Consider the following 113465-nt stretch of genomic DNA (forward strand, 5'->3'; position numbering starts at 1 on the left):
GTGCGGGGGCCGGGCAGGGGTTGGGGCCGCTTTTGGCGCAGGCCTCCGCCGAGTTTAAGTCGCTGTGGGAGCACCCCCCCCACCCCCACCCACGGGGGCCCCCCCGGGGGGCGCGCCCCGGCGGCCCGCCCCTCCTGTCGTTCCGGGGGCGTCGACGCCAGCCCGAATTGGTGGATTACCGGCGAGGCGGCCGGATCCGGATTCGTCAGTCGGTCCGGGCGCGAAGGTTCCGTGCCAGGACGGGGATCATCGCCGCCGCGGCGGCGAGGTGCAGCCCGACGAGCGCGGCGATGGTGGCCGCGTTCGCCCCCGAGATGAGGGCCGGGACCAGTGAGAGCACGGTCAGCGGCACCGCGGTCGATACGAACCGGTCGGCGGGGCGAGCACTCCAGCGGAGCAGAGCCACGGCGATGACGACGCCGACGACCGAGAAGAAGCCGGTCACCACGGCGATCCCGGTCAACGGAATCGTCTCGCCACCATCGGGGATCTCGAAGTCGACGCCAACGGCCCGGGCCAGCGCGGCGGCGAGGGTGGTGGTCACCATCGCCGCGAGCGTGGCAATCACGCCGGTGCCGGCGAGCCCGAGGTGGGTGCGGCTGGGCTGGCCCGATGCCGGACCGACGACAATCTCGGTGTCCTTCGTGCTGTTCACGTCGTCTCCCTCGTGCCGAGGCTGTCGTACCGGATGTGTTGACTGGCGTGTGACGGCCCCGGGCGTGAAGACACGCACCCTCGCCGTGCGACGGCCGGGGTTGCGCAGCGCGCGGACGCCGGTGCCGCGCAGCCAGAACGCCGCATCGCGTCCGAGGACCGGCCCGGGCTCGCCGTCGCGCAGCTCCAGCTGCACCCGCCCACTGGTGACCACACCGAACGCGTCGTACCACTCCGCCGTGACCACCGCGGCACGCGCGCCACCGCGCAGCGTGAGCGTCCACACCGGGACTACTCCGTGCCGTCCGCCGGCAGGCGCTCCGGCAGCCCGAGCCGCGGGAACTGGTCGTCGTGGAAGATGAAGACCTCGGTGATGGCGCCGCCGGTGATGCGCAGGACGTCGATCGTCAGCGGCAGGTACGCGCCCTCCGCCTTCCGCCAGTGGTAGAAGGCGACGGCCGGCTGCCGGTTCACCGAGGTGGGGACCGCGCGCAGGCCCGTCATCCCCTCGAAGCCATCCTCGACCCAGCTGTTCAGCACCGCGTCACGGCCGACGTACAGGCCCGGCGTGGGCGGCATCGAGTAGCGAACATCGTTCCGCAGCATGCCGGCGAGCACGTCGACGTTCGTGGCCACGCTGGCGTCGGTGAAGCGGCGCACCAGCTCGCGCGTCCCGGCGTCCTCCTCGCCGCCGGTCCAGTCCTGCCGCTCGGCGGGCAGGTGCTCCCGCATACCGGCGCGAGCCCGCTGCAGGGCGCTGTTGACCGAGTTGACGGAGTCCCCGAGCAGCTCCGCGACGTCCTTCGCCGGCCAGCCGAGCACGTCCCGCAGGATCAACACGGCCCGCGGACGCGGCGCCAGGTGCTGGACCGCGACCAGGTACGCCAACTCGATCGTCTCCCGCGCGACGGCGACGGTCTCCGGCTCGTCCGCGTCGCCCGCGGGCAGCTCGTCCAGCAGCCGGTCCGGGTAGGGCTGCAACCACAGCACCTCGCCGCCGGTCGCCGGCTCCGGGCGGCGCTTGGCGAGCAGGTCCAGGCAGGTGTTGGTGGCGATCCGGTACAGCCAGGCCCGGAACGTCGACCGCCCCTCGAACGTCTCCCGCCGCCGCCAGGCACGCAGGAACGTCTCCTGCACGGCGTCCTCGGCGTCCTCGAACGACCCGAGCATCCGGTAGCAGTGCACGTGCAGCTCCCGCCGGTGCCGCTGCGCCAGCCCCGAGAACGCCGGCTCGTCGACCTCGCTCAGACCGCTCACGCCCAGCTCCTCCAACCGCGTGTCCGCACTCATCACGTCATCCTTCCGCCTCGTCATGTCCTGTCTGAGGTATGACGGGCGCGGACGCGACAACTCATCACTCCGGTGAACGCCCCGCCTCGGAGAGCGCGTGGATGAACGACGAGGGTGGGATCACGGCGAGATTCGGGGCTTGCCTGTAGAGGCAGCGGGCTAGATCGCGAAGATCGACCTGTTCAAGCTCACCCCTGGCCGCCCCGCCAGGTCGGCACCGGCAGCGCGCGGCGATCGGCCTTGCCGTTGCGCGTGACCGGCAGATCGTCCATCGCCACATACCGGGCCGGCACCAGGTGGGCGGGCAGCCGCGCCGCCAGCGCCCGCCGCAGCTCCGGTACGCGCAGCTCGGCGCCGGGCGCGAGGACCAGATAGGCGACCAGGCGCTTGTCTCCGGGCCGTAGTTCCTGGGCGGTGACCACTGCCCGGTGGACGGTGGGCTGCTCGACCAGGGCGGCCTCCACCTCGGCCGGCTCGATCCGATAGCCGCGCACCTTCACCTGGTCGTCGATGCGGCCGAGGAACTCCAGCAGCCCGTCGCCGCGCCGCCGCACCAGGTCACCGGATCGGTAGGCGCGGGACTCCGGCCGCCCCGGCTCGGAGACGAACCGACGGTCGGTCTCGGCCGGGTCCCCCAGGTAGCCGAGCGATACGCCGGCGCCGGCGATCCACAGCTCGCCCGGATCGCCCTCGGGCACGGGCTCACCCCGCTCGTCCATGATCCACAGTCGGGCACCCGGGATCGCCCGGCCGATCGGCAACGGGTGGCCGGCCTCCTCGACCGTCGACACGCGGTGGCAGCAGGCGAAGGTGGTGGTCTCGGTCGGGCCGTAGCCATTGACCACGACCCGGCCCGGCACGGCCGCCAGCGCCCGCCGCACGTGGTCGGCCGAGAGCACGTCACCGCCGGACAGCAACTGGGTCACCGGGTCGAGCGCCCGCAGGTCGACGTCGACGACCTGGTGGAACAGCGCGGAGGTCAGCCACATCGTGTCGACCCGGTGGCGGGTCAGCAGCTCGCCGAGCCGGTCGCTGCCGAGCAGGTCGTCCGGGGCGACCACCAGCCGGGCGCCGTTGAGCAGGGCGCCCCAGATCTCGAACGTCGACGCGTCGAACGAGATCGGCGCGAACTGCAGCATCGTCCGGGCCGGGCCCAGCTCCACGTAGTCGGCCCCGGTCGCCAGGTTGACGATGCTGTGGTGCGAGACCACCACGGCCTTCGGCCGGCCGGTGGTGCCGGAGGTGAACATGACGTACGCCGGGTCGGCGGGTCGGCGCTCCGGAGCGGCGAACGGAGCCGTCGCCTCGTCGTGCCGTTCCTCGTCCACGAGGACGAGGTCCGTGTCGATCCGCGTCGGGGCGTCGGGGCTCGTCAGCACCAGCTTGACGCCGCACCGCTCGACCATGTCCAGCAGCCGCGCCCGGGGGTAGGCGGGATCGAGCGGCACGTAGGCCGCCCCGGCCTTCAGCACGGCGAGCAGGGCGACGACGGTCCGCGTCGATCGGCCGAGCAGGACACCCACGAACCCGCCCGGACACCCGCGGTCGACGAGGACGCGTGCCAGCGCCGTCGCACGGCGGTCCAGCTCGGCGTACGTCAATCGCTCCTGGTCGTCCTCGACCGCGACCGCCCCGGGGGTCGCGCGGGCGAGGCCGGCGAACACCCCGGGTACGGTTCCCGGCGAGGCCAGGGTCACGCCGCTCCCCTCCGCACCGCGTCGGCGAGCGCCGCCACCGTCGGGTGGCGCAGCACGGCCCCCGGCTGCATCGGCATTCCCTCGGCGGCGGCCTGCCGGGCCACCGCGAGCGCCAGCAGCGAGTCACCGCCAAGGTCGAAGAAGTCGTCCTCCGGAGCGACGGGGACGCCCAGTTCGGCCTCCCAGATGACGGTGAGTCTCGGCACCAGTTCGACGCTGTCGATGTGGGACATCACCACGTCCTCTCAGGTCACCGGCACGGGCCGCGACCGGGCCCAGTGCCGCTCGATCAGGGCGCAGACGAACCCGGCGACGGCGACGACCACCCCGAGCGCGACCCAGCCGTAGAGCCCGCCGTTGAGGCACAGCGGGATGACGATGGCCGGCGCCACCGCGGCGGCGATGGACTGCCCCAGGCCCATGACGCCCTGGTACTGCCCCTGCGCCTTGGGCTGGGCGAGGGCGAAGGACAGCTCGAACGTGCCACCGGCCTGCCACACCTCGGCCAGCGAGTGGACGAGCACGGCGGCGAGCAGCAGGGCGATGGCGACCCACGCGACCGTCCCGCCCGACAATGCCATCATGGTCCAGGCGACGAGGAAGAGCGGCCCGGACATCGTGATGAGACGCGCGGCCGACGCGGGACCGTCGATGGACCTTGTCGCCGGCACCTGCATCGCGGCGACGGCGATCGACGCGATGAAGAGCACCAGCGCCGCCATGGAACGCGGCGCGTCGGTCTCGAACACGATCCACACCGGCAGCGCCTGCACCAGCACCCAGTACTGCAGGCTGGCCACCGCTGCCGCGACCGTCAGCATCAGGTAGTGCCGGTCCCGCAGGGCGATCCACTTGCGTTCCTTCTCGACGGCGTCGTCAAGCTTGGCGACCCGGGTCGGCGGCAGGTGCGGCAGCCGGGACAGGATGGCGGCGGCGATCAGGAAGGTGGTCGCGTCGGTGACGATCAGGAACACGTACGCCGGGCGGGTGTCGATGGCCAACGCGACGGCCGCCGAGAGCGTGCCGATCGCGAGCCCGACGTTCGTCACGGCCCGGAGGTACGAGCGCAGTCGCGCCCCCTTGCCCTCCTCGGCGACCACGCCGATCATCGCGCCACGGGCGCTGCTCGTCCCGCCGCTGCCGATCGCGGCGACCGCGGCCACGGCGATCAGGCTCCACAGGTTGTCCACCAGCAGCAGGCAGATACTGCCCACCGCCTCCAACACCATGGCGGCGATCACGACCTCCCGCGAGCCGCGCCGGTCGGCCAGGTCACCGACGAGCACGCCGGCGCCGACCCCGATCAGCGACCCGATGGTGAGCCCGAGCCCGACCGTGGCCGGGCTCAGGCCGGTGAACCTGATCAGGAAGATCGTCCCGGCGGACAGGAACATGCCCATGCCGATGGTGTTCACGATGGTCGCCCGCGCCAGCACCTGCTGACGGCGGTCCTCCGGGCCGCGCAGCGTGGCGCGGATCCGGGTCAGCCGGCCTGCGTCAGGTCCGACGGTCTTCAACTCGTTCTCCTCGTCCTTGTCCAACCTTGCGACCCGCCCGGTCAGGCGCTGGCCAGGAACTCGCCCTCGAGCCGCACGAGGTGACCCTGAGCCCACCGCGCCACGCGCAGGGCGCAGTCCCCGTCGGATTCTCCCGGACGAGCCCCGTCCAGCACCATGGACCGGAACTCATCGGCGCCGATGCCACACTCGGGCTTGGCCGCCAACCGGCGCATCGTCCATTTCTCGTCGTGGCAGAAATCTCCGAACAGGGCGAGACAGGCGTCGGTCGCCCGGAATGCCGCGACCCGCGCGGAAATACGTGCCGAGGCCTCGTCGTTGTTGTCCAGCTGACCGGCGACGTCGATGAGGGAATTCTCGGCCCACACCTTTGCGGTACGGGCACGGGCGCGGCGGAACGACGACTTCTCCAGCAGTTCGCGCGCCTGTTGGAAGAATGCGTCGTTCTTCAGTGGAGTGGCGATGGACATCCGGTAGACGAAGGCGAGCATGCCCTCGCTCGTGCCGCACAGCTCGACCTCGCCCGCCAGGTAGGGCTTCAGCACTGTGGCGAAGGTGGCGGTCGGCCACACCGTCAGGTCGACGCGCGCCTGCTCGTACTCGCCCATCCAGTTGTCCCAGCGTATGCCGCTCTTGTCCACCCCCGGCCACGTCTCCATGGTCTCGTCCACCGGCAGCTCGAGCGTCTGGTCGGAGAAGGCGAAGAGATCGTAGTCGCTGTAGACGTTGCCCCAGCCGATCGCGGTCGACCCGGTCCAGCAGACGGCTTCCGCCTCGGCCAGGCCCGGGAACCGCTTGAGGACGCCGTCGAAACTCATGTCCGGTGGCTGCCGGAATCGGGGCTGGGCCACGATGACGTCAATATTCGGATCGAACATCAGAATTCCTCCCGGGTGACGGTGTACGAGTTGGCGGCGGCGGCATAGTATCCATTGTCATGAATAAGCTCGAACCGTCGCCGGCAAAGGGGCAGTCGCTCGTTTCCTGGGGCGCGCCGGCGACGAGCGGCCTGGCACTCGTGTGCATTCCGTGGGCCGGCGCCGGGGCGGCTCCGTTCCGCGCCTGGACCCCGGTGCTCGGCGACACGGCCACCGTCTACGGCCTGCGGCTGGCGGGCCGCGAGAGCCGGCGGGCCGAGCCGCCGGCGGAGACCGCCGGCGAGGTGGTCAGCGAGGTCGTCGCCGAGTTGGCCGATCGCGGCGTGACTCGCGTCGCCCTCTTCGGTCAGTGCTTCGGGGCGGTGCTGGCATTCGAGTTGGCGAAGGCGCTGACCCACGACGGCCACGACATCGAGGTCAGCCACCTGCTGGTCGCCGCGCAACTGGCGCCCCCGCACTTCACCGAGGCGGACCCCACGGCGGAGCACGACCTCCTGCAGTACGTTCCGGCGCACTTCCGGGACGAGCCCGACTTCGTCCAACTGCTGCTGCCGATCATCGCCGCGGACATCGGCCTGGTGTCGCGCTACGTCTACCGGCCCGGGGCCGCCCTCACCACGCCGATCACCGTCGTCTACGGCGCGCGGGACGACCAGCTGAGCCGGGCCCGGCTCGACGCCTGGCGTCGGGAGACGACTGGCCCGACGACCTTCCACGAGGTCGCCGAGGGAGACCACCTCTTCGCGGGTGACGCGTGGCTGCGGCTCGCCGAGACCGTGCGCGCCGCGCTGTGACCTACTCATCGCCGAGGAACGCGGCGAGCTGGTCGACGGTCGGATGCGAGAAGATGTCGACGATCCGCACCCCGGGCCAGCGCCCGCGGAGCGTGCGGACCACGCCGAGCATCACCTCCGAGGTCGCGCCGAGGTCGAAGAAGCCGGCGTCCGGCTCGACGGTCTCGACGCCGAGCGCGTCCGCCCAGACCGCCTGAAGCACCTCGACCGGGTCACCGTCGAGGCCGGGGCCGGCCTCCGGGGCCCGGGCCAGGTCAGCCATCCAACGCCTCCCGCAGAGTCGTGCCGACGGCCTGCAGGTGCGTGAGGTCGGTGGGGTCGAGCACGGCCACGATGAAGCCGTCCACCCCGGACTCGCGGTAGCTGCGCACCTGACGCCGCACCTGGTCGCGGGTGCCGCAGAGGGCGAACCCGCGGGCGGCGCTCGGCGTGAGGTCGAGGAGCACCCCCAGCCGGTCCAGCGCCTCGTGCAGCTCCCACTCGGAATCGGCGATGATCACGTGACCCAACCACGTCTTGGTGATCTCGCCGCTGTCGCGGCCCACGGCCGCGCACGCGCGTTCCAGCACGTCGATCTTGTGGCGTACGGTGGCCGGCCCGCCGAAGAAGTTGCAGGCGTCCCCGAGCCTGGCGATCAGCGGGATGAGCACCTTCTCGCCGCCACCGCCGATGAGGATGGGCGGCCCGTCCGGGTTGATCGGCCCGGGCATGTTGAGCGGCTCGTCGATGCGGTGGTACTTCCCGGTGAACCGCGGCGCGTACTCGGTGAACATCGCGCGGCAGATCTGGACCGCCTCGGCCAGCTGAGCCAGCCGTTCCCGTGCGGGCGGGAAGTCCAGGCCGTAGGCGCGGTACTCCTCCTCGTGCCAGCCGGCGCCGATGCCGAGGATCGCCCGGCCACCACTGATGATGTCGATGGTGGTGACCATCTTGGCCAGCACCGCCGGGTTCCGGAAGCCGCAGGCGGAGACGAGCACCCCGAGACGGGCGACAGAGGTGACGGCCGCCAGGGCCGCCGTGGTGGTGTACGCCTCCAGGATGGGCTCGTCCCGGCTCCCCACCGAGGCGATCTGGTGGAGGTGGTCCATGGTCCAGAGGCTGTCGAAGCCGGTCTCCTCGGCCGCCCGGGCGGCGTCCGCGACCTGCTGGAAGAGCTTGTCGTCGGTGACCCCGGCGAACGAGTAGCCGCTGAACTGTAGGCCGACGCGGGTGATCGGTGTGCGGTTCATCCGGGACCTAACGGCTGGTCACGGCGGCGACGTCGGCGGGCGTGGCGACCTCGACGAGGCCGATCTCGAGCAGCCGCTCGCAGAGCTCGTAGGTCGGTTGCCGGATCTGCTCGACCGGTACGGCGGTTGCCTCGGCGACCCCGGCGAGCACCTGCCCGACGGTGTGCCGGCCGTCGATCAGCAGCCAGGGCACCCGGGCGTCGCGGTCCAGCACGTAGCGGCCGGTCAGCGTCTCCAGCAGGATGCCGTCGGCGGTACGGTCGCTGAGCCCCTCGACCCCGGTGGCGAGCCGGGCCGTCACGTCCAGCCCGCGGATGAGAACCATGTCGTCGTTGATGGTGGTCATGAGCCTGTCTCCTTGTTGGCCGAGGCTTCCTCGACGAAAGCCGCTGTGGCGGCGACGGTGGGGGCGACGAACGGCAGGTCGACCGGCAGGTCCAGGCCGAGCCCCTCGCGCAGGCGTGCGGTGACCTCGACCGCGTAGATGGAGTCGCCGCCGAGGTCGTCCGAGAAGTGCGCGTCCGGCGGCAGGTGCTCGACGCCGAGGACGTCGCGCCACACCTGCTCGACATAGCTGGCGATGCTCACGCCGTTCCGGCGCGCCGAGGCACCCGTCGCGCCGTCGACCGGGCCGGCGGAGCGCGTCGGCCGGTCGAGCCAGAAACGGCGGCGGGTGAACGGGTAGGCGGGCAGCGAGACCCGCTGGCGCGGTTCGTCGGCGTAGTAGGCCGCCCAGTCGATCCGCGCGCCCCCGTGCCACGCGGCAGCCAGCACCTCGTCCAGGTCGAACGACGGCCCGATGACCACCTGGCCGGGGCCGGAGCGGGTCTCCCGGCCCTCGGTGGCGCCGGTGCAGGCGTCCAGCGCCGCGGCCAGCGACGAGGGGTCGGCGCCGGCGGCGAGCCACTGCGCCACCGGCCGGGCCCACTCCTGTGCGTCCACGCGGGAGAAGGTCAGCCCGAGCCGCTGCAGGACCCGGCCCACGACGGCCGCCACCAACGCGCCGGCCCGTGGCATCGGAATGTCGGCCAGCTCGGTCGACCCGGTGAGTTCGAGCAACCCGGACCGCACGGTCGGCTCGGACGCCTGGAGCCGCTTGCCCAACTCTGCCAGCTCGGCGGCATCCCCGGCGATGACCAGCGACCAGCGGGCGGTGGACCAGCCGGCCTCGCCGGGCGCGCGCAGTTTCGTGATCGCGTCGGCGCTGCTGCCGACCACCGCCGCCCACCGCCGCACGAACCGGCCGCGCCCGACCGCGAGCGTGTAGGCGACGTCGGCGAGTTCGGCCGGCGCCGTCGCCGCCAGCCGCTCGGCGAGCCGCTCCCGCATCCGGTGCAGCTCGTCGTCGGTACGGGCGGACAGCGCCAGCACGGCCCGGGGCCGCATGGTCGGCGGGACCGGCTCGGCGAGCGCCCGCTCCAGCACCACGTGCGCGTTGGAGCCGCCCAGCCCGAACGAGCTGACGCCGGCCACACGCGGACTCTCCACCGGCCAGGGGCGGGTCGCCGCGGTCATCACGAAGGGCGTCGAGTCCATGTCGAGTTCGGGGTTCGGCGCGGTGAAGTGCGCCGTCCCCGGCAGCGTGCCGCTCTCCACGGCCAGGGTCGCCTTGATCAGGCCCGCCACCCCGGACGCCGCGTCGGCGTGACCGATGTTCGCCTTGGCCGCGCCCAGGGTGACCGAGCCGGCCGGTCGGCCGTCGCGGGCGAAGACGCGCCGGAGCGCCTCGAACTCGACCAGGTCGCCGATGGCGGTGCCGGTGCCGTGCGTCTCGACGTAGCCGACCTGGCCGGCGGTGAGCCTGGCCCGGGCCAGCGCGGCGCGGATCACCGCCTCCTGACCGTCCACGTTGGGCGCGGCGAACCCCGCGCGGGCGCCGCCGTCGTTGTTGACGGCCCAGCCCCGGATCACCGCACGCCGGTTGTCGCCGTCGGCCCGGGCGTCCTCGTCGCGCCGGAGCACCACGATGCCCGCGCCCGAACTGGGCACCGTGCCCGACGCACCGACGTCGAACGGCCGGCAGTGCCCGTCGGCCGAGAGGATGCCACCCTCGTGAAAGGTGTAGCCGTCCACGTCCGGCGGTAGCAGGCTCACGCCGCCGGCCAGGGCGATGTCGCAGTCCCCGGCGGCCAGCGCCGAGCAGGCCAGCGCGACCGCGGTGAGCGACGTGGCGCAGCCGGTCTGCACGGTGATCACCGGCCCGGTGAAGCCGAGCTTGAAGGCGAGCCGCGGCGCCAGGAAGTCCTTCTCGTTGGCCAGTGTCACCTGCACGTCGCCGAGGCGCCCGGCGCCGGCCTCGGTGGGCGCCACGAAGTCGCGGTAGTACAGGTTTTCCCCGCATCCGACGAAGACGCCGACCACGGCGTCCCGCTCGCCCGCGTAGCCGGCATCGTCCAGCGCCTCGGCCGCGACCTCGAGCAGGATCCGCTGCTGCGGGTCCAGGGTGACGGCCTCGGCCGGCGGTACCCGGAAATGGTCCGCGTCGAAGAGGTCGACGCCGTCGACCTTCCCGACCGCGCCCACGAACTCGCCGTCGTCGACGCCGCCGGATGATGGCTGCTCGCCGGTCCGGCGCACCGATTCGACCCCGTCGACAAGGTTCGTCCAGAACCCCGCCACATCGCCCGCTCCGGCGAATCGACCGGCCATCCCGATCACCGCGACGGGGCGGCCGGGAGGTGGCTCGCTTCTCATGTCACTGCCTCCTTCGTCGGCCTGGATGCGGGTGCGTTCACCGGGTCAGCAGATTGCGCTCGGTGATCAGCGGCTCGATCGCCGTGGTGAGCTCCTCGACGACCGCGCCGGGCAGCGCTCCGGGGTGCCACGAACGGATCCAGAACGGGTGGCAGTCGTCCTCGTCCCAGTAGATGTTGGCGTGGAAGTCGGCCAGCGAGGTGCAGACGATGCGCGCGACCGGGTACCAGGTCTCGTAGTCGACGTCGAACCGTTCGGCCACCTCGGGCGCCCGCAGCCGGATCTTGTCGTGGTCGCCCAGGTCATGGTGCGGGATCGGCAGGTCCAGGGAGCGGATGGTGCCGCAGCCGATGTTGACCGGGAGCGGGAAGCTGCGCACCTCGAGCACGCCGTCGCGCAGGCGGAGGAAGGCGCGGTCGTTGGAGAAGAAGGAGCTGCCGGACCGGACGTTGCGGAACAGCTCGGTCGACTTGCCGGCGCCCGAGCTGCCCACCGCCAGGGTGACCTGCCCGTCGTCGAGCCACCCCGCGCAGTGCACCTGCACGGCGTCGTCGGCCCGGCTGCGGCACAGCAGCCAGTCCTCGATCACGTCGCTGACCAGCATCGGCGGGAGGGTGTCGGCGATGATCGTGGCGGTGTCGCCGGCCACGACGAGCAGGGCGCGGTCCTCGGCGTACACACCGCAGCCGGGCCCCTCGCTGACGATGGTGATGTCCCGCCGTTGTTCGGCGCCGTCGAACGGCGTGCCGTCGAGGAAGTACTTCCCGGCCGGTGATCCGCCCCGGTGCCGGGACCGGCGTTCCCCCGCACCGTCCGCGACACCGTGCTGCCGGTGCAGGGTCAGCTCGGGTTTCCCGCCGTCGGTGACGACGTCGATGCTGCCGCCGAAGGTGTCGAACACCTCGGCCAGTTCCTCACCGGTGCAGCCGGTGAGCCTGATCGTCCGGCCCCAGACGCGTAGCGCCGTCTCACTCATGGCGGTCCCCCTCGCTATCCAAGGCGTCCAGCACCCGGCGTAGGACGTCCTGGTGGTGTTCGATCTGGCCGATGCGGATGAACTCGTTCGGCTGGTGGTTGCGGTTGTCCGGGTCGGCGCCCGGGACGACGGCGAGACGGTCGACCTTGAGCGGGCCGAGCTGCCCCAGCCGGTTGGAGAAGGGCGCGAGGCCCCCGGTGGCCAGCCCTGGCACCGAGATCGTGCGGGTGCCCGCCACCGCGGCCATCGACTGGCGCAGGGTGTGCGGCCAGGCCGCCAGCAGGGCCTCCACCGCAGGCGCCTCGTCCGGGCCGTAGCGGATGTCGAACCGGACGTCGATCTCCTGCACCGCCAGCGAGCGCTCGGTGTGCGGCGCATTGACTCCGGTCAGGGTGAACCGCGGGCAGTCGGCCGCCGCGGCGAGCAACGCGCGCAGCAACTCCGCCGCGTCCCCGCCGGGCCGGGCCGGATGGTGGGTCGGCCGCCCCGTCCGCAGGTGGAAGAACCCGTCGGCCTGACCGCTGTAGCCCGCGTAGAGGTCCGCGTCGCCGCGGGCGCCGTCGCAGATCAACAGCGTGGCCGGCAGGTGCCGGGCGACGAAGGCCGCCGCGCCGGGCGCGCCGTCGGTCTCCTCGCTCGTGTCGACGAGTACGAAGTGACGGGCCGGGTCGGCCACCGCCAGCGCGTTGAGCAGTTGGAACTTGGAGTCCGAGACGCCCAGGCCGAAGAGCATCCCGTTCCGCTCGGTAAGCGTCAGCGGCTCGGTCTCCCAGTCGGTGGGCGGCCCGATCGGCTTGGTGTCCACGTGGCCGTAGAGCCAGACCGGCGCGGCCGGGTCGCCGAAGCCGAACAGCCGGTCGCCGACCGGCCGGCAGCCGAGCCGGCTCAGCTCGGCGGCGCAGCGCTCGAGCGGCTCGTCGCCGATCGGGCTGACCGTGTCGAGGGCGACCAACCGGGCGAGGGTGTCGAGGTAGTCGGTCACAGCGACACCTCCGCTGGTTCCGGCATGACGGCGATCGCCGGCCGCTGCCGCACACCCTCCTCGTAGGCCGCGTTGCAGGCCTGGAAGCAGTAGTGCCACTGCGCGTCGACGGCGTCGTACTCGTGCCCGGCCAACCGGAACCCGGGCATCCGCGCCATCCGCCGCAACCCGGCCGAGCCGGTCAGCACCTCGGCGAAGTCGTCCACGGGCAGCGCGGCCAGCACCTCGGGCTTCGGATCGGCGGAGACGTACCGGGTGCGCCGCAGGACCTCGTTGCGCACGATCGAGTCGTCCCGGGGCTCGGCCACCTCGACGGGGGCGTCGGTGAAGACCACGGCACTGCCGCGCTCCCCGGGCCGGACCACGTCCACCCGATAGCCGATCTTGAGGGCCACCGGGCGCAGCCCGAGGTCGAGCTTGAGCAGCTGGCTGGTGGTGTCCTCGCAGGTGCAGCTGACGTAGCAGGACATCCCACGGTCACGCACGTAGTCGTAGCGCACCCGCTCCAGCCGCCGGCCGAGCCCGGTGCCCCGGCTGCCCAGGGCCACCAGGAGGTTGGCAAGCCGGTAGAGCTTTCCGGCCCGACTGGCCGAGGCGTAGCCGCAGACCCGGTCGTGCGCGTTCGCCACGATCTTGATCCGGTCTGTCGCGGCGACCTCGGCCAGGTAGTGGTAGCGGTGGTACGACGTTCGGAAGAGCTCGTGGACGGCTGCCAGCATGCCGGGGGGCAGGTCCGTTCCGGGTTCGTACACGGTCAGGTTCATCGGGCCAGCGCAGCGGTGAGCTGATCGAACGAGGTGACGTCCCGGCCGTAGTGGATCGCGGTGAAGCCGGCCTCGCGTGCCGCGACCACGTTGGCCTCCCGGTCGTCCACGAACCACGCGCGGTCGGCGTCGACGCCGAGCCGGCGCCGCATCTCCTGGTAGATGGCCGGCTGCGGCTTCCGGACGCCGATGTCGGCGCTGATCACCCAGTCCCGGATCGAGTCGGTGAGGCCGAAGCGCCGGCGCAGCACCTCGGACCAGCGGGACACGTCGTTGCTCAGGCACGCCAGCCGCACCCCGGCCGCGTCGGCGGTCTTCAGGAACTCGTGCACCCCGAGGGTCAGCGTGTGCCGGGCGCAGTAGTCCTCGTCGTCCGCGGAACCGGCGACGCCGGTGGCCGCCCAGAAGCCGGCCGAGGTCAGCTCACCCAGGCTGGCCCTGCGGTAGGTCTCCTCGATGTCGGCGGCGCTCAGCGGGGAACCGTGCTCGTGGACGTAGGGCACCAGCAGCTCGGCGACGTCGTCGGCCGACTCGTAGAGCACACCCATGGCGTCCAGGACCACGGAGGCGGGCTCACGCATACCGGTCCTGTTCGAAGAACATCCCGTACTTCATGCCCACGGCGGCCAGCTGCTCCTTGACCGACGGCGAGTAGAAGGCGACGCTCAGCTCGTCGCCGAAGAAGTAACCCAGCTCGGTCGGGCGCACCGCGGTGTCGGTCACCTCGAACAGCCCGTGTTGCTCGGCGTGCCGGATGGTGTCGCCGAAGACCTCGAGCGGGTCGATGCCGAACTTGGCCGCGAACCCGGCCCGGGAAACGCCCGCGCTGGTGTGCACGCCCAGCACGAAGGTCTTACGCATCAGCTCGTCACGGCCCAGCGTCTGACCCATCCAGGTCGGGTGCAGACCCTGCCGGACCTGGGCGCCCCACTCGCCCAACGACTTGGTGTTCCAGTAGAAGGTCGAGTTGAGGAAGCCGTACGAGCCGCAGCCGGCGCTCAGCAGCTGCGTCTGGTCCACGCCCCGCTTGAGTTCGGTCTGCTGCTGCATCTTCTCGCGCGCCTTGGCGTACTTGTGGCTCTGCACCCGGACGTAGTCCGCGTCGCCCATCATCAGGCCGTGCGCGAGCTGCATCCGCAGGCCGTCCTCGTAGGACGGGTAGAGGTCCTGTTCGAGCTTCGAGATGCGCTTCATCGGGTGCTGGCGCAGCCGATAGACGCTCACCGACTCGAGCTGCCAGGCGATGATCTGTTTCATCGTCTCGACCCAGGAGGCGAGCGACTGCCCGGGAAGCGCGTAGATCAGGTCGACATTGATGTTGTCGAAACCCGCGCTGCGCATGTTCTCGATGCTGCGCAGCGTCATGTCCGCGCCGTGCCGACGGGCCATGATCTTGAGTACGCGGTCGTCGAGGCTCTCCACGCCCAGGTTCACCCGGTTCACGCCGTTGTCCCGCAGGATCGTCAGCTTGTCGAGGTTCGCGTGGATCGTCTCGGGGGCGCACTCGAAGGTGACTTCCAGGCTGTCCTTGGTCTTGAGGGAGTGCAGATAGCTCATGATCCGCTTGATCTGCCGCTCCTCCAGGATCGAGGGTGTGCCGCCGCCGAAGTGAACCGTCCCGATCGTCGCGTCCGGGTTGTAGCGCTCCAGCTTGGCGTCGATCTCCCGGATCAGGAGTTCGATGTAGTCGTCCTTGTCGACCGGCGCGTTCCCGTTGTCCACGACCTTGGCGAAGTAGCAGTAGGAGCAGATGCCACTGCAGTACGGGATGTGCAGGTACATGTTCAGCACGTCGGCCGGGGGTTCCAACTCCGACCTGGCGAACATCGCGTCGTGCGGCAGCTCCTCCAGCACCCGCACCGGTGGATAGCTGTAGATGAAGCAGTAGTCGCCGCGCTTGTCGAAACCGGCCTCGGAGAGTCGGTCCCAGCCGATGCCCTGGTAGGCCGCCTCGATCGCGTCGCCCACCGCCTCGTCGAGCACGATCCGGGCGTTGTCCTCCTGAACACGCCGACGCAGGTCCTTCGCCGCAATGTACATGTCGAGTCCCTCAGTCCGTGCAGATCGACAACGAGTAGTTGCGCTGACGCTTCAAAGCGATTTCCTTCCATTCCGACTTGACCTCGTAGCCGCCGATCAGCGCCTTGTACGTGTCAGTCGGGGCCGGCACCCAGAACAGCGGGTAGGCGTCCTTGAGAAACTTGACGGCGTCCGGCACCGCGTCGTACCGGCTGATGGTGTCGAGCAGGAAGAACGGGTCGGTGCCGGCGAAGCCGATGCCGAGGTCACTACAGGCCCGCGAGAGCCGCTCGACCCGCTCCACCACCACGTCGGCGTCCGGCAGCGAGCCGTCCGAGTTCTGGTACTGCCACCACCCGGAGTCGAAGGTGGTCAGCTGGATGCCGAACTCCTCGGGAGCGCGCGCGATGGGTGTGTCCGGAGGCAGGTAGAACGGGTTGATCCGGACCGAGTGGATCGTGTCGACGTTCGCCGCGAGGAAGTCGATGGTCCGCTCGATGTCGTCGGCGATCTCGCCGGGGAAACCGACCAGGAAGTTGACGTGGTTCCAGACGTCCTCGGCCGCGGCGTACCGCAGCGTGGTCGACATCGTCGGTACGTCGTAGTCCTTGCGCATCAGGTCGAGCAGCCGCTGCGAGCCGGACTCGACGCCGTACCGTGCGAGACGCCCGCCGTTCTGGCGGATGCGCCCGAAATCAGCGGCCTCCAGCCGATCCGCACGGATGTAGGTGAACCAGTTGGTGGCACCGCCCCCGCCGCGGGCCTCGAGTTCGTCGAGGAAGCGCAACAGGTACTTGCGGGACGGGTTGAGCTCGTTGGTCATGAAGTTGAGCTGGTCGACCTCGGCCTTGGCGAGGTCGGCGAACGAGTCGATGGCCACCTTGGGCGGAGTCAGGACCGCCCGGCTGCCGGTCGCGACCCGGCAGAACGCGCACCGGAAGTTGCACTGCTTGTCCCAGACGTACAGGTGGGCACGCCGCGCCGGCGTCGGGTTCTTGTACGTCGCGATGCCGAAGTCCTCGTACTGCTCCCACGGCACCCAGTCGTAGACCGGCTGCGGGGGCAGCGACTTCGCCACCTTGCGTGGACCGGCGACGATCGCGCCACCCGGGGTGGGGTTGGTGGTGTAGCTGTTCGGGATCGTCTCCGGTGCGGCCCGTTCGACGAACGCGGTCGTCGACTCCCAGCCGTCGCCCACGGTCACCGTGACCGAGCCGAACGGGGCGAGCGCGTGGATCACCTCGGAGGCCGACCGCTCCGTCCAGAACTGGCCGCCGAACATGACCGGCATGTCGTGGGCCAGGGCCAGCCGGGCCAGCAGCAACGCCGACGCGCTCTGCTCGAAACCCATCACCGAGATACCGAGGGACTCCCCGCCGCCGGATCCGCCGATGATCTGCCAGAGCTGTTCGCCGTAGGCGCGGACCGGCTCGGCAAGCTCGGGCGCGAGCACGTCGGCGGTCGACAGCGCACCGTCGTACAGCAGCACGTCCTCGCCTTTGCGGCGACGGTCGGCGAGCTGCATCTCGAGGTCGAAGACCTCGGCGTCATGGCCGTTCAGGCGCAGGCTCGACGCCAGCAGTGAAATCCCCACCGGCGGGTACGGAATGATTCTCTTGCCAGACGGAGCAAAGACGAGTTTCAATTCTTTTCCCCCGACGATGGGCCTGTGAACACATAACGACTTTGGCTTTCCGCGTTTTTCGCGGATCGCGATTCGCTTCGCCTTGAGAGGTCCACGCTGAGCCTGCCGGCAACCCTAAGCAGATCGCGAGAGGCCCGCCAAGGTGTTTCCAGATAATGGGAGCGAGCCATCCATGGTGTCGTCAGTCAATTTCGTGCAGCATCGTTCGCCAGTATTGCAAGGCAGGATAATTTGGGCATCGTCGCCCGACTCGATCGTGAGCCCTATCGGACTATTCGGCGTGAAACAGCGCTGCTGTGCACGGCCCCACGAGACCAGTCAGCCTGGAGGATCTCGGCACGGTCACACGCAGGGGTTTCATCCAGCAGTCGCGGGAGCGCACCCACATCGACGAAATCAATGAGCGGCGGGCACAGCGGTAGTCTGTCGCATGACCCAGTGACGTCCTTTCCCCCGTAACAGGACGCGCCCCTCGAAGGAAGCGCCTCCCTTGTCGGTCATCCTCTTCGATGACCCAGACCTACCAGCCAGTCTGTCCTTCAGGCTCGGGACGGATCCACCTCGTTGTTCACCGGCCGGACTGACTCCGGTCACATTGATATCACTCTCCGAGCTGACTGTCACCCCCTTGCGGTGCGACAACTTTCGATCTTCACGAGCCATCCCGGGCTGAGCTGGGAAACCACCAACAGTGATGTCGATCGACGCCGTCAGGCGGGGGTGGCGACCGGCTGCTGCGCCGTGCGGCAGCCAAGAATTGCTCCGACTGTATTTATTTCGACTGATACCATCGAATGCGGGCTCGGCGCCGCACACCTGCCGGCCCGCATTCATGGAGGGGAACATGAGCGACGCCGCCGTTCGGAACGTTGTCGACCTCGTTCATCTTCAGGTGCGGCACAATCCGGACCGGCCGGCCGTGCGGGGGCACGCCGAATCGATGAGCTACGGGCAGCTGTGGCACCGATCCGGCGTGCTCGCCGCGCAATTGCGCGACCACGGAGTGCGACCCGGCGACGTGGTCGGCCTCTGCCCACGGCGCTCCCCCGAGCTGGTCGTCGGCGTCCTCGGCATCCTGCGGGCCGGCGGCGCCTATCTGCCGCTCGACGCCGCTTATCCGCGACAGCGGCTGGAATACATGCTGCGGCAGGCCGATGCCACGGTGCTGGTCGGGCACCGCGACACCGCCGAGGCGCTGGCGGGCTCGCGCGCGCTCGTCCCCCTCGACGAGACGCACGACGGCCGCACGGTCGACGGCGACCTCGCGGTCACGGCGGGCGACGTCGCGTACGTCATGTTCACCTCCGGATCGACAGGGGTGCCCAAGGGGGTCATGCAGACGCACGGCGCCCTGGCCAACCTCGTCGAGTGGCAGCTCCGCGACTCGGTGGTCGGCGCGGGTGAGGTCACCGCACAGTTCGCCCCGATATCGTTCGATGTCTCCTTTCAGGAGATCTTCGCGACCCTGGCGGCCGGCGGGGTGCTGCTCTGTCTCACCGACGACGAGCGCCGTGACCCGGTGCTGCTGTGGAGGGTGTTGGCCCGGGAGCGGGTCGCCCGGCTCTATCTGCCGTTCGTCATGCTGCAGACGCTGGCCCTGTTCGCCGAGGAGCTGGCTGGCGGCGCACCGCCGCTGCGTGAGGTGATCACCGCGGGCGAGCAGCTGCGCTGCGACGACCGGATCAAGCGGCTCTTCGCCCAGCTGCCCGGGTGCCGGCTCGTCAACCACTATGGACCGACCGAGACACACGTCTGCACCCGGTATTCGCTGCCCGCCGATCCCGAAGGTTGGCCGCTGCTACCGCCGATCGGCACCGCGATCGACAGGGTTCGGCTGCACGTGCTGGACGCCGGGGGCGATCCGGTGCCGGCGGGTGAGCCGGGTGAGCTGCACGTCGCCGGCATCGCGGTGGCACGCGGATACGTCGGGCAGCCGGAGCTGACCGGGAAGAGGTTCCGGCCCGAGCCCGGCGGGACCGGCAGCATGTATGCGACCGGCGATGTCGTTCAGTGGAACGACAGCCAGTTGCACTACCTGGGCCGCAACGACGATCAGGTGAAGGTGAACGGCATCCGGGTGGAGCCGGCCGAGATCGAACGCGCCCTGCTGGACTTCCCGGAGGTGCGGGAGGCGGCCGTGGTGGCGCGCGCCGGCGCGGGCACCCGGCTCGTCGGCTTCGTCACCGGCCGGCTCGACACCGGGCTGATCCGCGAGCGGATGGCCGCAACACTGCCTGGCCATCTGGTGCCGCACCGGATTGTTCGGCTACCGGAGCTGCCCACCACGCCGAGCGGGAAGCTGGACCGTGCCGCGCTTGTCGACCTCGCGTCGCCCTCGGTCGGGCAGGGGGCGGACGGCCTCGCGGCGATCTGGCAGGCGGAGCTCGAACTGGCCGACGAGCAGGTCGAGGATCTACGGGCGGCCGGTGTGGACTCCCTCGCCGCGGCACGCGTGTCGGCGCGCATCGCCCGGGAGTTGGGGGTGCTCGTGGCGACCGACCGACTGCTGGCCGCCACGTCGCTGGAGCATCTGGCCGAGATCGTGGCGGAGAGCCCCCCGGTGCCCCGCCTGGCGGCTGCCGAGCCTGCCGGGCCACAGCCGGTGAGTGTGATGCAGCGGCAGATCTTCGTCGACGAGATGCTCGCGGACAGCGGGCCGTCGCACTGGGTGCTGGCCGAGCTCGACATCACCGGGGCGTTCGACCCGGCCGCGGCCGAGGCGGCGGTCCGTGCGCTCACCCGCCGACACGCGGCCCTGCACACCCGCTACGACTTCGTCGGGCGGAACATCACCCAGGAGTACGTGCCCTCGGCACTGCCCGACGTGACCCATGCCGGGTCCGTCGACGTCGCGGCGCTGCGCGAGCGGCGCCTGGCCGAGCGCTACGAGTTCGGGGCGGTCGCCACGCCGGTCGTGGACCTCGTCCGGCTCGGCGACCGGCACCACCGCCTGCTGTTCCGGGTGCACCACGCCAGCTGCGACGGCTGGTCGCTCGGGTTGCTGTTCGAGGATTTCGCCGCCCTCTACCGCGGCGATGAGCCGCCGCACGCGATCCAGCCGTGGCAGTTGCCCGCGGTCGAGAGTGACCTCTCCGACTGGGTGGAGCACCTGAAGCCGGCGGCTGCCCGGCCGCCGATGTCCTGGGGCCGGCAGCGTGCTCCGAAGCCGACGCTGCGCCGGGTCCCGGTCGTGCTGGACGCGGCTGAGGTCAACGCGGTCCGGAAGCGGGCCACGGACGCCGGCGCGACACCGTTCGCCGTGCTGCTGGCCGCGTGGGCGTCCCTGTTCGCCGAGGACGGCGCCGAGGTGTGCGTGGGAGTGCCGATCTCCACCCGGACGACGGCCGAGGAGGCCAGCTGCGTCGGCCTGTTCCTCAACACCGTCCTGTTGCCGTTGGCAACCGGGGCGGAGAGCTTGACGGCTCTGACCGACCTCACGCAGCAGGCCGTTGGCCGGGCCCTGCGGCATCGGACCGCGCCCCTGCCCGATGTCCTGCGGCGCCTGCGGGTCGACCGAAGCGGCAGGCACCACCCGGTGGCCCAGATGATGTTCGCCCTCCAACCTCCCGGCCCGCGCGAGTGGCGGTTGGCCGAGGGCACGCGAGCAGAGCTGATCCTGGACGTCGGCATCCCGGCGCCGACCCGGTTCGACGTGGTCCTCAACCTGGACGACCGGGGCAACCAGATCGTCGGATGGCTGGACCACGACGCGGGCGCGGTGGACGCCGCGCAGGTGACCGACCTGATCGCCCGTTGGCGCCGGACCATCAGAGTCTGACCGTCGCCCCGTGGCCGCCGGTGTCCTCTGCTCGCGAGCCCCGACCAGTCGAGTGGGCGTCAGCGGACCACGCCGAGCCCGGTGAAGGACCTGTCGTACTCGGTGAACGACTGGTTGTTGTACGGGGCGTAGATCCAGGTCCGCAGCGAGTTGGCCGCGGTGTCGACCTCGACGAGGCGTACCGGGTTGGTGGTGTTGGAGTGGAACGTCTGGAGGAACGTGTAGATCTTGTTGCCGTTGACTCCGGTGTCGACCCGGTTGGCGGCGATGCCGACGTGACCGGAGAAGACGAATCGGATGTTGGCGTACTGCTTGATCAGGTTGTCGAAGAGGTACTGCGGGCTGGTCGCGCCGTACGAGGCGCTCTGCTCGATGTTGCCGCTGCCGTCGATGTAGTCGTGGGTGACGACGATGACGTTGTGCCGGGGGTGGGCGGCGACGACGCTCCTGGCCCAGTTCACGGCCTCGACCCGGGGCCAGAGTTCCAGGGTGAGCACCATCCACTGGACCCCGCCGGCCTCGAAGGTCGAGTACGAGTTGTCCACCTTGCCGGCCTCGAACTGTCCCTGCACCGCGCCGTACTGGCTGGCGGTGAAGTACCTGTTGAAGACGGTGGTGTCGCGGACGAGTTCCCGGGTGTGGGCGGGGTCCCGGGCGGAGCCGCCCTCGCCGGTCGCCTGGGTGTCGTGGTTACCGATCGCCAGCGAGTACGGCAGGCCCGCGGTCTCGATCGGGCGCATCGCGTCGCGGGCGATGACGTACTGGGAGTGGTCGGGGGTGTCCCAGTTGACCACGTCACCGGAGTGCGTCACGTAGCGCAGGTCCAGCGCGGAGCGGTTCTGCACCAGCCAGTTGGTGCGGTTGCGGAACCGGGTGTCCGCGCTGTTGAGCACCTCCTGCTGGGTGTCCGGCAGGACGGCGAAGCTGAACTTCGTGTCGGTGGCGCCCGCGGTTTCCATTCGCGCGTACGCGATGTGGACGTTGCGGTCGCAGGTGTCGGCCCGGAAGTCGTTGATGAGCTGGATCCGCACGGTGTGCTGCCCGCCGCCGACCGCCGCGCCGACCGGGTAGGTGCCGTAGCTGGTCGCGCTGACGATGGTGGTCTGGCCGACGGCGACACCGTCGACCGTCACCCGGACGGTCGGCCAGCCCTGGCAGTTGTCCCCGATGGCCCCGATCAGCACCCGCCCGGAGCCGCTGATGCTTGTGGTGGCGTAGCTGGAGTTACCCCAGAGTGAGGCGTGCGTGCCGGAGGCGGGAACCGGGGTGCCGGTCGCCGTACGGATCGCCCCGTCCACGACGGTGAACTGGGAGGGCTCGGCGGCGCTCGCCGTACCGCCGGTGAGTGTTCCACCAGCCACGGCGACCACCAGCGCCGCGGCCGTCGCCACCAACCTGGACCTGGATCTCCTGATACGCACCGCTGATCCTCCCTTGCCGACATCCGCCCAGAAGCTGGGCATTGGCAGCGTAGAGAGGATCGGCACGAGACATGTGAATGCGTCAAGGCCATCCTGAGTACCCGAGTTGTACGTTCCGTTTCCGGGACGGCCCGGGACGCGGCGCGGTCCTACCGGGTGGTGCCGCCACCCGATCGACCCGTGCCGGCGGCGGAGGGCCGGTGCGCGATGCGGGGCGCCCGCACGGCGGAGGCGTTACCGGCGCCGGGGCGGTAGTCCCGGGCCGCGCTGGCCACCATCTCGTCGGCATCGCGAGCGAGCGTCTGCCGGATGTGCGGCGGAACGAACTCGGACGTCGCCATCGCCAGTCGGACCTGCACCGCGCGGTCGTCGACCAGGCGCGCCAGATCCGCCTCGCTCAGCTCGACGGACCGCACCAGCGCGGCACGGACGTCGACCACCGGGTCCGCGGCGAGCGCGCTGCGCTGCTCGGCGGTGGTCCGCGGGTTGCGGGCAACCCCCTTGCGTACGCGTGCGGTGCGATCGGCCAACAGGGCGGTGATCACGTCGGGGTCGTGGGTGTGGGTGGCGAGTCGTTCCCGTACCTCGGGTGAGACGTCGTCGATCAGCCGGGCGGCCAGCTCCGGCTCCAGCTCCCGACTTTCGGCGAGGAGACCGCGAAGCTCCTTGTCCGAGGTCTCCGACATGACCTGGCGGATCGACTCGTCGCAGGACGGGTTGCCGGCGACCGCCCAGCGGACCCACCGGTCGGCGTCCTTGACCAGGCGCATGAGGTTGGCGATGGAGGCGGAGGGGTTTCTCGCCACCGCCTCCCGGACCTGACGATCATGGTCCCGGGTGAGCGGCCGCAGGGCCTGCGCGGGAGCGTCGACCCGAGCGGCGACCGCCTTGCGGACCAGAACCGACGGGTCGGACGCCAGGTCGATAAGGGTCATTTGTGGCGTTGTGGGGTCCTGGGCGAGGGCGAGCCGAGCGTCAGCGCTGCCACCGATCGGACGGTGGGCGGTGGTGCCGGACCCGCTGTGACTGTCGGCCTCGCCGACGTCCTGCTGTTTCCCCATGGCGCAATCATGTCACGCGCCCGGTTCGGCAGTGCCGGCCGCGGGCGGGACCGGGGCGGGGAGGCGCAGGCCGGACATGCCGCCGTCCACCGGCAGCGACGAGCCGGTCACCGACCCGGTCGCGGGCGACGCGAGGTAGACGACGGCGGCGGCCACCTCGTCGGCGGTCACCAGACGGCCGGTCGGCTGCCGGGACGCCAGTTGCCGCTTCTCCGCCGTCGGGTCGGCCGCGCCGGCGAGCAGGCGTGCCACCCAGGGCGTGTCGACGGTGCCGGGGGCGACGCAGTTGACCCGGACACCCTCCGTCACCAGGTCGGCGGCCATGGCGAGGGTGAGGGCGTGCACGGCACCCTTCGACGCCGAGTACAGGGCGCGTCGGGGCAGCCCGACGGTCGCCGCGATCGAGGAGATGTTGACGATCGCCGCAGATGACGACCGGCGCAGGTACGGCAGGGCGACGGCGCTGGTTCGGGCCACGCCGGAGACGTTGACGTCTAGTACCCTGCTCCACTGCTCGTCGTCGTTCTCCTCCACCGTGCCGACGGCCGAGATGCCGGCGTTGTTCACCAGGATGTCGATGCCGCCGAACGCCTCCGCGACCGAGGCGACGGCCGCGCTGAGCGAGGCACGGTCGGCCACGTCCGCCCGGACGCCGAGCACGCCGGGGTCCTCCGGCAGACCGGACAGCTCCAGGTCCAGGACACCCACCCGGGCGCCGGCGGTGGCGAACGCCCGCACGCAGGCAAGCCCGATCCCCGATCCACCTCCGGTCACCACCGCCACCAGACCGTCACACCGCATGCTGCTCTCCCCTTTCGAGTAGTCCCCTGAGGTGACGCACCGCCGTCAGACCCATGCCGGCCCGTCGGGGTACGCGTACGTGGCGAGGCTCTCCGGACGCATCGCGGCGGAGAACCCCGGCGCGGCGGGCACCACGTAGTGCCCGTCCTTGATCACCACCGGGTCGAGGAAGTGCTCGTGCAGGTGGTCGACGTACTCGACGACCCGGTCACGCATCGAGCCGGACACCGCCACGAAGTCGAACATCGACAGGTGCTGCACCAGCTCGCAGAGACCCACTCCCCCGGCGTGCGGGCAGACCGGCACCCCGTACTTCATTGCCAGCAGCAGGATCGCGACGTTCTCGTTCACGCCACCGACCCGGCACGCGTCGATCTGCACGACGTCGACGGCGTCGGCCTGGAGCAGCTGTTTGAACACGACCCGGTTCGCCACGTGCTCGCCGGTGGCGACCCGGATCGGCCCGCCGTCGGGTGCGCTGGTGGCGAGGGCGGACCGGATCGCCGCGTGGGCGAGCACGTCGTCGGGGCTGGTCGGTTCCTCGATCCACCACGGGTCGTACGGCGCCAGCTCCCGCATCCGGTCGACCGCCTCGGCGACGTCCCAGCGCTGGTTGGCGTCGAGCGCGATCCGGATCCGCGGGCCGACCGCCTCGCGGGCGATCTTCAGACGGCGCACGTCGTCGGCGGCGTCCGCGCCCACCTTCAGCTTGATCTGGGTGAACCCGTCGGCCACGGCCTGCCGGGCCAGCCGGACCACCTTGTCGTCGGAGTAGCCGAGCCAGCCGGGCGACGTGGTGTACGCGGGGTACCCCCGCTCGGTCAGCCGGGCGATCCGGTCGGCCCGGCCCGGCTCGGCGGCGCGCAGGATCTCCAGCGCCTCGTCCGGGGTGAGGGCGTCGGTGAGGTAGCGCCAGTCGACCAGGTCGACGATCTGCTCGGGGCTGAGGTCGGCGAGGTAGCGCCAGACCGGCTTGCCCGCTCTCTTGGCGACGAGGTCCCACATCGCGTTGATCACCGCTGCGGCGGCCAGGTGCATCACGCCCTTCTCCGGGCCGAGCCAGCGCAGCTGCGAGTCCTGGGTGAGCGAGCGGGCGAACGCACCGAGGTCCACGGTGTCCGGGTCGAGGCCGACCACGTACGGCACCAGCGCGTCGATGGCCGCCCGGCAGACGTCGTTGCCCCGTCCGATGGTGAAGGTGAATCCGTGCCCGTCCGGGCCGTCGTCGGTGCTCAGCACCAGGTACGCGGCCGAGTAGTCGGGGTCGGGGTTCATCGCGTCGGAGCCGTCGAGGTCCCGCGACGTCGGGAACCGGACGTCGTACGTGTCGACGGAGGTGATTACCGCCATCAGGCGTCCCGGAGGGTGCTGCGCTGCCGGCCGAGGCCGTCGATCTCGACCTCCATCACGTCGCCGGCGGCCAGGTACGGGAACCGGCCGGAGAGCGCCACCCCCTGCGGGGTGCCGGTGTTGATGACGTCGCCCGCGTCCAGGACCGTGAACTGGGACAGGTGCCAGACCAGGTACGCCACGTCGAAGATCATGTCTTTGGTGCTGGAGTCCTGGCGGGGTTCGCCGTTGACCCAGGAACGCAGCCGCAGCGCCTGCGGGTCGCCGATCTCGTCGGCGGTGACCAGCCACGGGCCGAGCGGTTGGAACGTCTCGCAGGACTTGCCCTTCGACCACTGGCCGCCGGAGACGGCAAGTTGGAAGTCCCGCTCGGAGACGTCGTTGGACAGCACGTACCCGGCGATGTGCCCGAGGGCGTCGGCCGGCGAGGCGAGGTAGCGGGCCGGTCGGCCGATCACCACCGCCAGTTCCACCTCCCAGTCGGTCTTCGTCGATCCACGCGGGATCAGGACCTCGTCGTACGGGCCGACGACGGTGTTGGGCGCCTTGTAGAAGATGATCGGGTCGGTCGGTGGCGCGGCGCCCGACTCGGCGGCGTGCGCGGCGTAGTTCTGCCCCACGCAGAGCACCACCCCGGGCCGGGCGATCGGTGCGCCGACCCGCTGACCGGTGACGTCGATCTCGGGCAGGTCGGTGGCCTCGCGGACCCGCCGGACGCCGTCGCCGGCGAGGAACGCGCCGTCGACGTCGGCGGTGAGCGACGAGAGGTCGTAGTGCCGCCCGTCGACGTACAGCACGGGGCGTTCCCGCCCCACGGGCCCGACGCGCATGAATCTCACGAACCAACCTCCAGTGCATAGGTACGAATTGCGGTGCCGGCCAGGACGTCTGCCCGCTCGGTGGCGGACAGCTCCCCCAGGCTGGCGTCGAGCGCCGTCCACGCCTCGGCGTACGAGGCGACGAGGTCGCAGACGGGCCAGTCCGAGCCGGCCATCAGCCGGTGCGGGCCGAACAGCTCCAGTGCGGTGTCGACGTACGGCCGGATGTCGGCCACCTGCCACCCGGGGCCGGCCTCGGTGAGCAGGCCGGAGAGCTTCGCGACGACGTTGTCGCAGCCCGCCAGGTCGCGTACCGCCGTGCGCCACTCGGCGAGGCCGCCGGCGGCGATCCTCGGCTTGCCCAGGTGGTCGAGGACGAAGGTGGTGCCCGGCGTGGCCCGCGCGGCCTCGGCGCAGCTGGTCAGCTGTCCGACGTGGACGACCAGGTCGAAGGTGAGGCCGGCGGCCCCGATCGCCGTGAGGGCGCCGCGCACGTCGGGGCGGGCCAGGTGCCCGGGGTCGGTGACGCCCTGCACCTGGTCGCGGAGCCCGACCAGCTTGGTCGCGCCGGGCAGGTCGCGGTAGTCGGCCAGGGTGGCGGCGATGGCCGGGTCGGTGAGCGAGGCCCAGCCGACCACGCCGGCGATCCGGGGCGTGGTGGCGGCGTGGGCCAGGAACTCGGCGGTCTCCTCGGCGTCGCAGCGGCCCGCCTCGACCAGCACGGTCGCCGTCACCCCGGCCGCGTCGAGCCGGGGTACGAGGTCGGCGGTGGTGTAGTCGCGCCGGATCGCGTCCAGGCCCGGTGCGGCGAGCCACGGGTAGTCGGCGGTCCACAGGTGGTGGTGCGCATCGATGATCACGGCGTCGGCACCTCGTTCGGCAGCAGACCCTCGGCCTTGAGATCGGCCCACAGCGCGCCGGGCACCTCCCACTCGAACATCGCCACGTTGTCGGCGATCTGCTCCGGGTCCCGGGCGCCGACCACCACGCTGGCGACCGCCGGGTGCCCGAGCGGAAACTGGATCGCCGCGGCCCGCAGCGGTACGCCGTGCCGCTCGCACACCGACCGGATCGCGGTGGCCCGGTCGAGCAGCCCCCGGTTAGCCGGGGCGTAGTCGTAGTGGGCGCCCGGTGTCGGGTCGGCCAGCAGGCCCGAGTTGTAGACCCCGGCGGCGATGACCGCGATCCCCTTGGTCTGGCACAGCGGCAGCAGTTCGTCGAGACCGGACTGGTCGAGCAGCGTGTACCGGCCGGCGAGCATGAAGCAGTCGAAGTCGCCGGCGTGGGCCAGCTCGACCAACGCCGGGGCCTGGTTCATTCCGGCGCTGACCGCGCCGATCTCGCCGGCCTCGCGCAGTTGCGCCAACGCCGGGTACGCCCCGGCGACCGCCTCGGCGAGGTGGTCGTCCGGGTCGTGGATGTGCGCGATGTCGATCCGGTCCAGCCCCAACCGGACCAGGCTCTCCGCGTGGGAGCGGCGTACCCCGGCGGCGGAGAAGTCGAACCGCGGCGCGAGGTCGGTCTGCTCAGCCCAGAACTCCTGCCGGTCCGCACCGCCGGGGACGAGCAGCCGACCCACCTTGGTGGAGAGGGTGAACGCGTCGCGCGGCTTGCCGGCGAGGACCGCCCCGGCGCGCCGCTCGGAGAGGCCGCAGCCGTAGAGCGGGGCGGTGTCGAAGTATCGGAGCCCGAGATCCCAGGCCGCCTCGACGGTGGCGTGGGCGACCTCGTCACCGACGGCGTCGAACAAGCCACCGATCGGGGCGAGCCCGAGCCCGAGCCGGGTCACCGCCACGTCGGTACGCCCCAGGGTCACCAGTTCGGTGGCCTTCACGCAACGACCCCCTGCCCGTCATGGATGAACCGGATCACCGACTGACTCATCCGGTCGTAGTCGTGGTCGTTGTCCAGCTCACCAACGATGGCGAACTCCCGCATCACCGCGATCCGGTCGGCGAGGGTGACCATCTCCGGCAGGTCCGACGAGATCAGCAGGATGGCCATTCCCCGCGCGGCCAGGCCGGCGATCAACTCGTGGAAGGCAGCCTTGGTGCGCACGTCGATGCCGACGGTGGGCTCGTCGATGATGAGCACGTCGCAGTCGGCCGCCAGCCACTTGGCCAGGCTGACCTTCTGCTGGTTGCCGCCGGAGAGCTGACCGGCGTGCTGGTCGGGTGAGGCGAGGCGGATGCCCAGCCGGTCGGCGTACTCGTCGACCAGGGACCGTTCCGCCCGGTCACGGACCAGCCCGAGCCGGGCCAGCCGACGCCACACCGTCACCGCGGTGTTGCGGGCCACGGTCTGGTCGAGGAAGAGGCCCTCCTCCTTGCGGTTCTCGGTGACGTAGCCGATCCGGTACCGGTGCAGGGCGTCGCCCACGTCCCGGATCCGGGCCGGACGCCCGTGCACCCGCACCTCGCCGGCGGTGATCCGGTCGAGGCCGAGCAGCGCCTTGGCCAGCTCGCTGCGGCCCGCGCCGACCAGCCCGTACAGGCCGACGATCTCACCGGGGTGGACGGCGAGGCTGACGTCGTGGTGGCCGGCGGTGGTGGCGACGTGGTCGAGGGCCAGCGCCGGTTCGGCGTCCGCCGCCACGGTCCGGGCGGCGAGGTGCACCTGCTGGTACGCCCGGCCGACCATCAGGTCGACGATCTCCTCGCGGCTGTGGTCGGCGAGGGGTTCCGCCTCGGCGACGCTGCGCCCGTCGCGCAGCACGGTCACCGTGTCGGCGACCGCGAAGACCTCCTCTAGTTTGTGGCTGACCAGCACGGTGGCGTGGCCCCGCTCGGACAGCCGACGCACGATGCCGTAGAGCCGGTCGGCCTCGTCGTTGGTCAGCGACGCGGTCGGTTCGTCGAGCAACAGCACTGTCGAGTCCGCCGACAGCGCCTTGGCGATCTCCACCAGTTGCAGTTGGGCCACCGACAGCCGTGACACCGGCAGGTCGGGGTCCAGGTCGAGGTCGAGCAGGTCGAGGCAACGGCGGGCCTCGGTACGCAGCGCCGCCCGGTCGAGCAGCCCGGCGCGGCGGGGCAGGTGTTGCAGGCAGATGTTCTCGGCGACGCTGAACGCCGGGATCAGGTTCCGCTCCTGGTGCACGACACCGATGCCGGCCCGCTGGGCGTCCTGCGGGTTGCCGAGCTGCACCGTGCGCAGCTCGCCGTCCGGCCCGGGCAGCCGCAGGAGTCCACCGTCCGGCCGGTACACCCCGGTCAGGATCTTGATCAGGGTGCTCTTGCCGGCGCCGTTCTCGCCGAGCAGCGCGTGCACGCTGCCGGCGGTCAGGGTCAGCGTCGCCTCGTCCAGGGCGCGTACCCCGGGGAAGGTCTTGACCAGTTTCTCCGCGGACAGCACGACGCTCATCGTGGACCTCCGGAGAGCTTGTCGCGGAACTGCCCGAGCAGCACCGCGCCGAGGACGACCGCTCCGATGATGAGGTCCACCCACCGCCGGTTGATGTCGAACTGCGACTGGCTCACGTCGACCAGCCGCACCAGGAACGCCGCGAGCACCGTGCCGGTCACGCTGACCATGCCGCCGGCCAGGGCCACCCCGCCGATGATCGGCGCGGCGAAGCTGGGCAGCAGCAGGTCGTCACCGATCGAGGCGTTCACCGAGCCGAAGGCGGCCACCACGATCACCGCGGCGAAGCCGGCCAGCAGCCCGGACAGGGTGTGCGCCAGCACCAACGCGCGGTCGTTGGAGATGCCCGACAGCCGGGCGGCGAACGGGTTGCCGCCGGAGGCGAGCAGGTGCCGTCCGGGCAGCGTCCGCCGGAAGAAGAGGGCGACCGCGACGGCGATCGCGACCGCCAGCAGGAAAACCACCGGTACGCCGGCCAGGGACGCCTGCCCGAACTCGCGCAGGCCGGGCGAGTAGCCCTGGTAGGTGCCGGTGCCGTTCACCCCGTACCGCAGCCCTTCGAGGATGGTCATGGTGGCGAGGGTGACGATGAACCCGTTGATCCGGGTGAAGATCACCAACAGGCCGTTGACCAGTCCGACGACGGCGCCGAGGGCCAGTGCGGCGAGCACCGCGACCGGGGCGGGCAGCCCGGCGTCGATCATGAGCCAGCCCGAGGCCACCGCACAGAACCCGGTGAGCACGCCCACCGAGAGGTTCATCTGACCGACGGCGAGCACCACCATCTGGGCCAGGCCGATGACGATCGGCAGGGCGAGGAAGCGCAGGAAGGCGTCCAGGGTGCCGGCGGTGAGCAGGTTGAAGTCGGTGGCGACCGCGAGCGCCGCGAACCCGAGCGCCGCGATCACCGCGAGGGTGAACTCGTTGGTCCGGATCACGCTCCTCATGAGGGTGACACCGCCCTTCGCTCGGCGAGCACGGCCCGCAGCCGGTCCAGCGACAGCGCCGCGAGCAGCACGAGTCCGATGTAGAGCTTCAGCTCCTCCAGGGAGAACTGGAGCAGGTTGAGGCCCTTGTAGATGACCTGGGTCAGGGTCGCGCCGAGCGCGGTGCCGAGAACGCTTACCGCGCCACCGGCGAGCAGCGTCCCACCGAGCACCGGGGCCAGGAACGACGGCAGCAGGAACGACTCGCCGATGCTGGCGGAGAAGGCGCCGTTGTTGGCGGCGAGCAGGAACCCGGCCAGCGCGGCGAGCAGCCCGCTCAACGCGTGCGCGGCGACGACCCGGCGGTGCGTGGGGATGCCGGACAGCTCGGCGGCGACCGTGTTGGAGCCGGTCATCAGGATCTCCCGGCCCAGTCGGGCGTGCCGGAACAGCAGCCCGACACCGAGCGCCGCGGCCACCGCGATCGGCACGACCAGCGGGATCCGGGGCCCGCAGACCTCGCCCATGCAGTAGTCGGCGAAGGTGTCGAAGCGCAGGGCGGACAGCCCGCTCGGCTGCACCGCGAACGACACCCCGCCGGTCGCCCAGGTGTAGAGGATCGTGACCAGGCCCAGCAGCCCGAAGTCGAGCGCCAGGGTGACCACGAAGGAGTTCACGCCGGTCTTGGCGATGAGCAGGCCGGCGAGCGCGCCGATGCCCGCCCCGACGGCGAGACCCACGAGCAGCCCGACCAGCAGCGGTACGCCGAGCCGGTCGTAGGCCAGGCCCATCGCGAAGGTGGACAGCGCGGCCATCCGGCCCACGGCCATGTTCATGTGCCCGAGCGAGAGCACGGCGAGCTGGGCGAGACCGACCACGACGTACACGCTGATGTCGGCCTGTAGCGGTGCCAGGGTGAGCCGGGGGTCGAGGAACGCGGGGGTGAGCGACGAGAAGAGGACGACCAGCACGGCGATGACGATGAGCAGGCCGAGCCGGGGGTTCGCCCAGACCGGCAGGGCCCGGGCCGGTGGCCTGGGCTCCGCGGCCGGAGGCACCGCCGGCGCCTCCGGCGCTGTTTCCGTCCTCACGCCACCCTCCTGTCCTCGATCGCGTCGCGGTCCCAGTCGATGCCGAGGCCCGGCTCGCCGGGGGCGAGCGCGTGGCCGTCGACGATCGCGATCTCGGTCCGGGTGATCGCGCGCAGTTGCGGGATGTGCTCGACGTAGCGGCTGTTCGGCACGGCCGCGCAGAGACTCACGTGCAGTTCCATCAGGAAGTGCGGGCAGACCACCACGTTGCAGGCCTCGGCCAGGTGCGCCACCTTGAGCCACGGTGTGATGCCGCCGATGCGCGCGACGTCGACCTGGACGACGCCGGCCGCCTGGCGGCGTAGGTACTCGGCGAACTGGCCGATCGAGTACATCGACTCCCCCACCGCGACCGGGATGCTGGTCGCCCGGGCCAGCAACTCGTGCCCGGCGACGTCGTCGGCCGGCAGCGGCTCCTCGAACCAGGCGAGCTGGTGCGGTTCGAGCAGCCGGGCCCGGCGGATCGCCTCGGCGGCGGTCAGCGACTGGTTGGCGTCGACCATCACGTCGAAGTGGTCGCCGAGCGCCGCCCGGACCGCGCCGATCCGGGCGGCGTCCTCGGCCGGGTTGGGCTTGCCGACCTTGAGCTTGACGCCGGGCCAGCCGGCCGCCTGGGACGCCTTCGCCCCGGCGACCAGCTCGTCCTCGGTGAGGTGCAGCCAGCCACCCTCCGTGTCGTACAGCGGGATCCGGTCCTTGGCACCACCGGCGAGCACCCACAGCGGCAGGCCGGCGGCGCGGGCCCGCAGATCCCACAGCGCGGTGTCGATCGCGGCGAGCGCCAACGAGGTGATGGCCCCGACCGCGGTGGCGCGGGTGGCGGCGTGCAGGTCACGCCAGACCGCCTCCACCCGGGCGGCGTCGCGGCCGACCAGGTGCGGCAGCAGGTAGTCGCGCAGCAGCGCGAGCACCGCCGTACCGCCGGTCCCGATCGTGTACGCGTACCCCGTGCCGTGCCCGCCGTCGGCCGTGCGCACCTCGACGAAGAGCGTCTCCTGCTTGAGGAACGCCTGTACCGCGTCGGTGCGGACGGTCTCGACGGGAATGTCGACGAGGTACGCCTCGGCCTTGGTGACTGTCGACATCAGCTGCACTTGAGCAGGTCGCCGTCGAACTTCTTCCGCAGCTCCGCGGTGGTCGCGGAGCGGTCGGCCTCGTAGCCGTCCAGGTTGTCCTTGGTCACCACGAACGAGCCCGAGTCGATGGTCACTCCGGGTTCGGCCATGGTGCAGCCGCCGCTGAGCTTCATCAGGGCGTACGAGCCGACCTGGGCCTGACCGACCGGGTTCTGCAGGATGGTGGCGGCCACCGAGCCGCCGCGCAGCCCGTCGAGGACCGCCGGGTCGTCGTCGATGGCGATGACCTTGATGGGCAGCTTCGACTGGCGGACGCCCTCGGCCGAGGCGACCGCCGGGTTGTAGGCGGTGTTCACGATCGCCTGGATCTGGCGGCCCTTCGCGGCGAGGAGGTCGGCCACGGCCTTTTGCGCGCTCTGTAGGTCCTTGTCGATGTCGGTGACGCTCTGGATCAGGGTCACCTTGCCGCCGGTCTCGGCGACCGCCTTCTCCACGCCCGCGATCCGGCGCTGGGTGTTGGAGTCGACCTTGTTCCCGGTCAGGTGCACCAGGTTGCCCTGACCGCCCATCGCGTCGATGGCGGCCTTGGCACCCTTGTACGCGGCGACCTCCACGTCCGTGGAGAGGCAGAAGTCGGCCTTGTTGGCCCCGGCCGGGCAGGAGGCGAGCGAGCCGACGGGGAAGCCCTGCCGCTTGAGGTCCTCGAAGGTGGAGTTGATGTTGTCCGGCGAGACACCGAAGACGCCGAAGGCGTTGTAGCCCTGCGCGGCCAGGGACTTGAGCACGTCGTTCTGCTTGGTCTGGTCCCAGCCCGCGGTCTCGTTGAAGGTGACGTCGCCGAGCGCGAGTTCGGTCTTGGCCTTGGCCCCGGCGTCCTTCCAGGGCTGGAAGTACGGGTGCGAGCCGCCGGGCACGAGCGCGACCTTGACCTGGGCCGGTTCCCGGCCACCGGCTTCGGCGTCGGTGGTGTCGCTCTTCTTCGTGCAGGCCACAGTGGTCGTGGCGAGGGCCACGACGGTGAGGCACGAGCCGATTCGGGACAGAATTCTGCGCGACATGTTCGTCTCCTCGGGGGTGGTGGTGGCGAGACGCTGGCGGGGGAACCTATTTCCTATAGGATGTTGCTTTGCTAGTGTGTACTCGCTCACACCGGCACAGTCAAGGGGTTGCTGAGGAGACGAGATGGCCCAGCAGGAACCTCGCGAGGGTCGACTCCGTCCCGCCCGTCGACTCACCCTCACCGAGGACGTCTACGAGTCGATAAAGACGCTGGTGATGGACCACATCCTTCCCCCCGGCGAGCGGGTCAACATCGACGCGCTCGCCCGGGAGCTGGATGTCTCCCCCACCCCGGTCCGCGAGGCCCTCGCCCGACTGGAGGCCGACGGCCTGGTCCGTAAACGCCCGCTCTCCGGCTACACCACCACGCCGCTGCTGAGCCGGGCCGAGTTCGACGACCTGTTCGACGTCCGCCAACTGTTGGAGGGCGACACCGCCGGACGGGCCGCCACGCACGCCTCCGCCGAGGCCCGCCGACGGATCAGCGTCGAGGCGGCGGCGAGCATCGACGTGGAGGCCGGCGACGGATATCGCCGACACGCCGCCTTCACCGCCCTGGACGCGAAGTTCCACGACCTGATCGCCGAGGCCTCCGGCAGCCCCCTGCTGCGGGACACCATCACGCGGCTGCACTCACACCTGCACCTGCACCGGCTGTACTTTCCGGTCGCCGGCGCGCCGGACACCAACACCGAGCACCAGCGCATCGCCGCCGCCATCGTCGCCGGCGACGCGGCAGCCGCCACCGAGGCGATGCGCGCCCACCTCAGCGCCGCCCGGGAGCGCCACCTGCCCGCCTTCGACCGGCTCCCCGCCGCCCCCGCAACAGCGCGCGACTCGGCGTGACCCACCCCCACACTTCCGAGGAGCCGCCATGCGGATTGCCCTCTTCATCACCTGCGTCAACGACCTCGCGTTCCCGGCCACCGGCATCGCGGTCACCCGCATCCTGCGGCGACTCGGCCACACCGTCGACTTCCCCGCCGAGCAGACCTGTTGCGGGCAGATGCACGCCAACACGGGTTACCGGGCCGAAGCCCTGCCGATGGTGCGCAACTACGTCGACGTCTTCGACTCCTACGACGCCATCGTCGCGCCGTCCGGGTCGTGCACCGCGATGATCCGCGACCAGTACCCGAGCCTGCACCCGCCCGCCACCTCGGTGGCCGCCCGCACGTACGAGCTGTCCGAGTTGCTCATCGACGTTCTCGGCGTCACCGACGTGGGCGCCGAGTTCCCGGAGACGGTCACCTACCACCCAACCTGCCACGGCCTGCGGATGCTGCGCCTCGGCGACCGGCCGCTGAGCCTGCTGCGTCAGGTGCGCGGGATCAAGCTGGTCGAGCTGGGCGACGCCGAGGAGTGCTGTGGTTTCGGCGGCACGTTCGCCCTGAAGAACCCGGACGTCTCCACCGCGATGCTCACCGACAAGTGCGCCCGGGTCCGCGACACCGGCGCCCGGGTGCTCGCCGCGGCCGACAACTCCTGCCTGGCGCACATCGGCGGCGGCCTCGACCGCAACCGGTCGGGGGTACGGGCCGTGCACTACGCCGAGATTCTCGCCGAGACGGGAGCCACCTCATGAGCCAACCGGTCGCACCCGCCACCGGGAGCGGGCGGATCCGCACGCCGTTGCCCTTTCCCACCGCCGCCAAGCCGGCCGTCGCCGACACGCAGCTGCGGGCCAACCTGCACCGGGCAACCCGCACCATCCGGGCCAAGCGAGCCCGGGTCGTCGACGAGGTACCCGACTGGGAGGCCCTACGAGACGCCGGCTCGGCGATCAAGGCGGACGTCCAACGTCGGTTGCCGGAGCTGCTGGAGCAGTTCGAGGCGTCCGCCACCGCTGCCGGCGCCACCGTGCACTGGGCCCGCGACGCGGCCGAGGCGTGCCGGATCGTGGTCGCGTTGACCCGGGCCGCCGGGGCCGACGAGGTCGTGAAGGTCAAGTCGATGGCAACCCAGGAGATCGAGCTCAACGAGGCGCTGGAGGCCGCCGGGATCGCCGCGTACGAGACTGACCTCGCGGAACTGATCGTGCAGCTCGGCGAGGACACCCCCTCGCACATCCTGGTGCCGGCGATCCACTACAACCGGGCCCAGATCCGGGAGATCTTCCAGCGCCGGATGCCCGACGCGCCGGCCGACCTGAGCGACGAACCGGCCGCGCTGGCCGAGGCGGCCCGCGCCCACCTGCGACGACGTTTCCTCTCGGCCCGGGTCGCCGTTTCCGGCGCCAACTTCGCCGTCGCCGACACCGGCACCCTCGTGGTGGTGGAGTCCGAGGGCAACGGCCGCATGTGCCTCACCCTCCCGGAGACGCTGATCAGCGTCGTCGGCGTCGAGAAGCTGCTGCCGACCTTCACCGACCTGGAGGTCTTCCTGCAACTGCTGCCGCGTTCCTCGACCGGCGAGCGGATGAACCCGTACACCTCGATGTGGACCGGCGTCACCCCCGGCGACGGCCCGCAGGACGTGCACGTCGTCCTTGTCGACAATGGCCGCTCCGCGGTGCTCGCCGACCCGGTCGGGCGGCCGGCGCTGTCCTGCATCCGCTGCTCCGCGTGCCTCAACGTCTGCCCGGTGTACGAGCGGGCCGGCGGGCACGCGTACGGCTCGGTGTATCCGGGGCCGATCGGGGCGATCCTGTCGCCGCAGCTGACCGGCGTGGCCGACAACGCCTCGCTGCCGTACGCCTCGACCCTCTGCGGCGCCTGCTACGACGTGTGCCCCGTGAAGATCAACATTCCGGAGATCCTGGTGCACCTCCGCCAGCAGGCCCCGCACCCGCCAGCCGAACGGGCCGCCATGCGCGTCCTGTCCTGGGTGATGCGCAGCCCCCGACGCTGGGCCACCGCCCTGCGCCTGGCCCGGGCCGGCGCGGGGCCGCTCGGGGCGTACCGTGAGCGGCGCACCGGCGCCCGGACGCTGCGGCGACTGCCCTGGCCCGCCTCGGCGTGGACCCGGTCGCGAGACCTGCCGCTGCCCGCGCCACAGACCTTCCGGGAATGGTGGGGAAAGCAGTGAGCGCACGCGACGAGATCCTGGCGCGGCTGCGGACGGCCCTGGCCGACAGCCCGCCGCCGGTGGAGGTGCCCCGCCGGTACCGCCGGGTCGACGACCGCCCCGACCTGATCGGGACCCTGGTCGACCGCCTGGAGGACTACCGCGCGGTCGTCCACCACGGCATCGACGCCCTGCCCCGGCTGCTCAGCACGGTCGACCGGCTCGCCGTCCCCACCGACGTCCCCGCCCACTGGCTGGCCGGCTACGCCGGGCAGCTGCACCGCGACGCGCCCCCGCTGTCGCCGGCCGCGCTCGACGACCTGGACGCGGTCCTGACCGGCTGCGCCGTCGCGGTCGCCGACACCGGCACCATCATCCTCGACGCCGGCCCGGCACAGGGGCGACGCGCGCTCACCCTGGTGCCCGACCGGCACATCTGCGTCGTCCGCACCGACCAGGTCGTCGGTCTGCTGCCGCAGGCGCTGACCCGTCTGGACCCGCGCGCGCCGCAGACCTGGATCTCCGGCCCGTCCGCGACCAGCGACATCGAGCTCAACCGCGTCGAGGGAGTGCACGGCCCACGCCGGCTGGAGATCGTCCTTGTCGGCCCCGACGACGGAGTCGTCCTGGTCAGCCCCGACGACGGAGTCGTCCCAGGCGGCCCGGCGGGCAGCTCAGGCGTCTGACGACGACACCTGCTCGTCATTGCGACTCTCGCCCGGGTCGGCCGTCGCGTGCAGCGGAGTGCCGCGCACGTTGAGCAGCATGACGATGCCCACGCCGACCACCAGGGCGATGTCGGCGACGTTGCCGACGAAGAACCCGGCGTAGTCGATGAAGTCCACCACGTGCCCACGAGCGAACCCCGGCTCCCGGAAGAGGCGGTCCAGCAGGTGCGTCGCCGCGCCGCCGAGCACCAGGCCCAACGCCACCGCCCAGGCACGCGAGGTGACCCGCCGCGCCACGACCGTCACCGCGACCACCGCCGCCGCCGCGAACACCGCGAAGATCCAGGTGTACGCGAAGCCGATCGAGAAGGCGGCACCCGGGTTGTACACGAGTCGCAGTTGCAGCAGGTCACCGAGGATCGAGATGCTCTGCCCGCCGGAGAGCGCGGACTCGGCCCAGTACTTGGTGAGCTGATCCGCGGCGAGCACCACAGCAGCGATCAACACGACGGCGCGGAACATCCGCGAACCCTAGCCGGTCACCGGTGACCGTCACCACCGACGGATGGCGGCTGGCCCCGGTGGCCGGCGGACGCGACACGGGCGGCGGCTCGCGGTCATGCCGCGGCCCGCCGTCGCCGCAGTCGCCGCGCCAGCAGCAGCGCGCCAACGGGGACCAGCACGGCAGCGCCGCCGAGGGCGGCGAGCCGGACGGCGGCGCTGCGGCCACTGTTGGCGCTGCGTCCACTGTCGGAACTGCGTCCACTGTCGGAACTGCCCGCCGCCGGGGCGCCGTCGAGGGCCCAGTCGTGGGAGTCCTCACCCGAGCCGTACTCCGCGCGTTGTCCGGCGGGGCCGGTGGCCGTCGCACGGTACGCCGGGTTGAGGTCGGTGAGCGTCCGCACCGCGACGGTGACCGTGTCGACCGGCCCGGGGCAGGTGTAGTCGACTGTGGCGCCGACCCTCGCCAGCGCCTTCGACTCGGCGACCACGCCGAGGCAGCGACGCCCGCCGTCGGCCACCGTGATCCGCTCGAGCAGGTACGCGGAGAACCGCTCGGACGATGCGATCACCGCGGGATCGGTCGTGCGGTAGTCGACGGCGCCGTCGAGCAGGACGCGGTCCGGCGGTAGCAGGCCGAGCGAGACGCCGAGCAGCGTCAGGTCGTCCGGGCCGCCGACGCGCCACCGCACCCGTACGACCTCCGGACGCTTGTCGTCGCGCGCGATGGACACGGTCTGCGGGTCGCCGGACGGGTGCGCCACCGCCAGCGGCGGCAGGGCCGTGACGGACGCGGTGACGGCGAGCACCGCCAGTGGGAGGTTGGTCATCGCGCTTCGTCGACGACGTCGGTGCAGGGACACGAAGCGCTCCGGGATCGCGGCGGCAGGAATCGCGCCCACACTGCCGTAGGCGCGAGAACGTGCTGCTCCGGGTGGGTGTTCGGCACCAGACTGCGACGTGAACAGTTCTTGATCAACCACCTGATGCCGGCAAGTGGTAATTGCCAAGAGTGGCAACTGTGTCACCGTGATGATCAACGGTTCCGGCGCTGCGCCCACCCGACCAACGATTCCTCCCCACACCAGAGGAGCCCTCTGCGGCCCGGATGCGTCCGACCTTCCGACGCCTCGTGGCGTCGACCGCGGCGGCGGGGATGCTCGTCGACGCCGTCCGGTACGCCGTGCCGGTCGCCCTGCGGACCCGCGTCGCCACTCTCTTCCAAAGCCCGCGCGCCGCCGCCGATCCTCGACTGAGCCTCACCGATCTGATCGCCGAACCGCTGCGCGCCACCCGGACGCCCGAGTCGGCGGTCCGGGAACGGGTGGCCGAACTCGCCGACCTCGTCGGCCTCACTGCGGATCTGCGCAGCCGGCATCCCCACGCGGTGTCCGACGGGCAACTGCAACGCGCCTGCCTGACGCGGGCCCTTGTACACCGCCCCGACTACCTGCTCTGCGACGAGGCCACCGCGATGCTCGACGCCTCGACCCAGGCGCACGTCGCCGCCGTCATCCGCGACTACCAGCGGACCCAGCAGGCCGGGGTCCTGGTCATCACCCACGACCAGACCCTGCTGGACCGCTGGAGCGACCGGATCGTCGACCTGGCTGGCACAGCGGGGGCACGCGCCTGACCCTCGGTGCGGTGGTTGCGAATGCCGGGGCAACGGGCGATCGGCATCGGAGGTCCGCCTCCGCCACTCGGGCGCGGCAGCGTCAGCCGACGTCGAGGGGCACCCGCCGAGCGCGGGGGTCCGTACGGCCGGCGAGGATGGCGGCGAGGATCTCCGCGCCGTCGACGACCCTCGGGCCGGGGCGGTTGAAGTAGGCAGGCCCGTCGACCACCCACACCTGCCCCTGACGGACCGCGGGCAGGTCCGCCCAACCGGGTTGCGCGGTCGCCACGGACAACTCGTCGACGGTTCGCTCAGGCGTGAACCCGCACGGCCCGAACACCACCACCTCGGGCGCCAGGTCCGCGACCACCGACCACAGGTGCGGGGTGCTGTGCGCGCCCGGCCCGAGCAGCAGAGACCGCCCGCCCGCGTAGGTGATCTGCTCCGGCACCCAGTGCCCGCCAGGCATCAACGGGTCAAGCCACTCGACGAACAGCACCGTCGGCGCGCCGGGCACCGGCCCCGGCAACGCGGCGAGGCGACGCTCGGCGTCGGCTCGGATCTCCGCCGCCCTGCCTCCGGTGCCGGTCAGCGCGGCCACGGCATCGACAGTGTCCAGGATCCCGCCGATAGTCCTCGCCTCAAGGGACATCACCCTGGTGTCGAGATCGATCAGACCAACCGCGTCGTTGACCCGCTGGTAGGAGACCGCACACACGTCGCACAGATCCTGGGTCAGAATCAGATCCGGCTTCAACCCCTCCAGCATGGCGACGTCGAGCTGGTACAACGACGATCCTCGGTGCGCGTCACCGGCGATCGCCGCCGAGATCTCCCGGCTCGTCAAGGTCTCAGGCAGGGACGTCGCGGTCACCGCCGGGATGTCGGCCAGAACCCCCGGCGGCCAGTCACACTCGTGGGTACGGCCGACCAGTTGCCCGGTCAGGCCAAGCATGGCCACGATGTCCGTGGCCGCCGGCAGCAGGGAGACGATTCGCACGCCAGCCTGCCTACCAGGCGCGACCGAGCCACGTCCACTCCCCAACAGCCCGTACACGGCCGGCCGCCGACGGGCGTTTTCATCAGGCGTGGTGCTGCGACCGTGGCTGTCGACATCCTCGCGTCTGGCTTCCTTCGAGTACCTCGCCCTGTCACATCGGCTCGTCGTCTGGGCTCATAAGCACGAGTGCACACGCGCGAGGAGGACACAATGCAGTTTGAAGAAGCCGCCGAGGCCGCCGACGAAGCGACGATGCGGTCGATGCTGTCCGCCGACCCTGGGCTGTGCGATCGGCACGCAGACCTGGTTACGCGGATGGCCGAGGCGCGCAACTGGTCAACGGTCCGGCTGCTCATCGATCTTGGCTTCGGCGTCAACGGTGTCACCGCCGCCGGCGCCACCGCCTTGCACTATGCGGCGGCAGCGGGTGAGCTGTCGATCGCGCGCCTGCTGGTCGAGCACGGTGCCGACCACACCGCCCGCGAACCTGGGTTCAACGCGCAGCCGGCGGGCTGGGCGCAGTACTTCAAGAAGCGGGAAACCCAGAAATATCTCGAGTCCCTGGCCTGATGCTGCGCCGTCCGGTCACGCGGCATCAGACCCACAACTCGTGGAAGCGGCGCTCGGCATTCACCCCATTGTTCGCTCCGTCTGGTTTAGGAGGGCGGACGCGAGGCGGTGAACGCGGTCGGCGTCGCGGACAACGTCGATCCTGACGATCTTGTCGCCCGCGACAGTGAAGGCCATGACAGAGAACGGCTGCCCGTCGCGGGTGATCAACGTTCCGATCGTGCCGTTGACCAGGGCGGGGCGCAGTTGGCCACCGCGTGGGGCGCGGGCCTGCTTGGCCACGGCTGCCGCGCCGCGAACGACGGTCGCCGGCCTGGCGGTGCCGAAGTCGGTGCGCAGGACGACGTCGGGGTCGAGAGCCTGCACGAGGGCGTCGAAGTCACCGGTCCACGCAGCCGCGTAGAAGGCACGGACGACCTGCCGCTGGCGCGCTAGATCCGGATCGGGTGAAGGGATCTCGGCACCGTGCACTCTGCGCCGTGCCCGGCTAGCGAGTTGTCGCGCGGCGGCCGGGGTACGGCCCGCGATGCCGGCGATCTCCTCGAAGGGCAGGTCGAACATGTCGTGCAGCACGAACGCCAACCGCTCAGCAGGAGTGAGCTGGTCGAGCACGACGAGCAGGGCCAAGCTCACCGAGTCGGCCAGCAACGCCTCCTGCTCGGGGTCGAGGTCCCCGTCCGGAATGACAACCAGGTCGGGCAGGTGCGTGGCGAACGGATCCTCCCGGCGGCGTCGGCGAGAGCGCAACATGTGCAGGCATTCCCGGGCGACGACAGTGGTCAACCATCCGCCGAGGTTGTCGATCTGATCCGCGTCGAACCGGCTCAGCCGTAGCCAGGCATCCTGAACAGCGTCGTCCGCGTCAGCCAGCGAACCGAGCATTCGATAAGCCACCGCCCGCAGCCGGGGTCGGTGCTGCTCGAAGCGCGCGGCCAACCACTCATTCTCGTCCATCGGTCACACCATCCCATCGCCAAGGCTCACAGGGATGAACCCTCAGGCACAGCGAACGTGACACCGCCAAACCCGGGAAGCGGCCTCTGACCTGTGCGAACTGAGAGTGGGCGATGCTGGTATCGAACCAGCGACCTCTTCGGTATGAACTCTCGGCAAGCCGGTCGGCTCGGGCTTGATGCGACCTCAGACGGCCTGCTGGCGTGCTTGTCGGCTCGGTTCGGCCGGCACGGTTGCTGTACTTAGCTGCTGTACTGCTGGCGTCAGACGAGGCGCTGGATGCGAACCTTCGGGCGCTCGTTCCTGAGGTGGCCGTGCTTGTGCTGGCGGACCTGCTCGTCCCAGACCTCTTGGTCGTAGTCCGGGTCTGGCGGGATCCACTTGTGGGAGCCGTCGCTGTAGTGGAACTTCTCGTCACCCCGCCGCAGGATGCTCATCGGGTCCAGCCGAGGAATCGGTAGTGCAGGTGGCCCGCGGGAACGTGAGCCAGGTCCTGGGCGGCGTCGACGAGCTGGGCGGCCAGGTAGAGGGCCAATGACATCGGGGCTCGGTCGTACTCGGCTCGCAGCTCTCGGCGCCGGCTCTGGCAAGGCCACTCCCCCGCACAGCCGCCGCACGTCCAGGCTGGCTTGATCGGGTGATGAGTAGTCACTGCGGGCCGTCCTGGCTGGGCCAGTGACCGCGGTTGATCGGGATGCGGTGGCGGCGTCGGCATGGCAGCTCGCCTCCGCAGCGGCGGACGCGCCGCCAGTGTCGCCAGGACCAGACGGGCCGGTGGCGGCGGGCCAGAGTCAGCGCCACCGCCAGCACGTAGTCGTCGTACGAGACTCGCTTCACCGGCTCGCCTCGCCGGCTCGCGCCAGGGTCTGCCCTGCCCATGTCGATGGGAGCACTGCCGTCTCCTTGTGCCGGAGCAAATCTGGGGGCGTGGATGCCCGAACGCGGGGGACGCGCCGAACATCCACGCCGGCGAGGACGGCCCACAGCGCCAACCGAGGGAATCGACCTCCTCGGCAGCCTCCCATAGGTACCGTTGGGTAGTCAAGGGCTGACGTAGGTGGTCTACTCGTGTTGCCAACCGAGGAGAACCACGTGCCGCCGCGTTACCGCTACGAGCAGATTGCCGACGACCTCGCCGAACGCATCGCGTCAGGCGAGTTCCAGCCCGGCTCCAAGCTGCCCAGTCGGCGAGAGTTGATCGAGCACTACGGAGTCACCGAGCCGGTGATCGATCGTGCCATGCAGGTACTACGGATCAAAGGGATGACCGAAACGCTTCCCGGCGTCGGCGTCTTCGTCGCCGAGTAGATCCCCTCGGAGAGTTGGCCGCCACGCCCGCGAGATCTCGCTTACAAGTTCTGGGCGCTCCGTCCAGGCCGGTCCGTGTCCGTCTCTGACCTCGGGCGGCAGTCCGCGGCTCTCCACCCGCACCCATCCCAGTCTGTCCCCGTTGCTGTCGACAGCACCAGGAGAACCGCTCAGGAGCAGGGGAAGTCAGGGAAGGCTCTCTTCCTGCCCGACCTCCAATCGGTCTGCTCGACGGTGAAGTTCCGCAGCTATGGCGTCCCAGTCCGGACCGAAGGCATGCAGGTCGTTGGCCGCCACACGCAACAGCTCGACATCCTCTGGCCGTTGGAGGCACGCCAGCCGGAACGCGAGGTTTCGCGCCCATACCGGAAGACCTATCCAGTCCTCCTCCAGCAGCACCTCCAGCATCGCCACGATTTCGTCAGCCGATGCGAAGGTCACCACCTCAACATATGCACTGGCAACGCGCTCGCTGTACCGTCGACCAGCGAGCAGCCGGGCCAACTCAAGCAGCGACATGCACTCCGGGGCGTAGGGCTCGGCGTCAGAGGACTCCTCGGGACGATCCCTAGTACCCCTATCCAGCAGCGCCCGCAGCCAACCCGTCGTCTTCACAACTCAGAAGCTAACCGCTCCTCACCTGATGAGACGGGTACGGCAGAGACGCCGAGCGACGGTTCGACGCAGGTGAGTTGAAGCGGAACTGAGAGCCGCTGTACCGCTACCAGCGGGATCAGCCTTCGACACCTGCTCGTGCGGAGTCTCGGGCTGCCACCGTTCAGCACTGCTTGACGACGTTTCACGGTGTCTTGTGCCCCGTCTGTGCCCCAGAACTTTCGTCGAAGGACTCCCACCCTTGTCCGCGTCCCGGAGCTTGCTCAGCGTCGTAAACGCCTTGGTCTGTGATCCGCGCACCGCTTAGCCTCTTCGGCATGGAGCAGCTGCGCGGCCTTGCCATCCGGCTGACCATGGATGAGCCGGTCGGCGATGACCTGCCGATGGCGGCTGCTCACGCACTAACCCGAGGCGTTGACTCTCCGAGCTTGCGTGAGCTCGCTGGCCTTTCGAAGGGCCAGTCACGGGAAGCCGTTGACCTGTTCCGCCAGACAATGGACGAGCTCGGCTGTCCAGTCCGAGACAAGAGCGGCGCCCGGCTACACCTCATGCGTGAGGCAGCAGCGAACATAGTTGCTGGAAAGGGCGACCCCGAGGACCTGGCCCACAAGATTTACTGGCAGGCGTGCTACTCCGGAATGCCGGAGCTTCGAGCGGTGGGGGATCGCTTCTTAGAGCTGTACGCCGGATGGGACGCAACGAATGACCAGGCAGAGGAGGCGGTAGTGGCCATGAAGGCTGCGGCGCAGTCGTTCCTTTGCGAAGATCCAGCAGATGACCCGACTCCTTGACCCCCAGGCAACCAACACAGCCGCCGACCTGCACCTCCACGACAAGTGAGCTGAAAGAACGGTCCTCCTGTGTCCACGCCCGTCCGTTGAAGTCCGTCCCCGTCGTCACCCGGTTAGTCACCCGGCCCCCTCGGGGACCCGTACCGCCGACCTGGCGTTGCCCCCTGCCCGGCGGCCCGCGACCGACATCGCCGTCGCATGCCGCTCGACGTGGCCTGGGTACTGTCACCCGCATGGACCGGCATCAACTGATCGCCCTGCTGGCGGGCGGGGGCAGCGCATATGCGATGTGTCGAGACGCGCTCCACGACGGCGCAGACTTCACCATCGCGAACGGGGCCATGCCCGCAAACCACTTCGCCCGGATCTATGACCGCCGCAAGCGGCATTGCCAAGAGCGTGGTATCGCCACGCTCGGCTTCCGTCAAGGCATCGAACGTCTGCAAAATGCGAGGGATCACGCTGTACGCCTGGGCTGGGTCAAGATCACGAACCCGGACTACCATTTCCAACTCTTCCTCACCGAGGACCTGTCTGCGGTCATTGCCTGCATCGGAGTTGACCAAGCGCATCAGGTTCGCCGAGACGACGGCCCGAACTGACCTCTTCGGTGTGAACGAACGGCTCTGCTCAGCCGGCGATGTCCACGACGACCTTGCCCTCGGCGGTGCCGCCGGCGACCAGGTGGTGGGCGTCCATGACCGTGTCGAGCGTGAACCGGCGCCCGTCCAGCCGGGGGCGCAGCGCACCGGCATCGGCCAGCGTCGCGATCTCGCGCAGGATGACGCCGTGGTGTTCGCGGCCCCGCCCGGTGAGCATCGGTAGCAGGGTGAACACGCCGGAATAGGTCGCGCCACGGAACGACAGCGGAGCGAGCGAGTGTGCGCCCCAGCCCAGCGCGCTGACGACGTGCCCGTGGTAGGTGCGCACCGCCGCGAACGAGGCGTCGAGCGTCGCGCCGCCGACGTTGTCCATGACGATGTCGAACCCCTCGCCGCCGGTGTACCTCTCGACGTACTCCTCGACGTTGCTCACGGTGTAGTCGATCGGCACGGCGCCCAGGCTCTCGATTACCCGCATGCTCGCCGGCCCGCCCGTGGCGTACGCCTCGGCGCCTCGCGCCTGGGCAAGTTGCACGCCCACGTATCCGACACCGCCGGCACCGCCGTGCACCAGCACCTTCTGCCCGGCGCGGACCCCGGCCCGGTCGACCAGCCCCTCCCAGGAGGTGATCGCCGCCAGGGGCAACGCGGCGGCCTCCCGCATCGAGAGGCTGCTCGGCTTGGGGGCCAGCAACCGGGCGTCCACGGCGGCGTACTCGGCAAGCGACCCCTGGAGGTCGCCGACGCCCCCGCACAGCCCGTACACCTCGTCTCCCGGCTCGAAGCCGCTCACGTCCGTGCCGACCGCCGCGACGACGCCGGCCAGGTCCAGGCCGAGCACCGCGGGCAGCTCGACGCGCGCGTGCGCGGCCTTTCCGGCCTGGATCTTCGTGTCGAGCGGGTTGACCCCGCTGGCGACGATCCGCACCAGCACCTGGCCGGGCCCGGCGGTGGGTTGATCGATCTCCTCGATCGTCAGCGGATCGTCGAACTCCCGCAGCACCGCAGCACGCATGGCATTCCACACTCTCCGTGGTCGAGACGTCACGTGGACGCTATCCGACCGGATTGTCGGGCGGACGGCTTCCTCGGTGACCCGCACCGGCGACCATCGGAACTTTCGGCCGACCCGGCCGACCACCCGGATACCAGCCGTCCGGGCTGGTCAGCTTTTGCCGTCTGAGGAAAAAGATCGTGACCTCTTGTAAAAAGTCTCGGCACAGTGAGGATATTCAGATGCGTCGTCACCCTCAGATTGCTGGGCGGGTGGTCTCGGGCCTCCTCGCGTTCCTCCTCGCCTCGGCGATCGCTCTGCTCGCCCCCGCTCAGCCCGCCGCAGCGCACGGGACCCTCGCCATGTCCACACCGGCGAGCGGCGCCACAGTGCGCGAGCCGTTGACGGAGGTGCGGCTGTTCTTCACCGAGAAGGCCGCCGCCAACGCGTTCTTCACGATCACCGCCCCGGGCGGCACCCGTGTCGACAACGGCTGGTCGCAGGGGGAGCCGAAGCCGCTGGACAAGCCGGTGCGCGAGTACTTCCTGGTCAACGGGCAGTTCGAGCCACGGGAGTACACGACGGGGTTCCCCGCGGTGGTGTCCGTCGCCCACCTGCCCGCCAAGGGCCAGTACTCGGTGAGCTACCTGTCGGTCGCCTCGGACGGCGACACCGTGCGGGGCACCCTGACCTTCCGCTACGACGGGCGGGTGACGGCAGCGCCGCAGGGGTGGAGCCCGCCGTCGACCCAGCCGGACCCGGCGCTGCTGGCCGCCACCGAGCAGCACCAGGCTTCCGGGCAGGGTTCGGCGGTGCCGACCACGCCTGCCGACCCGGCGACCCCGACGGCTGCGGCGGCCCCGCCGACCGGGTCGAACGAGGAGAGCGGTCCCGGGGCACTGGCCTGGGCCGGCTGGGCGGCGGCGGTCGCGGCGGTCGGGGCGGTGGCCGGGTTCGTCGTCTGGCGTCGCCGATCCGCCGGCACACCCACCGGCCGGGGCCGTACCTCGGGGGCGACCTCCGGTCGACGCGGCGGTGGCGCCCGTACCACGAACAGGGCCGGCACTGGCAAGGCCGGCACTGGCAAGGCCGTCGGCGGCAAGGCTGCCGGGGACAAGGTCGTCGGGGGCAAGGCCGGCGCGGCGACCGGCGTCGTCGCGCGTACCGCGAGCGACAAGCGGCGGCCCGCCACCGTGCCGGTGGCGCGCAACGGCAACACGGTCGTCACGGCCCGCACGGGCGTTGCGGTCGATCCGACGTCGACCGATCAGGTGACCAAGGCCCTCGCCAGCACGGACGGCGAGCCGACGGTCGACCCCGGACCACGGCCCGACACGGACCTCGCCGCCGCGACGCCTGGGTCCCGGCTGAGCAACACCCACCTGGCGCTGTTCGTCGGTGGTCTGGTGGTGGCCCTGCTGGCCGGGTTCGGTTTGGCCCGTATCGGCACCGCCGACGAGAGTCGTCCGGCGACCGGTAACGCACGACCGTCAGCCGGTGGACCGCCCGCCTCGGGGCAGGTGGGCTCCGCGACCGACGGGCACCAACACCCCGCCGGTACGGGGCCGCACACGCATCGGGGTGACGACGCGACGGGCGCGACGCTGGCGACCGGGACGACGGTCAGCGCCGGTGGGTACACCCTGCAACCACTGGAGCGGTCCCAACCGCCCGGTGTACGCGCCGACTACCGGTTCCGCATCGTCGGGACCGACCGGCAGCCGGCAACGACCTTCGCGGTCGTCCACGACAAGCCGTTGCACCTGATCGTGGTGGGCCGCGACCTGACCGGCTACCAGCACCTGCACCCGACAATGGCACCCGACGGCACCTGGAGCGTCCCCCTGACGCTGGCCCGACCCGGCGGCTACCGCGTCTTTGCCGACTTCTCCGTCACGGCGGCCGACGGCACGCAGCGGCCTCTCGTGCTGGGCGTCGACCACATCGTGCCCGGCGCGCACACCCCGACCGCACTGCCGCCAGCACAGGCGCAGGCGACGGCTGGTCCGTACGCGGTGTCGATGACCGGCACCCCGACGGTGGGAGTGACGGCGCCGATCCACTTCCAGGTCAGTGCCGACCCGACCGTACCGGCGCAGTTGGAGCGATACCTGGGCGCGTACGGGCACCTCGTCGTGGTTCGTGAGGGTGACCTCGGCTATGTGCACGTCCACCCCGAGCAGGAGTTGGTCGACGGGACTGTCAAGTTCTGGCTGACCGCGCCGAGTTCAGGCCGGTATCGGGCCTTCTTCGACTTCCAGGTCGCCGGCAAGGTGCACACCGGGGAGTTCACGATCAACGTTCCCTGAGTCCGGAACTTTCTCCGAGCTGCGGCCGACCAACCTCCCAGCAGCAACCATCGGAGGAAGAACACATGCGCACCACCAGCCCGAATGCTTCTCGCCGCCGCTCGGCCGCCATCCTTGCCGCCGCGATCCTGACGGTGGGCGTCGCCGGTTGCGGCTCGTCCGACTCTCCGTCGACCGCGCAGGCGGGCCCGCCCGCGTCGGCCTCGGCCAACCCGGACGCTGGTGTGATCGGCATTCGTGACCCGTGGGTGAAGGCGGCCGACGAGGGCATGACGGCGGCCTTCGGGACCCTGGTCAACGACGGCGACACCGATGTCACGGTCACTGGTGCCACGACCTCCCTGTCACCGATGGAGCTGCACGAGATGACCATGAAGGACGGCAAGATGGTCATGCAGCAGAAGCAGGGCGGCATCGTGATCAAGGCCAAGAGCACGCACGCCTTGGAGCCCGGCGGCGACCACCTCATGCTGATGAACCTCACCAAGCCCGTCCAGGCCGGCGACGAGTTGACCTTCACCCTGACCTTCGCCGACGGCAAGACCCAGCAGTTCCGCGCGGTGGCCAAGCCGTTCACCGGCGCGCAGGAGAGCTACGCCCCCGGGCACGGCGAGCCGATGACCGGCACGAGCGCCACGCCGGGGATGAGCATGAGCCCGGCATCGTGACGCGGACGCCGCCTGTCCGGCCGGTGAGCAGGCGTGGCCTGCTCACCGGCGGAGCCCTGGCCGCCGGCGGAGCCCTGGCCGGCGGTGCCGCGATTGCCGCTACCCGTGTGGGGAGGACCGGACCACCGTCGGCGACCGCTGGCGACACGACCCTGGCGGCGACCGTCGGCGGCTTGGTCGAGCCGTTTCACGGCGCCCGGCAGGCCGGGGTGGCCACCGAAGCACAGGCGCACGCGTCGTTCGTGGCACTCACCCTGCGGGCCGGCGTCGACCGGGCCGCGCTGGGTCGGATGTTGCGGTTGCTCACCGACGACGCCGCCCGGCTCACCCAGGGCCGACCCGCGCTGGCCGACACCGAGGCCGAACTCGGGCTGCTCCCGGCCCGGTTGACAGTGACCTTCGGCTTCGGGCCCGGCCTCTACCGGGCGGCCGGCGTCGACGACCGCCGGCCAGCATCGGTCAGCGACCTGCCGTCGTTCCGCATCGACCGGCTCCAGCCGGCCTGGTCCGGCGGTGACCTGCTGCTGCAGATCTGCGCCGACGACGCGATCTCCGTCGCCCACGCCCAGCGGGTCCTGATCAAGGACAGCCGACCGTTCGCCACCGTGCGGTGGGTCCAGCAGGGCTTCCGGCGCAGCCCCGGTGTCGAGCCGGGTGGCCACACCCAACGCAACCTGTTCGGTCAGCTCGACGGCACCGCCAACCCCCGGCCGGGCACACCCCTGGACACCGCGCTATGGGTACCGGACGGGCCGGCGTGGCTACGGGACAGCACCACAGTGGTGGTCCGGCGGATCAGCATGAACCTGGAGACCTGGGACCTGCTCGGCCGGACCGACCGCGAACTCGCCGTCGGGCGGCGGCTCGACACCGGCGCCCCGCTCACCGGCACCGCCGAACACGACGAACCCGACTTCGCCGCCACCGGCCCGGACGGCCTCACGGTCATTCCCGACTTCTCGCACATGACCCGCGCGCACGTCACCGACGACCGGCTGAAGATCCTGCGCCGGCCCTACAACTACGACGGTGTGCCGACAGCCGAGGGGCACGCCGACAGCGGCCTGATCTTCACCTCGTACCAGGCCGACATCGCCCGGCAGTACCTGCCCATCCAACGCCGCCTGGCCGAACGGGACCTGCTCAACGAATGGACCACGCCGATCGGTTCCGCCGTCTTCGCCATCCCGCCCGGATGTCCACCGGGCGGTTGGGTCGGCGAGCAGGTGCTCGGATGACCAGGCCAACCGGAGTTTCGTCACCGTCGTCCCGGCCCACCGCCGTCCGGCTCGGCGCGGCGGTGCTCGCCGTCGTCGTGGCGCTGCTCGTCCCGGCCAGCCCGGCCTGGGCGCACAACTCGCTCCGGACGGCCACGCCCGCTCGGGACGCGACGCTGTTGAACGCACCGACCGAGGTCACGCTCGAATTCATGCAGCGACTCGACCCCGCGTTCACCACGATCGTGCTCACCGACGCCGCCAAGCGGAAGCTTCCCACCGGCGAGCCGGTGGTAACAGGGGCGACGAGCACGGTCCAGGTGACCGACACCCTGCCGAACGGGACGTACACGGTCGCCTACCGGGTCGTCTCCGTCGACGGGCACCCGGTTCAGGGGTCCTATCCGTTCACGGTGGCCGATCCCACGTCCAGCGCCGCGCCGGTTGCCAACGTCAGCGCGTCAGCGCCCGCCCCGTCCGCCGCCGCCGCCGCGGTGGAGTCTGGCGGTGGTCCGAGCGCCGGTGTACTCGTCGCGGGCGCCGCACTGGCCCTCCTCGTCCTGGCGGCGGCCGGGCTGCTGTGGCGACGGGCGGCCCGACGCTGATCCGACCCGCGCGGTCGGCTCGCCTCATCACCTCACCAAGCAAGGTCAACACGTGTCCGACACAGCACCACGGCAGTTCGCCACCGACGATCCGAGCGGCGCCCGCACCGTCGCCACCGCCTCGACAACCCCGACGGGTCCAGCCTCGTCCGCCGACCGACGCAGGGGTCCCAACGACTCCGGCTGGTTGGTGACGGTCGCCGCCGTCGCGTCGGGGGTCACCCTCCTGGTACTCGGCCTGCGGGTCGGGGGTGCGCTCACGGCGGCGATTCCGGGCCTCCCCGACGCCGGGCCGATCACGACCCGGGCACTACCCGTGTTCCGGCTCCTGTCCGACGGTCTCGCCACCGTCACCGTCGGCATGCTGGTGACCGCCGCGTTCCTGCTGCCCGGCGACGGACGCAGCGTCTCGCCGCACGGCTACCTGCTCCTGCGGCGGGCCGGTGTCGCCGCGCTCGGTTGGTCGGTGACGGCGCTGTCCCTGGTGGCGCTGACCGCCTCGGACCTCCTCGGACAACCACTGGCGACGCTCGGGCCCGCGACGGTCGTCAGTTTCGCCACCACCATCTCGCAAGGCCAGTCGCTCATGTTGCAGGCCGGCCTGGCCCTGACCGTGGCACTGCTGGCCCGATTCGGAGTGTCCCGGGGGCTCGCCGCGACCGCCGCGGTCCTGGCCCTGGTGGCGGTGCTTCCCCCGGCCTTCACCGGGCACTCCGCCGGGGCTGGTAACCACCAGATCGCCGTCACCAGCCTGGCCCTGCACATCCTCGCCGCCGCGGTGTGGATCGGCGCGCTCGTCGCCCTGCTGGTGGTACGGCGCAGTCGGCTGCTGGCCGACGCCGCCGCTCGGTACAGTCGCCTCGCGCTGGGCTGCTTCGTCGCCGTGTCGGTCAGCGGGACGGCCAACGCCGCCGTCCGACTCGGGTCGGTCGACCAACTCTGGCACTCCCGCTACGGCTGGTTGGTTCTCGGCAAGCTCGCCGCCCTGCTGATCCTCGGCGCGCTCGGCGCGATACACCGCGCCCGTACCCTGCCGGCGTTGCGTGCCGGAAGGCGATGGGCGTTCGGCCGGCTGGCCGCCGGTGAACTGGTCGTGTTCGCCGCCACCATGGGGCTGGCGGTGGCGCTCTCGCGCAGCCCCACTCCCGTCGCCGAAGCCGGCACCGACGCCGACCCGATCACCGAACTGCTGGGCTTCCCGATGCCCGCCGCGCCCAGCGCGGGACACCTGCTCGGACAGCCACTGCCGGACATGTTCTTCCTGACCCTCTGCGTGCTCGGCATCGGCGGCTACCTGGCCGGAGTGCGCCGGATGCACGCGCGTGGGCACCACTGGCCGGTCACCCGAACGGCGAGTTGGCTGGGCGGGTTGCTCCTGTTGGCGGCGGTCACCAACCTTGGCGTCGCCCGCTACGCGTACGTGCTGTTCAGCGTGCACATGGCCCAGCACATGGTGTTGTCGATGCTGGTGCCGATCCTGCTTGTCGGCGGCGCGCCGGTCACCCTCGCCCTGCGGGCCCTGCGTCGACCAGCCGACCCGGGAGTACGCGGTGCCCGGGAGTGGCTGCTGATCGCGGTGCACAGCCGGCTCGCGAAGCTGCTCACGCATCCGCTCGTCGCGCTGGGTATCTACACCGCCAGCCTGTTCGGCCTGTACTTCAGCGACCTGCTCGGCATGTTGATGCGCTCCCACCTCGGTCACCTCGCGATGCTCACCCACTTCGTGGTCGCGGGTTGTCTGCTGTTCTGGGTGCTCATCGGTGTCGACCCGGGTCGCCGCCGCCTTCCTCACCCCCTGCTGGTGGTCATCCATCTGGCGTCGATGATGGCGCACGGCTTCTTCGGCCTGGTCCTCATGCAGACGACCACTGTCATCGCCCCCGACTGGTACCTCGCTGTGCACCCCACCTGGGCGTCGTCGCTGCTGGCCGACCAGAAACTCGGCGCCGGCATCGCCTGGGCGTTCGGCGAGCTGCCGGCCGTCGTCGTCATGATCGTCCTGATTCGCCAGTGGATTCGCGCCGACCAGCGCGAACAGGGGCGCCTCGACCGGGCCGCCGACCGGGCCGACGCCACCGGAGCGGAGGACGACCTCGCCCGCTACAACGCGTTTCTCGCCGCAGCCGGACGGACCGACAGCGACCCGGGCCGCACGGCCCGGCCGGACCAGCCCTGACATCGGGAACCTGATCTTCGGGAACCGCCGGCGTCTCTCCCCCGACTACCAGTCAGGGCCGACGCGACACCTCACCGGGCGACCAGACCAGTACGGGAAACACCTTCCGGCTTCCCGACTCTTCCGATCGGATCACCATGTCTCTCACCGCACTGTCCGGCACGCCGACGCCGGAGCCCGCCACCACCGCCGAGAAGCCGGCCCGACCGGCCCGGCGCACGTCGCCGTTCGGCGCGCTGTTGCTGCGGCTGCACTTCTACGCCGGCATCCTCGTCGCCCCGTTCCTGGTGGTCGCCGCACTGACCGGCCTGGCCTACACCACGACACCGCAACTCGACACGATCCTCTACGGCGACCAGCTGACCGTCGCCCAGGTGGGCGACCGTCAGCTGCCGCTGGCCGAGCAGGTCGGCGCCGCACGCAACGCACACCCCGACGGCAGCATCACCACCGTGCAGCCCGGCGACGGCGACCAGACCACCCGGGTGACGTTCTCCCTGCCGGATCTCGGCGAGAAGCAGCACACGGTCTACGTCGACCCGTACACCGCGCAGGTCAAGGGCCAGTTGACCACCTGGTTCGGGTCCACCCCGGCTACGACCTGGTTGGACGACCTGCATCGCAACCTGCACCTGGGCGTGGTGGGCCGGCACTATTCCGAGCTGGCCGCGAGCTGGCTGTGGGTGATGGCACTCGGCGGGGTCGTCCTCTGGTGGCGTCGACGCGGTGCAGCCCGCGCCGCCGCTCGGCACCTGCTCGTGCCGGACCTGTCCACCGGTAAGGGTGTCCGCCGTACCCGAGGATGGCACGCCACCACAGGCATCTGGCTCACCGTCGGCCTGCTCTTCCTTTCCGCCACCGGGTTGACCTGGTCACGCTATGCCGGGGCCAACTTCGGCGCCGGCCTCGACGCACTACAGGCCCGTGCACCGGAGATCTCGACCAGCCTCACCAACGCCCCTGCCGCTCCTGCCGATACTGGCGGCGGCCACGAGCACGGTGCCGCCGGGGCGGGCGGGGTGGTCGAGTCGGCCGCCTTCGACCGGGTCCTGGCGGTCGCTCGCGACGCGGGCCTCTCCGGCCCGGTCGAGATCACCCCCGCGCCGGAGCCGGGCTCGGCGTGGACCGTCACGCAGGTCGACAACACCTGGCCGGTCAACAAGGACCGCATCGCCGTCGACCCGGCCTCCGACACGATCACCGCCCGCAGCGACTTCGCCGAATGGCCGCTGCTGGCCAAACTGAGCGGCCTCGGCATCCAGGCCCACATGGGGATCCTCTTCGGCCTGGTCAACCAGATCCTGCTCGCCGCGCTCGCCCTCGGGCTGCTCTGCGTCATCTTCTGGGGCTACCGCATGTGGTGGCAACGCCGACCCACCCGCGCCGACCGCCGTGCGATAGCCGGCGCTCCGCCGGCCCGCGGTGGCGTACGCGGCCTGCCGCTCTGGGCGCTGCTGATCGGCGTACCGGTGATCGTGGCGATCGGCTGGGCGCTGCCCCTGTTCGGGCTCACAGTGCTCGCCTTCCTCGTCGTCGACGTCGCGCTGGGGACGGCGTCTCGCCGCCGACGACCTGCCGCGGTTCCCACCTCCCCGGCAGCCGCGGGAAGCTGATCCAGCGGTCCGGCCGTCCGTCAGGCGACGGACGGCCGGACCGGTGGATCAGATCACGACCTGCTTGGTGTTCGGCAGGCTGTCCACGATCGACTTCTGCACGTTGATCGTGTCGGCGATGACCTCGTGGGGCGTGTTGGCCATCCACTGCATCACCGAGATGTCCTCGAACCGGGGATGGCGGAACATCTCCAGGAACACCAGCGGCTCGTCGCCGGTGTTTTCGATGTAGTGGCCGTACGCGAAGGGGACATAACCCACGTCGCCGGCCTGGAAGTCGAACGTCCGGGCGGCGGCCTGCGAGGCGAAGACGCCCATCCGCCCGGTGCCGGAGATGTAGTACTGCCACTCGTCGGTGGTCGGGTGCCAGTGCAACTCGCGCAATCCTCCCGGCTCGACCTCCACCAGGGCCGCGGCGGTGGTCACGGAGGCGGCGAAGTTGGTCGAGTCGGTGATTCGAACCGTTCCGCCGCGGAAACGCTGCGGGGTCTGCGCGTGCATCCGGTGCTTGAAGCTTCGCGGGATGTCGCCGGTCGGGCTGACCACCCGGTCCTGTTGCAGGGGCGGTGGGACGTCGCCCTGGAAGATGTACTTCTCCCGCTCGGGCAGGTTCTCCATCTGTTCCAGCGTCCAGCCGAAGTTCTTGGCCAGGACGTGTCGAGGGGTGTGTGCGAAGAAGTCGCTGAGCAGGAACGTGTTGTTCTCCGAGAACGCGCCGTCGTCGAAGACCAGCAGGAACTGCGCGCCGTCCTCCAACGCCTGGATGTTGTGCGGCACACCCTGCGGAAAGAACCACAGGTCGCCCGCCTTCACGTCCTCGATGAAGTTGCGGCCCTCGTGGTCGACGGCGCTGATCCGGCAGCTCCCGCTGAGCATGTACGCCCACTCCGACTGCTGGTGCCAGTGGATCTCCCGGTACGCGCCCGGCTCGAGACCGAACTGGACGCCGGACAACTGACTGGCGATCGGGAGGTCACGGCTGGTGACCTCCCGGGTCCAGCCGCCCTTCTCCACGCGGGTGTGCGCCTGGGAGAACGAGAACTTGAGGTTGGGCACCAGCCGGCTGTCGGTCGTCGGCGGAACCAGGAGGTCCGGGTTCTGCCGTTCGAGCTCGACGTTACGGCCCGCGAAGGGCGCGGCGCCCTGGTCGCCGCGCCGCGGCTCGGGATCGCTGTTCGCCATGATCGCTGTCTCCTCACTCGGGTCGGATCGGACTGGGTGCGGGAACGGATCCGCCCCGCAGCCGTAGCCGGGACGAGACCCCCAGCAGGGCACGCACTCCGGGCCAGCCGTACTGGACCGCGATCGCGACCGGAACCGCCGCCGCGATCGCCATCAGCACCAGGCGGGTCCACGCCGGAACGTGACCACCCGCCCCGGTGCCGGCATAGAGGACGAACATCAGCAGTACGACCCGGAGCCGGTGCAGACCGGGAAGTTGGGTGAGCTGAGCCATGGTTCGATCATCGGTGCCGAACACCGACCGTCGCATCACGTGATCGCGCCATTACCAGACGTCAAATCCCGGACGGCGTTGGTCATTCGGCGCAATCCCGCCGGTTCGTCGATCTGGTCGCCCGTACCGGCCGCCATGGCTAGGCTCGGTCGCAGGACGGCATTTCGACGCGCCTGGTAACAACCGGGGAGAACGCCATTGTCCGAATCACCCTTCCACGCCGGAACGCTCCCGGCCGACGACACCACCGCCGACGCCGAGCAGAGACGCCACCGGCTGTTCGGCACGGCGGACCAGCTCCGGCTCGCCGGACGCGGGATGGAGGCGCTCCACGTCCTGGCGGCCGAGATCGCCACGAGTCGCAGCGGGGAGCGTCACCGCGCCCTCCTGCTCGGGCGCCTGGCGCAGATGGTGGCACTGGAGCAGCCCACCATCGCCCTCGCCGGTCTGCGGCAGGCGCTGAACCTCCGACTGGACGCCCGGAGCCGCGGCACCCTGCTCGCCCTGGTCGCCACGATCGCGGCCCGCACCGGACATCCGGACACCGATGCCCTGCTCCGCGACGCGGGCACCGCGCACGCCGCGTCGGGCGACCAGGCGTCCGCTCGCCACCTCGCCCTCGGCCGGGCCGCCCGCGCGCTCGCGCACGGTGACCTACCGGGCGCCCAGGCCGTGCTGGCGGCCCTGGACCCGGACTCCTGGGCGGCACGCGCCGACGCCCCGTCCATCCGGACGGAACGGATCCTCGTGCAGCTCGGCCTGGGCCGGCACCAGGACGCGCGGGCCGCGACCCGCCAGGCGCCCGACGAGACCGACGTTTCGCTCACCGGGCTGACCGCGCTGGACTGTCTGCGCATGGTTGCCGTGGGAGAGCTTCCCGAGGCGGCCGCGCTGGCCGTCACGACGCTCAGCTCCGACTCGGCGGACCTCAGCAGGGAGGTGCGTGCCCTGTTGGTCGCGGTGATCGGCGAGGTCCGCTACCGCCGTGGCGAGCACGACGACGCGCGCGCCATCCTTCGCGCCTGCCTCGCCGAGGATCGATGGCCCGACCGTACGATGTGGACCTTCGCGTTCTGTGTGGCGGTTCGCGACCCCGCCCTCAGCACGCCGGCCGGCCTGCTCACCAGGGTCGTCGCCGACCTGCACCGGTCGGTCCGGTCACTACTGCCCGTGCCGCACTTCGGCCCCCGACTCGTACGCGCGGCGGTGGCCGCCGACGACACCCGGGCCGCCCGCCGGGTCACCGAACTGGTCGAGCTGGTGTCCACCCGCACTCCGGTGCCGCTGTGGCACGCACTGGCCGACCAGAGCCGAGGGTTGCGCGACGGTGACCCGGACGCGCTCCGGTCGGCGGTCGACCAGCTGCGCACCACCGCCGCGCGGCCGGCGCTGGCCGACGCGTTGCTCGACCTCGCGAACAGCCCCTGGGCGCGATCCGGCGAGGCGCGCGACGCCGCGCACGAGGCGGCTGCCCTCTACGCCCGGATCGGCGCCCCAGGCGACCAGGCGATCGCCGACCGACGCTGCGCCGACCTCGCCGCCACCCCGCGCCACCGGCCGTCGCTCGACGAACCGCCACACCGGGGCATCGGCGCGCTCACGCCCGCCGAGGAGCGGGTGGCCGAGATGCTCGCCGCCGGCGCCACCAAGAAGGAGGCGGCCAGGAGCCTCTTCGTCTCCTTCCACACGGTGGACACCCAACTCCGCTCCATATACCACAAGCTGGGCATCCACAATCGGATGCAGCTGGTGCGGGCCTGGGAACGGGCCAGACGATAATCGGCCAATGACCGCGCCAGCCGACCTGACCCCGCTCGCCGAAGCCGTGGAGTGCGAGTTCATGTACTCCTACGAGTCACAGGCGCCCGGGCCCGCGTACTCCGATCTCGGGATCGCGACCACCCGCGTCGGCGGCGGTGTCTCCCTCGCCATGCGCAACGATCCCTCCGGCGGGTACTGGAGCAAGGCCCTCGGCTTCGGCACCACCGAGCCGTTCACCGCGCAGACCCTGGATCACGTCCTCGACTTCTACCGGGAACACGGCGTCGGCCAGGCTGTCCTCCAGCTCGTTTCCTCGGTGCTGCCCGCAGGCTTCGACGAGGTAGCCGCCGCGCGCGGACTTGAGCCGGGAAGCACCTGGGTCAAGCTCGCCGGCCGACCCGGCGACATCGCCGCGGCGCAGACCCGCCTGCGCGTCGCCCCGGTGCCGGCCGCCGAGGCGCAACGCTGGGCCGATGTGCTGCTCGCCGGGTTCGGCATGCCGTCCGGTGGGCTCACCGACATGCTGGCCGCGACGGTCGGCCGGCCAGCGTGGCGACCCTACGCGGCCTGGAACGACGGTGAGCTGGTGGCGGGCGGCAACCTGTTCCTGCACGGCGAGGCCGCGTCGCTGAACGCCGCCGCGACGGCCTCCGGTCACCGCGGCCTCGGGGCGCAGTCGGCGCTGATCGCCGCCCGCGCCCGAGCCGCCGCCGAGGCGGGGTGCCGGTGGCTGTTCGCCGAGACCGGCAAGCCCGCGCCCGGTCAGCAGAACCCGTCGCTGAACAACCTGCGCCGGGCCGGGCTGGTGCCGCTCTACGAACGCCGCAACTGGGTCTGGCGAGCAGCTTCCTGAGCCCGCCCGTCGGGGTCACTTCTCGCTGTCGAGCAGGGCCATCATCGGGGTCGCGTACCGCTGGCCGGAGGCGGCGCCGGCCGGCACGGCACGCTCGATCTCGTCCAACGCGTCCTGGTCGAGCACCAGGTCGACCGCGGCCAGCGACTCGGTCAGCCGGTCCCGCCGCCGCGCACCGACAAGCGGCACGATCTGTTCGCCCTGCGCTGCCACCCAGGCGATCGCCACCTGACTCGTGGTCGCCCCCAGCCGCTGCGCGACGCGGCCGAGCGCGTCCACGAGGCGCAGGTTGGCGGTCAGGTGCTCGCCCTGGAACCGTGGGCTGTTCGCCCGGAAGTCGGTGCCGGTCAGCTCACGGTCCGGCGACCAGTGGCCGCTGAGCAGACCCCGGGACAGCACGCCGTAGGCGGTCAACCCGATGCCCAGCTCCCGCAGCGCCGGCAGGATGGTGGCCTCCGGACCACGGGAGAGCAGCGAGTACTCGATCTGGACGTCGCTGATCGGCGCCACCGCCGCGGCCCGACGGATGCTGTCCGCGCCCACCTCGGAGAGCCCGATGTGCCGGATGTAGCCGGCCTGCTGCATCTCGAGCAGCGCGCCCACGGTCTCCTCGATCGGCACCTGCGGGTTGAGCCGCGACGGCCGGTAGATGTCGATGTGGTCGGTGCCCAACCGGCGCAGCGAGTATGCCAGCCGGTCCTTCACCGCCGCCGCCGACACGTCGTACGGTGCCGCCTGGAACCCGCCGTCGGGGGTACGGCGTGCGCCGAACTTCACGCTGAGCACCACCTCGTCGCGGCGACGCTCCCGTAGCACCCGGCCGATCAGCAGCTCGTTGTGACCCGACCCGTAGAAGTCCGCGGTGTCGACCAGGTTCACACCGGCGTCGATCGCCGCGTGCAGCGTCGCGATGCTCTCCGCCTCGTCGGCCGGCCCGTACAGGTCGGACATGCCCATCGCGCCGAGCCCGATAATCGACACCTCTGGCCCGGAGGCACCCAACCGTCGCCGTCGTAGACCCGTCATGTTCCTCGTCTCCTTCGGTCGTCGTCGCGGCGCGTCTCGTGGAGTCCGGGCACCGCTGTGTACGCTGTGTCCATATAACCAGCAAGTAGACAGCGTGTCCATATCACCGGGAGGACCAGTGGCCGAGCTCACGCCGGATCCCCAGACGCCAGTGCGCCGTGGTCGCGGCCGTCGCCCCGCCGACCAGGTACGCGCGGAGATCCTCACGGCCGCCGGTGAACTCCTGCTGGCCGAGGGCATGGCCGGTTTCACCATCGAGAAGGTCGCGGCCCACGCCGGAGCCAGCCGGATGACCATCTACAAGTGGTGGCCGTCCAAGGGAGCCCTCGCCCTGGACGGCTACTTCACAGTCGTCGCGCCCACCCTGGCCTTCGCCGACACCGCCGACATCGTCGCCGACCTGACCAACCAGCTCGTCGCCTTCGTCCACCTCGTGCGGGACACCACCGCCGGGCGGGTCATCAGCCAGCTCATCGGGCAGGCGCAGACCGACCCGGAACTGGCCGCCGCCTACCGCGAGCGCTACTCCGGCCCTCGTCGGGCCCTCGCCGTCGAGACCCTCACCCGGGCCATGGCCCGTGGGCAGCTACGCGCCGACATCGACCCCGAATCCGTCGTCGACCAGCTCTGGGGCGCCTGCTACCACCGGCTTCTCATCGCCGACCTGCCGCTCACCGAGGACTTCGCCCGCACCCTGGTCGACAACCTCATCCGCGGACTGCGCTGACCGCCAGCGGTCAGGCCACCGCGCCACGCCACGGATCGACCGGGCCCTGCGGGCGGTCGCCGCGCAGGGTGATCCGGTGTACGACCCGACGCGCGCCGCCGTAGTCACGGTTGGCGTAGTGCGCGGTGCTGCGGTTGTCCCACATCACCACGTCGCCGGGCCGCCACCGGTGTCGCACCAGGTGCTCCGGCTTGGTGAGGTGGGCGTAGAGAAGATCCAGGATCGCCCGGCTCTCGGCCTCTGACACGCCGACGATGTGCGAGGTGAAGCCGGGGTTGACGAAGATGCCCTTGCGACCGGTCTCCGGGTGGACGCGCACGACCGGGTGCTCCACCGGGTCCAGTCGGGTGACCACCTCGCCCTCCCAGACGTTGCCCCGACCGCCACGGCGCTGCGCGAGGTAGTAGCCGAACTCGCGGTTGCCGTCGTGCACGGCGACCAACTGGTCCACCAGCCGTCGCACCGGCTCGGCGAGCGAGTCGTACGCGAGTTGACTGTCCGCCCAGGTGGTGTCGCCACCGGTGGGTGGCAGCGTCACCGCGCGCAGGATCGAGCCGAGCGGTGGCCGGGCGACGAAGGTCACGTCGGTGTGCCACACGTCGGCGAAACCGTTGTCCGCGCTGTCCAGCGCGTACACCTCGGGGTGTTTCTCGTCAACGCCGCCGACCACGGGATGCGAGGCGGTCAGCTCGCCGAGCCGGCGACCGAGGCGCACCTGGCCGTCGTCGTCGAGGCGTTGGTCGGCGAAGAACAGCACCTTGCGCTGCACCAACGTCGCCCGTATCGCGGCGAGTTCCGCGTCGGTCGCGCCGTGCAGGTCCAGGTTTCTCACCTCGGCCCCGAAGTGCGGCCCGAGTGGTTCCAGTGCCAGTTTCACGAGGGTGTCGGTCATGACGGTGCCTTTCGTTTCAGGCGGCGGCGGCGCGTACGGCGTGGCCGATGGTGGCGCGCAGCGCCGCGTACTCCGGTGAGCCCCGCAACTCGTCGGGTTCGACGCCGGTGCGGGGCAGATCGACGTCGAGGTCGAGGGCCACCCGACCGGGCCGGCGGGTCAGGACGATCACCCGGCTGCCGAGGAACACGGCCTCGTCCACGCTGTGCGTGACGAACACACAGGTACGGCTGGACTCCGCGCTGACCTGGCGCAGGTCCTCCTGCAACCTCTCCCGGGTCAGCGCGTCGAGGGCCGCGAACGGCTCGTCGAGCAGCAGCAACGGGTTGTCCACGGCCAGTGCCCGCGCGATGGCCACCCGCTGCTGCTGGCCGCCGGAGAGCTGCCAGGTGCGCCGGTGCGCGACGTGCGGCAGGCCGACCCGGTCCAGCAGAGCGGACACCCGACGGGACCGCTCCGGGCGGGAGACACCGGCGTAGCGCAACGCCAGCCCGACATTGCCGCCGACCGTCTTCCACGGCAGCAGCCGTGGTTGCTGGAAGACCAGGCCCGCGTTACGTCCCGGCACCGGTGGCAGGCCGGCCGCGGTCACCGTGCCGGACGTCGGCCGCTCGAAACCGGCAATCAGCCGCAGCAGCGTCGTCTTGCCGCAGCCAGAGGCGCCCACGATCACCAGGAAGGCACCCGGCGGTACGCGGAGGTCGACCGGGCCGAGGGCGGTGACCGCCGCCGACCCGCTCCCGTACGTGTGGGTGACGTCGCGGACCTCGACCGCGGCGTCAGGGTTGGAGGACATTCGGCAGCCCCCTGGTGTAGATGGCGGCCTCGAACACCGAACGGTCCGGGATCGCGTCGATCTTCTTCTGCGCCTTGAGGAAGACCGCCGCGTTGTACAGGTTCTCGGCGAGCGCGCCGACCTTCTCCGGCGAGCCCAGCCACTCCGGGCTGGCCAGGTCCGCGGGCTTGAGGAACACGCCCTGACTCAACTGGTGCTGCGCCGCGGCGGTGTCCAGGTTCAGCTCACGGCCCACGGCGGTCGCCGCGGCGGTGGGGTCGCTGGCGATGAGGTCGAGGGCCTGCGCCTCGGCCTTGCGCCACGCGTCGACAGCCTCCGGGTGCGCGTCGGCGAACGCGGTGGAGACCACGCCGAGATCCAGGGTGGGCTTGCCGGCGGTGGCCAACTCCCGGCTGCTCAGGAGCACCTTCCCGGTCTTCTTCAGCTCGTCGAGCGACGGCAGCCAGGAGTACGCGGCGTCGAGGTCACCGCGGGTCCAGGCGGCGAGGATGTCCTGCGGCTCCAGGTCGACAAGGGTCACCTCGCTCTCCTTCACCCCGGCCCGCTCCAGGGCGGCGAGCAGACTGAAGTGCGCGGTCGACGCGAACGGGGTGCCGATCTTCTTGCCCCGCAGGTCGGTGATGCTGGCGACGTCGGCGCCGTTGCGGGCCACCAGCGCCTCGTTGTCGCCCGCGACGTCGAGGACGAAGGCCACCTTGTAGGGCAGGTTCAGTGGCGCCGACAGACCCCGGGCGACCGGGCTGGAGCCGATCGCGGCGATATCCACACTGCCGGCCGCGAACGCGGTGTTGATGCTCGCGCCGGAGTCGAACTTGGTCCAGGTGATCTTGTAATCCGGTAGTGCCTTCTCCAGCAGTTGCTGGTTCTTCACGATCAGGTCGCCGCTCGGGAACGCCTGGTAGGCGAGTCGGAGACTCTTACGCTGCGGATCGCCACCGCCGCTGGCGGCGCCGTCGCCGCACGCCGCGAGTGGTACCGCGGCGGCGAGCAGAGCGGTCGCGATGAGGATTCTGGTGATCGGTCTACGCACGGGACGCCCATTTCTGAGAGGGGTGGAGAGCACGGGTCAGCTTCGACCGCGCCAGGGGACGAGCCGGTCCTCCGCGGTGCGCAGCAGCGCGTCGATGAGGAGGCCGGACAGGCCGATGGCGAACAGCCCGAGCACCACCACGTCGGTCTGCGAGTACCGTTGCGCGTCGCGGACCATGCCGCCGATGCCCGGTACGCCGTTGATGGTCTCGGCGGCGACCACCGACGAGTACGCGATGCCCACGGCGAGCCGGATGCCGGTGAAGATCTCCGGCAGCGCGTGCGGCAGCACCACGTCGCGGGTGACCGCCCAACGGCCACCGCCCAACGCCCTGGCCGCTTCGACGAGGGTGGCGGGTGCGGCCTTGACGGCGGAGGCGGTGGCGACCGCGACCGGGGGCAGCGCGGCGATGGACAGCAGCCACAGTTTCGGCGTCTCGTCGATGCCGAACCAGATGATGAACAAGCTGAAGTACGCCAGTGGTGGCAGCGCGCGGACGAAGGTGACGACCGGCTCGGTCGCGACCCGCACCCAGGCGACGGTGCCCATCACCAGGCCGAGCACCAGCCCGGCCGCCACGCCCACCACCGAGCCGATCAGGATGCGGCGCAGACTGACGCCAAGGTGCTCGACCAGCAGGTGACCGCTGTAGCCGCGAACGCCGTCGTGGGTGGTGGAGGTCTGCACCAGGCGGTCCCACACCGCCCCCGGTGACGGTATGAACGTGGGGTTGTCGGTGAGCACGGCGAGGAGCTGCCACAGCGCCAGCAGGGCCAGGAGGGAGACGGCGCGGAGCGCGACGCGTCGCCACCAGCCGGCGCGCCGCTGCGCGCGCGGCGGGCGTGTCGGTGGTGCGGCGCCGTTGTCGGCGGCCACGGTCTGTACTGCGGAAACAACGGTCACGGCTTCTCCCGATCACTATGACCTACTATTCCTACAGCTTTGGTGGGGTATCCACAAGGAATCGTCCACTGCATGGAATCCCAGCGCCGGTGCTCGGTGTGGAACTCGCGTACACGGTGCTGCCGGTGAGTCATCGTGATGACTCACCGGCAGCACGTCGATCAGCAGATGTCCGACCCGTCGGCGGGGCTCACTCGGGCGGCTTGGCCCCCGACTGCTCGCTCACCATGTACGCCGCGTACCAGTCCGGCCAGTTGTCGTCATGCTCGCCCGTCCGTTTCTCGTGCTCACCGTGTGCGGCGGCGGCGCGCCGAAGCGCGCTCGCCAGGTCGCTCGTGGAGCCGAACGACGTCAGGCCACCCTCGATACGTCCGGGAAGGCGGGTCGTGATCTCCTGCATCAGCCAGGTGTTGCCGTCCGGGTCGCGCAAACTGGCGCGCGAGAAGTAGCTGCGCCGCTGCGGGTCCGGCCCGTCGACCGGGCCGTCCGGGCTGACGTGGAAGACGTCGCCGACCTCGACACCGGCGGCGACGAGGGTGTCGCGGGCCGCCTCGATGTCGGACACGATCAGGTACGCCATGGCCGAGCCGGGGGCCGCCGGCGTGAGCCCGGGGCCGAACTGCACGGAGCACGCGGAGCCGTGCGGCGTCAACTGGACGATGCCGGGCGGGGTCTGGTCGAGCCGCCACCCGAGCCGTTCGTAGAACGCCTTCGCCCGGTCGACATCCGACACCGGAATGACGATCACCTCAAGCTTGACGTCGAGGCTCTCGATGCGCGACGTCGCAGTCGCGTCGCCCTGGGCCACCTTCGGGCTCATCGCCCCTCCTTTCTGATCATCACGCTGCTGTTTGGGTCAGTGCTCAGCGCCGGCTTGCCGGCATCAGCCCGGCGCCATCCTGGTGGCCCTGCGCACCCCCAACAGGGCGACCAGGGCCAGGAGGATCACGGCGACGGAATACTCGTCGGCGGTCCGCGGCAGGCCGCCGGCGTAGACCACGAGGAAGCCGGCGATCACCGTGGGAAGACCGAAGCCGACGTAGCTGACGACGTAGAGCACGGACAGCACGCTGGCGCGTTGGTGTGCCTCGACCAGCGGCATGACCGTCTTGAGGCTGCCCTGGAAGCCGCTGCCGAAACCGACGCCGCCGAGCGCGAGGCCGACGAAGAAGCCCGGGATGGACTGCGCCATGACCGCCACCAACGTGACGATCATGCCGAGGATGAGCGCGACGATGCCGGTCAGGATCACGGTCCGCGCGGCGGTGTTGCGTTGTACCAGCACGGCGATCGACCCGAACACGGCGAAGACGAAGAGGACCAGACCGCCGATCACGATCGAGGTGTTCATGAGACTGCGGACGAGCGCCGGGCCGAGCGCGCCGAAGAACCCGGCCAGTGCCCAGACCGCGAAGAGCACCGGGACGACGACCAGGACCGGCTGGCGCACCGAGCGGGGCAGCGTGACGTCCGGCCGTAGGCTGCGTCGGGCTCCGGCCATCGGGGTGACCGTCTCCGGCATCAGCGCGACCCCGACCGCCTGGACCAGCAGGATCACGAGGAGTACGACGTACACCAGTCGCGTCGGCGCGGGCAGGAACTGGATGAGCAGCGCCGAGAGCAGCGCACCGCTCCCGGTTCCGATACCGGGGGCGATGGAGTTCGCGAGCGTGCCCCGGGCCCGGTCGATGTCGAGCATGGCGGCGCCCACGGCGCCGGTGGCGGCGCCGGCAGCCAGCCCCTGCACGAGGCGGGCGACCAGCAGGGCCGCGACACCGTTGGCGACGATGAAGACGACAAGCGCGAGCATCTGCACCGCGATCGCGACGGCCAGCACCGGCCGTCGACCGACGTGGTCGGACAACCTGCCGAACGTGAGCAGCGACGCCAGCACCGCGAGCGCGTAGACGGCGAACACCACGGTGGTGGTGACCGGCGAGAAGTGCCAGCGTTCCTGGTACAGCCCGTAGAGCGGGGTCGGGGCGGCCGAGGCGGCCAGGAACGACACCAGGATCGACGCCAGCAGCACCAGGGAGACCGTCGGTGTGAGTCGGGCCCGCCCTGCCATGCGCATGTCGGTGCTCCTCGGCTGCGTGAAAAGCGGTCAGCCTGGGCCTTCCGCCGGCCCCCGGGGCCACGGCGGCGTACCCGGTTGGCGCCGGCACATGCCAGCTCAGCCCTCGGTGTCCTGACCGGTCGCCGGGGCGGGTGCCCTCGCCGTGCGTGGCCGGCCGGTGCCCCTACAACTCGGGGTGGCCGAAAAGTCCCGGCAACCCGCCGGTGTGCAGAAAGACGACCCGGTCGCCGCGCGGAAAGCTGCCGGCCAGCAGCGCCGCCATCGCCCGACCGGTGTACGTCGGATCCAGGAAGACCCCCTCCGTACGCGCGGTCACCTCCAGCGCCACCCGGACGGCGTCGGTAAGCGTCCGGTACCCGGCACCCACCTGGGTGCCGTCGATCCGCAGCGCCTCCGGCTCGACCTCGCCGACGAGCATCCCGGCGACGGTCGCCCGAGGGTCCGGCAGAGCGCCGACATCCACGCCGATCACCCGCTCCGCGCCCAACTCCCGCACCAGGCCGGCCATCGTCCCGCCGGAGCCGAGCGCCGTCACGACCTCGACCCCGTCGATGGTGGGCAGCTGGGCTCGCAGCTCCCGACCGCAGTCCACATAGCCCTGGGTCGACGCGGGTGAGGTGCCACCGAACGGGATGACGTACGCCGATCGTCGCTCCGCCTCGACCGCCACGACCTCGGCGAGCGGACGGTCTCCGCTCCAGACGATCTCCGCTCCGGCGAGCTCGTCGAGCAGCAGGTTCCCGCGCCGGTTCTCCGGGGGCGCGCCGGCGAGCACCAGCACGCAGGAGAGGCCGAGCCGCGCGGTCGCGGCGGCGGTGAGCCGGGCGTGGTTGCTCTGCGGCGCCCCCGAGGTGATGACCGTGGTGGCGCCGTCGGTGATCGCCTGCGCGCAGGTGTACTGGAGCTTGCGGATCTTGTTGCCGCCCCCGCCGAGGCCGTTGAGATCGTCACGCTTGAACCAGAGTTCGCCCAGCCCCAGCCGGGCGGCGAGCCGGGGTGCGGCCTCCAGCGGCGTCGGCCACGTACCGAGGGGAACGGGTGTGATCATCCGTGCAGCTAAACACGCCGCGGCCCCGCACGCGGCTTCCTGGCCGTCGGCAGTTCCTCCGCGCGGCTAGGCCCGACGTGCTGCTGCCCGGGGCAGCGGACCGACGTCTGCGTGGCGACCGGGACGGAGCGCCGCGTGCCGCTGCCCGGGGCCCGCTCCGTCGCGGGCGGCGAGCGCGTCGGCCACCGCTCCGGTGGCGAACGCGTAGATGGACTTGTGCAACACGTCGATGGCGAGTTCGGGGCGGGGCCAGGTTGGCGGGGGCGCCCCCACGCCTGTGGCGTTCTCCAGGATCTGGTCGTTGGTCAGGCGCACCGCGGTGAACATCGTTGACGCCCAGGCGCCGCGCAGCCCGGCCTGCGCCATGACGCTGCGTAGCACGCCGACCAGCGCGCCCTGGCCGTAGTGCATCGCCAGGTTCTGCCACCGGGGCTGCTGCCCGGAGGATTCCGGCAGGCCAGTCAGCCTGGCCAGAACCCGAGCCGGCACGTAGGAGTCGGGCCGTCCGGTCACCCGCTGTTCGATCTTCTCGGCGGCCGTCATCACCACCGCCCCGGCCAGACCCGCCACCACTCCCTGCCACACCGCTCGCTTCAGCATGGCTCAGCCCTACCCACCGGTCCGGCACCCACACCCGCAAATCGTCATCGGACCGCGTTCGGGACGACTGCCTTGTTTGCCACCGTTCGGGGTGGGTACCGGGCGATCGGGTCAAGACATGCGCCCTCCAATGGTCAGCCCTCGCCGTGCCGCGACGGCTCCCTCGAAGAAGCGACGTGGCTCCGCGACGCCCCCGCCGCGCGGCACGGACACGTCAACCCCTCGGCTCCTCCGTCGCTGCTCGACCCTAGGCGGCACGGCCACCATCCCCCCAATGAAGGAGAGGCATGTTCAATCCGCTCGACCACAAAGGAATCCCACTCGAGAACCAGATCCGTAACTGGCGTGAGCTGAACGTCGATCCGATCGACCCGGAGGCGGTCGACCCGTACACCCGGTGCCGGATCATCACGATGAACGGCATCGAGATCGAGGCGATCAACTTCCAGCACCAGTTCGCCCGGAACTGCCCCGACCAGGAGGTCCGCCGACAGCTCGCCTACGTCCGGTACGTGGAGAGTCAGCAGCAGCGGGTGGTGAACTGGCTGCTTCCCGGCGTCGCCAGCGTGCTGGAGACGACGCTCGGCTACGAGCAGGTGGCCGTCGACCTCACTGCCTGGGTGGCCCGCCACGAACCCGACCCCTATCTCAAGCAGGCGTACGAGTTCGGTGTGCTGGAGGACTTCGACCACCTGTACCGCTACGCCAACCTCTACGAGATGGTCGAGCGACGCAAGGCGGAGAAGATCGTCGACGGGCTCACCGAGGTCATGCCCGGCCGACCGACGGTCCAGGAGCACCGGCATCCCTTCGACGAGGTCCGCACCCCGTACGACCGCAACTCGGTGGACCCGCGCTCGAAGCTGCACGCGCTGACGATCCTCTCAGCCGAGCAGCAGGTGATGTTCTACTACATGAACGTCGGCCCGCAGTACATGGAACCGATCGCGCGTCAGCTCTACCAGGAGATCAGCCTGATCGAGCAGGAGCACGTCACCCACTACGAGTCACTGCTGGACCCGGGCGAGAACTGGTGGGAGCGGCTACTCACCCATGAGTACAACGAGTGCTGGCTCTACTACTCCTTCCTGCAGCAGGAGAGCGACCCTCGGATCAAGGCGGTCTGGGAGCTGCACCTGCAGATGGAGTTGGCGCACCTCCAGCAGGCCGCCGACCTGCTGCGTCGGCACGACGGCCGGGAGCCGGAGGAGGTCGTCGGCAGTGTCGGCCTTCCCGAGCCGCTGACCTTCGAGCCCAACAAGGACTACCTGCGCCACCTGTTGGCCACCCAGATCGACCTGACGAAACTCGGTGAGGGCTACGTCCGCGAGGCGCACGAGCGCTTCGAGTGGATGCAGCAGCAGCTGCACGACGGCCAGCAGCCGCCGAGCGAGCAGGTCATCGCCATGCACCGGGAACGCTTCGGCGACGAGTACCGCATCGAGACCGAGGGCCCGCACCCGATCGAGACGCTTCGCGCCGAAGGAGGCAGCCATGCCTGACACCGACGCCCCGGCCACCCCCGGCCCCGAGGAGGACGTGGTCGACCTGCTACTCGCCCAGCACGCCCAGATCGAGCAACTCTTCCTGCTGGTCATCGGCGGCACCGGCGACACCCGACGGGACGCCTTCGACGACCTCGTCAAGCTCCTCGCCGCGCACGAGACCGCCGAGGAGGAGGTCGTCCACCCGCTCGCCCGGACGTTGCCGGGTGGGGGTGGTGACGCGATGGTCGACGACCGGCTCGACGAGGAACGGCAGGCGAAGGAGACCCTGCAAACCTTGATCGAGGGTGGCGTCGACGCCGACGGCTTCGACACCGGCATCGTCCTGCTGCGCGACGCCGTGCTGCTGCACGCCCGGCACGAGGAGCGCTACGAGTTCCCCCAGCTTCGCCAGCACGTTCCGGTCGACCGGCTTCGAAGCCTCGCCACGGCCGTCCGGGCGGCGGAGGCGTCCGCGCCGACGCGGCCACACCCCAGCGCCCAGTCCGCGAAGGGCAACCTCGCCGCCGGACCGGTGCTGGCGGTCATCGACCGGGTACGCGACGCCGTACACAAGCCTTCGGAGAGCTGACTGGCATCAGCCGGGCAGTCGCCGTCCGTGCGACCTGCCGACAGGGCCGCCCGCCTCGTGCGGGCGGCCCTGTCGAATGCCGCTGACAGTCAGGGCGACACTCACCCCTGAGTTTTCTCCGCTGCCTGGGCGACCAGGGTCTCCGCGACCTCGCGCACCTTCCGGTTGGTGTCCTGCGAGATCTTCGACAGCAGCGCGAACGCCTCCTCCGGCGAGCACCGCCGGCCCCCCATGATGATTCCCTTGGCCTGCTCGATCACCGCCCGGCTCCGCATCGCCTCCTGCATCTGCGCCGCCTGCGTGGCGGCGTTCTCGTACAGGTGCGCGTTGGCCAGAGCCACCGCCGCGTACGCGGCGAAACCCTGCGCGCTGGCGATCGAGGACAGGTCGAATGCGTGCACCGAATCGCTGTAGACGTTGAGCGCACCCACCACCGACCCCTGGATGGGAAGCCCGATGGAGAGGGAACTCCGCACCCCGGCGGCGCGAGCGGTCTCCGCCCAGGTCGGCCAGCGCTCTTCGGTGGCCATGTCCGGTACGGAGATGGTGTCGCCGCTGGCGGAGGCATCCAGGCAGGGGCCACGGTTCTGCTCGTACTGCCACTCGTCCAACTGACGGGCCAGCTCGCCGGTGAATGCCCCGGTCCAACCGACCCGATCCCGGACCAGAGTGACCGTCACCTCCCTCGTCCCGGGAATGCTCCCCTTGGCGAGTTCGGCGATCCGGGCCAGCATGTCGTCGAGGCTGACCTCGTCGAGTCTGACCCGGCCCAGCTCGGCCATCGCGTCGGCGGGATCCATCGTCGGCTGCGTCATCGCAGTGCGCCCTCCTCGATCGGCGTCCGCCGGATTGGCAAGTTCCGGCATTGCCGGCACCTCGTCAGATGCCCGGCAGCTCCGCTCCGGGGCGGTTGTCAGCAGTCGTGGTCCTACCCCCTGAATCACCCACTCACACCCTGGCGAGGGACGGGCGGCCTGCGTTCCGGCTCGACCAGGGATGGATGAACCCACCGTATAACCCAGGCTCCTGCCAGCTCGTCAGCTGAACCTTCTCCGCCGCCGCCCAGGCCGCCCGGGACGGCTGACCGGCGGTAGCGTGGTCGGTCATGGCCACCAGCGTCGACGTGCGTCGGGAACTCGCCGGCCTCGCCGACCCACGTCGAGCCGAGGCGTCGAGCCGGTTCCTCCAGATGGTGCCCGGCGGGTACGGCGAGGGCGACCGGGCCCTCGGTGTCTCCGTGCCCGACCAGCGCACGGTGGCCGCCCGGTTCTGGCGCGACCTCTCGCTGGCCGAGGCGACGACGCTGCTCACCGACGGCGCGCACGAGGAGCGACTGACCGCGCTGCTCATCCTGGTGCGGAAGTTCGCCAAGGGCGACGAGCGGGAACGGGGCCGGGTCTTCGACACTGTCCTGGCCAACACCGGCCACATCAACAACTGGGACCTGGTGGACTCGTCCGCGCCGTACATCGTCGGCCCCTGGCTGATCGACCGGGACCGCGGCGTCCTGGACCGGTTGGCCGACTCGAGCCTCGTGTGGGACCGGCGCATCGCCATCATGGCGACCTTCGCCTTCATCAAGGCCGGTGACTTCGAGTGGACCTTCCGACTCGGCGACCGGCTCCTGCACGACCAGCACGACCTCGTCCGGAAGGCGGTGGGCTGGATGCTGCGCGAGGTGGGCAACCGGGACAGGGCGGCGGAGGAGGAGTTCCTCGCCCGCCGCTACCGGGTCATGCCGCGGGTCATGCTGCGGTACGCGATCGAGAAGTTCGAACCGCACCGTCGCCGCGAGTACCTGTCCGGCGTTCTCTAGCACTGCGCCGGCAGTGGGCGAATCGTCTTCGGGCCGAATTCCTTGGAGCGGGTGACGGACGTCGCCATGGTGGAAAGTCGCACCGGGGACGCCGGTCGGTACCAGGATGTGGCCGCCAGTGGGCATCCTCGGACAAATGCAGTCTGACGCGCGGCCGGGATGACACGATCCAATCGGCAACCAGTGCGTTGCCGAGGGCATCACGTTCAGCTGTCACTGCAACCACGGGAGTTAACGGTGGCGACCATCCTGATCACCGGCGCTAACAAGGGCCTGGGCTTCGAGACTGCCCGACAGCTCGTGGCCGGCGGGCACAAGGTGTACGCGGGTGCGCGCGACGCCGATCGTGGGCGCCGAGCCGCCAACGAACTCGGCGCCAGCTTCATCCTGGTGGACGTGACCGACGACGCCTCAGTGGTAGCGGCCGCGGAGAAGGTGGAGGCCGAGGGCGGGCTGGACGTCTTGGTCAACAACGCCGGCATCGAACCGCGCCAGGCCGACGGGGGTTTCATTCCGGCCGCCGAGGTCACCGCTGACCTCGCTCGTCGGGTGTTCGAAACCAATGTGTTCGGGCACATTCGAATGCTGCACGCGTTCCTGCCGTTGCTGGAACGCTCCGCCTCGCCAGTCGTGGTCAACGTCGGCAGCGGGGCGTCTCTCATGCGCGAACTCAGCAACCCCGAGAGCCCGGCGCACTTTTATCCCGACATCCCCTATCCGGCGTCCAAGGCAGCCGTCAGCATGCTGACCGTCCAATACGCCAAGGCGTACCCCGGTATGCGGATCAACGCCGTGGATCCCGGTTTCACCGCCACCGATCTCAACTTTCACGCCGGTCACCAGACCATTGAGCAGGGAGCGGAGATCATCGTACGGATGGCCCAGATCGGTCCGGACGGTCCCAGCGGCGGGTTCTTTGACGCTCGGGGTGTCATCCCCTGGTGAGCGGGCTGCGCCGGATCAGAGGGCGATGATCTTGATAGCTCAGGCGGGGCCTGGAGGTCGGCCGGGCAGGGCCGCCGGGAGACAGCGTCAGCGCTTGCGACCCACCCCGCCGAAGGCGTCGATGTCGGCGGGCGTGTCGACCGCGTCGTCCGGCCGCCACTGCGGGCACGGCACGACGCCGGGCTCGACCAGCTCCAGGCCGTCGAAGAAGCCGGCGATCTCGCCGGGCGAGCGCAGAGTGTACGAGGCCGCACCGCTGTCGTTGTAGTCGTCCTGTGCCTGCTGCATCTCGGCACTGATCAGGCTCGTGCCGTCGTTCAGGGAGAGGTAGCTGCCGCTCGGCAACGCCGCCACCAGCTCACGGGTGATCGAACGGGCCGCCTCGTAGTCGGGCACGTGGCCCATGACGCCACTGAGGATGAGACCGATCGGCTGCGCGAAGTCGAGCGTCTTGCCGGCCTCGGCGATGACCGCGGCCGGATCGTGCAGGTCGCCGTCGATGTAGGCGGTCCGACCCTCGGCCGTGCCCACCAGCAACGCACGGGCGTGCACCAGCACCAGCGGGTCGCTGTCGACGTAGACGATCCGCGCGTCCGGCGCGATCCGTTGGGCCACCTCGTGGGTGTTGTTGGCGGTCGGCAACCCGGTGCCGACGTCGAGGAACTGGCGGATGCCCGCGTCGGCGGCGAGGAACCTGATCGAGCGGACCAGGAACTGCCGGGAGGCCCGGGCCACGTCGACCACGCCGGGGAAGACCTGGCGATACTGGTCCCCGGCCTCGCGGTCGACCGCGAAGTTGTCCTTGCCACCGAGCCAGTAGTTCCAGATCCGCGCCGAGTGCGGCACCGACGTGTCGATCTTCGGCTGCGCGCCAGCCTCACCAACATCGGGCCGGCCGGTCGTCGGCGATTCCATGGTCACAGCAAACCCCCCGTATCGAACGCGTACGCGACGTGGTCGCGGGACGGCCCGGTGTCGAGGAAGCGACCACCCGTGACCGTGCCACGGTATAGAAGGTCGAGGATCCACACCACACCCGGTCACTCCACAACAGACGGGCCTCACCGCGAAGCAGGCCGACACCGTCCTCGACGCTGCCCGGCTCGACGCCGACCTGACGGTGAGTGCCGCGCGCACGCTGCGGCCGGTCCCTCCCGCGAGGGAGTGAGGTCCCCTGTCAGCGGGGTCCGCCCACTGCGGGGCGCCGGCAGGATCGGTGCATGACGACATCGACACCGATCGTCGGTCGGACCGTCCACGGCCTGACGTACGCAGTGCTCGGCTGGGCCGTGGCATACGGGGGCGTGCGTCTGGCGTGGACGGTCAGCGAGGCTCCACAGTTCGGGCGGCTCGGGCTGGACCTGCTCGGTTTCACCGGCTGGTGGTCGGTGGCGTTGTGTGCGGCCGCGGGCGGGCTGGCGGTTGCCCTGGACCGGGTGGCGACCTGGCGCCCGGCACTTGCGGGGCTCGCCTGGACGGTCGCCGGAGCGCTCGTCGCGGCGGCCGCGATCCTGTTGCCGGAACTGGTGGGCTTCCTGCTGTTCACCGTCGGCCCCTTCTTCGACCCGCTGGCGTTCGCCAGCCGGCTCGGTTGTGTCACCGGAGCGGTCCTGCTCGGCCTGGCCACCGCGCGCTACCAGCGGCGTACCCGGGGCGACTGCCCAGACTGCTGCCGGACGGTCCGCCCGGGTACGCGACGCTCGGCACCCGCGCGGTGGGCGCGCTGGGCCGCGTACGCCACGGTGGGTGGTCTCGTGACCCGCTTCGCGGCGCAGTTCGTGGTGGGGTTCGACCGCGTCGACCAGAGCGGCTCCCTGCTCGGGTTGGAGATCGGCCTGGTGCTGGCCGGCGTGCTGTTGCCACTGGCGCTGGTGTACCACTGGGGTGAGGTCTGGCCGGGCTGGGTGCCGCTGCTCGCCGGCCGCACGATTCCTCGTCCGCTGCTGCTGGTGCCCGGCTTCGGGCTCGGCGCGGGCATCGTGGCCTACTTCGGCATGGGGATAGTGCAGGTGACCTCGGGCTCGCACAGCGAGTTCTCCGATGCGTTCCTGTGGGTGGCGATGTCGGCGTACCTGGTCATGGGGGTGGGTCTGGTCGTCGCGTCCACCGACTATCACCTGCGCACTCGTCGGCAGTGCGGCACCTGCGGCCGGTGACGGCAGCACTCATTGTCGGCGGACTGCATTGACAGGAATCATTAGACGAATTAGCTTTCTGAACCTGGGAGCGCTCCCAATTCTCCGCCGCCCACACCATCGCTGAATCTCGCCGTAGACGAGCCCTCCGGAGGCGTGGACGCCACCACCACGTCAGGAGAAGTTCATGAGAAGAAGAAGAGTGACAAACGCTGCCCTGGTGTCGGCCGGTGCCGTCCTGTTGGCATCGGCGGCGGTCGCCGTGGCGGCGCCGGCCGGGGCCGCGGCCGCCGGCTGTTCGGTCAACTACAGCGTGTCATCGCAGTGGCAGGGAGGCTTCGGCGCCAACGTCACCATCACCAATCTCGGTGACGCGGTGACCAGTTGGACGCTGACCTGGCACTACGACGCCGGACAGACCGTCACGCAGGCGTGGAACACGACGCTGACCCAGAGCGGCGCCGCCGTCACCGCCAGGAACGTCAGCTACAACGGGGCCATCGCGGCCAACGGGACGGTCTCGTTCGGATTCAACGGCTCGTCGACCGGCAGCAACCCCGATCCGACCATCTTCGCGTTGAACGGGGTGGCCTGCACCGGCGGCACGGAGCCGACTCCCCCGCCGACGACCCCACCGCCGACGACTCCGCCGCCGAACGGGCCGGCGGACATCACGGTGAACAGCGCGACCAGATACCAGACGGTCGACGGCTTCGGGGCCGCGCAGTCGATCTGGGGTAGCGCCTGGTCGACGGCGGACACTCAGACGCTGGTCGGGATGGGCGCCAACCAGTTGGGGCTGTCCATCGTGCGCACCGGCCTGTCGCCGGTCTCCAGCGAGTGGGCGACGCACGTGAACTCGTTGAAGACGGCGAAGTCGTACGGGTCCAACGTGAAGATCCTCGCCTCGCCGTGGACCGCGCCAGCGGCGTGGAAGACCAACAACAGCCGGGTCAACGGCGGCAAGCTGAAGACCGACTACTACGACGACTACGCCTACCACCTGAACAGCTACGTGCAGTACATGCGTGGCCAGGGCGTACCCATCGACGTCACCTCCGTGCAGAACGAGCCCGACTGGCACCCGGACTACGACTCGATGGACTGGAGCGGCACCGAGCTGCGCACCTTCGTCCGCGACCAGGGCACCAAGGTGCAGAACACCAAGCTGATGGTCGCCGAGGCGGTGAACATGAACTACAACTTCACCGATCCGACCCTCAACGACGCGACCGCCCGCAACAACATCGGCTACGTCGGTGGGCACCTCTACGGCACCGAGGAGTCCGGCCGGCTGCGGCCGTACTCCCTGGCCGAGCAGCACAACAAGCCGGTGTGGATGACCGAGTGGAACCTGCACGCCGCCGACGGTGGCGGCTCCAACATCTGGGGCAACCCCGCCAACGCGGCGGTCTGGAACGAGACCCTCGACGACATCATGCGCACCGTGCACAAGTCGATGGAGGCCAACTGGAACGCCTACATCTGGTGGTACGGCAAGCGCTACTACTCCTTCATCGGCGACGGTGAAGCCGCGTTCGGCACCACCGCGGGCGCTCCGCTCAAGCGCGGGTACGCCTTCTCGCAGTACGCGAAGTACGTCCGCCCCGGCTACCAGCGGGTCGCCCTGACGAAGAGTTCCAAGGCCTCGCCGCTGGAGGTGACGGCCTACCAGGGGGACGGGAAGATCACCCTGGTGATCCTCAACCGCTCGAACAGCGCGGTCAACAACGCCGTGATCCAGGCCCCGCAGAACGTCACCCGGGCCGAGCACTACCTCACCTCGCAGAACGCCAACGCGGCCAGCCAACCGACCGCCGTGAACGGCGGTCAGGCCACCATCAGCGTCGGCGCCCGCAGCATCTCCACTGTCGTGTTCACCCTCTGAGAACTCCGCTCGGCCCTGCCACGGTCGGCGTCGCGGGTGCCCCAGCCACACGCTGGGGCACCCGCTTGTTAGCGACGGTCAGTGCCCGCCGTGGTAACGGCCTTCGACGTAGACGAGCGCGTCACCAACGGCCCGCTCGGCTCCGCTGGGGTGGTTGACCAGCGTGCCCTGAGCGGCCATGGCGGTGGAGCCGCCGCCGTCGAGGTTGACCGCGTCGGACATGCCGAGTGCCTGGGCGACGGCGGCGGTCTCGTCCAGCGTGGCGCCGACGCTTGTGGTCTGTCGACCGTCGATGGTCGCGAGCACGACCTTCCCGTCCCGGGTGGTGCCGGCGATGGTACGAGGGTTGCGGGCGAAGAAGCTGTCGGATCCGCCGTCGGGCACGACCACCTGGCCGTCCGCCGTCAACGGGTACCGCCCGTTCACGCCGAACAGTCCGGGCCGCAGTGGGAGTTTCCGCCCCCGCTGGTCGGTCACCGTCGAGGTCAGGTCCAGGCATCCCCGGCCGGCCACCGCCAGCAGACCGCCGGCGTCCCGCCCGGTGGCCTGCAGCGAGGTCTGGCCCACGGCGAGGGTGGTGCCGCGGGTCGTCGCGGTCCGCACCACACAGCCGAGGCGATCGAGGACGACCTCCACGCCGACGCCAGTCGGAGTGGCCGAGTCGAACTCGGAGGTGAACCGGACAACGTCGCCGGGCTCGGTGCACGCGCTCTGGTCGGCCAGGGCGGCACAACCGGCAGGGATGACCGGTGGGTGGTTGATGAACTCCAGTGGCAGGACGGCCCGGGTCTGCCGGTTCCGTACGCTGCCCGACCAGGTGAGCTTTCCGGTGAGCGCGCGGTTGGTGTTGGCGTCGACGACGAAGTTGACTTCGCCGGGCTCGGTGGTGGGCTCACTGAGCACTTTCCCGCCGTACAGGCCCAGGCCAACCGGGTCACCGGGGTAGAGCGGGCTGGCGGTGAAGGTGAAGAAGGAGGCATTGACGCCCGCCAGGGCACCGGAGTCACGAACGAGATCGGTGGTCTTCTCGACCTGGCCGAGGTTCGGGCCGTACGTCGCCTTCAGGTGTCCGCGTGCCCGAGGCGGGTCGATGGTGAGCACGTTGACCACCCACGGGCCGCGACTGGTGGTGTTGATCTGGTCGGCCGGCGCGGGCTCGGTTCCACGCACGATGTGGGTCAGGGTCACGCCGTCGGCCAGGACCCGGCTGGTGGTGGTCTCCGTCAGGTCGGCGTCGCCGATCGGCAGGACGTCACTGGCGGCGTCGGCGCGGGCACCCGGAACGACACCGAGCGCCACCGCGGCCAGCGTGGCGGCAGCGACCGCACCGGCGCGGCGTAGGCCGGAGAGGCCAGGAGTGGAAACAGTCATGCCCTGAGCCTTGCGATGGAAAAGAAGCACGCACCGGACAGAACCTGACAGCTAGTCGAATTTCGGTGAAAGGACGTATCGGACCACTCGAACGAGAGGGCCGGATCAGCCAGCGTCGGAGAGGGCGTTGCCGGCCACTGGCGGCGGCGCTGTGCTCTGGCGTACCACGAGTTTGGGGACGACCAACGGCAGACGCTGCGGCACCGTGTCGTCGATGGCCTGGGTGACGGCGGTGATGGCCCGGCGACCGACCGCGTCGAAGTCCTGCTGGATCGTCGTCAACGGCGGAATGAGGTAGGGCGCCTCGGGGACGTCGTCGAATCCGACGACGGAGATGTCCTGTGGCACCCGCCGTCCGCGCTCGTGCAGCGCGCGCAGCACGCCGATGGCCATCTGGTCGTTGGCGGCGAACACCGCGGTGGTCCCGCGCATCGCACCGATCCGCAGCCCGGCGAGGTAGCCGCTGTGCGCTCTCCAGTCGCCCTCGACCGGCTCCGGTGGGCGCAGGCCCGCCCCGCTCATCGCCTGACGCCAACCTTCGAGGCGTGCGCGGGCCTCCGCCCAGTTGAGCGGGCCGCTCACGTGCACGATCTCTCGATGTCCGAGATCGAGGAGGTGCTCGGTGGCCATCCGGGCGCCGAGCACCTGGTCGACGCCGACGGTCACGCTGGCCCTGGACAGGTCGCCCTCCACGACGACGAAGGGGACACCCGAGCGCGTCATCCGCACCACCTCGAGCGCCTCGTCGTTGCCGGCGATCATCACGACACCCTCCACGCCGACGCGCATGAGGTGTTCGGTGGCGTCGCTGAGCGCCCGTACCGTCACCTCGGAAAGGCTCACCGAGGTGGCGAAGTAGCCGGCGGCGCGGGCGGCGTCCTCGACGCTGCGATGGATGCTCGTCGGACCGAACAGCGTCCTGGCGGTGCCGATGATGCCGATCATCCCGGAGCGTCCGCGAACCAGCGCACGGGCGGCCGTGTTGGGACGGTAGTCGAGTCGTCGAATGGCCTCGAGGACCCGCTCCCGGGTTTCCCGCTTGATGCTGGGCGCCCCGTTGATGACCCGGGACACCGTCTGGTGCGACACGCCCGCCAGGCGAGCGACGTCGGCCATCACCGGTGGCCGGTCGGCCGCTGTCACAGCGGCCTTTGCGTGAACTCGCACTGGCGGGCCGTCCGTTCTTCCATGGAATCAGTTCCTCGTGGGCCTCGTCCGAACGTGACCGTCAGTGTGAGTGACGGGGCACCTCGCTGCCGCTGCCGCCGACGAGAAAATCGAGGTCCGCGCCGCTGTCCGCCTGTAGGACGTGCTCGCTGTACAGGCGTACCCAACCCCGGTCGGCCACCGGCGGCGGAGGCTGCCAGGCGGAGCGGCGTTCGGCGAGTTCCGTGTCGTCGACCAGGAGCTCCAGACGGCGCGTCGAGACGTCGACGGAGATCAGGTCACCGGTGCGGACCAGTGCGAGCGGGCCACCCACGGACGCCTCCGGTGCCACGTGCAGGATGCAGGTGCCGTAGCCGGTGCCACTCATCCGAGCGTCGGAGATCCGCACCATGTCCGTGATGCCGTCGGCGAGCAACCGTCGTGGCATGGGCACGTTGCCCACCTCCGGGAAGCCGGGGTACCCCCGTGGTCCGGCGTTGCGCACGACGATCACCGTGTCGGGGGTGACGTCGAGGTCCGGGTCGTCGGCGGCGACGACGTACTCCTCGATGCGGTCGAAGACGAGCGCCGGACCGGTGTGCGTGAGGAGCTGCGCGGAGGCCGCGGAGACCTTCAACACCGCCCCGGACGGCGCGAGCGACCCGCGCAGCACCACGGTGCCCGAGCCGGCGGGTTGGAACGGCTCCCCCAGGGTGCCGATGACGTCCCGGTTCCAGCACTGGGCGCCGTCGACGTTCTCCGCCACGCTCCTGCCGCTGACGGTGACGTGGTCCATGTGCAGCAGCGGGGCGAGTTCCTTCATCACCACCGGAAGACCGCCCGCGTAGGCGAAGTCCTCCATCAGGTACTTCCCGGACGGCATGAGGTTGACGAGGATGGGCACGTCGGCGGTGAGGGTGTCGAAGTCCTCCAGCGACAGGGGGACGCCGAGGCGTCCGGCAATGGCGAGCAGGTGTACGACGGCGTTGGTGGAACCGCCGATCGCGGCGTTGACCCGGACGGCGTTCTCGAACGCCTGCCTGGTGAGAACCGAGGACAACCGTTGGTCCTGTTCTACCATGGCGACGATCCGACGTCCGGCGGCGTGCGCGAGCGCGTACCGCCGGGAGTCGACCGCGGGCACGGCGGCCGCCCCCGGCAGTTGCACGCCCAGCGCCTCGGTCACGCAGGCCATCGTGGACGCCGTACCCATGGTCATGCAGTGGCCTCGGCTGCGGGACATGCCGACCTCCGCCTCGGAGCAGTCGGCCGCGGTCATCCGACCGGCCCGCATCTCCTCGGTGAAGCGCCAGACGACCGTGCCCGAGCCGATGTCCTGGCCGCGGAACTTGCCGTTGAGCATCGGGCCGCCGGTCAGCATCAGGGTCGGCAGGTCGACGCTCGCCGCTCCCATCAACAGGCCAGGGGTGGTCTTGTCACAGCCGGAGAGCAGGACCACCCCGTCGAGCGGGTTGGCGCGGACCGACTCCTCCAACTCCATCGCCAGCAGGTTGCGATAGAGCATGGTCGTGGGTCGCATCAGCGGCTCGCCCAGGCTCATCGCCGGGAACTCCAGCGGCAGGCCCCCGCTCTCCCACACGCCCCGCTTCACCGACTCGGCGAGGTCACGCAGGTGGGCGTTGCAGGGCGTCAGCTCCGACCAGGTGGTGGCGATGCCGATCACCGGGCGACCGTCGAAGACGTCGTCCGCGAAACCCTGGTTGCGCATCCACGACCGGTGGATGAACCCGTTGCGGCCTTCCGCACCGAACCACTGCCCGCTGCGCAGCGGTCGATTCGTCGTCGACATCAGCACACCTCTCTGTCATCCGTCCGGCCGCGTCCTGCGCGGCGATCAATGCGTGTGCGGTGGATTGGCTGGTGGCACCTGGCCCGACCTACCGGAGACCTCCGACGGACAGGCCGCCGCGCCAGTGTCGTTGCAGGCTGAAGAACGCGATGATCAGCGGGAGCACGGACACCAGGGAGCCCAGGATGATGAGGCTCCACAGCGAGGTGGTTCCCGCGTTGTTCGCGGACGCGATCCCCTGCCACAGGCCGAGGCCGACGGTGACCGGGAAGAGCCGGTTGTCGGAGAGCATGGCCAGCGGCAGGAAGTAGTTGTTCCAGGACGCCACGGCCGACAGGAGCAGCACGGTGACCACCGCGGGACGCATCAGCGGAAGGGCGATCTGAAAGAACGTCCGCAGCTCTCCCGCGCCGTCGACCCGCGCCGCGTCCAGGAGCTCGTCGGGCACCGCGTCGCGCGCGTACACGTGCATCAGGTAGACGCCGAACGGGTTGAGCAGCGACGGCAGGATCACCGCCCAGACCGTGTTGGTCAGGCCGAGCCGGGAGAACATGATGAACGTCGGGATGACCAGAGCGGTGGCGGGCACCATCAACGCGCCGAGCACGACGGCGAAGCTGAAGCGTCGGGCCGCGAACCGGTACTTGGCGAAACCGTAGCCGGCCATGACCGCCAGGACCGTGGCGCCGACGCCGCCGGCGATGGCGTACAGCGTGGAGTTGAGGATCCACCGGAGGTAGATGCCACCGTCGTAGGTGAAGAGCTGCCGGAGGTTTCCGAGGTAGTCGATCTGGTCGGTGAACCAGAGGGTGTTGCCGCCGCCGAACAGGCCCGGCGCGTCCTTGGAGCTGTTGACGATGACCCACCAGAACGGTACGAGGAAGTAGATCACCAGGAAGCCGAGGAGGATCTGTATCGGGAGATAGCGCTGCGGTCGGCGGGCGCCTGCGCGGACGCTGGTGTGGTCGGCCATCAGAGGAAGCTCCTCCGCTTGCGGGTGAAGAACAGGAAGGCGTACACGCAGATGAACACGATGCCGCCGAGGGCGAAGGAGATCGCCGACCCGTAGTTGAAGTTGGCGAGCGAGAACGCCTGTTGGTACGCGTACATGTTGGGGGTGAAGTCCGAGCCGATCGTGCCCGCGGCGAGGTATCGCAGGATCTGCGGTTCGTTGAAGAACTGCAGGGTGCCGATGAGCGAGAAGACCAGGATCAGGATCAGGGCGGGCGCGATCAGGGGGATCTTGATCCGCGTCGCGATCTGCCACCGCCCGGCGCCGTCCATCCGGGCCGCCTCGTAGAGCGTCGGGTCGACGCCCTGCAACGCCGCGTACAGGATGATCATGTAGTAGCCGGCCCACTGCCAGGTGACGACGTTGAGCAGCCCGTAGAAGATCAGGTCGCTGCTCAGGAAATCGGGGGCGGTGGCGCCGAACAGCCCGAAGATGTCGGTGAGCGGGCCGAAGCCCCTGCTGTAGAGGAACCCCCACATCACCGCTCCGATGACGGTGGGGATGGCGTACGGAAGAAAGATCATGAGGCGGGAGAAGCGCGCGAACAGTGTGGTCACCGAGTCCAGGATGAGAGCCATCACGAGCGCGATGATGATCTGCACCGGGATCGAGACGAGCGAGAAGCGGACGACGAACCACGCCCCGGACAGGAAGCTCGGGTCGGTGAACGCCTTCACGTAATTGTCGAAGAGGACGAAGCTGGTGCCGCCGATCAGCTTCTTCTGGAAGAGGCTGAGATACAGCGCGTACGCCAGCGGGGCGATGAGGAACGCCAGGAACACGACCCCGAACGGCCCGACGAAGAACCACCCCATCAGGTGCTCGCGAAGGTGTACCTTGCCACGGATCGTGCGCGTCTCAGGCTTTGTACGCGCCGCGCGCTTCTCGGTCAGGGATGTCATTGTGGTCTCCGGGACGTGGACGCTGAGGGGGGAGGGTGGGCCGGCCGCCCAGTGCCGGCGCGGCCCACCCAGCCGGTCACTGAACGGTGAAACCTTGTTCCTTGGCGTACTTCGCCACGTCCTCCTGGAGCCGGTCGGCAGCCTGCGAACCGGTGACGGAGCCCTTGATGACCTCGCTGACCTGCTTTTCCATCGCGTCGAGGTAGTACTGGCCGAAGGGGGCGTACTGGACGCCCTGGTAGGCGTCGGCGGCGGGGACGTAGACCTCCTTGTTCGCCTGCTGACCGCCGAAGAACGCCACCTTCAGGTCGACGAAGGCGGGATCCTTGAGCGCCGTGAGGTTCAGCGGGAAGATGATCTGGTTGGTCCAGCCGTCGGTGAGCGACTCCTTGTCGGCGTAGAGCCCGTAGGCGACCTTCGCGGCCAGTTCCGGCTTCTTCGCCTGCTTGGTCACTGAGAACGCCGACCCACCCCAGTTCACCTGCACCGGGTTGGCTGGGTCCCACTGCGGCAGCGGCGCCACCGCGAACTTGCCGGTGTCCTGGCCCTTGCCGACGCCCGCGCCGGTGAGGTAGCCGGGCGCCCAGGCCGCCGAGATGTACGTCGCGTAGTTGCCGTTGATCACGCCGGAGATGTACTCCGGGGTGAACTGGTTCTGCGTGCCGACCAGGCCCTTCTTGGCCAGGCCACCCCAGTAGTCCAGCACGTCCTTGGAGGCCTGGTCGTTGAGCTTCACACCGATGGCGTTCGGCTGCGCCGGATCGGAGGTGAAGGGCGTGGCACCCTTCTGGATCTGGAGCGCCATCAGGACCGCCGGCACGTTGGCGCCGAAGTCCCCGAAGAGCGGACCACCGGCGTCCTTGACCTTCTGCGCGGCCTGCTCGTACTCGGCCCAGGTCTTCGGCGGCGTGATCTTGTACTTGTCGAAGATGTCCTTGCGGTAGATCATGCCCATCGGGCCGCCGTCGACCGGGACGCCGTAGACCGCGTCACCGACCGACACGTCCTTCCAGGCACCCTCGCTGTAGTTGGCCTTGACCGCGTCGAAGCCGTACTGCTTGATGTCGACGAGCGCGCCCTGGATCTGGAACGTCGGAATCCGGTCCGCCTCGACCATGATCACGTCAGGCGCCCCGGTGCCCGCCGAGATGGCGGTCTGGAACTTGTCGTACTCGTCGCTGCCCTGCCCGACGTTGGTCCAGCAGACCTGCACGTCGTCGTGCTGCTTGTTGAAGTTGTCGACGACGAGCTGGGTGTTGGGGTACCAGCCCCACATCGTCACGACCGGCACGTTCTGCTTGGTGATGGTGTTCGTGCAATTGCTCGCGTCGCTGCCGCCCTCGTCGGAGGAGCAGGCGACGAGGCCGCTCCCCGCCGCGAGCATGACTACCGTGGCGAGTATTCGTCTTCTCTTCATTGAGATGGTTCCCTTCGGCGATGGCGGTGCACAGCATCCGTGCGCTGGCGGGCGCCACCGGGGCAGGAGTCCCTGCTCCCGGTGGCGTCGCCGGCGAGGGCTCCTAGCGCTTGAACAGACGCGGCGCGAGGTCGATGAGGTTTTTCTGCCACACGTCCCAGCCGTGCGGCCCCGGAGTGACCCCGTCGAACTCGTAGCGGATACCGAGGTTGTTCAACGTGGTCAGCGACGCCATGAAGCTCGGGTACACGAAGTCGGTCTGGTCACCGACGTACAGGCGCAGCATCTTGGTGCCCTTGTTGATCGCCGCCACGTCGACGCCGGTGCCGCTGCCGAACCCGGCCGAGAACGCCGCGACGTAGGCGAACTCGCCCGGGTAGGCCCGCAGCACGCCCAACGCCTGCCCGCCGCCCATCGACAGGCCGGCGAGGGCCTGCTGCGACGGGTCGCTGGAGACGTGGTAGCGGGCACGGGCCGTCGGAACGATGTTCTCCCGCAACTCCCGGTTGAAGTTCGAGGAGTTGCCGTTGCCCATCACGACGACCATCGGCGTGAGGTCACCGTCGAGGAACTGATGGTCGAGGATCTGCTTGGCACGGCCCATCTCGACCCAGTCCGTGTAGTTCTGGCCACTGCCGTGCTGCAGATAGAGGACCGGGTACGGCTGCGTCCGGCCCGGGTCGTACCCCGGCGGGGTCCACACCAGCGCGGTACGGTCCTGGCCGGCCACCGTGCTGGTGTAGGTCATGCTCTCGACCTTGCCGCCGCGACCCGCGGGTACGTCGGACAGCAGTCGGGCCCCGGGCCCAGGGATGAAGAAGGTGCTCCACATCGGTTCGGTGGTGACAGTCGTCGGGTTCGAGGCGTCCTTGACCGCGACCCGGTCCACGATTAGCCGGTAGTAGTAGAACCAGGGCTTCAGCGGACCCACTGTCGCCCGCCACCGGTCACCGTCGCGGGTCAGTGGCAGTCGCAGCCAACTGCCCCCCGGCGCGACGTTCGCCCAGACCGTGACGTGCTGAGCGTCAGTGAAGTCCGTGGTGGTCTCGAAGGTGACGAACCCGTCCTCGGTGACGAAGGGCGTCGGGGTGGTGCCGGCCGGCGGTGGGGTGAACTCCCGCTTGAGCGGCTGGTGGCCGGGGCTCGGCCCGTGGTCCCGCACGTGACCGAACAGCCGCGGCAGGAAGTCGACGAGGTTGTCCTGCCACGTGGTCCAGTTCGCGCCGCCGTCCGGGTTGACCCCGTCGAACTCGAACCGGACGTCGGCGCGGCCCAACGCCTTCGTCAGACGGTAGGTGGCGTTGTACGCGGGATCGGTGACGTTGCCCGTGTACAGGCGGAGCAGCTTGACGCCGCGGTTGATCGCCTTGGCGTCCCGGCGGTCGATCTCCGGAGCCGAGGTGCCCGAGAACCAGCCGACGTAGCCGAACTGACCGGGCCTGGTGAGCGCCGCGCGCACCGCGTCCGTTGCGCCGTCGGACACACCCGCGATCGCCTGGTGCGCCGGATCGCGAAGGACCCGGTAGTTGTCGGTGACCGCCTTCCGCAGGTCCGTCAACTCCTTGTCGCCCGAGGCGTCGTTGATCACCACGACCATCGGGTTCAGGGCGCCGGCGGCCGAGAGGTTGTCGAGGATCTGCTTGGATCGACCGAGATCGAGCCAGTCGGTGGCGGGCACACCCTCGCCCGACTGCAGGAAGAGCGTCGGGTAACCCTTCCCGCCCTTGGCCGTGTAACCCGGTGGCGTCCAGACCAGGGCGGAGCGCTGCGCGTTCCTGGTCCGATAGGTCAGCGTCTCGACCTTCCCGCCGGTGCCTGCCGGCGCGTCGACCAGCCACCGTGCCGAGTCACCCGCGACGAGGAAGGTGCTCAGGAGCGGGTTGGACGCGACACCGGTGCTGTTCGTCGGGTCCTTGATGGTCAAGGTGTCGTCGGCGGTGAGCTGGTAGTTGTACAGGCCGGGCTCCAGCGCGCCGAGAACACCCGACCACACGTCGCCCCGGCGGGTCAGACCGAACTCCGCCCAGGTGGCGGAAGGACCGAAGTTTCCCTCGACGACGACCTGCGAGACGGTGCCCAGGTTCTCCTGGACGTACGCCGCCGGGACGGTGAACGTGGCGTACCGGTCTGCGGAGACGTCCAGCCACGGCGTGTCCGCCGCTGCTGGCTGCGGCGCGAGGAGAACCGCCGCGGTGGCGATGACCCCGGCGGTGAACGCCGCCGAGAGCCGTCGGCGTACGCCCAGCCGGCGTAAACGCCCGTGATACTGTTCGGTAGTCACAACTCCACTCCTTTCAAGCGCCGGCAGCGGATGCGACCCGACTGACCGGCTCAACTCAACGGTGGATCTGGCCGTGCGTGCTGAATGCACCTCCTTCAGGCTGCTGCCACGGGCACCGCTGACCTGATCGCTCTGTCCGGAGCGATCAGGCTCGTCCGCCCATGGACGGATGTCATGGTCGTGCCGCGCTCGTCGGTGGTGCGGTCGAGCCGCGCACGACGAGGCTGGTCGGAAGCACGATCTGGCTTGGCTCGTCCCACTCGCCGGTCACCAGTGACTTCAGCATCCGCGCGGCTTCGTACCCGAGCTGGTACATCGACTGGTCCACTGTGGTCAGACCCGGCTGGGTCAACGCCGACTCGGGGATGTTGTCGAACCCGACGACGGACAGGTCCCCCGGCACCGAGAACCCCAGCTCCCTGGCGACCTCCAGAACCTTGAGGGCCATCCCGTCACTGGCGGCGAAGATCGCCGATGGTGGGTCCGGTCGTTGCAGCAGGACGCGCGCCAGCGGAGTTGCCGACTCGGGGTTGAAGTCTCCCCGGCCGATCAGCGTCGGGTCGACCGGAACCCCGGCGGAGGTCAGCGCGGCCCGGTAGCCCTCCTCCCGCGACCAGGCCGAGGCCAGGCTGTCGCGGCCGGCGATGAACCCGATGCGCCGATGACCCAGGCCGAGCAGGTGCTCAACCGCTGTGGTGGCGCCCGTGAGGTTGTCGGAAATCACCGAGGGCGCCGTCGAGCCCCGCACCGGATCGATGGCCACCACCGGCGTCCGACTCCGGACCTCGCCCCAGGGCGTGACGACGATGCACCCGTCGGTGAGGGTGCCCGACAGGCGGGTCAGGTGCCGCTGCTCCCAACCCTCCGAATACGACCCGTAGAGGTCGCTGTTGGCGTAGATGATCAGATCGAAGCCCGAGCGGCTCAGCGCCTTCATCACGCCCTTGAGCACCTCGGCCGTGTAGGACTGGAAGCTGTGCGCCACGAGGCCCAGAACGTTGGTGCGGCTGCGCCGAAGGCTGGTCGCCACCAGACTCGACTCGTAGCCGAGCTGCTCGATGGCGGAGCGCACCTGAGCGACCGTACGAGCACTGACGCCGTAATGGCCGTTGACGACGCGCGAGACGGTGGCGGTGGAAACGCCGGCGGCTCGGGCGACATCACTCATGGTTACCGGCGCATTGACTTCAATCATGCCGCTCTCTCTGGACTGCAATCGTTATCGGTTACGTTTCCAGGATGTTGCCAACGTAACTGAGAACGATTACGAACACAAGACCTCTTCGCCCTTACCCGACCACCGAGAAGAACGTCCTAACTGGATACCCGCAAGGCGGCGGCCACCGTTGCGTAGAACGCAATCGGCAGCCGCCGCCGGGGGTCGAAGTGGGGTTCGATTACTGCGCTGGTGCTACCGGTTGACAACAGGACGGCACGCTCCGTCAAGAACGATTCCCCGACCGGGGTGAACGATCACAACTGCCGTACTTCAGCGGTCCCGCTAAAGACCTTCGACGCCGGCCGGTCCGGGTCCGCACCGATGACAAAGGTGCCGGCGTGGGTACGGTCGGCAACCGAGAAGCCGACGTACACCTCGATCTCCCCGGCCTCCACCGCGTAGGTCATGCTCCGGTCGTAGAAACCGAGCTGGCCCGTGGGGAGCTCGAACCGCACCGCCACCCGCTGGCCGGCGGCCGCCTCGACGCGGGCGAAGGCCTTCAGCTCCAGCACCGGTCGGGTGATCGTGGCCTGCGGGTCGCGGACGTAGAGCTGCACGACCTGCTCCCCCGCCCGCTGTCCGGTGTTGGTGAGCGTGACCTCGACCCCGACGCTGTCCCCGGCGCGGACCTCGGCGCTCTGCACCGTGGCGTCGTCGATCACGAACGAGGTGTACCCGAGGCCGTGGCCGAACACGTATCGCGGGGCGACCGGCGAATCCACGTAGTCGCCGTGCCAGTGTGACCGCCCGCCGGACACCTTGTGGCCGTAGAAGACGGGGATCTGGCCCACGCCACGGGGATACGAGATCGGCAGCTTCCCGCTCGGGTTCACCTCACCGAGGAGCACCTCGGCGATCGCCTGCGCCCCGGTCTCCCCCGGCAACCAGGCCATCAGCACCGCGGCGCACTCCTCGTGCAGGAAGTCGCTGCCCACCGGCCGGCCGGCGACGAGCACCGCCACGACGGGTGTGCCGGTCGCGACGACGGCGCGGACCAGGTCCTCCTGCACACCCGGCAAGTCCAGACTGGACCGGTCCCGCGACTCACCCGTGGTGGCCCCGGGGGTCAGCCCCGAGCGGTCCCCCAGGACCAGCACCGCGACGTCGGCCGCCGCGGCGACCGCGACCGCCTCGGCGAACCCCTCCGTCGACGGGTCGAGCACGTCGCAGCCCGGGGCGAAGCGCAACCGGTCGCCCAGCCGCGCCGCGAGCTCGTCCCGCACCGTGGGCACCCCCTCGGTGCTCTCGTCGATCTCCAGATCGTCCGGGATCGTCATCATCTCGCCGAGCAGGCCGCGCCGCTTGCGCGCCTCGACCAACGCCTCGATGTGGGCCGCGAACGAGTAGTCACCGAGCAGGTGTCGGGCGTCGTCGGCGTTCGGGCCGATGAGAGCGACCGTTCCGGCTCCCCCGGGCAGCGGCAACACACCGTCGTTCTTGAGCAGGACGAGGCTGCGGCGGGCGATCTCCAGCGCCGCGTCCCGGTGCCGCCCGGCGTTCGCCGACGTCGCGGCCGCGTCCTCGTCGACGTACGGGTTCTCGAAGAGCCCGAGTTCGACCTTGTGCCGAAGGACCCGTGCGACCGCCTCGTCGAGCTGGGCCTCGCTGACCTCGCCGGTGTCCAGGGCGCGGGTGAGGGCGTCCGCGTACGCGTCCGTCGCCGGCAGCTCGACGTCCACGCCCGCGCCGAGGCCCACCGTCGCGGCCTGCTGCTTGTCCTGCGCGAAGTGGTGGTACGAGTGGAGGTCGTTGACGGCGAAGTAGTCGGACACCACGCTGCCGGTGAAGCCCCACTGGCCACGGAGGACGTCGGCGAGGAGTTCCCGGTTGGCATGGCAGGGGACGCCGTCGAGCTCGTGGTAGCCGGCCATCACCGACTGGAGCCCGCCCTCGCGGACCGCCGCCTCGAACGGGTACAGGTACACCTCACGCAGCAGACGCGGCGGCAGGTGGGCCGGCGCCCAGTTCAGCCCACCCTCGGACGCCCCATAGCCGACGAAGTGCTTGGCGGTGGCGAGGACGCCGTCGGTCAGGTCGGCGCCCTGCAGGCCCTTGACGAACGCCACCCCCATCCGGGACACCAGGTACGGGTCCTCGCCGTAGGTCTCCTCCGTCCGGCCCCACCGTGGGTCGCGCACCACGTCCAGCACCGGCGAGAGCCCCTGGTGGCTGCCCATGGCGCGCATCTGTGCGCGAACGGCGTCCGCCAGTTGCCGGTTGAGTTCCGGCGCCCAGGTGCTCGCGACGCCGATAGCCTGCGGGAAGATGGTCGCCTCGCGGGCCATCACCCCCGAGCAGACCTCCTCGTGCACGATCGCCGGGATCCCCAGCCGGGTCTCGGTCACCAGGAAGCGCTGGATCGCGTTGGCGACCCGCGCCACCTGCGCCGCCTTCAGGCTGGTCGCGCCCGCGACGCGGGTCACGTGCCCCAGGCCGTGTCCAAGGATCGGCCGGGCCCGCTCGGCCGCGAACCGACCACCCTCCAGCAGGGCGAACGCCCACGTGCTGCCCAGTTGCGCGAGCTTCTCCGCGCGGGTCATCCGGGCCAACAGGTCCGACACCCGTTCGTCGACGGGCGCGGTCGCGTCGGCGTAGGTCGCCTCGATCTCCGGCTCAACAGTGGTCACCCGGTCACCCCAATCACCGCGACAAGCTGGTCTTTCGGTCGGGGGCAGGCCCCTCGGGGGCGTGCCGGCCAGACATTGATCCAGGCGGCGTGTTCCCTTACGTAAACGTAATCGGTAACGTTTACATAGATCGAAACGTAATCGAAGACGATCACGTTGTCCAGAGCTCGCACCGCCTCCACCACCCCTCGGTCCCGGCGCTCGGGCAGTGCTGCCGGCGTCGGACCTGCACGAAGGGAGCCAGCCCTGAACACCCACCCCGACAGCGCGCCGGAGAACGGCGTGCACACGGCCCGCCTGACCCTGGACCCCCGCCGACGCGTCGCACCGGTGCCACGCCGGATCTTCGGCTCGTTCGTCGAGCACCTGGGTCGCTGCGTCTACACCGGAATCTTCGAGCCGGGGCACCCGACGGCCGACGCCGACGGCTTCCGGGGCGACGTCCTCGCGCTGGTGCGCGAGTTGGGTGTCACCACGGTGCGCTATCCCGGCGGCAACTTCGTCTCCTCCTACCGCTGGGAGGACGGCGTTGGCCCGGTCGACGAACGACCGGCGCGGCTCGACCTCGCCTGGCACAGCCTGGAGACCAACGCGTTCGGGCTCGACGAGTTCATGCGCTGGGTGAGCAAGGCCGGCGTGGATCCGATCATGGCGGTCAACCTCGGTACTCGTGGCACCGCCGAGGCCGTCGACCTGCTGGAGTACGCCAATCACCGCGGTGGGAGCCACCTCGCCGACCAGCGCCGCGACAACGGTGCGGTCGACCCGTACGGGATCAAGCTGTGGTGCCTGGGCAACGAGATGGACGGCCCGTGGCAGGTGGGTCAGCGCAGCGCCACCGAGTACGGGCGGCTCGCGGCGCAGACCGCGAAGGCCATGCGCCGCTTCGACCCCGATCTCGAACTCGTCGCCTGCGGCTCGTCACACCTCGGCATGCCGACCTTCGGCAGCTGGGAGCGCGACGTGTTGACCGAGGCGTACGACGACGTCGACCTGATCTCGCTGCACGCCTACTACCAGCCGGTCGACGACGATCTGGCCAGCTTCCTCGCCTCGGCCGAGGACATGGACAGGTACATCGACGCCGTCACCGCCATCGCCGACTCGGTCGGAGCGATCCGTCGGTCGACCAAGAAGATCATGATCGCGTTCGACGAGTGGAACGTCTGGTACCAGTCCGCCGCCCCGTCCACGCCGCCGAGCGGCGAGGACTGGCCGGTCGCGCCGCCACTGCTGGAGGATCACTACAGCGTGGCCGACGCGGTGGTCGTCGGCGGCCTGCTCATCAGCCTGCTCCGGCACAGCGACCGGGTGAGCGCGGCTTGCCAGGCCCAACTGGTCAACGTCATCGCGCCGATCATGACCGAGGTGGGCGGCTCGGCCTGGCGCCAGACCATCTTCCACCCCTTCGCCCGCACCGCCCGGCACGCCCAGGGCACTGTGCTGGACGTGCTGCGCGACGGCAGCACGACGACCACCGACCGCTACGGTGAGATCGACGCGGTAGACGCGGTCTCCACCTGGGACGACAGCACCGGGGAGATGACCGTCTTCCTCGTCAACCGCGTCCTGGACACCCCGGCCGAGGTGACCATCGACGTGGCCGGCGCGCAGGTCACCGACATCATCGAGTGCGTCACCGTCGGCGGCACCGACCTGCACGCCAAGAACACGGCCGACGGTCCGGACCACGCCGCACCGCGCCCCAACGGCACGGCACGCGGCGCCGACGCCAGCGTCCAGCTGACTCTTCCGCCCGCGTCCTGGACCATGCTGCGCCTGCGCGCCACCGACACGACCCCGTGATCGGCTGACGCGGTCCCGGACGCGCCCCGGCCGCGCATTCCCTGGCGTAACAACCAGGGGTGCGCGGCCGGGACTTCCCCACCACAGGGAGTACGGGGTCGAGCCCGTTGTTACCGGGCGTCGACCGGATCGCTGCGGGAGTCGTTGAAGAGCCGGTCGCCCTGGTAGCGGGCGACCACCGGCGCGTTCAGCTCACCGTGGACGGTCTTCTGCAGTCGGGCGACCCCGTGGTGCACCGGGGCCGACCCGAGGAGGGTGTCACCCGCGTAGAAGTCGACAGTGCCGGAAGGTGCCGAGGTGCTGGTGCTGACCGCGCCGACCTTCGCGGTGGCAGTGACCTTCGTGTGGTGCGACAGGCCCGCCGGTGACGTGGTGATGTCGAGACCGGTGGTGGTGGCCCGGAACGTCAGGGTGCGCAGGTAGTGGTTCAGCAGCGGACGCCACACGTGCCAGGTGTGCACACCCGGCACGTTGTACTCGTCCAGCTCGACGCCGGCGGCCCGCAGAGCGGCGGCGTTGCGCTGCGAGTTCTCGGCGATGTTGCCCAGTCCGTCCTGGAGCCCGGTACCGATCATGATGCCGCCGGCCACCGCCTTCATGCTGTCGACCTGCGCCGGGGTGGCCGCCGGGCCGCCCGCGCTCCAGGCCGCGTGGTAGCCGAACAGGTCGGTGTGGTCGTACATGATGGTGTATGCCCGGCTGCCACCGGCGGAGAAGCCGGCGAACGCGCGGTCCTGCGCCCGGGTCGAGACGTGGTAGTTCTGCTCGACGAACGGGAAGATGTTGTTCCGCAGTTCGTTGACGTAGCCCTCGTTGCCACCGGGCAGGCCGTTGAAGTCGGTGGACACGATCACCATGGGCTGCGCCGCGCGGTCCTTGATCGCGTTCTCCAGGATGAGGTGGGCCACGCCCTGCATCGTCCAGGCGGTCGAGTGGTCACCGCTGCCGTGGCTGAGGTAGAGGGTCGGGTACGGCGTGGCCCGATTGGGGTCGTAGCCGTGCGGCAGGTAGACGACGATGTCGTGGACTCCCACCGGGTTCGTCGACAACGGCGAGGTGTACCGGCGGGACTCCAGCCGGCCGACCGTGGCGACCGGCGCCTGGTAACCCGTGTCGTACGTCGGGAACTTCCTGCTGGCCGGGACGTAGATCGTGCTGCGTACCGCGCCGGGCGCTCCCGGGTACTGCGGCTGGAGCTGCCACCGGTTGGCGGGGTCGTCGTGCAGGGCACAGCCGGTGGCGAGCTCGTTGGCGCAGTCGTGCGTGAACGCGTAGCGGAAGGTGCCCGCCGGCAGCGGGGTGGTGAAGGTCCACACCCCGTCGGAGCCCTTCTGCATGGCCTGGGTGTGCCACGGGGTGGCCGCGACGTCGCCGGGTTGCCACTCGGCGGGCGGCCGCGCGTCGCCGCAGTCCTGGCATCCGATGGCCTCCGGTCGGGAGTAGAACCAGTCGCCGTAGACGTGGACCTGCTGGACGCCCTCGGGCGCCCGGTACCGGAAGGTGACGCTGTAGCCGGTCGGGAGCTTGTCGGTGCGGGTGACGGTCGGGCCCAGGGGCGCGGGCGGTGCCGCCGAGGCCGCCGGGGCGGCGGCCGTTGCGGCCGTGACGGTGATGGCGGCGAGCAGTGCGAGCATCAGCCGGCGTGCCGGTGCCGGCCTCGGGGGACGGGGAGGTGCGACGGGCATGTTCCTGCTCCCTCTTCGGCGTGTGGTCAGACCGCACCGAGCGGCCGACCGACCATTCGATGGTGAGGTGGAAGGGATACCAGTAACGAGCGATGCAGCTGTGCGAGCGCTAACATCGTTCCCTGTCGAAACAGAACCATGAATTGCATTGACGGTCAAGACGGAAATCGAAGCCGAAAATTGTGTCCAAACAATTCGGGCGCGCTTCAGCGACGCCAGGACGACTGGCGCGCGAATTCACTGTCGGGTCAATTTGGTAAAGGAATTCGCGCGCCAGCCGCAGGTGGCACGAAAACGCACCCCGAAGAGACCGGCAGATCGCGGTTATTCGACCGCTGGCTGCAACCTCCCGTCGACTCTCCGCGAAATGGCGGTGTACTCGTCGCGCAACTCCTCGGGCAGGACCCAGGCCGGGGCGTCCTGCCACGCCAGCGGGCGGAGGAACCGTCGGATCGACGTGGCGCCCACCGACGTGTGCACGGCGTTTGTCGACGGCCAGGGTCCACCGTGGTGCTGGGCCCACGACACCCGGACACCGGTGGGGTAGCCGTCGAAGACGATGCGACCCGCACGGGCGGCGAGCACGTCGACCAGCCGGCGCACGACGCCGGCGTCGTCGCTCGCCCCGCGGTGCAGCGAGCCGGTCAGCGACGGCGGGACGGTGGCCAGCGCGGCGTCGAGGTCGGCGTCGTCGTCGTACCGGACCACCACCAGGAGCGGGCCGAAGCACTCGTCGGCGAGCTCGGCGGTCAGGCCGGCGAGGCCGACCTCCAGGAGGGCCGGGGCCACGGTGAAGCCCGCGCCGGGGTCGACAGTGGGCCGCGCCGAGACCCGGGCGCCGGCCCGCTCGAACTCCGTGGCCCGGTTCTCGTACGCGTCCCGGATGCGCTCGTTGAGCAGGACCGTGCCACCCGACGCGTCGACCCTCGTCCGCAGCGCGTCGACCAGGCGGTCACCGCCCGGATCGGACGGGATGAACGCCAGGCCGGGCTTGGTGCACAGCTGACCACCGGAGTTCGTGAAGGAGCCGAACAGCCCTTCGGCGATCTGGTCCGCCCGGGCGGCAGCCGCGTCGGGCAGGACGACGATCGGGTTCACACTGCTCAGCTCGGCGTACAGGGGAATGGGGTCGGGTCGCTCGTCGATGGCCGCCTGGATGGCGCGGGCGGCGTTGACCGAGCCGGTCAGGGCGGCCGCGCGGATCGCCGGGTGGCGCACCAGCAAACGGCCGGCCTGCTCCCCGTAGACGGCCGCGACGACACCCTCGGGCCCGCCGAGGTCGCGGACGGCCGACTCGATCGCGGCGGCCGAGGCGTGCGAGGTCAGCGGGTGCGACGGGTGGGCCTTCAGGATCGTCGGACACCCGGCGGCGAGCGCGGCGGCCGTGTCACCGCCGGCGACCGAGAAGGCGAACGGGAAGTTGCTGGCTCCGAAGACGGCGACCGGCCCGAGGGGTACGAGCATCCGCCGCAGGTCCGGGCCGCGTCCGAGCGGTGTGTCGGCAGCGTGGTCGATGGTCGCCTCGACGTACGCCCCGTCGCGCAGCACGTCGCCGAACATCCGGAACTGCAGCGCCGCCCGGGTGAGTTCCCCGTCGAGTCGCGCGTGGCTCAGCCCGGTCTCCGCCTCGGCGGCGGCGACCAGGTCCACCCGACGGGACTCCAGCGACGCGGCGATCGCGTCCAGCAACTCGGCGCGGCCGAGCCTTCCGCGGGCGGCCAACCACTGCGCCGCCGGGGATGTTTGAGCGGCGATCATCTCCAGCCGAGACTCGTCGGTCTCGGTGAGATCCGTCGCGCGACGCTGACCGTCGCGCGGATCGACCGTGATGACCACGTTCACAGCAGTCCTCTCCTTACCAGATTGCCCATGAGATCGCGGACGCCGAAGTGCCAGGGCTCGCACTCCTCCGCGTGCCGCACCCGGTTGACCAGGGTGCCGAGCGCCGGGCAGCTGATCCGTACCACGTCGTCGACCTTGTGGGTGAAACCCTCACCGGGGCGGTCCCGGTCCTGGATGGGCGCGAACATGGTGCCGAGCATCAGGGCGGCGCCGTCGGGATAGTGGTGGTGCGGCCCGATCAGCTGTCGGACCAGTTCCTCGGGATCGCGCGACATCTGGGTCATCTCGGAGACCGCCTCCAGGTGGAAGCCGTCCTCGCCGCGGACCTCCAGGCGCACCTCGAGTTCGCGGACCCGATCCATGTCGAACCGGTCGTCGAAGAGCCGGATCAGGGGGCCGAGGGCGCAGGAGGCGTTGTTGTCCTTTGCCAGGGGAAGCAGGAGCGCGGAGCGGCCCTCGATGTCGCGTAGGTTCACGTCGTTGCCGAGGGTGGCGCCGACGATCCGGCCACTGGACGCGACGATGAGCGTGACCTCGGGTTCCGGGTTGTTCCAGGTCGACGCGGCGAGCACGCCGACCGGAACGGCGGTGCCGACGGCGGAGAGGATCTGGCCCTTGGTGAAGATCTCGGCGTCCGGGCCGATGCCCACCTCCAGGTACTGACTCCACATGCCCTCGGCGACCAGCAGACTCTTGAGCCGGTCCGCCTCCGGCGAGCCCGCCTCCAGGCTGTGCAGGTCGACACCGACGTCGGCGAGCATGCGGTGTCGGATGTCGGCTGCCAGCGCCAGGTCCCCCCGCGCCCGTTCCTCGATCACCCGTTCGATCATGGAGATCGGGAAGGTCACCCCGGCGGCCTTGAGGGCTTGGAGGTCGACCGGGGCGAGCAGCCAGGGCCGGTCACGGTCCCGGGTCGCGGACCCGGTGTTGGCCAGGATCTCCCCGAAGTCGCCCACCCGCGGCCCGTCGAGCCCGGCCACCGTCGCGGCGGGTTCGGGCAGCTCGCAGATGTCGCGGACGGTCGGGAACCGGTGGCTGATGTCGATGACCTGACCGTCGCGGACGGTCACCGGCGACGGGCCGTCGCCGGACGGGTCCCAGATCCGGCCGATGAGGACGCTGTCGGCATCGTCCGGCAACGCCTCGGCGGCGGTGCCGACCCAGTCCGCGCCCGCGACCCACCCCCGGGGCCGTGGCACGGTCATGAGTCGCTCTCCAGGTTGAGGAAGGACCGCTCGTCGCGGGGACGGATGTCGAAGACGGCGTCCTGGAACATCCGCAGCGGGTGCGGGGTGAACGGGTGCCGCTCGATCGCCGCGAGATCCACCTCGATGCCCAGGCCGATCCCGGTGGGGATGAGGATGTCGCCGTCGTCGGTGAGCACCAGCCGCTCGTTGGTGATCTCGGGACGCCAGGGCACGTCGGTCGCCATGATCTCCAGGTACCGGAAGTTGGGCAGCGTCGCCCCGAGTTGCAGCGTCGCGGCGGTGCTCAGTGGACCGCTCGGGTTGTGCGGCGCGAACCCCACATAGCTGGTCGCGGCGAGCGTGGAGATGAAGGCCAGCTCGGCGATCCCGCCGGCGTGCGTCACGTCGGGCTGGACGAAGTCGACCGCCTGGCGGGCCAGCGCCGGCGCGAAGCCCTGCCGCCCGTACCACCGCTCCCCCGCGGCGATCGGCACCGGCGACGCGCGACGGATGTCGACGAGCGCGTCGAGGTTGTCCGGTGGGCAAGGCTCCTCGAACCACACCGGGTCGAACTGGGCGATCTCGTTGGCGACCTTGATGGCGTGCCGGACGTCGAAGCGGCCGTGCCCCTCGACGAACAGCTCCACCTCGCGGCCCACCGCCTGACGGACGGCGTCGATCTGGGCGAGCACCCGGTCCAACTGCGCGGTGGTGATGGTGAGGTCGTAGTTCTCGAACGGGTCCCACTTGAGGCCCCGGAAGCCCGACTCCACCGTCCGGCGCGCGGCGGCCGCGTAGTCCTCCGGCGTGACGGCGCCGGAGAACCACCCATTCGCGTACGCGCGGACCCGGTCGCGGGTCGCGCCGCCGAGAAGCCGGGAGACCGGTACGCCGAGCTCGCGTGCCGAGATGTCCCAGAGGGCCATCTCCAGCGAGCTCAACGCGGTCATGACGACCGGTCCGCCGCGCCAGTACCAGTCCCGCGCGGTCTCGTAGAGGATCTTCGAGATGCTTGTGGGATCCTGGCCCACCACCGCCTCGGCCAGCTCGGCGATGGCACCTTGGACGGCGCGTTCCTTGCCCTCCAGGGTGGCCTCACCGAGCCCGATGATCCCCTCGTCGGTGTGGACGCGCACGATGACGAGGTTCGTGCGGTAGAAGTCGACGACGAGTGTGTCGACAGAGATGATCTTCATCTTTCGGCTCAACCCTTCACCGCACCGGCGGTCATGCCGGACACCACGTACTTCTGGACCAACAGGTAGAAGGCGACGGCGGGCAACGTGAACAGGAAGGCGACTGCCATCACCGTCTGGATCGGTGTACCCAGTTCGCCGATGAAGTTCGCGATGCCGACGGAGGCGGGTTGCAGATCGGGGTTGAAGATGAACGTCACCGCGAAGACGTACTCGTTCCACGCGTGGAAGAAGGCGATGACCGCGGTGGCCGCGATCGACGGCGCGATGAGCGGCACGTTGATGCGGGTCAGGGTGGTGAAGGGCCGGGCGCCGTCGGCGCGCGCGGCTTCCTCCAGCTCCTTCGGGATGCCGTCGATGGCGCCCTTGAGGATCAGCGCGACGATCGGCAGGACGAAGGCGGAGTTCACCAGGACGAGGCCGGTCAGCGAGTCGAGCAGGTCGAAACGGCGGAACAGCGCGAACAGCGGGACGACCATCAGCGCCTCGGGGAGCATCTGCGTGAACAGCAGCACGACGGTCAGCACGGCCTTGCCCCAGAACGAGAACCGGGACAACGCGTAACCGAGCGGGATGCCCAGGCCGACGGAGAGAACCATGGTGCCGACGGCGATGATCAGGCTGTTGAGCAGCCACCCGGCCGCCTTGCCCTCGGCGAGCGCGTCGACGAAGACCCCGAACTGGCCGAGGTCTGGCGTGAGCCGGGGCTGATCGGCGAAGAGGTCGCTGTTGCTGGACAGCGCCGTGACGAACATCCAGTACAGCGGGAACACCGCGACACCCAGCACGACGAGCACGGCGACGATCCGTGCGGTGACACCGAAACGGAAGCGCCTCATCGGACGTCCCCCTTCTCCACGGCACGGGCGACCAGGCGGCTGCCGATGATGACGATGAGCGAGATGACGACGCCGACCATTCCGATGGCCGCCGCCGATCCGAGTTCCTTCGAGTCGAACGCCTGCGAGTAGAGGTCGATGACGAGCGTCTCGGTGGCACCCACCGGTCCGCCCTTGGTCATCAGCCAGATCAGCTCGAAGCGCCGCAGCGACCAGATCGTCATCAGCAGCGCCAGCAGACCCACGGTCGGCTTGATGACCTGCCAGGTGACCGCGCGGAAGGTGGCCCACCGGCCGGCGCCGTCCACGGTCGCGGCCTCGTTGAGGTCCTGCGGAACGGACTGCAGCGCGGAGAGCAGCACCACGGAGGTGAACGGGAACAGCTGCCAGATGGTCGTGGCGAGCACCGCCGGGAGCGCGTAGCGCGGGCTGTCCAGGATCGCGCCGCCGGGCACACCGAGCCCGACCGCGTCGAGGAAGCGGTTCACGATGCCGTACTGGGCGTTGAGCATCCAGGTGGCGATCAGCGCGACCGCGATGCCCGGAGCGGCCCAGGGGACGGTCACCAGCGCCCGTGCCACGCCACGGCCGCGGAACTTCCTGTTGAGCAGGAGCGCGACGGCGAGCCCGGCACCGATCGCGACGACCACACAGGTGATCACGTAGACAAAGGTGATCAGCAGGGTGCGGTGGAACTCGGGGTCGCCGAAGATCCGGTTGAAGTTGTCGAGCCCGACCCACTCGCTGCGGGTGGGGTTGAGCAGCCTCGTCCTGGTGAAGCTGAGGTACACCTCCTGGACGAGGGGTACCGCCTGGAAGACGAGGATGAACAGGGCGGCGGGCGCCAGGAACAGGTACGGCGTCCACTTGCTACCCAGCGGGCTGGGCCGACGTCGGCCTGGCGGTGTTGTCTTCGGTGCTCCGGTCTGCTCGACCACAGTCATCGGGTTTGGTCCTTCGTGGGGGAAGGACGCTGCCGGCGCACGAATCGTCGCGCCGGCAGCGTCGCCGTGTCGAGCGGTCAGCGGACCAGTTCGGTCGCCTGCTGCTGGGCACGATCCAGCGCGGACTTGAGGTCGGCCTTGCCCTGCAGTGCCGCGACCACGTTCTGCACGACCACCTTGCGGATGTCCGGCGTCTTGGCCTCGAACCCCAGCACGATCTGCGGCAGGCTGGTCTCGGTGAGTCCGTCGAAGACGGGGAGGAACGGGGTCGCCTTGAGTGACTCTGCGCTGCGCTGCGTGGTGGTGGCGACGCTGCTCGCGCCGAGGATCTCCTGCAGCTTGACCTGGTTCTGCGGCTCCAGCGCCCACTTGATGAACGTGCCGGCCTCGTCCTTGCCCTCGCTCGCCTCGTTGATCACGATTGGTGCGAGGATCGCGCCCTGCTTGCGGACCGGGAACGGGATGGGCGCGACGTTGAAGTTCAGCTTGGCGTTCTGGCCGCGGGTGGCGGTCACGTACCCGCCGTTGTTGAGCTCCATTCCGACCTTGCCCTCGGCGAACATCCGCCGGAACGTCGCCGCGTCCGCGCCGCGCGGGATCACGTTCGCGTCGTACAGGTCTTTGAACGCCTGCAGGCCCTTGAGGTTCTCGGGCGAGTTGATCGTCAGGTTCTTCCCGTCGGACCACGCGCCGCCGAAGCCGTAGACGTAGTTGAAGATGTCCTGCCAGACGCCGGCCTCCTCGGCCTCGGTCTGGCGGAACGCCAGGCCGAAGACGTCGCCCTTGGTCAGCGACTTCGCGGTGGAGGTGAACTGCTCATAGGTGGTCGGCGGCGTCGGGATCAGGTCCGCGTTGTAGAACATCGCGTAGTTCGACGCCTCGAAGATGACGCCGTGCCGGACACCGTCGTGGACCATGAACTGGTCCGGCTGCTTGAGCAGGTCGTACTTGCTGGCGTCGATCACCTTGTCCAGCGGCGCGACGAGGCCGGCGTCCGAGGCCGCCTCGAACTCGGGCATGTCGAAGCGGACCAGGTCGGGGCCCTTGCCGCTGCCCATCTGCGTGAGCACGGTCTGGCCGAAGGTCGGGTACGGCACCGCGGCGGCGGAGACCTGGACCTTGGTCTGGCTCGCATTGAACTCGTCGAGCCACTTGGTCAACAGGGGCCCACGGCCCGGGTCGCCGAAGGTCGAGGCGGCGAAGGTCAGTTTGGTGACGCCGTCGCCGGAATCGCCGTCGGAGCCGCAACCGGTCAGGAGGGTGGCGACCAGGCCGAGGGCACATGTCGCCCTGGCGATGCCGAAACGAGCGCGCTGATTACCCATCGTTACTCCACTGTTACGTATTGACGTCGAACCGATTAAATTGCAACGATCGTAGCGCCATGTGCAACGGTGTCAAGTGGCAATTGCGCATCGCGTCATTTATATTGCATAATGTGCAATGGCAGCGACGGCGGTGCCCGTCGCGCGAGGGGAGACAGAGCCTTGGCGCAATCGATTCGCCGCGCGATCGACCTCATCCGTCGATCCGCGGAGCACCCGCTGTCCCTTACGGAGGCTGCGGACGTGCTCGGCGTCCACAAGTCCACAGCCCTGCGCATCCTGCAGACACTGGAGTCCGCGCGCTTCGTCCGGCGGACCGGCGCGGGCACCTACGTGCTCGGCAGCGGCCTCATCGAGTTGTCCGAACTCGCGCTCGGCTCGATGGACCTCCGTCAACCCGCCGCCGCACACCTGCGTGCGCTGCAACGCGAGACCGGCCACACCGTACACCTGGCGCAACTGACCGGCGACGAGATCATCTATATCGACAAGGTGGACAGCCCTGCGTTCGACGCCGTCAAGCTGCCGTCACGGGTGGGACGCGCGGTGTCCATCTACGCGAGCGCCGTGGGCAAGACGATCCTGGCCTACCTTCCCCGGCAGGAACGCGACCGCCTGCTCTCCCACGTCGTCTTCGAGAGATTCACCGACACCACCTTCACCGACCACGACGCCCTGGAAGCCGAACTTGCCCGCATCCACGAGTGCGGCTGGGCCATGGACAACGGCGAGCACGACGCCTACGTGATGTGCGTGGCCGCGCCGATCAGGGATTCGCGGGGGCAGGTCATCGCCGCCGCCTCGATCACGGCGATCGAGGTCATCGCGAACCTCGACCAGCTGAAGAGCAACCTTCCGCTGCTCCTGGAGACCGCCAACAAGATCTCGTACGAGCTCGGCTACGCGCCGCCGTCCGTAGCGAGCCCGGACGGTGACGGCCGCTCCGCGACCTGACCGCGCACGTCCCGGGCGATCACCGCGTCTCCGGCGTCGAACCGCCGACGATGCGGTGGTGCTCGTCGGTCTCCATGTCGATGAAGGCCTGGATCATGCCCCGGTAGATCCGTTCGATCAGATCCGGGTCGGCGCCGGCCTCGCCCGCCAACGTGCGGACCCGGGCCACCACCTGCGCCACCCGTTCCGGCGCACGGACCGCCTGGCCGTCGCTCTTGAGCGGGGCGGCCTGCCGGACCAGCGCCTCCCGCCGGGCGAGCAGCCCGACCAGTTCCCCGTCCAGCCCGTCGATTCGAGCGCGGATCTCGGTCAGGGTCACCGCAGTCTCTGCCACGCCGGAAATCGTCGCACGACGGCGACACGATCAGGCGACCCGCTCGCCGGCCGACGCGCCGATTGCCCGCTTTCACCCTAATCTCGACACGTTCATGTTCGCCTCAGCACGGCAACCACGGAGGGTGACGATGGGCGGAATGGCACGACGTCAGTTCGTCAGACTCTCCGGGACCGCCGGCGCCACCGGACTGCTGGGGCTGGTCGGCGCGGACCGGGCGTTGGCCGACGGAGGCCCTACCCCCGAGCCGTCCCCCTCGACACCCGGCGGCCCCGGTGCCCCGGCCTGCCCCACACCCTCGGCCCTGTGCGGTTACCCCACCGACACCGGTGGCAGGTACGACCTGTGGGACCGGGTCCAGGTCTGTGAGGGAACGAAGGCCGGCCCACCGTTTCCCCAGTGCCTGCGGACGACTCCCACGTACGTCATCCTCAATGGAGGATCGGGGTCGAACCACGACTTCCTGCTCGTCCCCAGTTGCCGGATCAGCGGCATCGAGTGCCCGTTCATCACCACAGTCAACGCGCCGAACTACTGGCTGGAGGCGTGGGACAACGCGCAGCCGGGGCAGCCGGGACACGTCGTCTATCCCCACATCGGCCTGGGCGTCAACTCCGCCGACCCGGCGATCCGGATGCAGGACCAGCTACACATCCACCTGGCCGGCATCCACTCTGGCATCCAGACACAACTCAACAACCACGACAGTGCGATCAGCAACAACCCGTCGCGGTGGCGTAGCCAGGTCGTGCCGATCTGGGGTCTGACGAGCACCGGCCTGCCCGCCCCGCGCTCGTACCGGGTGCTGCACGTCGCGAACCTGAACGGGAACCTCTTCCGACTCCTGCTGGACAGCGTGGTGCAACCGACCGGGACGACCATGGGCGCGCAGATGCTGGCCGTGACACCCCGCCTGATCGGCAGCGGCGGGTTCTACGTCCTGAACAGCGAGCCCGCCCTGCCCGTCCCGGCCGGTCAACCCGGCGGCACGGGCACTGTCGACTTCCTGCTCGCGTACGCCTGAGCCGTCCGCTCGGCGCAGCAGCGCCTGGGTGGGTCAGCGGGCGACGGCGCCGCCCATGGTGGCGCCGGCGCGAAGGCCCTGATCGATGAATGTGATCAACCAGGTGAAACTCTCGTCGACGGACGCGTCGATCTGGAAACCACCGGCCGCCTCCAGGGTCGCGAACCCGTGCAGGACGCTGCGCAGCGTCCGCATGGCGTGGATCTCCTGGCCGGGGTCCAGCCCGTACCCGCTGAGCATGGCCGCCCAGGAGGCGAGCACCCGCTCGCTGGCCGGGATGAAGGGATCGTCGGGGCCGGTCGGGCGGGTGGCGTTGGCGGCCGCGTACCGGCCGGGGTGTTCCCGCACGTAGGTCCGCATCGCCTGCGCGCCGGCGGCGAGGGCATCGCTGCCGGACCGGCCCTGGATGGCGTCGCGGATGGTGTCGCCGGCCTCGGTCATGGCCAGGATGGCGACCCGGTGCGCCAGGTCGGCCTGACTGGTGACGTGCTTGTAGAGCGAGGGGGTCTTGATCCCGAGCCGTTCGGCGAGCAGGCCCATGCTGAGGTTGTCGAAGCCGACCTCGTCGACAAGCGCGGCCGCGGCTTCGGTTACCGCCGCCGGGGTGAGCCGGGCCTTAGGCATTGGCCAGCGTCCGGGCGAGGAAGGGCAGGGCCAGGGCGAGCACCTCGTCGGGCGTCTGGACGTGCGGGTAGTGGCCCGCGCCGTCGATGACAGCCAGCTCGCCGAGCCCCCGGGGCAGGTCGGCGAGAATGCGCTCGCCCTCGGCCCGCGGGTCGGCCCAGTCGGGGTCGACGCTGCCCTGGATCACGAGGACCGGGCAGGTGACGTTGGGCAGTTGCCGACCGGCGTCTTCCGGGCTGGTCTTGGCCATGGCCTGGAGGGCCTTCATCCGGCCGGGCTCACCCATCTTGGCCTCGATGCGCGCCAGCTCGCTGTGCCAGTCGGCGGGCTTGGCCGGGATCGCCAGGTCGAGGTACCTGCGCCAGTTCGCCAGGCTGCCCCGCACGAGTACCTGCGCCAGTTGGAGGTAGCCGGCCCGGAAGCGCTTCACCCGCACCAATCCGCCGAGGTCGAAGGACTGTGCGCGGGTGAACGGCGCCAGCTCGATAACGCCGGTGATCAGGTCGGGCGCGGTGGCGGCCGCGATGGTCGCGGCACCGCCGCTGATCGACTGGCCGATGATCACGGCCGGACCGCCGAGGTGGCGCACCACGGCGACGAGATCGCTCGCGATGTCGGTGCGGCTGTAGCCGTCCCAGCCCAGGCTGGAGTCGCCGCAACCACGGATGTCGACGTTGGCGACCCGGTATCCGGCCGCGGCCAGGGCCGGAGCGACGAACCGGTAGGAATGCCGGCTGTCGCCCATGCCGTGCGCCAGCACGACCAGTGGGCCCTGCCCGGTCACCTCGTACGCGATGGTGTTGCCGGCAATGTCCAGGTGTTCGATCATGACGTCCTCCATTGAAGCTAACGCGATTAGCTAAAGGCTAATCGCGTTAGCCGGCGAGGTCAAGCGCCGGGCGTCGGGACCCGTATAGTGCCGCGATGGAAACGGACACGGTGCGGCAGGCTTACACGTCCGTCGCGGAGCTGTACATCGAGCTGTTCGGCACGAGCCAGCGGGTGGACACCGACGACCTCGCCTTCATCAGGCGACACCTGGCGAGCCGGCCCGGCCGGGTGCTCGACCTGGGGTGCGGGCCCGGCCACCTCACCGGCTACCTTCGCGAGCTGGGCGTCGACGCGACGGGGATCGACCTGGTCCCCGAGTTCATCGCGCACGCGCGGGCGGCCCACCCGGGCGTGGAGTTCCAGCTCGGTTCGATGGAACGCCTCGACATCGCCGACGGCTCCATCGACGGCATCCTGGCCTGGTACTCGTTGATCCATCTTCCGCCGCAGGAGCTCGACGGCTTCCTCAGGGAGTTCCGGCGTGTGCTGGTCCCGGCCGGACGGTTGGTCCTGGGCGTCTTCGACGCCGAGGAGGTGGGCGCCTTCGACCACAAGGTCCTGACCGCCTACCGCTGGCCGGTCGACGAGATCTCCGAACGACTCGGCCGGGCCGGCTTCCGGGAGGTCGAACGCCTGCGGCGGCCCGGCACCGACGAGCATCGGCCGCTTGCCGCCATCGCAGCGGTCGCGGCGTGAGGACGCCGAGGGCCGGCCTCCCGTCGCGGGAGACCGGCCCTCGCCCAACTGAGCACCCGCGTCGACGCGGGCGTCCGGTACGGCGGCAGCGCTCAGGCGCTGAGCTTCCCGGCGATCTTGACGACCCGCTCGGCCATGTGGTCGAGGGCAGCGAACTGCGCGTCACCCAGCGGGGCGTCGTTGCTTCCGCCGGTGACGTGCGAAACGCCGTACGGGTTGCCGTCGGTGAACTTGAGCGGGTCGGTGTAGCCCGGGGCGACAACCAGACCGCCGAAGTGGTGGACGGTGTTGTAGAGCGCGAGAAGGGTCGACTCCTGGCCACCGTGCGCGGTCATCGACGCGGTGAAGCCGGCGTACACCTTGTCGGCGAGCAGCCCCTGCGCCCACTGCGGGCCGAGGGTGTCGATGAACTGCTTGAGCTGGCTGGCGACGTTGCCGTAGCGGGTGGGCGTGCCGAACAGCACCGCGTCCGCCCAGACGACGTCGTCAGCGGTCGCCTTCGGCTCGTTCTTCGTGGCGTCGAAGTGCTGGCTCCAGGCGGCGTTGGAGGCGATGGCCTCCGCCGGGGCGAGCTCCGGAACCTGACGCAGCCGCACCTCGGCGCCGGCCTTCTCGCCAGCCTCGGCCAGGCGCTTGGCCATGGCGTGGAGGGTACCGGTGGACGAGTAGTAGATGACGGAGAGCTTGGTCATCGGAGGCATCCTTCCCAAAGTAGTTGCCGCTGATAAATTTGCGGCCGCAACAATCTTGACTGTAGCAGCCACCCTCGCGGCACCCCAAGGTCCTGACCATGCTCACCTCCGTGACGGAGCACACCAGGAGACGGACGCGGGCTGCGGCCGTCCAGCCGATGAAGCGGGACGGTTCGGGCCCCTACGATGAGGCGATGGACCCCGCGGGCGCGCTGCCGGCGATGCGGTACCGCCTGCTCGGACCGGTCGAGGTGCGGTCGGCCTGCGGGAAACCGTTGGCCCTCGGCACGCCGATGCAGGTGCGCCTCCTGGCCGTCCTGATGTCGCAGCCCGGCACCGGGTGGTCCATCGACCAACTCGTCGACGAGCTGTGGCAGGGACGCCCACCGAAGACGGCAACCGGCAACGTGAAGACCTATGTCTGGGCGTTGCGCCGGGCGATGCGTACGCCGGGCTTCCCCGACCCCGCCATCGTCGCCGGGCCCACCGGCTACCGCCTCGCCTGTGACGGGCAGTCGACGGACAGCGTGGCCTTCGACGACCTGGCCCAGCGCGGGTATTCCGCCCTGCGACAGGGTCAGTGGTCAGCCGCCCAGGAGTCGTTCGAGGCCGCCCTGGCGCTCTGGCGTGGGGAGCCGTTCGCAGGCCTTGCCGGCTGGGGCGTGTTGCTCTCCGTCCGAGCCCGGCTCCAGGAGCAGCGGTCGAACCTGGTGGAGGAGGTCGCGGACCTCAAGCTGCGCGCCGGACGGCATCACGAGCTGATCGAACCGCTCCGAACCCAGGTCGACGACGATCCGCTGCGCGAACGCCCATGGGGGCAACTGATGGTGGCCCTGGCGCGGGCGGGCCGGCGCGTCGACGCGCTGGCGACGTACCGGCAGCTCCGCCAACTCCTCGCCGACGAGGTGGGAGTCGAGCCTGGTCCCGATCTCCAACACCTGCACACCCGCATCCTGCGGGCGGAGCGGGAGCTGTTGACATCCGATCCACGGCCACCGGAGAGCTACCCGCCGCGGGTTGTCCCCCGGCAGCTGCCGGCCCCACCGACGGTGTTCACCGGCCGGGCCGGGGAACTGGCCCGGCTCACCACGCTGCTGCTCGGTGACCCCGGATCGACCGGCACCGTCGTCATCACCGGTACGGGCGGCGTCGGGAAGAGCTGGCTGGCGCTGCGTTGGGCGCACGACAACCTGCACCACTTCCCCGACGGGCAACTCCACGTCGACCTGGGTGGATTCGGCACCGCGACGCAGGAGGCGTCGCCCTCGGCCGTCGTCGTCCGCTCGCTCCTGCCCGCGCTGGGTGTGAAACCACTGGAGATTCCCGCCGAGCCGGCGGCCCAGTTCGCCCTGTACCGCAGCCTGACCGCGGACCGACGGCTGCTCGTACTGCTCGACAACGCCCGCGACGCGGAACAGGTGCGGCCACTGCTTCCGGGGTCGACCCGCTGCGGTGTGCTCGTGACGAGTCGCCACACCCTGCCCGGCCTGGTCGCCGCCGAGGGCGCCCAGCCCCTCGCGCTGGATCTGCCCAGCGACGGTGAGGCGCGTCAGCTGCTCGTCCGCCGACTGGGTACGCAGCGAGTCGCCGCCCAGCCGGCGGCGGTGGACGAGCTGATCAGACGTACCGCGCGCCTGCCCCTGGCCCTGTCCATCGTGGCCGCGCGAGCCGCCGCCCGGCCCACGTTTCCGCTCCAGGCCATCGCCGACGACCTGGCGGCGAGTCGGGGCGGGCTCGCCGCCCTGGCCACCGACGATGCCGCCACCGACGTGCGGACCGTGCTCTCCTGGTCGTACCGTCTGCTCAGCGCGGACGCGGCCCGCCTGTTCCGGCAGATCAGCCTGCACCCCGTCGGGGACGTCAGCACGGCGGCGGCGGCCAGCCTCGCCGGGGCGCCGCCGCACCTGATCCGGCCGGCGCTCGACGAGTTGACCCGAGCGAACCTCCTGGCCGAGGGCTCCCCCAACCGCTTCCGTTGTCACGACCTGCTCCGCGCGTACGGGGAGGAGCTGACGTACGCGGTCGACCCTCCGGCCGACCGTAGCGCCGTCCGGGGGCGCGTGCTCGACCACTACCTGGGTGTCGCGCGGGACGCGGCGAGGCTGGTCGACGCCGGTTGGCAGCCGCTCGATCCGCCACCCCTGCCCGCCGACGCGTCACCGCCGGCGTTCGCCGACCACCGGGCCGCGCTGGCCTGGTTCACCACCGAACAGCGGGTGCTGCTGGCCGCCGTCGACGACGCTGTCGCACACAGTTTCGACGCCCACGCCGGGCAACTCGCCCAGGCCCTCACTCCCCTGCTCAGCCGGCTGTCGCAGTGGCACGACCTGGCCGCCGTACAGGCCATCGCGGTCACGGTCGCGCAACACCGCAATGACCCACGGGGCGAGGCGCTGGCCCACCGGGACCTGGCGCTGGCCCACATCCAGCACCGCCGGTTCGGTGCGGCCCACCATCACCTTCGGCGCGCGATGGCCCGGTACGACCAGGCCGGCGACCTCCTGGGAAAGGCCAGCGCACACCTGCACCTCGCCTGGCTGTCCGACATCGAGGGCGACGCCGGGGCGGCACTGCCCCACGCCAGGGAGGCGCTGGCGCTGGCCAGCAGCAGCGACGACCGGCTCGGCGAGGCGGCAGCGCTCAACGCGCTCGGCTGGAGCCACGCCCGGCTGGACGAGCACGAGCGCGCCATCGCCTACTGCGAGCAGGCGCTCGCGCTCTACGAGAAGGCCGAGGACCGGCTCGGCGCCGCTCACACCTGGGACAGCCTCGGATTCGCCTATCACGGCCTCGGGATACACCCGACCGCGGCAGACTGCTACCGGCGCGCCCTGGCGCTCTACTCCGACGTCCAGGACGCTTGCGGAAGGGCGGACACACTCGTCCGCCTCGGCGACACCCATCAGGCGGTGGGCGACCACGACACCTCGGTCGACCTGTGGCGACAGGCGTTGGCGATCCTCGACGAGGTCGGTCATCCGCAGGCCGCGGTGCTGTCCGAGCGGCTTGAGGCGTACCGATGAAAGCACCGCGCCGACCGTCCCCGGACCGGCATGGATCCGACGTGGACCGGGCGTCGGCAGGCTGGACGAATGTTGACCACGAAGAGAACCACCATCAGGCATCCCCGCGGGGTCGCCCGTCGACGCCGACGGCTCCTCGGTAGCCTCACGGCCGTCGTCGCGGTCCTCGTCGCCCTCTCGCTCAACGCCCCACCGTCGCTCGCGGGAACCACGCCGCCCGATGCCGGCGGCAACGGGCCGGTCACCGTGAACACCACCGGCGGGTGGAACGGTCGGATCGACTGGCAGGCGTGCCCGGAACGGCCCGACGACCCGGGCACGCGTTGCGGCACCCTGCGCCTGCCGGTCGACTGGGCCCGACCGGGCGGGGAGACCTTCCAACTGGCGCTGGCCCGACGCACCGCCACCGACCCGGCCGCCCGCATCGGTGCCCTGGTCTACAACCCCGGCGGTCCCGGCATGTCCGGGGTGGACGTGGTGCTGACCGCGGACAGCCAGCTCGGGCCGGACGTGCTGCGCCGCTTCGACATCGTCGGCTTCGATCCCCGGGGCACGGTCCGCAGCACACCGGTGCGCTGTTCATCGGCGTTGCTGGCCCGGCATCCCGCCCTGGCACCCGCCAACGCCGCAGCGTACGAACGACTCCGCACCTACAACCGCCAGCTGCGCGACGACTGCCGCGCCCAGAGTGGCCCGCTGTTCGACCACCTCGACAGTGTGAGCGTCGCGCGTGACACGGACGCCATCCGGGCGGCGCTCGGTGAGCGCCAGCTCAGCTTCTACCAGTGGTCCTACGGCACGCTGATCGGGCAGTCCTACGCCGAACTGTTCCCCGACCGCGTCCGCGCGCTGGTGATGGACAGCGTGATGGACCACAGCCAGGGGGTCAGGGAGTACTTCCTTAGCGGGGCGGCCAGTAACGAGGCCCTGTTCCACGAGTTCGTGACCTGGTGCGAGCGCACCCCCAGCTGCGCGCTGCACGGTCGGGACGTGCCGGCGCTCTTCGACCGACTGATGCGCCGCGCCGATGCCGGCACGCTTGTCGACGCGGGTACGGGCGCCACGCTGACCTGGTTCGAGCTCGGGTTCGCGACCTTCGTCAACTTCTTCGACGCGACCTGGGCCGATCTCGCGAACATGCTGCTCGCGCTGGAGCGGGGCGAGCCCGCCGCGCTCGCGTCCCCGATGGTGCCGGTCGACGGCGACAAGAACCTGACCGAGTACGCGCTACCGGCGTTCTGCCAGGACTGGTCGCTGCCGGTCGACGGGTTCGACGAGTGGAACCGGTATCTCGAACTGTCCCGCGCCGCGGCGCCGCACCTGCGGGCCTCCCCGTTGGCAGTCCGCTTCGCCGCGATCTGCCTGGGCTGGACGGCGAACAACCCGCAACATGAGCTGCGGGTACGGACGAGCGCGCCGCTGCTGGTGCTCAACGGGCGGTACGACCCGGCCACCCCGTACGACGGGGCTCAGCGGGTGGTGCGCCAGCTCGGCAGCCGGGGCCACCTCCTCACCTACGAGGGGTCGGGCCACGCCAGCTACCCACGGAACGAGTGCACCCGTCGTGAGGTGGAGCGGTACCTCATCACCCGAACCACACCGCCGGCCGGCGCGAGCTGCCCGGCCGCCCCGGTCTGACGCGTCGACGTCGTCACGGCGACGCCCCAGCTCACGGTAGGTGGTGCGACCGGTCCGACGACGTGTCGGTCAGGTCTCCTACCCGGTGGCTGGGGCGTCGCCGCCGCGACCATTGCAGGTCAGGAGCCGTCGGGCGGGTCGGCCGGCTGTTGTCCCGGCCAGAACGGCCACTCCTCGAATGAGCGGCACCGTCCGTCGTCGGCGAACCGCATGACCCACAGGTCGCGGTACTCCTGGTCGACGGGGTCGCCGTAGCGGACCTCCTGGCGTGACACGGCGGTGTCGCCCTCGACCGCGACGATCTCCGTGGTCATCCGAAACACCTCGTCGGGGCCCTTGCGCTGCTTCTCCCACATCCGGGCGATGGCCGGCAGGCCGACGACGGGGGTCCAGTACGGCCCCTGCTGGTAGCTCGTATCCTCGGTGAAGAGCGTGACCAGCGCGTCGGTGCCCGGGGTCCGCCAGAGCCGTTCGTAGGTGGCGAGCCAATCCTCGACGTGCTTCCTGTCCATGGCCCTCACCCTGCCATCCGAGCGGCACTCAGCTGGGAAAACCCGCAGGCCGCGGGTGGCGAGCCCGTCGTGGCACGGGCCAGCCTCGGCCCTCGACACTCTTGACATCGAAAGGTGTAGCCAGCCACACTCCCGATGCTAATTCGATTTAGCTGCCATCGGAGCCCTCAACTCCACCACCGGACCACCGCGACGAGCGACCACCACAAAGGAGTCTTCGCGCATGAGGGAAACGACCGGAAGACGCAGGCTCCGGCTTGCGATCTCGATTCTCACGCTCACGGCACTCGGCGCGGGGGCCCTCGTCCCCGCGCCGGCTGCCGCCGCCGGCAGGCCCGCGCCCGTACCGGGTGCGACGGTCAAGGCGGACCGCAATTCACCGACCGGTTACACCGTCACGTTCGTCTACCGCAATCCCCACGCCACCCAGGTCCGCCTCGCCGGGGACCTGACCCTGCTCGACGTCGGCACCGGCACCACGCGCTACCAGCCGGAAGAGTGGCAACCGGGGCGCTACCACGCCGGCGGCACCGAGTTCCTCCGCGACATGACCAGGGACCCGAAGGGGAACTGGTCGGTCTCGGTCCCGCTGCACGCCGGAGGGCTCAGCTACTGGTACCGGGTCTGGGACCCAACCCAGGGCTGGGAGAACAAGCGCATCTGGGACCCCGCCTCGACGAACCCTCGGCCGCCGGGCGAGTCCTCGTTCCGGGTCAGGAACAACGACGTGCTCGATGCCGTGTACGTGCCGTACGCCAAGAAGCAGAACGACCCGGTGCTGAAGGAGCGTGCGGACTACGAGTTGCCGGTGGCCGACCGCGCGAAGCGAGGAACCGTCCAGTACGTCCCGTACACCACGATCCTGGGCGACAGCGGCCACTACCTCGGCGTCTACCTGCCGGCCAACTACGATCCCAACCGCGCGAAGCCGTACAAGGTCGCGTACCTGGCCCACGGCATCTTCGGCGACGAGACGGACTTCATGGTCCCCGCGAACGTCCCGAACATCCTGGACAACATGACGGCCAGGGGCGAGATCGAGCCGACGGTGGTCGTCACCATGGGCAACCACTTCACCGGCACCAGCCTCGGCTTCGCCTCCTACAACCAGACCAACGCGGCCAACAACCTGGTTCAGACGATCCTTCCCCTCATCGAGCGCAGCTACAACGTCTCGACCGAGCGCTCCGGGCGCGCCTACGCCGGGTTCTCGTACGGCGGGATGACGGGCGGCGTCGTCATCAAGAACTACCCGACCACCTTCGCGTTCTACGGACACTTCTCCGGCAATCCGTCGCTCACCAGCCAGGACTACGACACCATCGCGAACGCGGTCGGGGACGACGACCTCTCCGTCTTCCTCGGCAACGGCGTCTTCGAGGGCAACCTCAACGCCCAGAA

General features: G+C 70.3%; 104 protein-coding genes (1 of these 104 running past the window's edge). 33 read left to right on the plus strand and 71 right to left on the minus strand.

What is annotated here, in order from left to right; genetic code table 11:
• Nucleotides 1–205 precede the first annotated feature (205 nt).
• The 6 genes from ACFYL6_RS28505 to ACFYL6_RS28530 form a co-directional block, all read right to left on the minus strand.
• On the minus strand, nucleotides 206–940 hold the full coding sequence (locus ACFYL6_RS28505; protein ID WP_387175901.1) for a DUF6069 family protein: 735 nt from the start codon (nucleotides 938–940) through the stop codon (nucleotides 206–208).
• A gap of 5 nt (nucleotides 941–945) precedes the next feature.
• Nucleotides 946–1944, minus strand: coding sequence for an RNA polymerase subunit sigma-70 (locus ACFYL6_RS28510; RefSeq protein WP_387175903.1), 999 nt, complete (start codon nucleotides 1942–1944; stop codon nucleotides 946–948).
• Between the two features lie 188 nt (nucleotides 1945–2132).
• Nucleotides 2133–3641: an amino acid adenylation domain-containing protein gene (locus ACFYL6_RS28515; RefSeq protein WP_387175905.1), complete on the minus strand. Its 1509-nt coding sequence runs from the start codon at nucleotides 3639–3641 to the stop codon at nucleotides 2133–2135.
• The gene (locus ACFYL6_RS28520) at nucleotides 3638–3874 is read right to left on the minus strand and encodes a phosphopantetheine-binding protein (protein ID WP_387175907.1); all 237 of its coding nucleotides are present in this window, start codon (nucleotides 3872–3874) and stop codon (nucleotides 3638–3640) included. The genes ACFYL6_RS28515 and ACFYL6_RS28520 overlap by 4 nt, the downstream gene beginning before the upstream one ends.
• Nucleotides 3875–3886: 12 nt before the next feature.
• Nucleotides 3887–5182, minus strand: a complete 1296-nt coding sequence (locus ACFYL6_RS28525) for an MFS transporter (protein WP_387175908.1) — start codon at nucleotides 5180–5182, stop codon at nucleotides 3887–3889.
• Between the two features lie 17 nt (nucleotides 5183–5199).
• Nucleotides 5200–6036, minus strand: coding sequence for a hypothetical protein (locus ACFYL6_RS28530; RefSeq protein ID WP_387175910.1), 837 nt, complete (start codon nucleotides 6034–6036; stop codon nucleotides 5200–5202).
• A gap of 59 nt (nucleotides 6037–6095) precedes the next feature.
• On the opposite strand from ACFYL6_RS28530, the gene ACFYL6_RS28535 reads away from it, so the two are divergent.
• Nucleotides 6096–6830 carry a thioesterase II family protein gene (locus ACFYL6_RS28535; protein WP_387175912.1) on the plus strand — a complete coding sequence of 245 codons (735 nt, stop codon included), beginning with the start codon at nucleotides 6096–6098 and terminating at the stop codon, nucleotides 6828–6830.
• Between the two features lies 1 nt (nucleotide 6831).
• Here ACFYL6_RS28535 and ACFYL6_RS28540 read toward each other — a convergent pair whose 3' ends face one another.
• Genes ACFYL6_RS28540 through ACFYL6_RS28585 form a run of 10 tightly spaced genes read right to left on the minus strand, consistent with a single transcriptional unit; the run spans nucleotide 6832 to nucleotide 17088 of the window.
• On the minus strand, nucleotides 6832–7092 hold the full coding sequence (locus ACFYL6_RS28540; RefSeq protein WP_387175915.1) for an acyl carrier protein: 261 nt from the start codon (nucleotides 7090–7092) through the stop codon (nucleotides 6832–6834).
• The gene (locus ACFYL6_RS28545; RefSeq protein ID WP_387175917.1) at nucleotides 7085–8059 is read right to left on the minus strand and encodes a TIGR03560 family F420-dependent LLM class oxidoreductase; all 975 of its coding nucleotides are present in this window, start codon (nucleotides 8057–8059) and stop codon (nucleotides 7085–7087) included. The genes ACFYL6_RS28540 and ACFYL6_RS28545 overlap by 8 nt, the downstream gene beginning before the upstream one ends.
• A 7-nt stretch (nucleotides 8060–8066) precedes the next feature.
• A complete protein-coding gene (locus ACFYL6_RS28550; protein ID WP_387175919.1) occupies nucleotides 8067–8405 on the minus strand; it encodes a PqqD family protein in 339 nt (112 codons plus the stop codon).
• Nucleotides 8402–10753, minus strand: a complete 2352-nt coding sequence (locus ACFYL6_RS28555; RefSeq protein ID WP_387175921.1) for a beta-ketoacyl synthase N-terminal-like domain-containing protein — start codon at nucleotides 10751–10753, stop codon at nucleotides 8402–8404. The genes ACFYL6_RS28550 and ACFYL6_RS28555 overlap by 4 nt, the downstream gene beginning before the upstream one ends.
• Nucleotides 10754–10790: 37 nt before the next feature.
• Entirely contained in the window at nucleotides 10791–11729 is a 939-nt protein-coding gene (locus tag ACFYL6_RS28560; protein WP_387175923.1) for a hypothetical protein, read from the minus strand.
• Entirely contained in the window at nucleotides 11722–12711 is a 990-nt protein-coding gene (locus tag ACFYL6_RS28565) for a M20/M25/M40 family metallo-hydrolase (protein WP_387175925.1), read from the minus strand. Before ACFYL6_RS28565 ends, ACFYL6_RS28560 begins: the two co-directional genes overlap by 8 nt.
• A complete protein-coding gene (locus ACFYL6_RS28570) occupies nucleotides 12708–13475 on the minus strand; it encodes a hypothetical protein (protein ID WP_387175929.1) in 768 nt (255 codons plus the stop codon). Before ACFYL6_RS28570 ends, ACFYL6_RS28565 begins: the two co-directional genes overlap by 4 nt.
• Nucleotides 13472–14056, minus strand: a complete 585-nt coding sequence (locus ACFYL6_RS28575) for an HAD family hydrolase (protein ID WP_387175931.1) — start codon at nucleotides 14054–14056, stop codon at nucleotides 13472–13474. Before ACFYL6_RS28575 ends, ACFYL6_RS28570 begins: the two co-directional genes overlap by 4 nt.
• On the minus strand, nucleotides 14049–15515 hold the full coding sequence (locus tag ACFYL6_RS28580; RefSeq protein WP_238659191.1) for a coproporphyrinogen-III oxidase family protein: 1467 nt from the start codon (nucleotides 15513–15515) through the stop codon (nucleotides 14049–14051). Before ACFYL6_RS28580 ends, ACFYL6_RS28575 begins: the two co-directional genes overlap by 8 nt.
• 10 nt (nucleotides 15516–15525) lie before the next feature.
• Nucleotides 15526–17088: a B12-binding domain-containing radical SAM protein gene (locus ACFYL6_RS28585; RefSeq protein WP_387175933.1), complete on the minus strand. Its 1563-nt coding sequence runs from the start codon at nucleotides 17086–17088 to the stop codon at nucleotides 15526–15528.
• Nucleotides 17089–17983: 895 nt separating this feature from the next.
• Between ACFYL6_RS28585 and ACFYL6_RS28590 the strand changes: the two genes are divergently transcribed.
• Nucleotides 17984–20917, plus strand: a complete 2934-nt coding sequence (locus ACFYL6_RS28590) for an amino acid adenylation domain-containing protein (RefSeq protein WP_387175935.1) — start codon at nucleotides 17984–17986, stop codon at nucleotides 20915–20917.
• Nucleotides 20918–20976: 59 nt separating this feature from the next.
• Here ACFYL6_RS28590 and ACFYL6_RS28595 read toward each other — a convergent pair whose 3' ends face one another.
• The 12 genes from ACFYL6_RS28595 to ACFYL6_RS28650 all read right to left on the minus strand — a co-directional run bounded on the left by ACFYL6_RS28595 (nucleotide 20977) and on the right by ACFYL6_RS28650 (nucleotide 33882).
• Nucleotides 20977–22338, minus strand: a complete 1362-nt coding sequence (locus tag ACFYL6_RS28595; RefSeq protein WP_387175937.1) for a carbohydrate-binding domain-containing protein — start codon at nucleotides 22336–22338, stop codon at nucleotides 20977–20979.
• A 149-nt stretch (nucleotides 22339–22487) separates the two neighbouring features.
• Nucleotides 22488–23399 (minus strand): hypothetical protein, encoded by a 912-nt coding sequence (locus ACFYL6_RS28600; protein ID WP_387175939.1) that lies wholly within the window; start codon nucleotides 23397–23399, stop codon nucleotides 22488–22490.
• A gap of 12 nt (nucleotides 23400–23411) precedes the next feature.
• Nucleotides 23412–24200: an SDR family NAD(P)-dependent oxidoreductase gene (locus tag ACFYL6_RS28605; RefSeq protein ID WP_387175941.1), complete on the minus strand. Its 789-nt coding sequence runs from the start codon at nucleotides 24198–24200 to the stop codon at nucleotides 23412–23414.
• Between the two features lie 45 nt (nucleotides 24201–24245).
• Entirely contained in the window at nucleotides 24246–25550 is a 1305-nt protein-coding gene (locus ACFYL6_RS28610) for an enolase C-terminal domain-like protein (protein WP_387175943.1), read from the minus strand.
• Nucleotides 25550–26389: a fumarylacetoacetate hydrolase family protein gene (locus ACFYL6_RS28615; protein WP_387175945.1), complete on the minus strand. Its 840-nt coding sequence runs from the start codon at nucleotides 26387–26389 to the stop codon at nucleotides 25550–25552. The genes ACFYL6_RS28610 and ACFYL6_RS28615 overlap by 1 nt, the downstream gene beginning before the upstream one ends.
• Nucleotides 26386–27228 (minus strand): amidohydrolase family protein, encoded by an 843-nt coding sequence (locus ACFYL6_RS28620; protein ID WP_387175947.1) that lies wholly within the window; start codon nucleotides 27226–27228, stop codon nucleotides 26386–26388. Before ACFYL6_RS28620 ends, ACFYL6_RS28615 begins: the two co-directional genes overlap by 4 nt.
• Nucleotides 27225–28202 (minus strand): aldo/keto reductase, encoded by a 978-nt coding sequence (locus tag ACFYL6_RS28625; protein ID WP_387175949.1) that lies wholly within the window; start codon nucleotides 28200–28202, stop codon nucleotides 27225–27227. The genes ACFYL6_RS28620 and ACFYL6_RS28625 overlap by 4 nt, the downstream gene beginning before the upstream one ends.
• The gene (locus tag ACFYL6_RS28630; RefSeq protein WP_387175951.1) at nucleotides 28199–29731 is read right to left on the minus strand and encodes a sugar ABC transporter ATP-binding protein; all 1533 of its coding nucleotides are present in this window, start codon (nucleotides 29729–29731) and stop codon (nucleotides 28199–28201) included. Before ACFYL6_RS28630 ends, ACFYL6_RS28625 begins: the two co-directional genes overlap by 4 nt.
• Entirely contained in the window at nucleotides 29728–30678 is a 951-nt protein-coding gene (locus ACFYL6_RS28635; protein ID WP_387175953.1) for an ABC transporter permease, read from the minus strand. Before ACFYL6_RS28635 ends, ACFYL6_RS28630 begins: the two co-directional genes overlap by 4 nt.
• A complete protein-coding gene (locus ACFYL6_RS28640; RefSeq protein WP_387175955.1) occupies nucleotides 30675–31748 on the minus strand; it encodes an ABC transporter permease in 1074 nt (357 codons plus the stop codon). Before ACFYL6_RS28640 ends, ACFYL6_RS28635 begins: the two co-directional genes overlap by 4 nt.
• The gene (locus ACFYL6_RS28645; RefSeq protein WP_387175957.1) at nucleotides 31745–32833 is read right to left on the minus strand and encodes a mandelate racemase/muconate lactonizing enzyme family protein; all 1089 of its coding nucleotides are present in this window, start codon (nucleotides 32831–32833) and stop codon (nucleotides 31745–31747) included. The genes ACFYL6_RS28640 and ACFYL6_RS28645 overlap by 4 nt, the downstream gene beginning before the upstream one ends.
• The gene (locus tag ACFYL6_RS28650) at nucleotides 32833–33882 is read right to left on the minus strand and encodes a sugar ABC transporter substrate-binding protein (RefSeq protein ID WP_387175959.1); all 1050 of its coding nucleotides are present in this window, start codon (nucleotides 33880–33882) and stop codon (nucleotides 32833–32835) included. The genes ACFYL6_RS28645 and ACFYL6_RS28650 overlap by 1 nt, the downstream gene beginning before the upstream one ends.
• 124 nt (nucleotides 33883–34006) lie before the next feature.
• Here ACFYL6_RS28650 and ACFYL6_RS28655 point away from each other — a divergent pair, with 124 nt between their 5' ends.
• Genes ACFYL6_RS28655 through ACFYL6_RS28670 form a run of 4 tightly spaced genes read left to right on the plus strand, consistent with a single transcriptional unit; the run spans nucleotide 34007 to nucleotide 37575 of the window.
• Complete coding sequence (locus ACFYL6_RS28655) at nucleotides 34007–34729, plus strand: GntR family transcriptional regulator (protein WP_387175961.1); 723 nt, start codon at nucleotides 34007–34009, stop codon at nucleotides 34727–34729.
• A 28-nt stretch (nucleotides 34730–34757) separates the two neighbouring features.
• Nucleotides 34758–35468: a (Fe-S)-binding protein gene (locus ACFYL6_RS28660; RefSeq protein ID WP_387175964.1), complete on the plus strand. Its 711-nt coding sequence runs from the start codon at nucleotides 34758–34760 to the stop codon at nucleotides 35466–35468.
• On the plus strand, nucleotides 35465–36910 hold the full coding sequence (locus ACFYL6_RS28665) for a LutB/LldF family L-lactate oxidation iron-sulfur protein (protein WP_387175966.1): 1446 nt from the start codon (nucleotides 35465–35467) through the stop codon (nucleotides 36908–36910). The genes ACFYL6_RS28660 and ACFYL6_RS28665 overlap by 4 nt, the downstream gene beginning before the upstream one ends.
• Nucleotides 36907–37575 (plus strand): lactate utilization protein C, encoded by a 669-nt coding sequence (locus ACFYL6_RS28670; protein ID WP_387175968.1) that lies wholly within the window; start codon nucleotides 36907–36909, stop codon nucleotides 37573–37575. The genes ACFYL6_RS28665 and ACFYL6_RS28670 overlap by 4 nt, the downstream gene beginning before the upstream one ends.
• Here the strand turns inward: ACFYL6_RS28670 and ACFYL6_RS28675 are convergent.
• Together ACFYL6_RS28675 and ACFYL6_RS28680 are read right to left on the minus strand one after the other, a co-directional pair.
• The gene (locus tag ACFYL6_RS28675) at nucleotides 37564–38079 is read right to left on the minus strand and encodes a signal peptidase II (RefSeq protein WP_387175970.1); all 516 of its coding nucleotides are present in this window, start codon (nucleotides 38077–38079) and stop codon (nucleotides 37564–37566) included. The genes ACFYL6_RS28670 and ACFYL6_RS28675 overlap by 12 nt on opposite strands.
• A 95-nt stretch (nucleotides 38080–38174) precedes the next feature.
• Complete coding sequence (locus ACFYL6_RS28680; protein ID WP_387175971.1) at nucleotides 38175–38888, minus strand: hypothetical protein; 714 nt, start codon at nucleotides 38886–38888, stop codon at nucleotides 38175–38177.
• Nucleotides 38889–39166: 278 nt separating this feature from the next.
• On the opposite strand from ACFYL6_RS28680, the gene ACFYL6_RS28685 reads away from it, so the two are divergent.
• On the plus strand, nucleotides 39167–39694 hold the full coding sequence (locus ACFYL6_RS28685) for an ATP-binding cassette domain-containing protein (protein ID WP_387175974.1): 528 nt from the start codon (nucleotides 39167–39169) through the stop codon (nucleotides 39692–39694).
• Nucleotides 39695–39776: 82 nt separating this feature from the next.
• On the opposite strand, the gene ACFYL6_RS28690 is transcribed toward ACFYL6_RS28685, so the two are convergent.
• The gene (locus tag ACFYL6_RS28690) at nucleotides 39777–40676 is read right to left on the minus strand and encodes an ABC transporter substrate-binding protein (protein WP_387175976.1); all 900 of its coding nucleotides are present in this window, start codon (nucleotides 40674–40676) and stop codon (nucleotides 39777–39779) included.
• A gap of 210 nt (nucleotides 40677–40886) precedes the next feature.
• Here ACFYL6_RS28690 and ACFYL6_RS28695 point away from each other — a divergent pair, with 210 nt between their 5' ends.
• Nucleotides 40887–41246, plus strand: a complete 360-nt coding sequence (locus tag ACFYL6_RS28695) for an ankyrin repeat domain-containing protein (protein ID WP_387175978.1) — start codon at nucleotides 40887–40889, stop codon at nucleotides 41244–41246.
• A gap of 60 nt (nucleotides 41247–41306) precedes the next feature.
• Here the strand turns inward: ACFYL6_RS28695 and ACFYL6_RS28700 are convergent, their stop codons facing one another.
• The 4 genes from ACFYL6_RS28700 to ACFYL6_RS28715 all read right to left on the minus strand — a co-directional run bounded on the left by ACFYL6_RS28700 (nucleotide 41307) and on the right by ACFYL6_RS28715 (nucleotide 43037).
• On the minus strand, nucleotides 41307–42200 hold the full coding sequence (locus ACFYL6_RS28700; protein ID WP_387175979.1) for a sigma-70 family RNA polymerase sigma factor: 894 nt from the start codon (nucleotides 42198–42200) through the stop codon (nucleotides 41307–41309).
• A gap of 263 nt (nucleotides 42201–42463) precedes the next feature.
• Nucleotides 42464–42637, minus strand: a complete 174-nt coding sequence (locus ACFYL6_RS28705) for a hypothetical protein (RefSeq protein ID WP_387175981.1) — start codon at nucleotides 42635–42637, stop codon at nucleotides 42464–42466.
• Nucleotides 42634–42852, minus strand: coding sequence for a flavin reductase (locus ACFYL6_RS28710; RefSeq protein WP_387175983.1), 219 nt, complete (start codon nucleotides 42850–42852; stop codon nucleotides 42634–42636). Before ACFYL6_RS28710 ends, ACFYL6_RS28705 begins: the two co-directional genes overlap by 4 nt.
• The gene (locus ACFYL6_RS28715) at nucleotides 42849–43037 is read right to left on the minus strand and encodes a hypothetical protein (RefSeq protein WP_387175985.1); all 189 of its coding nucleotides are present in this window, start codon (nucleotides 43035–43037) and stop codon (nucleotides 42849–42851) included. Before ACFYL6_RS28715 ends, ACFYL6_RS28710 begins: the two co-directional genes overlap by 4 nt.
• Nucleotides 43038–43268: 231 nt before the next feature.
• Between ACFYL6_RS28715 and ACFYL6_RS28720 the strand changes: the two genes are divergently transcribed.
• The gene (locus ACFYL6_RS28720) at nucleotides 43269–43508 is read left to right on the plus strand and encodes a GntR family transcriptional regulator (protein WP_088948848.1); all 240 of its coding nucleotides are present in this window, start codon (nucleotides 43269–43271) and stop codon (nucleotides 43506–43508) included.
• A gap of 186 nt (nucleotides 43509–43694) precedes the next feature.
• Here ACFYL6_RS28720 and ACFYL6_RS28725 read toward each other — a convergent pair whose 3' ends face one another.
• Nucleotides 43695–44123 (minus strand): hypothetical protein, encoded by a 429-nt coding sequence (locus tag ACFYL6_RS28725; protein WP_387175987.1) that lies wholly within the window; start codon nucleotides 44121–44123, stop codon nucleotides 43695–43697.
• A gap of 317 nt (nucleotides 44124–44440) precedes the next feature.
• On the opposite strand from ACFYL6_RS28725, the gene ACFYL6_RS28730 reads away from it, so the two are divergent.
• Nucleotides 44441–44914 carry a hypothetical protein gene (locus tag ACFYL6_RS28730; RefSeq protein ID WP_387175989.1) on the plus strand — a complete coding sequence of 158 codons (474 nt, stop codon included), beginning with the start codon at nucleotides 44441–44443 and terminating at the stop codon, nucleotides 44912–44914.
• A 233-nt stretch (nucleotides 44915–45147) separates the two neighbouring features.
• Nucleotides 45148–45516, plus strand: coding sequence for a hypothetical protein (locus ACFYL6_RS28735; RefSeq protein WP_387175991.1), 369 nt, complete (start codon nucleotides 45148–45150; stop codon nucleotides 45514–45516).
• Nucleotides 45517–45544: 28 nt separating this feature from the next.
• Here the strand turns inward: ACFYL6_RS28735 and ACFYL6_RS28740 are convergent, their stop codons facing one another.
• Nucleotides 45545–46531, minus strand: a complete 987-nt coding sequence (locus ACFYL6_RS28740) for a zinc-dependent alcohol dehydrogenase family protein (protein WP_387175993.1) — start codon at nucleotides 46529–46531, stop codon at nucleotides 45545–45547.
• A gap of 221 nt (nucleotides 46532–46752) precedes the next feature.
• Between ACFYL6_RS28740 and ACFYL6_RS28745 the strand changes: the two genes are divergently transcribed.
• From ACFYL6_RS28745 to ACFYL6_RS28770, 6 genes are all read left to right on the plus strand, one after another.
• Entirely contained in the window at nucleotides 46753–48819 is a 2067-nt protein-coding gene (locus tag ACFYL6_RS28745) for a copper resistance protein CopC (protein WP_387175996.1), read from the plus strand.
• A gap of 65 nt (nucleotides 48820–48884) precedes the next feature.
• A complete protein-coding gene (locus ACFYL6_RS28750; protein WP_387175998.1) occupies nucleotides 48885–49487 on the plus strand; it encodes a copper chaperone PCu(A)C in 603 nt (200 codons plus the stop codon).
• Nucleotides 49488–49510: 23 nt separating this feature from the next.
• Nucleotides 49511–50725 carry a Dyp-type peroxidase gene (locus ACFYL6_RS28755; RefSeq protein WP_387176000.1) on the plus strand — a complete coding sequence of 405 codons (1215 nt, stop codon included), beginning with the start codon at nucleotides 49511–49513 and terminating at the stop codon, nucleotides 50723–50725.
• Nucleotides 50722–51309 carry a copper resistance protein CopC gene (locus ACFYL6_RS28760; RefSeq protein WP_387176001.1) on the plus strand — a complete coding sequence of 196 codons (588 nt, stop codon included), beginning with the start codon at nucleotides 50722–50724 and terminating at the stop codon, nucleotides 51307–51309. Before ACFYL6_RS28755 ends, ACFYL6_RS28760 begins: the two co-directional genes overlap by 4 nt.
• 52 nt (nucleotides 51310–51361) lie before the next feature.
• Nucleotides 51362–53485 carry a cytochrome c oxidase assembly protein gene (locus tag ACFYL6_RS28765; protein WP_387176003.1) on the plus strand — a complete coding sequence of 708 codons (2124 nt, stop codon included), beginning with the start codon at nucleotides 51362–51364 and terminating at the stop codon, nucleotides 53483–53485.
• 137 nt (nucleotides 53486–53622) lie between these two features.
• Nucleotides 53623–55098: a PepSY-associated TM helix domain-containing protein gene (locus ACFYL6_RS28770; RefSeq protein ID WP_387176005.1), complete on the plus strand. Its 1476-nt coding sequence runs from the start codon at nucleotides 53623–53625 to the stop codon at nucleotides 55096–55098.
• 48 nt (nucleotides 55099–55146) lie between these two features.
• On the opposite strand, the gene ACFYL6_RS28775 is transcribed toward ACFYL6_RS28770, so the two are convergent.
• Both ACFYL6_RS28775 and ACFYL6_RS28780 read right to left on the minus strand, forming a co-directional pair.
• Nucleotides 55147–56280 (minus strand): cupin domain-containing protein, encoded by a 1134-nt coding sequence (locus ACFYL6_RS28775; protein ID WP_387176007.1) that lies wholly within the window; start codon nucleotides 56278–56280, stop codon nucleotides 55147–55149.
• A 13-nt stretch (nucleotides 56281–56293) separates the two neighbouring features.
• Entirely contained in the window at nucleotides 56294–56554 is a 261-nt protein-coding gene (locus tag ACFYL6_RS28780) for a hypothetical protein (protein ID WP_387176010.1), read from the minus strand.
• Nucleotides 56555–56752: 198 nt separating this feature from the next.
• On the opposite strand from ACFYL6_RS28780, the gene ACFYL6_RS28785 reads away from it, so the two are divergent.
• Together ACFYL6_RS28785 and ACFYL6_RS28790 are read left to right on the plus strand one after the other, a co-directional pair.
• Complete coding sequence (locus tag ACFYL6_RS28785) at nucleotides 56753–58333, plus strand: LuxR C-terminal-related transcriptional regulator (protein WP_387176012.1); 1581 nt, start codon at nucleotides 56753–56755, stop codon at nucleotides 58331–58333.
• Between the two features lie 7 nt (nucleotides 58334–58340).
• Complete coding sequence (locus tag ACFYL6_RS28790; protein WP_387176014.1) at nucleotides 58341–59168, plus strand: GNAT family N-acetyltransferase; 828 nt, start codon at nucleotides 58341–58343, stop codon at nucleotides 59166–59168.
• A 15-nt stretch (nucleotides 59169–59183) separates the two neighbouring features.
• Here the strand turns inward: ACFYL6_RS28790 and ACFYL6_RS28795 are convergent, their stop codons facing one another.
• Complete coding sequence (locus ACFYL6_RS28795) at nucleotides 59184–60194, minus strand: aldo/keto reductase (RefSeq protein ID WP_387176016.1); 1011 nt, start codon at nucleotides 60192–60194, stop codon at nucleotides 59184–59186.
• A 118-nt stretch (nucleotides 60195–60312) separates the two neighbouring features.
• Between ACFYL6_RS28795 and ACFYL6_RS28800 the strand changes: the two genes are divergently transcribed.
• The gene (locus tag ACFYL6_RS28800; protein ID WP_387176018.1) at nucleotides 60313–60921 is read left to right on the plus strand and encodes a TetR/AcrR family transcriptional regulator; all 609 of its coding nucleotides are present in this window, start codon (nucleotides 60313–60315) and stop codon (nucleotides 60919–60921) included.
• Between the two features lie 10 nt (nucleotides 60922–60931).
• Here ACFYL6_RS28800 and ACFYL6_RS28805 read toward each other — a convergent pair whose 3' ends face one another.
• The 8 genes from ACFYL6_RS28805 to ACFYL6_RS28840 form a co-directional block, all read right to left on the minus strand.
• Nucleotides 60932–61813 carry a TauD/TfdA dioxygenase family protein gene (locus ACFYL6_RS28805; RefSeq protein WP_387176020.1) on the minus strand — a complete coding sequence of 294 codons (882 nt, stop codon included), beginning with the start codon at nucleotides 61811–61813 and terminating at the stop codon, nucleotides 60932–60934.
• 16 nt (nucleotides 61814–61829) lie between these two features.
• Entirely contained in the window at nucleotides 61830–62609 is a 780-nt protein-coding gene (locus ACFYL6_RS28810) for an ABC transporter ATP-binding protein (protein WP_387176022.1), read from the minus strand.
• Nucleotides 62593–63639: an ABC transporter substrate-binding protein gene (locus ACFYL6_RS28815; RefSeq protein ID WP_387176024.1), complete on the minus strand. Its 1047-nt coding sequence runs from the start codon at nucleotides 63637–63639 to the stop codon at nucleotides 62593–62595. The genes ACFYL6_RS28810 and ACFYL6_RS28815 overlap by 17 nt, the downstream gene beginning before the upstream one ends.
• A 36-nt stretch (nucleotides 63640–63675) precedes the next feature.
• Nucleotides 63676–64542: an ABC transporter permease gene (locus ACFYL6_RS28820; protein ID WP_387176027.1), complete on the minus strand. Its 867-nt coding sequence runs from the start codon at nucleotides 64540–64542 to the stop codon at nucleotides 63676–63678.
• 190 nt (nucleotides 64543–64732) lie between these two features.
• Nucleotides 64733–65362: a VOC family protein gene (locus ACFYL6_RS28825; protein ID WP_387176029.1), complete on the minus strand. Its 630-nt coding sequence runs from the start codon at nucleotides 65360–65362 to the stop codon at nucleotides 64733–64735.
• 63 nt (nucleotides 65363–65425) lie between these two features.
• Nucleotides 65426–66616: an MFS transporter gene (locus ACFYL6_RS28830; RefSeq protein ID WP_387176031.1), complete on the minus strand. Its 1191-nt coding sequence runs from the start codon at nucleotides 66614–66616 to the stop codon at nucleotides 65426–65428.
• Between the two features lie 166 nt (nucleotides 66617–66782).
• Complete coding sequence (locus ACFYL6_RS28835) at nucleotides 66783–67667, minus strand: pyridoxal-phosphate dependent enzyme (protein ID WP_387176033.1); 885 nt, start codon at nucleotides 67665–67667, stop codon at nucleotides 66783–66785.
• A 66-nt stretch (nucleotides 67668–67733) separates the two neighbouring features.
• Nucleotides 67734–68267 (minus strand): hypothetical protein, encoded by a 534-nt coding sequence (locus ACFYL6_RS28840; protein WP_238662680.1) that lies wholly within the window; start codon nucleotides 68265–68267, stop codon nucleotides 67734–67736.
• Nucleotides 68268–68554: 287 nt separating this feature from the next.
• Here ACFYL6_RS28840 and ACFYL6_RS28845 point away from each other — a divergent pair, with 287 nt between their 5' ends.
• Nucleotides 68555–69769, plus strand: coding sequence for a hypothetical protein (locus ACFYL6_RS28845; RefSeq protein WP_387176035.1), 1215 nt, complete (start codon nucleotides 68555–68557; stop codon nucleotides 69767–69769).
• Nucleotides 69762–70343 carry a hemerythrin domain-containing protein gene (locus tag ACFYL6_RS28850; RefSeq protein ID WP_387176037.1) on the plus strand — a complete coding sequence of 194 codons (582 nt, stop codon included), beginning with the start codon at nucleotides 69762–69764 and terminating at the stop codon, nucleotides 70341–70343. The genes ACFYL6_RS28845 and ACFYL6_RS28850 overlap by 8 nt, the downstream gene beginning before the upstream one ends.
• Nucleotides 70344–70444: 101 nt before the next feature.
• On the opposite strand, the gene ACFYL6_RS28855 is transcribed toward ACFYL6_RS28850, so the two are convergent.
• Complete coding sequence (locus tag ACFYL6_RS28855) at nucleotides 70445–71158, minus strand: ANTAR domain-containing protein (RefSeq protein ID WP_387176039.1); 714 nt, start codon at nucleotides 71156–71158, stop codon at nucleotides 70445–70447.
• 290 nt (nucleotides 71159–71448) lie between these two features.
• Between ACFYL6_RS28855 and ACFYL6_RS28860 the strand changes: the two genes are divergently transcribed.
• Nucleotides 71449–72159, plus strand: a complete 711-nt coding sequence (locus ACFYL6_RS28860) for a DNA alkylation repair protein (RefSeq protein WP_387176042.1) — start codon at nucleotides 71449–71451, stop codon at nucleotides 72157–72159.
• 237 nt (nucleotides 72160–72396) lie between these two features.
• Nucleotides 72397–73104, plus strand: coding sequence for an SDR family NAD(P)-dependent oxidoreductase (locus ACFYL6_RS28865; protein WP_387176044.1), 708 nt, complete (start codon nucleotides 72397–72399; stop codon nucleotides 73102–73104).
• A gap of 87 nt (nucleotides 73105–73191) precedes the next feature.
• On the opposite strand, the gene ACFYL6_RS28870 is transcribed toward ACFYL6_RS28865, so the two are convergent.
• Nucleotides 73192–74019 (minus strand): SAM-dependent methyltransferase, encoded by an 828-nt coding sequence (locus ACFYL6_RS28870; protein WP_387176046.1) that lies wholly within the window; start codon nucleotides 74017–74019, stop codon nucleotides 73192–73194.
• 305 nt (nucleotides 74020–74324) lie between these two features.
• Between ACFYL6_RS28870 and ACFYL6_RS28875 the strand changes: the two genes are divergently transcribed.
• Together ACFYL6_RS28875 and ACFYL6_RS28880 are read left to right on the plus strand one after the other, a co-directional pair.
• Nucleotides 74325–75260: a hypothetical protein gene (locus tag ACFYL6_RS28875; protein WP_387176048.1), complete on the plus strand. Its 936-nt coding sequence runs from the start codon at nucleotides 74325–74327 to the stop codon at nucleotides 75258–75260.
• A 166-nt stretch (nucleotides 75261–75426) separates the two neighbouring features.
• Nucleotides 75427–77127 (plus strand): cellulose binding domain-containing protein, encoded by a 1701-nt coding sequence (locus ACFYL6_RS28880; protein WP_387176050.1) that lies wholly within the window; start codon nucleotides 75427–75429, stop codon nucleotides 77125–77127.
• A 78-nt stretch (nucleotides 77128–77205) separates the two neighbouring features.
• Here the strand turns inward: ACFYL6_RS28880 and ACFYL6_RS28885 are convergent, their stop codons facing one another.
• From ACFYL6_RS28885 to ACFYL6_RS28925, 9 genes are all read right to left on the minus strand, one after another.
• Entirely contained in the window at nucleotides 77206–78498 is a 1293-nt protein-coding gene (locus ACFYL6_RS28885; protein WP_387176052.1) for a phosphodiester glycosidase family protein, read from the minus strand.
• A 105-nt stretch (nucleotides 78499–78603) separates the two neighbouring features.
• Nucleotides 78604–79614, minus strand: a complete 1011-nt coding sequence (locus ACFYL6_RS28890) for a LacI family DNA-binding transcriptional regulator (protein ID WP_387176135.1) — start codon at nucleotides 79612–79614, stop codon at nucleotides 78604–78606.
• Between the two features lie 112 nt (nucleotides 79615–79726).
• A complete protein-coding gene (locus tag ACFYL6_RS28895; RefSeq protein ID WP_387176054.1) occupies nucleotides 79727–81454 on the minus strand; it encodes an IlvD/Edd family dehydratase in 1728 nt (575 codons plus the stop codon).
• 88 nt (nucleotides 81455–81542) lie between these two features.
• Nucleotides 81543–82427, minus strand: coding sequence for a carbohydrate ABC transporter permease (locus tag ACFYL6_RS28900; RefSeq protein WP_238662669.1), 885 nt, complete (start codon nucleotides 82425–82427; stop codon nucleotides 81543–81545).
• Nucleotides 82427–83368, minus strand: coding sequence for a carbohydrate ABC transporter permease (locus tag ACFYL6_RS28905; protein WP_387176056.1), 942 nt, complete (start codon nucleotides 83366–83368; stop codon nucleotides 82427–82429). Before ACFYL6_RS28905 ends, ACFYL6_RS28900 begins: the two co-directional genes overlap by 1 nt.
• Before the next feature lie 76 nt (nucleotides 83369–83444).
• Nucleotides 83445–84785 carry an ABC transporter substrate-binding protein gene (locus ACFYL6_RS28910; protein WP_387176058.1) on the minus strand — a complete coding sequence of 447 codons (1341 nt, stop codon included), beginning with the start codon at nucleotides 84783–84785 and terminating at the stop codon, nucleotides 83445–83447.
• 103 nt (nucleotides 84786–84888) lie between these two features.
• Nucleotides 84889–87066 (minus strand): alpha/beta hydrolase, encoded by a 2178-nt coding sequence (locus tag ACFYL6_RS28915; protein WP_387176060.1) that lies wholly within the window; start codon nucleotides 87064–87066, stop codon nucleotides 84889–84891.
• A gap of 172 nt (nucleotides 87067–87238) precedes the next feature.
• A complete protein-coding gene (locus tag ACFYL6_RS28920) occupies nucleotides 87239–88261 on the minus strand; it encodes a LacI family DNA-binding transcriptional regulator (RefSeq protein ID WP_387176062.1) in 1023 nt (340 codons plus the stop codon).
• A 278-nt stretch (nucleotides 88262–88539) separates the two neighbouring features.
• Nucleotides 88540–90912, minus strand: a complete 2373-nt coding sequence (locus tag ACFYL6_RS28925) for a glycoside hydrolase family 3 N-terminal domain-containing protein (protein ID WP_387176065.1) — start codon at nucleotides 90910–90912, stop codon at nucleotides 88540–88542.
• 282 nt (nucleotides 90913–91194) lie between these two features.
• Here ACFYL6_RS28925 and ACFYL6_RS28930 point away from each other — a divergent pair, with 282 nt between their 5' ends.
• A complete protein-coding gene (locus ACFYL6_RS28930) occupies nucleotides 91195–92718 on the plus strand; it encodes an alpha-N-arabinofuranosidase (protein ID WP_387176067.1) in 1524 nt (507 codons plus the stop codon).
• Between the two features lie 110 nt (nucleotides 92719–92828).
• Here the strand turns inward: ACFYL6_RS28930 and ACFYL6_RS28935 are convergent, their stop codons facing one another.
• The 7 genes from ACFYL6_RS28935 to ACFYL6_RS28965 all read right to left on the minus strand — a co-directional run bounded on the left by ACFYL6_RS28935 (nucleotide 92829) and on the right by ACFYL6_RS28965 (nucleotide 101736).
• Nucleotides 92829–94403, minus strand: coding sequence for an alpha/beta hydrolase-fold protein (locus tag ACFYL6_RS28935; RefSeq protein ID WP_387176069.1), 1575 nt, complete (start codon nucleotides 94401–94403; stop codon nucleotides 92829–92831).
• A gap of 324 nt (nucleotides 94404–94727) precedes the next feature.
• Nucleotides 94728–96245, minus strand: coding sequence for an aldehyde dehydrogenase family protein (locus ACFYL6_RS28940; protein ID WP_387176072.1), 1518 nt, complete (start codon nucleotides 96243–96245; stop codon nucleotides 94728–94730).
• Nucleotides 96242–97450, minus strand: a complete 1209-nt coding sequence (locus tag ACFYL6_RS28945; protein ID WP_387176075.1) for a fumarylacetoacetate hydrolase family protein — start codon at nucleotides 97448–97450, stop codon at nucleotides 96242–96244. Before ACFYL6_RS28945 ends, ACFYL6_RS28940 begins: the two co-directional genes overlap by 4 nt.
• Nucleotides 97447–98628 (minus strand): mandelate racemase/muconate lactonizing enzyme family protein, encoded by a 1182-nt coding sequence (locus ACFYL6_RS28950; protein WP_387176077.1) that lies wholly within the window; start codon nucleotides 98626–98628, stop codon nucleotides 97447–97449. Before ACFYL6_RS28950 ends, ACFYL6_RS28945 begins: the two co-directional genes overlap by 4 nt.
• Before the next feature lie 8 nt (nucleotides 98629–98636).
• Nucleotides 98637–99467 carry a carbohydrate ABC transporter permease gene (locus ACFYL6_RS28955; protein ID WP_387176080.1) on the minus strand — a complete coding sequence of 277 codons (831 nt, stop codon included), beginning with the start codon at nucleotides 99465–99467 and terminating at the stop codon, nucleotides 98637–98639.
• Nucleotides 99464–100411 (minus strand): carbohydrate ABC transporter permease, encoded by a 948-nt coding sequence (locus ACFYL6_RS28960; protein WP_387176083.1) that lies wholly within the window; start codon nucleotides 100409–100411, stop codon nucleotides 99464–99466. Before ACFYL6_RS28960 ends, ACFYL6_RS28955 begins: the two co-directional genes overlap by 4 nt.
• Nucleotides 100412–100488: 77 nt before the next feature.
• Nucleotides 100489–101736, minus strand: a complete 1248-nt coding sequence (locus ACFYL6_RS28965; protein ID WP_387176085.1) for an ABC transporter substrate-binding protein — start codon at nucleotides 101734–101736, stop codon at nucleotides 100489–100491.
• Between the two features lie 111 nt (nucleotides 101737–101847).
• On the opposite strand from ACFYL6_RS28965, the gene ACFYL6_RS28970 reads away from it, so the two are divergent.
• On the plus strand, nucleotides 101848–102690 hold the full coding sequence (locus ACFYL6_RS28970) for an IclR family transcriptional regulator (RefSeq protein ID WP_387176087.1): 843 nt from the start codon (nucleotides 101848–101850) through the stop codon (nucleotides 102688–102690).
• A gap of 19 nt (nucleotides 102691–102709) precedes the next feature.
• Here ACFYL6_RS28970 and ACFYL6_RS28975 read toward each other — a convergent pair whose 3' ends face one another.
• Nucleotides 102710–103024 (minus strand): chorismate mutase, encoded by a 315-nt coding sequence (locus ACFYL6_RS28975; protein ID WP_387176089.1) that lies wholly within the window; start codon nucleotides 103022–103024, stop codon nucleotides 102710–102712.
• Nucleotides 103025–103163: 139 nt separating this feature from the next.
• On the opposite strand from ACFYL6_RS28975, the gene ACFYL6_RS28980 reads away from it, so the two are divergent.
• Entirely contained in the window at nucleotides 103164–104048 is an 885-nt protein-coding gene (locus tag ACFYL6_RS28980; protein WP_387176091.1) for a CDP-diacylglycerol diphosphatase, read from the plus strand.
• Nucleotides 104049–104081: 33 nt separating this feature from the next.
• Here the strand turns inward: ACFYL6_RS28980 and ACFYL6_RS28985 are convergent, their stop codons facing one another.
• Nucleotides 104082–104672: a WHG domain-containing protein gene (locus ACFYL6_RS28985; RefSeq protein WP_387176093.1), complete on the minus strand. Its 591-nt coding sequence runs from the start codon at nucleotides 104670–104672 to the stop codon at nucleotides 104082–104084.
• The gene (locus tag ACFYL6_RS28990; protein ID WP_387176095.1) at nucleotides 104665–105501 is read right to left on the minus strand and encodes an alpha/beta fold hydrolase; all 837 of its coding nucleotides are present in this window, start codon (nucleotides 105499–105501) and stop codon (nucleotides 104665–104667) included. Before ACFYL6_RS28990 ends, ACFYL6_RS28985 begins: the two co-directional genes overlap by 8 nt.
• 95 nt (nucleotides 105502–105596) lie before the next feature.
• On the opposite strand from ACFYL6_RS28990, the gene ACFYL6_RS28995 reads away from it, so the two are divergent.
• On the plus strand, nucleotides 105597–106199 hold the full coding sequence (locus ACFYL6_RS28995; RefSeq protein WP_387176097.1) for a class I SAM-dependent methyltransferase: 603 nt from the start codon (nucleotides 105597–105599) through the stop codon (nucleotides 106197–106199).
• Between the two features lie 92 nt (nucleotides 106200–106291).
• On the opposite strand, the gene wrbA is transcribed toward ACFYL6_RS28995, so the two are convergent.
• Nucleotides 106292–106900 (minus strand): NAD(P)H:quinone oxidoreductase, encoded by a 609-nt coding sequence (wrbA, locus tag ACFYL6_RS29000; RefSeq protein ID WP_387176099.1) that lies wholly within the window; start codon nucleotides 106898–106900, stop codon nucleotides 106292–106294.
• A gap of 185 nt (nucleotides 106901–107085) precedes the next feature.
• On the opposite strand from wrbA, the gene ACFYL6_RS29005 reads away from it, so the two are divergent.
• Nucleotides 107086–109914, plus strand: coding sequence for a BTAD domain-containing putative transcriptional regulator (locus tag ACFYL6_RS29005; RefSeq protein ID WP_387176101.1), 2829 nt, complete (start codon nucleotides 107086–107088; stop codon nucleotides 109912–109914).
• A gap of 69 nt (nucleotides 109915–109983) precedes the next feature.
• Nucleotides 109984–111552: an alpha/beta hydrolase gene (locus ACFYL6_RS29010; RefSeq protein WP_387176103.1), complete on the plus strand. Its 1569-nt coding sequence runs from the start codon at nucleotides 109984–109986 to the stop codon at nucleotides 111550–111552.
• Between the two features lie 119 nt (nucleotides 111553–111671).
• Here the strand turns inward: ACFYL6_RS29010 and ACFYL6_RS29015 are convergent, their stop codons facing one another.
• Nucleotides 111672–112064, minus strand: a complete 393-nt coding sequence (locus ACFYL6_RS29015) for a YybH family protein (protein ID WP_387176105.1) — start codon at nucleotides 112062–112064, stop codon at nucleotides 111672–111674.
• 223 nt (nucleotides 112065–112287) lie between these two features.
• Between ACFYL6_RS29015 and ACFYL6_RS29020 the strand changes: the two genes are divergently transcribed.
• Nucleotides 112288–113465, plus strand: partial view of an alpha/beta hydrolase-fold protein gene (locus ACFYL6_RS29020; protein WP_387176107.1) — the 5' portion only. It continues 706 nt past the right edge of the window; the window shows 1178 of its 1884 coding nt (coding positions 1–1178); its start codon is at nucleotides 112288–112290; the stop codon falls past the right edge of the window.

Origin of the sequence: Micromonospora sp. NPDC007208 (assembly GCF_042869175.1) — a bacterium.
GTDB classification, from domain to species: Bacteria; Actinomycetota; Actinomycetes; order Mycobacteriales; family Micromonosporaceae; genus Micromonospora; species Micromonospora foliorum.

Excerpts from the sequence above, each read along its gene's own strand:
- ACFYL6_RS28510 (WP_387175903.1), bottom strand. The coding sequence starts at position 1,944 with ATGAGTGCGGACACGCGGTTGGAGGAGCTGGGCGTGAGCGGTCTGAGC.
- ACFYL6_RS28520 (WP_387175907.1), bottom strand. The coding sequence starts at position 3,874 with ATGTCCCACATCGACAGCGTCGAACTGGTGCCGAGACTCACCGTCATC.
- ACFYL6_RS28530 (WP_387175910.1), bottom strand. The coding sequence starts at position 6,036 with ATGTTCGATCCGAATATTGACGTCATCGTGGCCCAGCCCCGATTCCGG.
- ACFYL6_RS28535 (WP_387175912.1), top strand. The coding sequence starts at position 6,096 with ATGAATAAGCTCGAACCGTCGCCGGCAAAGGGGCAGTCGCTCGTTTCC.
- ACFYL6_RS28540 (WP_387175915.1), bottom strand. The coding sequence starts at position 7,092 with ATGGCTGACCTGGCCCGGGCCCCGGAGGCCGGCCCCGGCCTCGACGGT.
- ACFYL6_RS28545 (WP_387175917.1), bottom strand. The coding sequence starts at position 8,059 with ATGAACCGCACACCGATCACCCGCGTCGGCCTACAGTTCAGCGGCTAC.
- ACFYL6_RS28550 (WP_387175919.1), bottom strand. The coding sequence starts at position 8,405 with ATGACCACCATCAACGACGACATGGTTCTCATCCGCGGGCTGGACGTG.
- ACFYL6_RS28555 (WP_387175921.1), bottom strand. The coding sequence starts at position 10,753 with ATGAGAAGCGAGCCACCTCCCGGCCGCCCCGTCGCGGTGATCGGGATG.
- ACFYL6_RS28560 (WP_387175923.1), bottom strand. The coding sequence starts at position 11,729 with ATGAGTGAGACGGCGCTACGCGTCTGGGGCCGGACGATCAGGCTCACC.
- ACFYL6_RS28570 (WP_387175929.1), bottom strand. The coding sequence starts at position 13,475 with ATGAACCTGACCGTGTACGAACCCGGAACGGACCTGCCCCCCGGCATG.
- ACFYL6_RS28575 (WP_387175931.1), bottom strand. The coding sequence starts at position 14,056 with ATGCGTGAGCCCGCCTCCGTGGTCCTGGACGCCATGGGTGTGCTCTAC.
- ACFYL6_RS28580 (WP_238659191.1), bottom strand. The coding sequence starts at position 15,515 with ATGTACATTGCGGCGAAGGACCTGCGTCGGCGTGTTCAGGAGGACAAC.
- ACFYL6_RS28590 (WP_387175935.1), top strand. The coding sequence starts at position 17,984 with ATGAGCGACGCCGCCGTTCGGAACGTTGTCGACCTCGTTCATCTTCAG.
- ACFYL6_RS28600 (WP_387175939.1), bottom strand. The coding sequence starts at position 23,399 with ATGGGGAAACAGCAGGACGTCGGCGAGGCCGACAGTCACAGCGGGTCC.
- ACFYL6_RS28605 (WP_387175941.1), bottom strand. The coding sequence starts at position 24,200 with ATGCGGTGTGACGGTCTGGTGGCGGTGGTGACCGGAGGTGGATCGGGG.
- ACFYL6_RS28610 (WP_387175943.1), bottom strand. The coding sequence starts at position 25,550 with ATGGCGGTAATCACCTCCGTCGACACGTACGACGTCCGGTTCCCGACG.
- ACFYL6_RS28630 (WP_387175951.1), bottom strand. The coding sequence starts at position 29,731 with ATGAGCGTCGTGCTGTCCGCGGAGAAACTGGTCAAGACCTTCCCCGGG.
- ACFYL6_RS28635 (WP_387175953.1), bottom strand. The coding sequence starts at position 30,678 with ATGAGGAGCGTGATCCGGACCAACGAGTTCACCCTCGCGGTGATCGCG.
- ACFYL6_RS28645 (WP_387175957.1), bottom strand. The coding sequence starts at position 32,833 with ATGTCGACAGTCACCAAGGCCGAGGCGTACCTCGTCGACATTCCCGTC.
- ACFYL6_RS28650 (WP_387175959.1), bottom strand. The coding sequence starts at position 33,882 with ATGTCGCGCAGAATTCTGTCCCGAATCGGCTCGTGCCTCACCGTCGTG.
- ACFYL6_RS28655 (WP_387175961.1), top strand. The coding sequence starts at position 34,007 with ATGGCCCAGCAGGAACCTCGCGAGGGTCGACTCCGTCCCGCCCGTCGA.
- ACFYL6_RS28660 (WP_387175964.1), top strand. The coding sequence starts at position 34,758 with ATGCGGATTGCCCTCTTCATCACCTGCGTCAACGACCTCGCGTTCCCG.
- ACFYL6_RS28665 (WP_387175966.1), top strand. The coding sequence starts at position 35,465 with ATGAGCCAACCGGTCGCACCCGCCACCGGGAGCGGGCGGATCCGCACG.
- ACFYL6_RS28675 (WP_387175970.1), bottom strand. The coding sequence starts at position 38,079 with ATGTTCCGCGCCGTCGTGTTGATCGCTGCTGTGGTGCTCGCCGCGGAT.
- ACFYL6_RS28680 (WP_387175971.1), bottom strand. The coding sequence starts at position 38,888 with ATGACCAACCTCCCACTGGCGGTGCTCGCCGTCACCGCGTCCGTCACG.
- ACFYL6_RS28685 (WP_387175974.1), top strand. The coding sequence starts at position 39,167 with ATGCGTCCGACCTTCCGACGCCTCGTGGCGTCGACCGCGGCGGCGGGG.
- ACFYL6_RS28695 (WP_387175978.1), top strand. The coding sequence starts at position 40,887 with ATGCAGTTTGAAGAAGCCGCCGAGGCCGCCGACGAAGCGACGATGCGG.
- ACFYL6_RS28700 (WP_387175979.1), bottom strand. The coding sequence starts at position 42,200 with ATGGACGAGAATGAGTGGTTGGCCGCGCGCTTCGAGCAGCACCGACCC.
- ACFYL6_RS28705 (WP_387175981.1), bottom strand. The coding sequence starts at position 42,637 with ATGAGCATCCTGCGGCGGGGTGACGAGAAGTTCCACTACAGCGACGGC.
- ACFYL6_RS28730 (WP_387175989.1), top strand. The coding sequence starts at position 44,441 with ATGGAGCAGCTGCGCGGCCTTGCCATCCGGCTGACCATGGATGAGCCG.
- ACFYL6_RS28735 (WP_387175991.1), top strand. The coding sequence starts at position 45,148 with ATGGACCGGCATCAACTGATCGCCCTGCTGGCGGGCGGGGGCAGCGCA.
- ACFYL6_RS28740 (WP_387175993.1), bottom strand. The coding sequence starts at position 46,531 with ATGCGTGCTGCGGTGCTGCGGGAGTTCGACGATCCGCTGACGATCGAG.
- ACFYL6_RS28745 (WP_387175996.1), top strand. The coding sequence starts at position 46,753 with ATGCGTCGTCACCCTCAGATTGCTGGGCGGGTGGTCTCGGGCCTCCTC.
- ACFYL6_RS28750 (WP_387175998.1), top strand. The coding sequence starts at position 48,885 with ATGCGCACCACCAGCCCGAATGCTTCTCGCCGCCGCTCGGCCGCCATC.
- ACFYL6_RS28760 (WP_387176001.1), top strand. The coding sequence starts at position 50,722 with ATGACCAGGCCAACCGGAGTTTCGTCACCGTCGTCCCGGCCCACCGCC.
- ACFYL6_RS28770 (WP_387176005.1), top strand. The coding sequence starts at position 53,623 with ATGTCTCTCACCGCACTGTCCGGCACGCCGACGCCGGAGCCCGCCACC.
- ACFYL6_RS28775 (WP_387176007.1), bottom strand. The coding sequence starts at position 56,280 with ATGGCGAACAGCGATCCCGAGCCGCGGCGCGGCGACCAGGGCGCCGCG.
- ACFYL6_RS28780 (WP_387176010.1), bottom strand. The coding sequence starts at position 56,554 with ATGGCTCAGCTCACCCAACTTCCCGGTCTGCACCGGCTCCGGGTCGTA.
- ACFYL6_RS28790 (WP_387176014.1), top strand. The coding sequence starts at position 58,341 with ATGACCGCGCCAGCCGACCTGACCCCGCTCGCCGAAGCCGTGGAGTGC.
- ACFYL6_RS28795 (WP_387176016.1), bottom strand. The coding sequence starts at position 60,194 with ATGACGGGTCTACGACGGCGACGGTTGGGTGCCTCCGGGCCAGAGGTG.
- ACFYL6_RS28805 (WP_387176020.1), bottom strand. The coding sequence starts at position 61,813 with ATGACCGACACCCTCGTGAAACTGGCACTGGAACCACTCGGGCCGCAC.
- ACFYL6_RS28810 (WP_387176022.1), bottom strand. The coding sequence starts at position 62,609 with ATGTCCTCCAACCCTGACGCCGCGGTCGAGGTCCGCGACGTCACCCAC.
- ACFYL6_RS28825 (WP_387176029.1), bottom strand. The coding sequence starts at position 65,362 with ATGAGCCCGAAGGTGGCCCAGGGCGACGCGACTGCGACGTCGCGCATC.
- ACFYL6_RS28830 (WP_387176031.1), bottom strand. The coding sequence starts at position 66,616 with ATGCGCATGGCAGGGCGGGCCCGACTCACACCGACGGTCTCCCTGGTG.
- ACFYL6_RS28835 (WP_387176033.1), bottom strand. The coding sequence starts at position 67,667 with ATGATCACACCCGTTCCCCTCGGTACGTGGCCGACGCCGCTGGAGGCC.
- ACFYL6_RS28840 (WP_238662680.1), bottom strand. The coding sequence starts at position 68,267 with ATGCTGAAGCGAGCGGTGTGGCAGGGAGTGGTGGCGGGTCTGGCCGGG.
- ACFYL6_RS28845 (WP_387176035.1), top strand. The coding sequence starts at position 68,555 with ATGTTCAATCCGCTCGACCACAAAGGAATCCCACTCGAGAACCAGATC.
- ACFYL6_RS28850 (WP_387176037.1), top strand. The coding sequence starts at position 69,762 with ATGCCTGACACCGACGCCCCGGCCACCCCCGGCCCCGAGGAGGACGTG.
- ACFYL6_RS28855 (WP_387176039.1), bottom strand. The coding sequence starts at position 71,158 with ATGACGCAGCCGACGATGGATCCCGCCGACGCGATGGCCGAGCTGGGC.
- ACFYL6_RS28860 (WP_387176042.1), top strand. The coding sequence starts at position 71,449 with ATGGCCACCAGCGTCGACGTGCGTCGGGAACTCGCCGGCCTCGCCGAC.
- ACFYL6_RS28870 (WP_387176046.1), bottom strand. The coding sequence starts at position 74,019 with ATGGAATCGCCGACGACCGGCCGGCCCGATGTTGGTGAGGCTGGCGCG.
- ACFYL6_RS28875 (WP_387176048.1), top strand. The coding sequence starts at position 74,325 with ATGACGACATCGACACCGATCGTCGGTCGGACCGTCCACGGCCTGACG.
- ACFYL6_RS28880 (WP_387176050.1), top strand. The coding sequence starts at position 75,427 with ATGAGAAGAAGAAGAGTGACAAACGCTGCCCTGGTGTCGGCCGGTGCC.
- ACFYL6_RS28885 (WP_387176052.1), bottom strand. The coding sequence starts at position 78,498 with ATGACTGTTTCCACTCCTGGCCTCTCCGGCCTACGCCGCGCCGGTGCG.
- ACFYL6_RS28890 (WP_387176135.1), bottom strand. The coding sequence starts at position 79,614 with ATGGCCGACGTCGCTCGCCTGGCGGGCGTGTCGCACCAGACGGTGTCC.
- ACFYL6_RS28895 (WP_387176054.1), bottom strand. The coding sequence starts at position 81,454 with ATGTCGACGACGAATCGACCGCTGCGCAGCGGGCAGTGGTTCGGTGCG.
- ACFYL6_RS28900 (WP_238662669.1), bottom strand. The coding sequence starts at position 82,427 with ATGGCCGACCACACCAGCGTCCGCGCAGGCGCCCGCCGACCGCAGCGC.
- ACFYL6_RS28905 (WP_387176056.1), bottom strand. The coding sequence starts at position 83,368 with ATGACATCCCTGACCGAGAAGCGCGCGGCGCGTACAAAGCCTGAGACG.
- ACFYL6_RS28910 (WP_387176058.1), bottom strand. The coding sequence starts at position 84,785 with ATGAAGAGAAGACGAATACTCGCCACGGTAGTCATGCTCGCGGCGGGG.
- ACFYL6_RS28920 (WP_387176062.1), bottom strand. The coding sequence starts at position 88,261 with ATGATTGAAGTCAATGCGCCGGTAACCATGAGTGATGTCGCCCGAGCC.
- ACFYL6_RS28935 (WP_387176069.1), bottom strand. The coding sequence starts at position 94,403 with ATGCCCGTCGCACCTCCCCGTCCCCCGAGGCCGGCACCGGCACGCCGG.
- ACFYL6_RS28945 (WP_387176075.1), bottom strand. The coding sequence starts at position 97,450 with ATGACCGTGCCACGGCCCCGGGGGTGGGTCGCGGGCGCGGACTGGGTC.
- ACFYL6_RS28950 (WP_387176077.1), bottom strand. The coding sequence starts at position 98,628 with ATGAAGATCATCTCTGTCGACACACTCGTCGTCGACTTCTACCGCACG.
- ACFYL6_RS28955 (WP_387176080.1), bottom strand. The coding sequence starts at position 99,467 with ATGAGGCGCTTCCGTTTCGGTGTCACCGCACGGATCGTCGCCGTGCTC.
- ACFYL6_RS28960 (WP_387176083.1), bottom strand. The coding sequence starts at position 100,411 with ATGACTGTGGTCGAGCAGACCGGAGCACCGAAGACAACACCGCCAGGC.
- ACFYL6_RS28965 (WP_387176085.1), bottom strand. The coding sequence starts at position 101,736 with ATGGGTAATCAGCGCGCTCGTTTCGGCATCGCCAGGGCGACATGTGCC.
- ACFYL6_RS28970 (WP_387176087.1), top strand. The coding sequence starts at position 101,848 with ATGTGCAATGGCAGCGACGGCGGTGCCCGTCGCGCGAGGGGAGACAGA.
- ACFYL6_RS28980 (WP_387176091.1), top strand. The coding sequence starts at position 103,164 with ATGGCACGACGTCAGTTCGTCAGACTCTCCGGGACCGCCGGCGCCACC.
- ACFYL6_RS28985 (WP_387176093.1), bottom strand. The coding sequence starts at position 104,672 with ATGCCTAAGGCCCGGCTCACCCCGGCGGCGGTAACCGAAGCCGCGGCC.
- ACFYL6_RS28990 (WP_387176095.1), bottom strand. The coding sequence starts at position 105,501 with ATGATCGAACACCTGGACATTGCCGGCAACACCATCGCGTACGAGGTG.
- ACFYL6_RS28995 (WP_387176097.1), top strand. The coding sequence starts at position 105,597 with ATGGAAACGGACACGGTGCGGCAGGCTTACACGTCCGTCGCGGAGCTG.
- wrbA (WP_387176099.1), bottom strand. The coding sequence starts at position 106,900 with ATGCCTCCGATGACCAAGCTCTCCGTCATCTACTACTCGTCCACCGGT.
- ACFYL6_RS29005 (WP_387176101.1), top strand. The coding sequence starts at position 107,086 with ATGGACCCCGCGGGCGCGCTGCCGGCGATGCGGTACCGCCTGCTCGGA.
- ACFYL6_RS29010 (WP_387176103.1), top strand. The coding sequence starts at position 109,984 with ATGTTGACCACGAAGAGAACCACCATCAGGCATCCCCGCGGGGTCGCC.
- ACFYL6_RS29015 (WP_387176105.1), bottom strand. The coding sequence starts at position 112,064 with ATGGACAGGAAGCACGTCGAGGATTGGCTCGCCACCTACGAACGGCTC.